Origin of the sequence: Streptomyces sp. XH2 (assembly GCF_049725035.1) — a bacterium.
GTDB classification, from domain to species: domain Bacteria; phylum Actinomycetota; class Actinomycetes; order Streptomycetales; family Streptomycetaceae; genus Streptomyces; species Streptomyces roseoverticillatus.
The window spans coordinates 80,548-193,400 of record NZ_JBMMMZ010000007.1 but is presented as its reverse complement, the minus strand read 5'-3'; the positions used below and the strand labels follow the sequence as shown (position 1 = coordinate 193,400).

Below are 112,853 nucleotides of genomic sequence, written 5' to 3'. Positions count from 1 at the left end.
TCGGTCGCCATGGCTGCCCCCTCCGTCCGCCGCCGGTCCGTCGATCCACCGAGAGTGTGTGCGTCGCACTCATGCGCGGTGCCGTGTCGCACCGCGTTCGCGCCCACGGTCACATACTCCTCGAATGTAGTGGCCGGGTCCGACAGTCCGGCCGCCTTTGCGGGGAAGATCGCCCCGCCGGGCCGCTCCGGATGGTATTGCCGCGGTCACTTTCCGCACATCTGGCCGATCGTTACGGATCGTACGTGCGCGAATGTGCCGATGTGTTATGCGGGTGTGACCGGAACTTTGGGGATTAACGGTTCGAGCTGGGCATAGGCTCGTTGGGGGCCGGTGCTGCACATCCGGTCCCACCGGTGTTTCACGTGGGAGAGACGGGGGAGACGCCGGGCAGCCACGGCTGCGGAAAGGTCCGTTCCGGGGAGCGAGAGACCGAGCGAAGGGGCTTCGAGCGCGTGACGTTGAAGGTGAAGGACGCCGAGCGCGGGGACTGGGCCGTCCTCCGCGTCTCCGGCGAGATGGACCTGGTGACGTCGCCGGTGGTCCGGCAACGCGTGCACGACGCGGTCGCCGACGGACGGCGCAGCCTCGTGCTCGACCTGGCCGAGGTGCGCTTCTGCGACTCCAGCGGCGTCGGCGTGCTCATCGCCGCCCGCCGCCTGATGCGCTCCTGTCAGGGGCGCCTGAGACTCATCCTGCCCCCGCAGGGCGGCGCGGCGGACGGCTCCCACGTCAACAGGGTGCTCGGCGCACTCGGGGTGCGCCGCCTCTTCGAGATCTACCCGGACCTGGCCACGGCCACCCACGAGGGGCGCGACGGCACCGGCGACGCCCTCGGCACCCTTCCCGCGCAGTCCGCCTGACCCGCGGTCAGGCCCATCGCCCGTACGTCCCTCCTCAGCCCTCGCGCGGGAACCCGGCCCGTACGACGAAGCCGCCCTCCCGCGTCGCGTGCGCCTCAAGGGTTCCGCCCAGGCTCTGCGCCCGCTCGCGCAGTCCCACCAGCCCGTGCCCGCCGCCGGGCAGCCCCGGTGCCGGTACGGCCGCGTCCGGCGGTCCGTTGCGGATCTCCACCAGCAGTGTCTCCGCGGCGTCCTCCGCCAGCCGCACCCGTACCCGCGCACCGGGCGCGTGCTTGCGGGCGTTGGTCAGCGCTTCCTGCACCGTGCGGAACGCCGCGCGCTCGACGGCCTCGGAGCGCGCGGCCCCGGGATCGCACGCGTTCTCGTACGTCACGTCGAGCGCGCTCAGCTCGATCAGCCGGGGCAGGTCCGCGAGGCGCGGCTGCGGGGTGAGCTCCTCGGTGTCGGCCCCGGCGGCGCGCAGGATGCCGACCATGTGCCGCAGCTCCTCCAGCGTGCGCACCGACAGTTCGCGGATCCTGCGGGCGCCTTCGCGCGCCTGCTCGTCACCCGTGCTGATCTGCACGGCGCCCGCCTGCAGGCTGATCAGGCTGACCTGGTGGGCGACGACGTCGTGCATCTCGCGGGCGAGCCGGGCGCGCTCGGTGGCCAGGACCTGGTCGGCGAGCAGCCGGTCCTCGCGCGCCCGGCTGCGCGTCAGCTCGTCCAGCCGGGCGCCGAGCTCGCGCCGGGTGCGGGTGAGCAGACCGAGCGCGACGGGCGTGGCGGCGGTGACGCACGCGTCGACGAACTGGAGGGCCACGTCGCGCCGGTCGGCGAAGGAGAGGTGGGAGATCGGGTACGGCAGGAAGTGCGCGGCGGTGAGCAGCGCGGCCGCCCCCACGAGGAGCCGCCGGTCGGTGCGCAGGGTCGCCACCGTGTACAGCGCGATCATCGGGGCGAACCAGATGTAGCCGATGTAGATGCCGGGCAGCGTCACCGCGAAGACCGTGAGCGGGAAGCGCCGGCGCCACAGCAGCGCGACCGCGGACGCGAGCGACACCCCGAGGTCCAGGCCGGGCTTCGGCCCGTTGACCAGAAGGGCGTCGAGAGCCGCTATCAGCGCGGGGACGACGATCGGCAGGGCGGCGCGCAGGCGCGGGGGGAGCAGGCGCAGGCCCGTGGCGGTGGTCACGCGGCGCCGCCCTCGCCGGCCCCCGGGCCCTCGCCCTGCGGCCGCTGCTCGCCCTGCGCCGTGACGAGCCCCGCCCGGTCGGCGACGATCGCGGCCTGGACGCGGTTGAGCCCGCCGAGCTTGCCGAGCACCGCGCGGACGTGGTCCTTGACCGTGCTGGGCGCGAGCCCCATCCGCTCGGCGATCTGCGGGTTGGCCAGGCCCGCGCCGAGGTGCGCGAGCACCTCCCGCTCGCGCGGGGTGAGCACCGACACCGCTTCCGCGGCCGTGGTCTCCGCCTCGGAAGCGAGGTAGCCGCCGATCACCGCGCGGGTCACGCCGGGGTCGAGGACGCTGCCGCCCGCCGCGAGGGTCCGCACGGCCTGGACGAGCTGCTCCGGGTCGGTGTCCTTGAGGAGGAAGCCGGTCGCGCCGCCGCGCAGGGCCGCCGCCAGGTACTCGTTGGCGTCGAAGGTCGTGAGCATGGCGACCGCGGGCGGGTGCGGGGCGTCGCGCAGCGCGCGCAGGACGGTCAGCCCGTCGACGTCCGGCATCCGGATGTCCAGCAGGACGACGTCGGGGGCGCAGTCGCGCACGGTCGCGACGGCCTCGCCGCCGCCGCAGTCGGCGACCACCTCGATGTCCGGGGCCGTGCCCAGGATCATCCGCAGCCCGGACCGGACGAGCTGCTCGTCGTCCACCACCGCAACACGGATCACCTGCCGCTACCTCTTCCACGCCTACCGCTGCCGCTGCTCTGTGCGCTCACGACCGGCTAGACCCTGTTCAGGGGGGTCCGGTTCCGGTCACGTCCCCCCAGCCTGCCGTACCGGTCCGACAACCATCGCCGAAAACGGAGCGTGGCGCTCCGCCCGATCGCCCTCCGGACGGTCCGCCGGGCCGCCCCGCAGCGATCCCCCGGCCGCCCCCGGCCCGCTCTCCGCCCGGTCCCCCCGATCGGCGGAGGTACCCCCTCCGATCGGCGGGGGCGAGCCGGGACCCGCGGCGGATTCCGTACGGGGCGTACGGACGGCAGAGTGCTGTTCGTGCTGCAGCATGCCGGGACTGACCCACCGGCAGTGAGGTGTTGCGGCACACGGCCGCGGACCGCCGCATCCCCCACAAGCGGCGGCCCGCGGCCGGGGGAATGCCTTTGTTCACAGGGGCCCGGAGCCGTGCGGCGCCGTCGTCACATCGGCGGCGCCGCCGGTGCCGGTCCCAGCGTCGTCGTTCCCGGCGCGGCCCGGTGGCCGAGGCCCGTGCGGTACGCGTCCAGCGCCGCCTCGACCCGTCCCGTCCGCCGCAGCAGGTCCCCCAGCAGCCGGCACAGGTCCGCCAGGTCCCCCGCGGCTCCCGTCCGCTCCAGCAGCGACAGCGCCGCGCAGTAGTGCTCCTCCGCCGTCTCGGTGAGCCCCCGCTCCTCCGCGATCAGCCCCAGCAGCCGGTGCGCGCCGCCCGCGTGGACCGCGCCGCGCTCGGCGCCGAGCGCCGACTCCGCGGCCGACGGCGCCAGCAGCGGGCTCAGCAGCCCCTCCGCCTCGGCCGTCTTGCCGCGCCGCCGCAGCACGTCGGCCAGCTCCACCTCCACCTGCACGGTGAACAGCGGCGCCCGCTTCGACGCCAGCATGTCGCGCGCCGTCCGCAGCTCGCTCTCGGCGCCCTCCAGGTCGCCGTTCTGCGCGCGGACGTAGCCGCGCATCCAGTGGCAGTGCGCGAGCTCGGTGCGGATGTGCAGCTGCTGGTAGAGCTCCTGGGCCTTGGCGAGGGAGGCGTCGGCCTCCGCGATGCGGCCCTCGGCGATCAGCGTGCGGGCCACGCCGCGGTGCATGCCGGCGACGAGCGCCGGGTCGTGCACCTGGGGCGCCAGCGCCAGGGCCAGCTCGGCGGCGTGCGCGGCGCGGGCGTGCGCCCCCATGTCCATGTACGGGGCGATGGACGCGGTGTAGAGGAGCAGCAGCGCGTCGGGGTCGTGCAGGCCGGAGGCGTTCAGCTCGTCCAGCGCGGTCTCCAGCAGGTAGCAGGCGTAGCGCAGTTCCCCCGCCAGGAGGTGGGCCGTGGCGCGGCCGCGCAGCGCGGGGACGCGGCGCGGCAGCGGCTCCTCGGCGAGCAGGGCCTCGGCGGCGGCGTAGTGGTCGCGGGCCTCGGTCAGCTCGCCCGTCTCCAGGGCGCAGTCGCCGAGCCCGAGGTGGGCGGCGGCCTGCTCGGCGGTGAGCTCCGCGCGCGCCGCCTCGTCGCACAGCGCCGCGTAGCGCACGGCGGCGTCCTCGGCGGCGCCGGTGGCCAGGGTGCGGCGGGCGTCGGTGAGCCGCATCCGCAGCCGGGTCGCCAGGTGGGCTGGGCGGCCGGTGGCGAGTTCGTCCACGGTGGTGCCGAGGCGGTCGGCGAGGTGGCGCAGGGCGGTCTCCGAGGGCCGCACGCGGCCCGCCTCCAGGGTGGAGATGTAGGCGGCGGTGTAGGCGGGCTCGGCCAGCTGGCGCTGGGTGAGGCCCTTGGCCGTCCGCAGCCGCAGCACGCGCCGGCCGATCTCGGCGGGCCCGTCCGCCCGTATGCCGTGGGTGCTGTTCTCGGCCACTGCTGCCCCTCGGTAGGTTACGCCGTGCGTTTCGCGGTGCACTTCGCCGCGCGTTTCGCGGTGCGGTTCGCGGTGCGTTTCACCGTGCATCGCGTCGTGCGCTTCGCCGTGCACCTCGCCGTGCATGTCAGGTACTACGTGACGACGTGAGGATGGAACCATGCCGGATGCCCGCGCCGGGCAGGATCTCGCAGGGGGCGCACAGAGGCGCGGAGGGGCGCTCGGCGCCGCACCGTCCGGTGCGGCAGCACCGTCGGTGACCGGCCGGCACCGCCAGCCCGGCCTGGTCCTCACCGACCACCACTTCGACGTGCCGCTCGACCACGACGACCCCGCAGGCGAGCACATACGGGTCTACGCGCGCGAGGTCGTCGCGGCCGGCCGCGAGCACGACGAACTGCCCTGGCTCGTCTACCTCCAGGGCGGCCCCGGCTTCCCCGCCGGCCGCCCCGTGGGCCGCGAGAACTGGCTCGACCGCGCCCTGGAGGACTACCGCGTCCTCCTCCTCGACCAGCGCGGCACCGGCCGCTCCACCCCCGCCACCCGCCAGACCCTCCCGCTCCGCGGCACCCCCGCCCAGCAGGCCGACTACCTCGCGCACTTCCGCGCCGACGCGATCGTCCGCGACTGCGAGCACATCCGGCGCGAGCTCACCGGCGGCCGGCCGTGGACCGTGCTCGGGCAGAGCTTCGGCGGCTTCTGCGCGGTCACCTACCTGTCGTACGCGCCCGAGGGCCTCGCCGAAGTGCTGATCACCGGCGGCCTCCCCGGCCTCGACGCCGACGCGGACACCGTCTACCGCGCCGCCTACCCGCGCATGGAGCGCAAGACCCTCGCCCACTACGACCGCTACCCCGGCGACGAGGCCGCCGCCCGCCGCATCGCCGCCCACCTCGCCGAGCACGAGGAAGTCCTCACCGACGGCACGCACCTGACCGTCGAGGCCTTCCAGCAGCTGGGCATCCTCCTCGGCACCGGCGACGGCTCGCACCGCCTCCACTACCTCCTGGAGGACGCCTTCGCGGACACGGCCGACGGGCCGCGCCTCTCCGACGCGTTCGGCGAACAGGTCGCGGCGATCCTCTCCCGCGCCCACTGCCCGCTCTACGCACTGCTCCACGAAGCCATATATGCCCAGGACGGGGAGGCGACGCACTGGGCGGCCGAGCGCGTACGGGCGGAATTCCCGCAGTTCGACCGGTCCGGCCGGCCCGGCGCCGACGGCGGCCGCTTCCTCTTCACCGGCGAGACCGTCCACCCCTGGATGCTGCACACCCACCCCGCCCTGCGCCCGCTGCGCCGCACCGCCGAACTCCTCGCCGAGCGCAAGGGCTGGACACCGCTGTACGACGCCGGACGGCTCGCCCGCAACACCGTGCCGGTCGCGGCGGCGGTCTACCACGACGACCTCTACGTCGACACCGAACACTCCCTGCGCACGGCCCGGGCGATCCGCGGGCTGCGGACGTGGGTCACGGACGAGTACGAGCACGACGGGGTACGGGCGGGAGGCCGGGCCGTACTGGACCGGCTGCTGAAGCTCGTACGGGACGAGGCGTGAGCTTTCCCCGGCTCGTACGGAACGAGGCGTGACGCTCCTCAGTCCAAGCGCTCGTTGATCCCGTCCATTGCCGGGCGCCTCCCGGGCCCCTACGTTGAGCCGCGCATTAAAGCGACTTGACCCGCTACTTAATCCGCCACTTGGCACGCGACCGGTGGCGGCGGAGCCCGGGAGGCCCCCTATGAGACGACGAATATCCCTCGCGGCCGGCGGGCTGGCGCTCGCAGCGGCACTGGCCGCCACGGCGCCCGCCACGGCCGCGAGCCCCGACCGTGCCCAAGGCGCTGAAGGTGCCCAAAGCGCCCAAGGAGCCCAACGCACCCAGGACGTCGAATACTTCACCGGCCCCGACGGCCACCCCCGCCACACCACCATCCCCGCGTCCCCGGCCCTGCCCCGCCCGCTGCGCCCCTCCGCGAAGGGCGACGGCGACGTCACCCCGATCGTCACCAACGGCCCGGTCGGCTCCAAGCTCGACATCGTCTTCATCGGCGACGGCTACACCGCCGGCCAGCAGGGCGACTTCCACACCGCCCTGCGCGCCAAGTGGGCGAAGATGTCGGCCGTCGAGCCGTACGCGTCCTACAAGAACCTCTTCAACGTGTGGGCGGTCGACGCGGTCTCGCGCGAGTCCGGCATCACCAACGACCCCGCCAAGGGCGTCACGAAGGACACGGCCCTGCGCTCGTACTTCTTCTGCGACGACATCGAGCGGCTGCTGTGCGTCGACACCGCGCGCGTCGAGTCGTACGCGGCGAAGGCTCCGGCCGCCGACCTCGTCGTCGTCCTCTCCAACTCCGCCAAGTACGGCGGCGCGGGCTACAACGACGTCGTCTCGCAGGTCGGTTACGACGGCGTCGCCACGGCGTCGTCGGACCACCCGAAGTCCGACCAGGTCGCCGTCCACGAGACCGGGCACTCGCTCGGCAAGCTCGCCGACGAGTACCAGTACGACGAGTACGGCACGTACACCGGCGCGGAGCCGCGCGACGTCAACATCAGCACGCTGGACGCCGGGAAGCAGGCGGAGCAGCGGCAGAAGTGGTACCGCTGGCTCGGCCGGACCTCGCCGGACGGCGGCACCGTCGGCTCCTACGAGGGAGGCGGCTACTACCCCAAGGGCCTCTACCGCCCCACCGAGAACTCGATCATGCGCACCCTGGGCCACGAGTTCAACCTTCCCGGACGCGAGGCGATGATCGCGGGCTTCTACCGCCACGCGAGCGTGCTGAGCAGCGAGACCGGTCCGTACGGGACGGTCTCGCGCCGTGAGCGCGTCACCGTCCGGCTCGCCGCGCCCACGGTCACCCTGCGCTGGTACGTGGACGGGCTGGAGGCCGTGACCGCCCGCGGCCGGACCGAGGTCGTCCCGCGCGCGCTCGGCGTGCCGGCGGACGGCCGGCCGCACACCCTGACGGCACGGGCGGTGGACCGCACGGACGCCGTCCTCGACCCGGAGCTGAGGGGACGGCTGAAGGGATCGCTGGTGTGGAGGGTGACGCGCTGAGCGCCCGGCCCGCAGCCTGACGCGCTGGTATGAAGTCCGCGGCGGCACGCGCCCCGTAAGGGGCGCGGGGCCGTATCGATCTGCGGCTCCGCCGCGTGGGCGCGACCAGCCACCGGACGGCCCGCAGCCGGCCACCGCTGTGTCAGCCGGCGTCCAGGAACGGCGCGTCCCCATACGCACGCACGAGGCGGTCGTAGCCGCGCCCGAGCGCGGCGACGGCCGCCTCGCGAACGCGCCCCGCCGGCTCCCCCGAAGCCAGCGCAGCGTGCAACGCGTCGAAACCCAGCTCCCGCACCGCGCCGGCCAGGGAGGCGAACGTCTCCAGCTCGTCCCGTACCTCCGCGTCCGCGGCGCGCTCGCCCGCCCGCTCCAGCAGGACGGCCAGGAGCTGGTCACGGCGCTCGCGGGCCAGCGGGAGGTAACTGCGGCGCAGGGAGGGGCTGTCCAGCAGGATGCGGGAGAACGTGCGCGCCTGGGGGAGGGAGTCCGCGGCCAGGATCGTGCCGAAGGCCTCGGTGCAGGCGCGGCGCAGCCGCTCGACGAGCTCCGCGCCGGTCGCCGCGCCGCGCACGGCTTCGGCGATGCCCGGCTCGAACTCCAGCCGGCGGCCGAAGAAGATGTCCTCTTTCGACGCGTAGTGCGTGAAGACGGTGGCCGGGGCGACGTCCGCCGCGGCGGCGATCCGGGTGAGCGTCACGGCGTCGAAGCCCTCGTCCGCGAAGAGGCGGAACGCGGCGTCGGCGATGGCGCGGCGGGTCCGCTCGCGCTTGCGGCCGCGCATTCCGGAGGCGGGCGCGGCGGGGGCGGCCGCGGTGGCCGTCGAGCTCGTGGTCATGCATCCCAGGATAGCCGCCCGGCAAGTAGAAATAGAGGTGCTACATTTTTGGAGCACCTCTACTTTCGAGGTCGCCCGCTGTCGGTCCACCCACTGCCGGAGGACGTCACTGCCATGCGAGCCGCCGACCCCTCGTCACCCCAGCCCCGCCCCGTCATACGCGGGGCCGGCCGGTCCCGGACCGGCCGGCCGCCGTCCGCACGCGCCACGACCGCGATCCTCGTGATCGCCTGCACGGCCCAGTTCATGGTCATCCTCGACGTGTCGGTGATGAACGTGGCCCTCCCGGCCATGCGCGCCGAGCTCCGGCTGGGCGCGGCGGGCCAGCAGTGGATCGTCAACGCCTACACCCTCGCCTTCGCCGGCCTGCTGCTCCTCGGCGGCCGGGCGGCCGACCTCGTCGGCACCGGGCGCGCCTTCCTCGCCGGCGTCACGGCGTTCACGCTCGCCTCCCTCGCGGGCGGCTTCGCCTCCGAGGGCTCCCTGCTGATCGCCGCCCGCGCGGTCCAGGGAGCCGGCGGCGCCGTCCTCGCGCCCGCCACCCTCACGCTGATCATGCGCACCTTCACCGAAGCCGCCGCCCGTACGCGGGCCATGGGCGCCTGGAGCGCGGTCATGGCGGCGGGAGGAGCGGTGGGCGGCGTCGTCGGCGGAGTGCTCACGGAGTACGCCGGGTGGCGGTGGGTGCTGTTCGTCAACGTGCCGATCGGGGCGGGGCTGCTGGCCGCGGCGGTGATCTGCGTACCGGCTGCGGAGGCGGCCGGTGCCGGTGCTGGTGCCGAGGTCGGTGCTGCCGGTGTTGCGGGAAGGCTGCGCCGCCTCGACCTCCCGGGCGCGGTGTCCGTGACCGCGGGCCTGACGGCCCTCGTCCACGGCACCGTCGCGAGCGGAACGCGGGGGTGGGGCGCGTGGGTGGTGTGGGGCTCGCTGGTGGCGGGAGTGCTGCTGCTCGCGGCGTTCGTGGCCGTCGAGCGACGGGCCGCTCACCCGCTCGTCCCGCTCGCGACCCTGCGACGCCGCACGGTCGCCACCGCCAACCTGCTGGTGCTGTGCATGGGTGCGGCCGCGTTCTCGATGTGGTTCATGCTCTCCCTGTACTTCCAGCAGGTCCTCGGAGAGAGCGCCGTCGTCGCCGGGCTGTGCTTCCTGCCCGGCTCGGCCGCCATCGTCGCGGGCGCACAGATCGCCACCCGCCTCATCGCCCGCACCGGCCCGCGCCCGCTCATCCTCACGGGGATGACGATCAGCACGGCGGGGTTCCTGTGGATGTCGCGCATCGGCGCCCACGGGGGCGGGGACTACGTGACGGACGTGCTCGGCCCGTTCGTTCTGGCCACCCTCGGCGCGGGCCTGTCCCTGATGCCCGTGACGGCCGCCGCCACGAGCGGCACGGCGCCGCACGAGGCGGGACTGGCCTCCGGCCTCGTCAACACGTCCCGCCAGATGGGCGGCGCGCTCGGCCTGGCCATGCTCGGCACGGTGGCCGCGCACGCGGGCGGGGGAGCGGCGGGATACGGCAGGGCGCTGCTGGTGGGCGCGGCGTGCACGGCGGTTGCGGGGGCGGGAGCGCTGGCGCTGCCGCGGCTGCGGGACCTCGGCGGAAGAGACCCCGACCAGCAACAAGGCAAACGGTTTCCAAGGAAAGGCTGAACGTGTCCAACGAACTGAACCACTTCATCGTCCACGTCAAGGACCGCCGGGAGACGGGCGCGTTCCTGTCCTGGCTGATGGCCGCGCCCGCCCCGCTGGAATGGGGCCGCTTCACCCAGGTCACCAGCGCGAACGGCGTCGGCATCGACTTCCTCGACGACCTGGTGGCCCCGGCCGGAATCAACCGCAGCCACATCGCCTTCCTCGTCACGGACGAGGAGTTCGACGCGATACTCGGCCGGATCGCGGAACGGGAGGTGCCGTTCTGGGCCGATCCGCTGCTGAAGGTGGAGGGCGAGATCAATGACGAGTACGGCGGGCGCGGGGTGTACGTCCTCGACCCGGGCGGCACGTGCGCCATCGAATTCATGACGACGCCCTACGGGGACGAGCCGTCGGTGCGGTCGGGAGTGGTGACGGCCGGATAGGGAAGCATGGGCCTGCTGCAGCAGACCGGACGGACGCGAACGGCCCTGATCGCCCCCGGTCACCCCCGGGCGGCTCCGATCAGCTCCGATCGGTCCGATCGCAACTGACCGGACCGGGCACAGGATGTCGGGTCCGGGAGCACGCGCCCTTCCTAACGTGGAGGACGCAAGGGAAGGAGATCCGCAGTGCTGGACCGGCTGAACGAGGCCCTGGAACACGTCGAGTCGCATCTCGACCGGCAGATCGACGTGGCCGGTCTGGCGCGGATCGCGATGACGTCGGAGTACCACTTCCGCCGGCTGTTCTCCGCACTGGCGGGGATGCCGCTGTCGGAGTACGTCCGGCGCAGGCGGCTCACCGTGGCGGGCGCCGAAGTGCTCGCCGGCGAGCGGACGCTGCTGGAGATCGCGGTGCGCTACGGCTACGGCTCGGGGGAGGCGTTCGCGCGTGCGTTCCGCGCCGTCCACGGCGTGGGACCGGGCGAGGCACGGCGGAACGGCGCCTCACTGCACGCACAGCCGCGGATCTCCTTCCGTCTCGTTGTCGAAGGGAGCAGCAGCATGCAATACCGGGTTGTGGAAAAGGCGGAGTTCCGTGTGGTCGGAAAGAAGGTCCGCGCCCCCCTGATTCACGAAGGGGTGAACCCGGTGATCGCCGAATTCATCCGGGGCATCGGCCAGGAGACGATCCGTCGCATCTCCGAGCTGTCCGACCAGCAGCCGGAGGGGATCGTCGCGGTGAGCGACGGCCTCGACCCGAGCCGCGCCGAGGGCACCGAATTCGACTACTACCACGGCGTGGTGACCGGTTCCGCCGCCGTACCGGAGGATCTGGACGCCCTGACGGTCCCGGCGGGCGCATGGGCGGTCTTCGAGAATTCCGGCCCGTTCCCGAAGGCCCTCCAGTACCTGTGGCGGGACGTCTTCACCCAGTGGTTCCCGTCCAACCCGTACCGCAGCAGGCCGGGCCCCGAGATCCTGCGCGTCCGCTTCACCGAGGGCACGGCGGACGCGGAGGCACAGGCGGATGCGGAGCTGTGGATACCTGTGGAGCGGGTGACGTCCTGAGCCGAGCGACGGTCTGAGCCGGGTGAAAACCTGAACCGGGTGACGGCCTGAGCGCATGACCTGACCTGCACCCCGACGTTGCCGACTCCCGGCATCGTCGGGGTGCAGTTCTGTTCAGAGCTTTTGTTCAGAGCTTCTGTTCAGCGCTGCCCGTGGTCGTTACGGGTTTCGTGTGGAGGACTTCGCGGGCCTGGTCCGCGGCGCGGGTGACGCTTTCGGAGACGAAGTCGAGGAAGCGGGCGATGTTCTCCAGGCGGGCGGCGGCCGGGGTGTCGCGGCCGAGGATGCCGACGCCCTGCCGTGCGGTTTCGGCGACCTGGGCGGTGCTGCGGGCGCTGGCCATCATGGACTGGTACCAGACGTCGTCGTCGACGACGTAGCGCTCGCGGCGGCGTTCATTGCGTTCCCGGCGGATGAGGCCCTGTTCGTCGAGGAACGCGACCGCCTTGGAGATGGACGCCGGGCTGACCTGGAGGCGCTGGACGAGCTCGGCCGCGGTGAGGCTGCCCGAGTCGCTGATGCACAGGCAGGCCAGCACCCGGGCCATCATCTTCGGCGTGCCCGACTGCATCATGACGGTGGTGAGCGTCTCCTCGTACTCGCGCACCGCCTCGGCGTCGCGCCCGTAGGCCTGCGGGGGCGCCTCCGCGCCTTGGGGTGCGGCCTGCCGGCGGCGAGCGCGGCGTTCGGTGGCGCGGTGGGCCAGGTCGGCGCGGTAGCCGGTGGGGCCGCCGTTGCGCATCACCTCGCGCGTGACCGTCGAGGTCGGGCGGTCGAGGCGCCGGGCGATCTCGGCGTAGGCGAGCCCGTCGGCCAGCCCCAGCGCGATCTGCTGGCGTTCCTGCTGGGTGAGTCTGCCTCCCGGCATCGCGGTCTCCTTCGTACGTGGTCCGTGATGTGTCCAGGATAGCGTTCACCTTCAATTCATTGCAACGGGATGGAGGGGGGTTGTTGCGTTGCCTTTCAAGCTGTTGCAACGATTTTACTGCTCTGAGCTGCATAAATGAGGATTCCGCGCAACGGAGTCGTTGTCAGATCTGTGAATGCAACGTAGCGTTTCTCTCATCAGAAACACCGAGCCGAAGGAACGCACCATGCAGAAGTTCGACACCCCCGCCCCGGTCTCCGCCGTCCTCGGCATCCCCGCGGGGCGCGTCCGGATCGTCGCCGCCGACCGGGCCGACACCACGGTCGAGGTCCTGCCCGCGAGCGCCTCCAAGAGCCGCGACGTGAAGGCGGCGGAGCAGATCGAGGTCGCCTACGCCGACGGCGTCCTGCGGATCGAGGCCCCGGCGGCGAAGGGCCAGTACTTCGGCCCCTCCGGATCCGTGGAGATCACCGTCCAACTGCCCGCCGGCTCCCGCGTCGAGGCCGAGGCCGCCGGCGTCGAGCTGTGCAGCACCGGCCGCCTCGGCGACGTCGTCTTCGACGGCGCGTACCGCGAGATCAAGATCGAGGAGGCCGCGAGCGTCCGCCTCACCGCGGTCGACGGCGACGTCGAGGTCGGCCGGCTGGGCGGCCCCGCGGAGATCAGCACCGCCAGGGGAGACATCCGGATCACCGAGGCCGTGCGCGGCCCGGTCGTGCTCCGCACCGAGTCCGGCGACATCTCGGTCGGCGCCGCCCGCGGAGTCTCCGCCTCCCTGGACGCCGGCACCGGCTACGGCCGCATCGCCAACGCCCTCAAGAGCGACGGCACCACCGAGCTCGACATCCGCGCCACCACCTCCCACGGCGACATCACCGCCCGCAGCCTGTAAGCCCGCGGCCCGTAAACAAGGAGCACCCCTCGTGACCGACCTGGCCATCGCGGCGAACGGGCTGCGCAAGTCCTACGGCGACAAGACCGTCCTCGACGGTGTCGACCTGGCCGTCCCGCAAGGGACGATCTTCTCCCTGCTCGGCCCGAACGGCGCCGGCAAGACCACCGCCGTCAAGATCCTCTCCACCCTGATCGGCGCCGATGCCGGCGCGATCCGCGTCGCCGGCCACGACCTGGCCGGCGACCCGCAGGCGGTCCGCGCCGCGATCGGCGTCACCGGGCAGTTCTCCGCCGTCGACGGGCTGATCACCGGCGAGGAGAACATGCTCCTCATGGCGGACCTGCACCACCTGTCCAAGCGCGAGGGCCGGCGGGTCGCCGCCGGGCTGCTGGAGCGGTTCGACCTCACCGAGGCCGCGAAGAAGCCCGCGTCCACCTACTCCGGCGGCATGAAGCGCCGCCTCGACATCGCGATGACCCTGGTCGGCGACCCACGGATCATCTTCCTCGACGAGCCGACGACGGGCCTCGACCCGCGCAGCCGCCACAACATGTGGCAGATCATCCGCGAGCTCGTCTCCGACGGCGTCACCGTCTTCCTCACCACGCAGTACCTGGACGAGGCCGACGAACTCGCCGACCGCATCGCCGTGCTCAACAACGGCAAGATCGCCGCCGAGGGCACCGCCGAGGAGCTGAAGCGGCTCATCCCCGGCGGACACGTCCGGCTCCGCTTCACCGACCCGGCCGCGTACCAGGCCGCCGCCCTCGCGCTGCGCGAAGTCACCGGGGACGACGAGGCGCTGTCGCTGCAGATCCCCAGCGACGGCAGCCAGCGCGAACTGCGCTCCATCCTCGACTGGCTGGACGCCGCCGGCATCGAGGCCGACGAACTCACCGTGCACACCCCCGACCTCGACGACGTGTTCTTCGCCCTGACCGGCTCCAACCAGCCGAACCGGCCGAACCGGCCGAACCAGCCCGAGGAGGCTGTCCGATGAGCTCCCTGTCCCTCGCCGTGCGCGACTCGTCCACGATGCTGCGCCGCAACCTGCTGCACGCCCGGCGCTATCCGTCCCTCACCCTGAACCTGCTGCTCACCCCGGTGATGTTGCTGCTGCTGTTCGTCTACGTCTTCGGTGACGTGATGAGCGCGGGCATCGCCGGCGGCGGCGCCGGCCGCTCCGGCTACATCGCCTACCTCGTGCCGGGCCTGCTGCTGATGACCGTCGGCAGCACCACGATCGGCACCGCGGTGTCCGTCTCCAACGACATGACCGAGGGCATCATCGCCCGCTTCCGCACGATGGCCATCCACCGCGGGTCCGTCCTCGTCGGGCACGTCGTCGGCAGCGTGCTGCAGGCGATCATGAGCGTGCTCCTCGTCGGTGCCGTCGGCGTGGCCATCGGCTTCCGGTCCACGGGGGCCACGGCCCTGGAGTGGATCGCGGCGTTCGGGCTGCTCACGCTGTTCGCCCTGGCGCTCACCTGGATCGCGGTCGGGATGGGCATGGTCAGCCCGAACGCCGAGGCGGCCAGCAACAACGCGATGCCCCTGATCTTCCTGCCGCTCATCTCCAGCGCCTTCGTCCCGGTCGACGCGATGCCGGGCTGGTTCCAGCCGATCGCCGAGTACCAGCCGTTCACGCCGGCCATCGAGACCCTGCGCGGCCTGCTGCTCGGCACCGAGATCGGCAACAACGGATGGCTCGCGGTCGGCTGGTGCCTGGCGCTGACCGTCCTGGGCTACCTGTGGTCGAAGTCGGTGTTCAACCGCGAATCGAAGTAACCCTCATGAGCACGCGGACCGTTGCCCGTGACCATCCGGCCCGCGGCCATCCGGCCCGCGGCCATCCGGCCCGTGACCGTCCCGCTTGTGACCATCCCGCCCCAGGGCGGCGCACACCGACACCGCGTCGGCGTACGCCGCCCTGTCGGCGTTCACGGCCACCCGCCGGGCCGGGCAGCCCTCACCCCGCCGCCAGTTCCCTCTCCAAGGGGGTGCGGAAGCGCGGGGTGACGCGTACGGTGCCCAGCCACGCCGACAACCGCGCGGCCTCCGCGGCGATCGCCGCCTCCGCCTCCGCGCCCGCGTCCGTCAGCAACCGCCAGGCGATCTCGCCGTTCGCCCGCTGGGCCCAGCCGCCGACGACGCGGCCGTTCCACCACACCGTGGGGCCTGCGTTGCCGGCGCGGTCGAAGAGCGCGGGGACGTGGTCGGGGGAGAGGTACCAGTCGCGGCCGCGCCAGCCCATCGCGGTCGGGTCGAGGCCGGGGAGGAGCGCGGCCCAGGGGGTGGGATCGGGGTCGTCGTCCAGGTCACCGGCCAGGACGTGGGCGGTCTCCCCTCCCGACAGCTCCGCCTCGCACGCGCTGATGTCCGCCAGCGCCCGGCGCGTGTCGCCGAGGGTCCAGCCCGTCCACCACTTCAGGTCGGCCTCCGTGGCCGGCCCGTACGCGGCGAGCCAGCGCCGCGCGAGCTCGGCCTTCGCCTCGCGCACGTCGATGTCCGGGATCTGCGGGACGAGCGCCCACGGGTAGAGGCTGCTGGTCCACGAGCCGCGCGGCCGCGCCCGGCGCAGGTGCCCGTCCGCGGCGAGCAGCCGCAGCACCCTGCTGCCGACGCTCTGCCGGCTCTCGTAGGCCTTGCCCGGCGACATCAGGAGCGTCTCGCGCAGGGCCGGCACGTCCTTGCTGATCTCGGCGGTGGTGGCTTCGCCGCGCGCGGCCAGCGCGTCCAGGACCTCCCGCTCGGTGCGGGCGAGGCGCTGCTCGTCCCAGGGGGCGTGACCCTCGGCGTTCTCGCGCAGGTGCTTGAGGAGCGTCGCCCGCTCGCGCAGCGCGATGGCGCGGGCGGTGGAGGAGCTCACGTACGGGGCGAGGTCCGTGGTGACGGCGAAGAGGGTGCGCCGCATGGACAGCAGTTTGACGAGGGACACGTCCTCGTACAGCGCCCGGTCGACGTCGCCGGGGGAGGGCTCGGCCAGCCGTGCGCAGGCGGAGAGGTAGACGGTCGCGGCGTCGGTGGCGTGCAGCCCGGCCAGGGCGTCCGCGACCTCCTCGGTGGTACCGGCCCGGTGGGCGGGGTGGAGGAGGTGGCGCCGGGCGAGGCGGGCACGGCGCTGGTCGTCGGAGATGCGGGGGGCGGCGCTGAGACGGCTGCGGGTCATGGGGGCGAGGGTAGAGGGGATATAGGACGGAATCCGTCCTCCGGGCTCGTGTACGGGACATCCCCGAAGCGGGGTCGGGGCTGCGTAGGGGGCGGGTCGGGGCGATGCCCGATGTAGAGATGATCTTGGTTCGGAAGGCTTGCGGGCATGGAGCAGACCAAGAGGAAGACCCCCGGCCGCGGCGCCTTGCTGGCGGTGGCGCTGGCCGCCGCACTCGCGGCAGGGACGGCCACGACGGCCGGCGCCGCGGCGCCGAGGCCGGACAAGAAGGCGCTGGAGGAGTCGATCGCCGGCTTCCCGAACGCGGATGTGAACGGAGCGCTGGTCCGCGTCGCCGGCCCCGGCGGCCACTGGTGGGGCACGTCCGGGGCGGCGGACAAGGCGACCGGCGCGTCCGTCCGCTCGGACTCCTCCTTCCGCATCGGCAGCATCACCAAGCTCTTCACCGGCACGGTGATGCTCCAGCTCGCCGCCGAGCACCGGGTCGACCTGGACGCGCCGGCCCGGCGCTACGTGCCCGGCCTGCTCCCCGACGCCTTCCAGGACGTGAAGGTCGGCCAGCTCCTCGACCACACGAGCGGCCTGCCGGGCCCCTCGGTGCTCACCTACGGGGACGGCTCCAACAAGTGGTTCGCCGAGAACCGCTTCCGGTCGTGGACCCCCACGGAGATCGTCAAGGCGGCCGTGGCCGGGAAGACCCCGGTCTTCCCGGCGGGCACGGCCCAGCAGTACAACGGCATCAACACGCACGTGGCCGGGCTGATCATCGAGCGCGTCACCGGCCACACGTACGCGGAGGAGGTCCGCAACCGCATCACCCGCCCCCTGGGCCTGCGCCACACCTACGTCCCGGCCGCCACCGACGTCACCCTGCCGGAACCCCATGCGCACGGCTACCGCACGGTGGACGGTTCGCTCGTCGACGTCACCGAGCAGAGCCCGTACGCCTGGGCGGAGGGCGGCATGATCTCCACCGCGGCGGACCTGGACCGCTTCATCACCGCGCTCCTCGGCGGGCGGCTCCTCCCGCCGTCGCAGCAGCAGCGGATCTTCGACCTCCCGGACGTCCCCAACGCCCCCGGCAACCACCACTGCGCGAGCGTGACCGACCCCGCGGACCGGGGCGCGGCCTGCTTCAGCCGCATCGGCCTCATGCGGTTCACGCTGCCGGACGGCACGGTCGTCTGGGGCAAGACGGGCTCCGAGCCGGGGTACACCAACGGGCTCTTCGCGAAGCGGGATCTGTCGCGGCGGGTGGTGTATTCGCTCAATTACAACAACCCGCCGGGTTCGAGCGAGCTGCCGTACATCCTGCGGATAGCGGGGGCGGCGTTCTCGACGGGCCCCCAGGAATGAGAAAGGGCCGGACGCCTAGGCGGTCCGGCCCTTTCAGGAAAGTGTGCGCTCGGCAGGATTCGAACCTGCAACCTCTTGATCCGTAGTCAAGTGCTCTATCCGTTAAGCTACGAGCGCTCGGCTTCGGAGCGATGACTACCACTCGTCGGCGTTGCGGGAACAATATTACCCGACGTGGAGGGGTGCTTTTTACCGCCACCGTCGGTGACGATCTCACTACGGCGTCCGCCGTAGATCCCGTACGACGGATCATGATGCTGCGGCTGCGATGGGCTGAGCGGCGACGGAGATCGCCAACTCCTTGCGACAAGCGGCAGGTTGGGCCCTCTGATCGCGTGTAGTGTCGTCGCCAGCGCTTCGAGCGCGCCCCCCTTTAAGAGGTCCCGTCATCGGGGCACTCGCGCAGGGTGCCCTGCCTGGGCTCCCTCCGGTGCGGTCGCCGGTATTCGGCCGCATGCGAGAAGGGGGGCGCCAGTGGGGCGTCACCGCAGGAAGCCTCTGCACGAGCGGATCGCGGCTGTGATCCGGGAGCTGTGGAGGTGGTGCACCAGGCGATGACGACCTGGGACCGCTGGACGGTGACCGCCAGTCCTCCGAGTAACTGAGGACTGACGGTCGGGAACCGTCTACCTGCGGTCGGCCCTCGTCCACGGATTCCGGCCGTGGCGGGGGCCACTTTCTATTTGGACGGTGGTCGTCAGTCCTCCGGCTACTGAGGACTGACGACCGGAAGCCGTCTACCTGCGGTTGGCCCTCGTCCACGGATAGTGGCCGTGGCGGGGGCCGCTTGCTATGGCCTGAAGGGGGGCCCAGCCCCTACGGTATCGGCCGCGCCAGCCGTACGCGACCCTTTCGGCCATCGCCGTGCGGCGCGCCGAGGGTGCCGCGCCTCAGGGCGCGGGTGAAGGAACGATACGGCTCGGCGGCGACGCGGAGGGTCGGCCCGTCGGGCCGTTTGGAGTCGCGTATGAGTATGGGTTCGGGGTGTATGTGTATGCCCTCGGGTAGGGCGATCTCCACACAGGTCTCACCAGAAGTGTTGCTGTAGCTGCTCTTCTTGAACCTCACCGGGTCTCCTTGGGGCAGGGCGATCTCCACGCAGGTCTCGGCGGAGCCGGAGCTGTAGCTGCTCTTCCTGAACCTCACCGGCTCCCGCTGCGGTAGGGCGATCTCTACACAGCTCTCGGATCCGGCGCTGTAGCTGCTCTTCCTGAACCTCACCGTGTCTCCTTGGCGATCCGGGCGATGAAGTCGCGAGAGGCGTCGGGATCCAGCGCACGGGCCAGCAAGTGATCGAATGCGACGGCGTACTTCGCGACTTGGCCGTCTGCCTCCTCGTAGAAGGAGTTCGTGAGCGTTTCCACCGCTACGGCAGGGTCGCCTACATCGAAGTGGAAGACGGTGTACGCGCCCTCGATCCCAGTGTGCGCGCCCGCCTTGAACGGGATAACCCTCAGTTCAATATTCGTCTGCCGGGAGACGTCGACGAGGCGGTCAAGTTGACTGCGAAGGACCGCGGGGCCGCCCACCTCGCGCCTCAGGCAGGCTTCGTCGAGAACGCAACGGAGTCGAAGAGGGCGCCTGTCCGACGCGGGGGCGAGGACTTTCTGGCGCTTCATGCGCAGCTCCGCGAAGGCCCGTGCTTCGCGTGTTGTCTTCCAGACGCTGCCGCCGTTGATGACCGAGTACGCGTAGTCCGAGGTCTGCAGCACGCCCGGGAGGATGAGCGCTGCGTAGGTGTCGACGCGGGCGGCGATCTGTTCCAGTTCGAGGAAGTCGGCGAAGCGTTCTCGGATCACGTCCTTGTACTGCACGAAGAGGCCCTGCTGCCGGCTGACTGAGGCGAGCTCGGCGAGCTTCCGTGTCTCCGCGATCTGTGCTGCGTCCTCAACTCCGTACGCGGTGAAGTACTTCTCCAAGTCGGGAAGCTGCTTACCGTTCTCGATCTTGCTGAGCGTCGGCGCCCCGTACAAGCCCAGCAGCTCCGCGGCGTCCGCAAGGTTGAGGCCTGCCCTCATCCGCATCGTCTTCAGGATCGCCCCGAGCCGTCGACGCAGCAGAGTGGGCGTTGCGCCGGACATCTGATCACCGCCTCTCGGCGACGACTCTACCGATCTCAACTCCACTGATGTGTGCCATCGTTCACCCACTCGAATGAAGCTTGAGGTGCAAGCTTGTGCCTCATCCTGTGGCCCCGCATCGTGTCATCAGACGGCATTGAGTGAGGAGTGAGGCGATGACCTACCGGATCGGCGCGTTCGTGGTGGACACCCGCGAGGGAAAGATCGCGCAGGTGATCGGGGCGGCGGGAAGCCGCGTGACGTTGCGCCGCCCCGGCGGCGGGCTCGAATGGGAGGCTCCGTTCGCCTCGTTGCGGCTCGCCACCCGGGAGGACCGGGAGGCCGCCGGGTTGTGGCCCGCTGCGCGGCGGATGTACGGGTGCACGGAGTGCGCGCAGTTGCGGGACGCCTACAACGAAGCCGCCGAGGGTGGCGACCCGCGCACGACGGGGAAGGCCCTCGTCCTCCTGCGCCGTCACTGGTACATGGTGCACATGGCGGGCGGGGGCGCGTGACCATGCTGAGAACCTGCACGCACCGCGGAGGCTGGTCGGCCCGTACCCGGGGCGAGGTCCGTTGCCGCGACTGCGGGACCGTCCGTTTCACGGACTACGGCGCCCTCAGGCCGCCCGGTCTCCCGTGCGCGCTCACACCGCCCCGCCGCACGGCGATCGCCGCGGACCGCGCCGCCGCTCAGCAGATGTCGCGCGTCACCCGCCGGACGGCGTGGCCGTGGTGGCGGCAACCGGCGCATCAGTGACCGCGCATCAGTGACCGCGCGTCAGTGACCCCCGCTTGAGCCGGGTGAACGTGAGCACGGCGACCGCGACCGGCACGGAGAGGAGGACGCTCCACGGGAGGAGCCCGGCCGCTGTCAGAGCGCCGCAGAGCGGCAGGGTGAGGAGCGTCGGGAGGGCCGGGATCAGGGCGGCGGCGGTGCGGCGCGGGCGACGGGAAGTCATTCGGGGGCCCCTTCTCGGGCGAGGTCCAGGTAGTCGGCCAGGTCGCCCCAGCCCTCGGTGGCGGCGGGCGGCTCGCCGGACATGGCGTGCGGTGCGTCGCGCCAGGCGCCCCGTACGGCCGTGGAGGTGGCGGTGTCGCCGCCGGAGAAGAGCGAGCCCAGTTCGTCCATGCGGGCCACCAGCCGCCGCACCCGGGGGTCCGTCGGCGGCACTCCGGTCGTGCGGAGCCGGTCGGCCCGGCGGTACAGCTCCGGCCACTCGACTTCCAGGAGGTAGTGCGCGGCGGGGCCCGCGGCGGTGGCGCGGTCCTGGAGGAGCCGCAGCTGGTCGGCGCCGAGGCGGTCCCGGAGGGTCTGCGCGCGGTCGGGGGCGGTGGCGCCGGTGGCGCGCAGGGCGTCGAGGAGGTCGGCGGTCGCGGGGGCGCGGCCCGCGGTGAGCTCGGTGTCCAGGCGCCGGAGGCGTTCGCGCAGGGACGTGAGGGACGCGAGGGCCGCTTCCACGCCGGCCAGGTGGTCCCGTACGAGCCGGGCGGGATCGACGCCGCCGTCCAGGCAGGTGGCGATGGTTTCCAGGCCGAGCCCGAGGCTCCGCAGGGCGAGCACCTGGTAGAGGCGGGCGAGATCGTCCTCGGTGTACTCCCGGTGCCCTCCCGGCGTGCGCCGGGAGGGGCTGAGCAGGCCGATGGTGTCCCAGTGGTGCAGTGTGCGCACGGTGAGGCCGCTCGCTTCGGCGAGCTGCCCCACCTTCCAGGTGCCGGAAACGTTCATGGCACCACGATGCGGCCTCACGCGGCGTGAGGTTCAAGCCCGGTCACCGGCCACCGGCTACCGGCTACCGGCTGCCGGCCCCGGCCGGCTCCGGAGCCGCGTGCGGGGCGCACGTCACGTCCGCGTCGTCGGTCCGCCCCGTGAGGAAGTAGGCGTCGACGCGGTCGTTCACGCACGGGTTGGTCAGGTCGGTGACGCCGTGCGAGCCGGCGTCCCGCTCGGTGATCAGACGGGAGCCCTTCAGCCGCTTGTGGAGCTCGACGGCGCCGTCGTACGGGGCGGCGGCGTCGCGCGCGCTCTGCACGATCAGCACGGGAGGCAGGCCCTTGCCGGTCGTGACCTCGACGGTGGGCCGCCGCTCGGCCGGCCAGGTGGCGCACGGCAGGTTCTTCCACGTGTTGGACCACGTCATGAACGGGGCCTGCCGGTGGAGGCGCGTGGCGTCGCGGTCCCACGTCCGCCACGCGGTGGGCCACGGGGCATCGGCGCACTGTACGGCCGTGTAGGCGGCGTTCGCGTTCTCCGCGGCGACGGCGTCCGCGTTCGCGGCGCCGGCCGCCGCGACCAGGAGGGCCTCGTTGCCCGCGGCGTAGGCGCTCCAGACGGCGGCGATCGGGTCCCACATGAAGTCGTAGTACGGGGCGTTCTGGAAGAGCTCCGTCAGCTCGGCGGGGCCGACGGTGCCGCCGATGGGCTTCTTCGCGGCCGCGGCGCGCAGCTTCTCCCACCGGGTCTGGACCTCGGCGGCGGTGCTGCCGAGGTGGTAGGCCGCGTCGTGCCCGGCGACCCACGTCTTCCAGTCCGTCCAGCGCCGCTCGAACGCCACGTCCTGGCCGAGGTTCGCCCCGTACCAGATCTTGTCGCGCGAGGGGTTGACGACGGAGTCGGCGACCATCCGGCGCACGTGGCCGGGGAACAGCGTCGCGTAGACGGCGCCGAGGTAGGTGCCGTACGAGGTGCCCAGGTAGTTGAGCCGCTTCTCGCCGAGCGCGGCGCGGATGACGTCGAGGTCGCGGGCGGTGTCGGCGGTGGTCAGGTGGGGGAGCAGGTCGCCGCTGCGCTCGAAGCAGCCGGCGGCGTAGTCCTCGGCGCGCTTGCGCAGGGCCCGCTTGTCCGCCTCGCTGCCCGGGACGGGATCCGGCTTGGGGGCCTTGGCGAACTCCTCCGGGGCCTGGCAGGAGACGGGGGCCGAGCGGCCGACGCCGCGCGGGTCGAAGCCCACGAAGTCGTACGCCCTGGCGGTCTTGGCCCAGACCGGGGTCTTGCCGACGACGTGCATCGGGAACAGCAGTCCCGAGGCGCCGGGACCGCCGGGGTTGTAGACGAGGGCGCCCTGCCGTTCGTCCTTGCCGCCGGTGTGCGCGACCCGGTCGACGGCGATCTTGATGGTGCGGCCGCCGGGCCGGGCGTAGTCGAGCGGGACGCTCACCCAGCCGCACTGGACGGGAGCCGCAAGGCCCCAGTCGGCGGGGCAGTCCTGCCAGTCGACGCCCGCCTCGGCGGCCCGGTCGGCGGCGGCGCGGACGCCGCGCTCCACCGCGTCCTGCCGGTGGCCGGCGAGGGACGGGGCCGCCGCACCGGCCGTGCCGGCACCGGCTATGAGCGTGCCGGTCACCAGGGCGCCGGCGGCACCGAGCGCTGCTGAACGTCTCACGGGTTGTTCCCCCTCGGCTGCTGTGCCTGCTTCTTCCGGAGCCACGCGATGCTCACCGCGATGGAGACCGCCCCCAGGACCGGAACGGCGATCGCCTTCGGGCCGTCGCCGAAGAACGGAGCGGCGACGGCGGCGACGAGGCAAACGGCCAGCGACGCCCACATGATCCGGACGGTCCGCTCTCCGGGCTTCCCGGCCTTCGTGTTCGTCATACGGCGGCCTGCACCTTCACCTGCGAGCGGACCAGGTCCTGGTACGGGCCCTCCACGGCGACCAGCTCGTGGTGCCGGCCGGTCTGCACGACCTTCCCGTGCTGCAGGACCACGATGAGATCCGCGTTGATGATCGTGGACAGCCGGTGGGCGATGACGATGCGCGTGCACTTCAGGGCGCCGAGGGCGTCGGCGATCCGGGACTCGGTCACCGTGTCGAGGGCGCTGGTGGCCTCGTCGAGGACGAGCACCTTGGGGCTGCGGGCGAGGGCGCGCGCCAGGGCGACCCGCTGGCGCTGGCCACCGGACAGGCTTCCGCCCATCTCCCGGATCTGGGTGTGGTAGCCCAGCGGCATCGCCTCGATGTCCTCGTGGATCTGCGCCTGCCGCGCGGCCTCGCGCACGGCGTCCATGTCCGCGTCCGGGACGCCGAACCTGATGTTCTCCGCGATCGTGCGGTTGCTGAGGACGATGTCCTGGGGAACGTAGGCGACGCTCCGGTAGAACGCGTCCGCGCTGATCTCGCTGATCGGCGTGCGGTCGAAGCCGATGCTGCCGGACCCGGCCGGGTAGAGGCCCATCAGGAGCTTGCCGAGCGTGCTCTTGCCCGATCCCGAGCTGCCGACGATCGCCACGCTCTGGCCGGGCCGGACGTCGAAGGAGACGCCGTCCAGGGCCGGGGTCCGGGCGCCCGGGTAGGAGAAGCTCACGTCGCGCAGGGAGACGGCACCGCCGATCTCGGCCGCCCGGTCGCCGAAGACCGGGTCGGAGGGGGGCTGGTGGAGGATGTCCCCGACCCGGGACACCTGCGCGTTCGCGATGACGAGCTGCGAGAACGCGCCGGACAGCGACGTCACCGTGCCCAGGCTGGTGGCGGTCAGCGCCTGGACGGCCACGGCCGTGCCCAGGTCGAGTTCGCGCTTCCAGGTCAGCCACAGGCCGGCCGTCAGCACCAGCAGCGGGCCGAAGACCTGGAACACGGCCTGGGCGCTGGAGGCCATCCCCTGGAGGATGATCCGCTGCCGCGTCCGGTCCATCGCCCCGGCGTACACGCGCTGCCAGTCCTGGAAGAAGGAGTCCGTCATGCCCGAGACCTTCAGCGTCTCGATCGACGACAGCGCCTCCATCTGCCGGGAGGAGGACTCGGTGGTCTCGTTGATCTCGTGCGTGGTCACCTTGCGGACGGGCCGGTACGCGAAGGCGGCGACGGTCACCATGCACAGGAAGACCGCGAGCGCGATCAGGCCCAGCGGAACGGACCGCAGGAAGACGTACGTGAACACCACGACCAGGCTGCCCAGGTCCAGCAGCACCGCGGACATCTGGCTGGACAGCAGGTCCCGCACCGAGGCGATGCTCGACAGGCGGTACATCAGCTCGCCCTGCGAGCGGTTGGCGAAGTACTTGTAGGGCAGGGCGAGCAGCGTGCTGAACGTCCTGCCCATCATCACCTCGCCCAGCCCGCGGATCACCGAGGCGATGCAGAACGATCTCAGGAGGTGGATGCCGAGGTAGGCGAGCATGGGCACGAGGAGCACCGCCAGCACGACCGGCAGCGACAGGTCCTCGAAGTACCGCGCGAAGTTGTTGATCGCGTGCTCGATGCCCATGGGCAGGAAGATGGTGAACGCGTAGAGCAGCAGGGACATCAGGGAGGCGTGGACCAGAGGCCACTTCGCGCCGCTCAGCGCGCGCAGGAACTCCCCCCACACGCTCGGCTCACGGTGCCGGACCGGCGTGTAGGAGGCGGTCGGCGTCGCCTCCATGGCCAGGCCGGAGAAGTGCTCCGCGAATTCGTCGAGCGGGTACTTCCGGCGGCCGCCGGAGGGGTCGACGACGGTCGCGTGGCGCTCGGTGATCTTCTCCAGCACCACCAGGTGGCTGTCGTCCCAGTAGACGATGAGGGGGAACGTCAGCTTCGCCAGACTCTTCACCCCCGCGCGGAACGTACGGACCCGCATGCCGTGCTCACGCAGGATGTCCGCGGTCTCCTTGATGGTCAGCCCGTCCCGGCCGGTCTCGTGCTCGCGGCGCAGCTTCGTGACGGAGTTGTGCGACCCGTAGGCCGACAGGACCATCGCGACGCAGCACAGCGCGCACTCCGTGGGCGCGAACTGCTGGACTTCCTTGACCCGGCGGACGCGCATCAGCACCCTCCCAGACACAGGGGCAGCTCGACCCGTGCGTCCTTGAGCATCAGTTGGGCGAAGTACAGGCCGGAGCGGCCGTAGAGGAAGGACGGCAGGTCGGTGACGGAGCCGATGCCGAACTTCCAGCCGCCGTCGCCGTAGCGGTCGAGGAACGCGTCGTTGAGCGCCGCGGCCTCCTTCCGCAGCTCCGGCCAGGACAGGCGGTCGGCGAGCCAGCACAGCACCGCCAGGCGGCCGGCGACGCCGTGGCAGAAGCTGACGTCGGGCCCGAGCCCCCCGCCGGTGATCCGCTCCACCTCGGGGGCGAGCGCGGCGCGGGTCTCCTCGGCCGAACGGCCGGTGGCCCGCAGGAGCTTGGCGGCGGCGAAGGCGACACCGGTGTGCCCCTTGCACCAGCCGCTCTCGCTCGCCGCGTCCAGGAGGGCCTCGTCCCGCCACCGGTGGCGCAGGTACGCCGAGGCGAAGGCGTCCAGGTGCTCGCGCACCCGCCCGCTCCCGTCCGCCCCCTGCAGCGCCGCCGCGCTCATCGCGGCGATGCGGCCGAAGCGGCCGTGGGCCAGGCCCAGCGGGCCCTCGTGCTCCCGGGGGGAGCCGTCGAGCTCGACGAGGCGGTCGAGCAGCAGCCCGGTGTCCGGGGCACCGGGCAGGAGACCGCCGGGTGCCCCGGCGGCGTACTCGGCGCGGTAGAGGAGGTAGCCGCCGAAACCGTTGAGGTAGTCGAAGTCCTTCAGCGACAGGCCGCGCACGTCGGTGTCCCCGGCGGGCATGACCGGCAGGGCGACGCGGGCCGGGTCGGCGCCGCGGCGCAGCAGCTCCAGCCCGGTGACGACGGACGAGAGCGCGCCGGTGAACGGGGAGTACGCCCTCGGCCCCGCGGCCTCGGGAAGCTCCCGCGGCATCGCCGCCGCGTAGGCGGCACCGGCGTCGGCGCCGGTGACGGGCGCCCCGTGGGCGCGTGCCGCCTCGGCGAGGTAGAGCAGCAGCCCGCCGCCCTCGTGCAGGGCGGCGTTGACGCCGCCCAGGCGCAGGCCGTCCCCGTCCAGGCTGGGCATCAGCCACGTCGGCTGGCCGTCCTCGCTGACGACGAGGTCCGCGAGCATCGCGTGCCAGCCCTCCGGGTCGCCGAGCGCGGGGGCCCCGCTGATGGGTACGGGCGCGTCGCGCCGCTCCCACACGTCGTCCACCGAGCTGCCGAGGGCGTAGCCGATGTAGGTCAGGTCGCGGCCCGGGGGACGGTCGAAGAAGTCGCGGACGGCCCGCAGGGCGGACTCCCTCGGGGTGCTGCCCACGTCGGCGGTCCGCCCGGAAGCGGTGGTGACCGGCTCACCGCCGCCGCCCCGCAGGCTCCGGGAGTCGCACGCCACGTCGTAGAGCGGCACGTCGAGGTCGAGGAGCTGGTCCACCTCGGAGCGGAGCAGCGCGTCCCCGGTCTCCGCGTCGGTGGGGGCGAAGCCCCGGTGGCGGCGGGGCAGCTTGGCGAACAGCTCTTCCCGGGCCGCCCTGCTGCCCAGGTAGGCCGGGTGCGTGGACGCGTCGAGGAAGCGGCCGTACACGTAGGTCGGGCGGATCACCTGGCGGACCGACCAGCCGGGCTGCCGCTCCACCAGGCGCTCGACGGCGTCGCGGTGCGTCCGGAGCCGCTCGCGGGCCTCGTCGAAGCCGGCCGTGACCTCGCCGGCCCACAGCCGCGGGTCCACCTGCTCGCCGCGCACGGTGGCCATGTTGGGGCCGTGCTGGGCGGTTGCCGGGCCCTGGGCGAACCTGATGTCGTCGCTGCCCGCGTCCACCACCCGGTACGCCTGCAGCCGCTGCGAACCCCCCGGCCGGACGCATCCGATGGCGGACATGTCGACGTCGAGGGTCGCGCCGATGAAGCGGCTGGGGAACAGCATCGTGTTGAGCACCGACGCCTCGGCGTCGCGGACCAGGGCGCCCGCGCCGCCCGTACGGGGCCGGCCGGGAAGGGTCACCAGCGTCTCGGTGTCGATGACGACCGGGCCGCCGGTCGTGGCGATCACGTTCTCGTGGTGCAGGTCGGTGGCGCCGATCAGGGAGAGCAGCGCGGCCCAGCGGCCGAACCGCCGGAAGTACGCGGCGGGGCCCGCGGTCTCGTCGATGCCGGTGTGCCGGACGCACTCGTGCCACAGGTACGCGGGCCGCACGACGGCCTTGGGGACGACCGGCCCGAAGAAGGTCCCGTCCTCGTCCGCGAGGGAGCGCAGGGCTTCGAGGAGCGGCTGGGCGCTCTCCGGCTGCGGCTTGAAGAACGCGGTGACGCCGTTCTCCCAGCGCACGGAGGAGACGGTCGCGCCGCCGCGGTGGGAGTCACCGAGGCCGGGGACGAGCGAGACGATGCGCCCGCTCGTGCCGAAGGTGCCCGCCAGCTCCCGCCGGTCCTGCCAGGCGGCGTGCAGGACCGTCTCCACCTGCCGCGCGTGGCGCTCGGCGGTCAGGCGCAGGAGCCGCTCCAGTTCGGGGAAGCGGTCCAGCAGCGCCTGCCGGCCCGGCTCGCCGCTCACCCGCGCGTGGAACTCCGCGTAGCCCGGCGCCGTGCCCTCCGCGCCGTCCCGGCGGGCGCGGAAGGCCGAGATGAGCGTGCGTACGCCGGTGCGGCAGCAGTCGTCCATGACGGCGTGCAGGAGTCCCTCGGCAACCCGGGGGAGATCGACGAAACCGGCGTGCTCCGCGTCCTCCTCCCACGGCCGGTCCCACTGCCGGATCCGCTGCGCGCAATCCTCCAGGACCGGGCGGTAGAAGCCGCCGAACTCGCCGGACTTGGCCTCGACGCACTGCTGCAGCAGCTCCTCGAGGACGTCATCACTCAACTGCACCATGATCATGGACACTCGCTGTTTGCTCGTTGCGTCGGTACCGGCCCCGGGAGAGTCCCGGGGCCGGTGTGCCAGGGGTACCGCTCAGCGACGGTTAGTTGTGGCAGCGCGAGGTGCAGCCGCTGGTCGGGCAGCCGCCACCGAACGCGGCGCTGGCGGTGGTGATCGCGGTGGTGATGCCGGCGCCGCAGAGGATGCTGGAGGCGGCGGCGCCGGCGGCGAGCTCGCTCGGCTCCACGGCGATCTCGACCAGCTCGTCCTCGGAGATGAAGCCGGTGGTGGCGTCCATGAGGATGTCGCTCATGTCTTCTTCCTTCCTTCTCGGTGTTTCGCCTCGCTTGTGCGGTGCGAAGTCCATGGGCGGCCCGCGCCGGGATGTGGGGGCCGGGCGCGGGCCGCGGGGCCGCCGCGCGGGGGCGGCCGTGGGCGGAGGCCGTCGCGCGCGGCCTCCGGGGGCTTCCAGCGGCTCCGTGCGGCTGCTCGCGGCTTCTAGGCGAGGCGCAGCACGCAGGGGTAGGCGCCGGGGTCGAGGTGCCGGAGCACCGACCAGGCGAATCCGGCCCGGCCGACCAGCAGGCTGGTGGTGTAGGCGTACTTGGTGTCGGCCCGCTCCTCGTAGCGCTCGACGACCTCGGCGAACAGGCGCGGGTAGAGGTCGCCGGGGAGGCGCCCGCCGAACAGGCCGGGCAGGGCGCGCTCGGCCATGACGGCGATCTCCGCCGAGGCCAGGTCGCCGTGGCAGTAGGTCGGGTTGTTGCCGAAGCCGCGTTCCAGCGTGAGCCAGGCGAGCCGCTCCAGCTGTGCCCGGGGGATCGTGCCGGGGGCGTGCTCCTCCGCCGTGAGCGCGCCCAGCAGCATGCCGGGGGCGCCGTGGCACCAGGCGTACGAGCGGTCCGTTCCGCCCCAGACGCGCGGCCAGTCGCGGTCGTCCGCGTCGTAGGCGTCGAGGACGGAGGCGAGGATGCCGAGCCCCAGGTCGCGCCCGTCCGCGTCGTCGAAGGCCGCCGCGTACGCGAGCAGGACCGGGGCGATTCCCATCGCGCCGTGGGCGTAGCCGGTGTAGGGGGTGACCCTGCCGTGCTCGGCGATGTCCTGCCGCAGGGCCGCGGCCTCCACGGCGGCGACGGTGCGTGCCGCTTCCTCGGCGAGCTTCCTGTCGGCGTCGTCCTTCGCGTCCCGGTGCAGGACCAGGCAGACGGCGAGGGTGCCGGCCATGCCGCTCACGAAGTCGCAGCCGGCGTCCGGTGCGGCGCGCCGCGCGAGTTCGCGGGCCAGCTCTCCGGCCGTCATCACGCCCGTGGTGCCCAGCAGCCGCCGGGCCGTCGTGATCGCGTAGGCGGTGCCGGCCAGGCCGGTCATGCCGCCCACGGAGATCCTCGGCCCCTCCAGCGCGCCGCGCCGGATCTGGTCCTCCAGCGGGCCGAGGACGCGCATGGCGGCGTCGGCGTACGTGCGGTCGCCGGTTTCGCGCGCGAGGCCGGCGAGGAGGAGGGCGAGACCGGGGCTGCCGCCGTAGAGGTCGTAGCCGAGCGTGCCCGGGCTCCACTGGCTCTGCTCGGACGTCATGACCTGCGGCGCGATCCACGTGGCGGGATGGCCTTCGTCCCCGCTCGGGACCATGGTGGCGACCAGCTCGTCGCCGATGCGGGCGGCCTCGCGGAGGAGGCGGTCCCGGGGCACCTCCGCGGGCGCCTCGCCGGCGGGCCGGAGGGGAGCGAAGCCGGTCGTCTCCTCGTCCACGGGGAGCTTGTTGACGAAGGCGAGATCGACCATGAGCAGCTCCCGGTCGATCACTTCCGGGCTCAGCGTGGTGATGCGCGTCCGGATCGTCTCCAGGGGCGGCTCGTCGAACGCCTCGGTGCGGACGACCTTCTGCCCGCCCGGCGCGTCGCCCCGGGCGAACAGGGCGGTGGAGCGCGGCGCGTACGAGAAGTAGGGCACGTCCCAGGCGCCGAGCTGTCGCGCCTCCTCGTCGGCCAGTTCGTGGGCGTCGCCCGTGCGCAGCACCACCCGGTTCAGGATCGCCGCCCTGACGAGCGGGTCGCCCAGGGCCTTGGGGTGGGTGGCCATCCGCAGGAGCTGCGCGTAGAACATCGTGGGCTGGTTGACGTGCCGGAACCACGCGTCGCCGAGGCAGGTGTCGATCGCCTCCAGCACCGCACCGGAATGGCTGCGCGCGTATTCCAGGATCCGGCGGAACTCGGCCTTGATGATGTCGCGCTGGACCGGCACGGGCACGTCGGCGGCCCCGAACACGGAGAGGTTCGCGTTGACGGCCGCCGTCCTGCCCTCGGCCAGTTCGGTGAACATGTCGTCGCGCCCGTGGTTGCGCACCAGCAGCGTCCGGTAGGGGATCTCCTGGCCCTGGTCGTAGCCGATGGCGCCGATGTCGAGTCCCCGGTCGGAGTCGCTCGACTTCACGACCATCGGCAGGATGCCGATGCCCGCGACCGATTCGGTGATCGCCCGGGCGGCCTCGCGCGCCGCGGACCGGTCGCCGCCGGCGGGCGTCGTCTTCAGGCGCGGCGTCAGCAGCGTCTCGGTGTCGACGACGACCGGACCCTCCGCACACGTGACGACGTTCTCGTAGTGGATGTCCACGGCCTTGAGGAGGTAGAGGAGCCCGGCGAGCCGGCCTATGTGAGCGAAGTACTCCTCGGCCGGGCCGGCGAACTTCTCGGTGCGCACGTACTCGACGAAGCCGCCGTCCCCGGTGGGCACCGCGCTGATCGTGCGCAGGCCCGTGCCCATGTGCGCGTTGGCCCAGGCGACGAAGGCGTTGTAGCCGACCTCGGCCTCGATCGGGTGCGGCTTGTACAGGACCCTGCTGTCGCCCCCGGAGCCGGAGAGCAGGATCCGGGCAGTGGACTTGCCGCCGTTGTGGGTGTCTCCCGCCCCCATCGCGACCGCGGTGATCCGGGGGCGCGGTCCCACCCCCGGGATGCGTTCGGTGAGGAGTTGGTGGTGACGCTCGACTTCACCGATCAGGTGCAGCAGGTAGTCCTCGGACCCGCGCACGCGCGCCCGCACGGCACGGAAGACCTGGGGATGCCGTTGCAGCAACTCGGCGTGCCCGGCGGGACTGTTGGTCCATGCACGGAAGCTCCGGTAGCGCTCCTCCGGCGTGTCGCCGGAGAGGAGTCCGCCGGCCCGGCGCCGGTGGAGCTCGTCCAGGAGCGTGCGCAGCATGAGGGAGGAGACGGCCTCGGCCTGGCCGTGGACGAAGTCGTGGACGATGGTGTTGCCGGGCGCCACGGCCGGCGAGGCCGCCACCGCGCCTTCCGCCCGGTCCGCCCAGGAGCGGACGAAGTGGCTGAAGTAGTCGAGGAACCGGCCCTCGCGGTCGAGCGCGGGGTCGTAGGGCGCGGGCTGTGCGACGTGCACCTCCGCCTCCGCCGCTGCCTCGGCTGCTGCCGCATCGCCAGTGCGCTCCGCCTCGGCGATGAGTTTGTCGTGCAGGCGGTCCCACAGCTCTCCGGCCGCGAGTTCGGGGAGATAGGTGTTGAGGGTTGCCGCCGCTGCGCTTGAATTTGCTGCACGCGTCATGAGAGTTCCGGTTCCACGGGAGGCCGGGGTGCCGGACGTTGTGCGTCCGGCACCCGGTCGAATCAGTGCTGGCAGTTCTTTTGGCACTCGGCGGTGACGGTGCACAGCCTGCCGTTGTTGCCGAGCGCCCAGCTGGCGACGGTGTAGGCCACGGTCTCAAAGATGGTGCCCGCGCTCATGCCGTCGAGGTTCTGCTCGGCGATCTCTTCGAGGATGTCAACGTTGGGGTTCTGCATGTCTGCCCGACCCTTTCTCAGTGGAGCTGTGGAGAGGTATCTCCCTTGCATTCACAGCTTCTTACGAGGTCAGGCGGCGGCACCATTGTCGGTGGCGACAATATGCACCGGACGTGTCCGGCAGCCATGGTTGTGCGCATGGGACGCAAGGCATAGCTGCAGCCTTGAGTCGAGCCGGAGTTTGGCGGAAATGCTGGTGAGGTGGGCACGTACGGTCCGCTCGCTGACGAAGAGCGCATCCGCCATTGCCTGGTTGGAACTCCCGTGGGACAGAAGCCTGAATACTTCAAGTTCCCGAGAGGTCAGGTGCTCGACGCGGGGGAGGGCATCCGCCCATGCCTCGAACGAAACTTCCTTGACTGAACAGCCCATCTTTTGCTTCCCACTTATACCCGCATGAGCACGCTGCACAGGTGCTCTCGCGCATGTCCCTGCGGCCCGGACGGGTCGAATTCCGGGCACGGTCGAACGTCGCGCGAGGCAAGCTCCGCGATCAGGCACTCACAGGGGTAAGCCGTTTTACGACGATGATGACGATGACGTTGATGAAAGACGGTGAATGGCGGTGAAAATGGGCAGGGCCGACCTGCCCGGTCCGCTACGGCGCGGTTCCTGCGCCGCTTTCTCGTCCCGATGTGTGCTCTGCTGCCGTCGGACGGTCGAGGTCTCCCGCACCTGACGCCCTAGTGGCGTCGAGAAGTTCGCTGCGGTGATACGGCAGGGCAACGGAAATGCATGCACGCTGCGTCATGCTCATGGGAATCCCCCTTTCCCTTGGGCGCCGGTGGTCAGTCGGCGCAGAGCGACATTACCAAGTCAAGATCGCGGGCCGCTGAGTGTCATATGTGATCTATATCGCAGGATGTGCGGGAACCGGTGGTAATTTGCACCGGTTGGGCAATGTTGCGGGCGGTTGGATAATTGCTTGCGGAGACCATTTACCGAGCGTCGTCCGGCCGGGGCAGCTGGCCGGAACCCGTCCGCTCCGGCCGCCGTGGGACGGGGAGGTGTGGGGCAAGATGGGCCTATGGGGACCTTCGCTGCGCACGATGGTCTGATCGCCGGCCGGTACCGCCTGTCGGGGCGGATAGGGCGCGGCGGCATGGGCACCGTATGGCGTGCCACCGACGAGCTGCTGGAGCGGCAAGTCGCCGTCAAAGAGCTCCATATGGACGAGAGTGACGGCGATGACGGAACCTGTCCTGCCGGCCTCTCCGACTGTGACCGCACGCTCCGTGAGGCGCGCGCGGCCGCGCTCATCAGCCACCCGAACGTCGTCGCGCTCCACGACATCGTCGTGCAGGACGGCCGGCCCTGGATCGTGATGGAGCTCGTGGACGGGCGCGCCCTGTCCGAAGTGCTGGCCGCCGAGGGGCCGGTGGGCCCGCGCGAGACCGCGCGGATCGCGATCGCCCTGCTCTCCGCCCTGCGCGCCGCGCACGTCCGCGGCGTCCTGCACCGCGACATCAAGCCACCGAACGTCCTGCTGGAGACGGCGACCGGCCGCGTCGTCCTCACCGACTTCGGCGTCGCCCAGGTCCGCGGGGCGACGACGATCACCGAGACGGGCGCGTTCGTCGGCTCGCCGGAGTACACGGCGCCGGAGCGCATGTCGGGCGGTTCCGCCGGGCCCGCGTCCGACCTGTGGTCCCTGGGGGTGCTGATGTGTGCGGCGCTGAGTGGAGTGACCCCTTTCCGCCGCGACTCGCTGGGTGGCATCCTGCACGCGGTCGTCCACGACGAGATACGCCCGCCCGCCGCCGCGGCGCCCCTCCTGCCCGTCGTCCAGGGGCTGCTGGAGCGCGACCCCGCGCGGCGGATGGGCGCCGACGAAGCGGAGCGGCTGTTACGGGGTTACCTGGCCTCCGGAAGGGCCGGTGGCGGCTCGGGCGCAGGCCCCGCCCCGTACCCGCCGGGCGGGCCCCCGTACGGCTCTCCGTACAGTCCCCGCGGCCGCACCGTCCTCATGGCCGCCGTCGCCGTCGTCACCCTCGCCGGCACCGGTGCCGGCCTCGCCGTCCTGCTGACCGAGCGCGGTACGGAGGGCAACCGCCCCGCGCACGTGTCCAGCGGGCCCCTCGTCCGCTCGCCGGGCCCGCCCGTCACCCGCGAACCCCCGGCCAGCGCCCCCGTACGCGCCCCGGAGGGCTATCACGCGGTGCAGGACCCGGCCGGGTTCGCGCTCGCCGTGCCGGACGGCTTCACCCGCTCCTTCGAGCCCCCGCGCGTCTTCTACTACGCGCCGGACCGGCAGACCCGCCTCGCCGTCGTCATCCAGGATCCCCAGCCCGGCGGCGCCGCGGCCGCCCTGCGCGCCTCCGCCGCCGCGGCCCCCGAGCGCTATCCGGGCTACCGCTCCGCCACCCTCCGCGAGACCGCGCACAAGGGATACCCGGGCGCCTCCTGGGAGTTCACCTGGGACGGCCCCGAAGCCGGGGCGGGCGGGGCGCTGCGGACGTACGACATCTGCTGGGACGAGGGCGGCAAGATGTACGAGATGTGGGTCGCGGGCCCGGCGGGGAAAGCGGCGCGGACGAAGCGGCACTTCGACGTCCTCCTGGAGACGTTCGTACGGATCCGGCCGGTATCAAGCCCTTAGTTCCGTAGACCCGTAAGAGGATGGTTTGCCCTTCCGAAGTGCGCCTGCCCGCGTCCCCTTGGTAATGATGGGGCCATGATGAACGACGGGGGACAGCCGAACCGGCCCGAGAGAGCCGGCGAGCCCACCAGCTACGACCTCCAGCCGCCGGCCCGGGCCGGCGCAACGGCCACCGCGGCCCCGCCGGCTCCGGCGGGCCCGCCCGCCGCCCCCGCGGCCGAGCCCGGCGCCGGCCGCCGCGTCGGCAACCGCTACCGGCTGATCTCCCGCCTCGGCCACGGCGGCATGGGCACCGTCTGGAAGGCCCACGACGAGGTCGTCGACCGCGACGTCGCGGTCAAGGAGCCGCGCGTGCCGGACCACCTCCCCGCGTCCGTGCGGGAGAACGTCCACCAGCGCATGCAGCGCGAGGCCCGCGCCGCGGCCCGCGTCGCCCACCCCTCGGTCGTCGCCGTCCACGACGTCGTCGTCGAGGACGGGCGCCCCTGGATCGTCATGGAGCTCGTCCGCGGCCACTCGCTCGGCGACCGGCTGTCCGACGGCACCCTCGACCCGCGCGAGGCCGCCCGCATCGGCCTGGCCGTCCTCGACGCGCTCGGCGCCGCCCACGAGGCCGGCGTCCTGCACCGCGACGTCAAGCCGGACAACGTGCTCCTCGGCCGCGGCGGCCGCGTCGTCCTCACCGACTTCGGCATCGCGAAGATCGAGGGCGAGCAGGGCCTCACGGAGACGGGCGCGTTCGTCGGCTCGCCCGAGTTCGTCGCGCCCGAGCGCGTCCTGGGGCAGCGGCCGGGCCCCGAGTCCGACCTGTGGTCCCTGGGCGTCGTGCTGTACGCGGCGGTGGAGGGCGTCTCCCCGTTCCGCCGCTCCAACACCCAGGCCACCATGCAGGCCATCCTGTCGGCGGAGCCGCAGACGCCGTCCCGCGGCGCCGGCGTCCTCGGCGCGCTCGTCATGCGGATGCTCCACAAGAACCCGGCGGCACGGCCCGGCGCGGACGAGATCCGCCGGACGCTGGAGGCCGTCGCCCTGCCGGTGCCGGCGCAGCAGCCGGCCGTCAGCGCGTCGCGCACGCAGACCACCGGCAGCAAGTGGGTCCCGCCCGTCCTGCACGGCAACCGCAAGGCGCAGTGGGGGCTCGGGGCCGGCGTCGTCGCCGTGGCGACGGCCGCGGCGCTGCTGATCGTCAACCCGTTCGCCGTCGGGCCGGCGATCCCGCTGCACTGGAAGGTGCGGGACGAGCCGGAGATCGTACGGGCGTCGATGGCGGTGCCCGAGGACTACACGAAGTCGGTCGACACCAACGGCAACTGGGTCTACTTCCAGGACCCCAGCGGCGTCTTCGGGATCTCCCTGGACCTGGACACCGCCGAAGGCCGGAAGAAGAACGTGGGGGACAGGGAGCCGAAGAGCATCGCCTCCGCCGAGGAGGAGGTCAAGAGGATCGCCCGGGTGTACACGGAGGACTCGGCGACCAAGCGCCGGGACGCCAAGGCGACCACGGTCAAGACGTCCCCGTACCAGGGCATGCAGACGGCGGAGGTCGACACCGTCTACCACCGGAACGGCTCCAATGAGGGCGATCCCATGGTCCTCACGCGCTCGTGGGTCGTCGTCAACGACGCGAAGACCGCCATGTGGCTGCTGGAAGTGCGGATGCCCGAGAAGGGCGAGGGCCGCAAGAACGGCGACAAGCTCTTCGACGACGTCCTCAAGTACCTCAAGATCCAGGATTCGAAGATCCAGGATCAGTAATTACCCACGGGTATTCAAGCGGACCGAGTCCGTCATACGCTCCCCCGTATGACGGACTCGGCACACACCGCACCCGTGGCAGCAGCACCCGCACCAGCGGCGGCAGCGCACCCGCCCGCCGGCGGCAACCCCGTTGCCCCGCCCGGCAGTCGCACGCCGGCCGATGTCGTCACTCCCGCCCTCGTCGCCCGCCTCACCCGCCCCGTCGTGGGCTCCGGCGCCACCGTCAGCCGCACGCCCCTCACCGGACTGCGGCTCGCCGAACTGCCCGAGTCCACCCCTGAGGACGTGGCCACCGCCTTCGCGCGCGCCCGCGAGGCGCAGCAGCACTGGGCGAGCGTGCCCGTGAGCGCGCGCGCCGCCGTCCTGCTGCGCTTCCACGACCTGCTCCTCGACCGGCAGTCCGAGGCCCTCGACCTCATCCAGGCGGAGACCGGCAAGGCCCGCCTGCACGCCCACGAGGAAGTGCAGGCCGTGGCCGTCGGCGCCCGCCACTACGGGCGCAGGGGGCCCGCCTACCTGCGCCCGAAGGGGCACGCCGGCGTTCTCCCCGTCCTGACCAAGGTCACCGAACTGCGCCACCCGCGCGGCGTCGTCGGCCAGATCGCCCCCTGGAACTACCCGCTGGAACTGTCCGTGGGCGACGCCCTGCCCGCGTTCGTGGCCGGCAACGCCGTCGTGATGAAGCCCGACACCGGGACGGCCCTGACCGCCCTGTGGGCGCGCGAGCTGCTGGTCGAGGCGGGGCTGCCGGAGGAGCTCTGGCAGGTCGTGATCGGCGACGGCCCGGTCGTCGGCCCGGCCCTCGTCGCGCACGCCGACTACGTGTCCTTCACCGGCTCCACGCGCACCGGCCGCGAGGTCGCCCAGGGAGCCGCGGCCCGCCTGATCGGCTCCTCGCTCGAACTCGGCGGCAAGAACGCCATGCTCGTCCTCCACGACGCCGACGTCGAGAAGGCCGCCGCGGGCGCCGTCCGCGGCTGCTTCTCGTCCGCCGGCCAGCTGTGCATCTCCATCGAGCGGCTGTACGTGCACGAGTCCGTCGCCGACGCGTTCCTGGAGCGCTTCACCGTCCGCGCGAAGGCGCTGCGGCTCGGCACGGGCCTCGCCTACGGCGCCGACATGGGCTCCCTCGCCTCGCAGCGCCAGCTGGACGCCGTGGTCCGGCACGTCGAGGACGCCGTCGCGCAGGGCGCCACCGTCCTCGCGGGCGGCCGCCCGCGGCCCGACGTCGGCCCGTACTTCTACGAGCCGACGGTCCTCGACGGCGTGAAGCCGTCGATGGCCGTGTGCGGCGAGGAGACCTTCGGGCCCGTCGTCTCCGTCTACCGCTTCCGGGACGAGGACGAAGCCGTCGCCCTCGCGAACGCCACCCCGTACGGCCTCAACGCGAGCGTCTGGACGGCGGACGGGCGCCGCGGCCGGGCGGTCGCGGCGCGGCTCCGCACCGGCACCGTCAACGTCAACGAGGCCTACGCGGCCGCGTACGGCAGCGCGCGGGCCCCCATGGGCGGCATGGGCGAGTCCGGGCTGGGCCGCCGCCACGGCTCCGAGGGCATCCTCAAGTACACCGAGGCCCAGACGGTCGCCCACCAGCGCGTCGTACCGCTCGCCCCGGCCTTCGGGCTGGACGACGCGAAGTACGCGCAGGCCATGACCCAGGGCCTGCGGCTGCTGAAGGCGCTGCGCCTGCGCTGACCGGGCGGGCGCGTACCAGCCGGCCCCGCTCGTGCCCGTACGACCCGGAGGAACGGAGAGCAGTGTTCGACTACGACGTGATCGTCGTCGGCTCGGGCTTCGGCGGCGCGGTCTCCGCGCTGCGCCTGACCGAGAAGGGCTACCGCGTGGGCGTCCTGGAGGCGGGCCGCCGCTTCACCCGCGAGAACCTGCCCAGGAACTCGTGGGACCTGCGCAACTACCTGTGGGCGCCCGCGCTCGGCCTCTACGGCATCCAGCGCATCCACCTCCTCGGCAACGTGATGGTCCTTGCGGGCGCGGGGGTCGGCGGCGGCTCCCTCAACTACGCCAACACCCTCTACGTGCCGCCGAAGGCCTTCTTCCAGGACCGGCAGTGGGCCGGCATCACCGACTGGGAGGAGGAGCTGAGGCCGTACTACGACCAGGCGAGCCGCATGCTCGGCGTCCGCCTCAACCCCACGACGACGCCCTCCGACGTCCACCTGAAGGCGGCGGCGGAGCGCCTGGGCGTGGGGGAGACCTTCCGCAAGGCGCCGGTCGGGGTGTTCTTCGGGGACGGCGAGGACGCCGCCGGCACGCACCGGGCGGCGCCCGGCGAGGAGAGCGCCGACCCGTACTTCGGCGGCGCCGGGCCCGCCCGCCGGGCCTGCACCGAGTGTGGCGAGTGCATGACCGGCTGCCGGCACGGGGCGAAGAACACCCTCAACGAGAACTACCTGTACCTCGCCGAGCGGGCGGGCGCCGTGGTCCACCCCATGACCACGGTCGTCGCGGTGAGCGAGCACCGGGAGGGCGGCTACCGCGTCGTGACCGTCCCGACCGACAAGCGGCGCGGCTCCGCAGCCGCCCGGCCGCGGGTGCTGCGCGCCGAGCGGGTGGTGATCGCTGCCGGCACGTACGGCACCCAGACGCTGCTGCACACCATGAAGGACAAGGGCCTGCTGCCCCGCATCCCGGCCGGGCTGGGCCGGCTGACCCGTACGAACTCCGAGGCCCTGGTGGGCGCGCAGACCGACGACCGCCGCTACGGCAAGGCGCACGGCGGCGCCCGCCCGGACTTCACGCGGGGCGTGGCCATCACCTCCTCCGCCCACCTGGACGACCACACGCACATCGAGCCCGTCCGCTACGGCAAGGGGTCGAACGCGATGGGCATGCTGTCCGTCCTGCAGGTGCCGGTGGGGACGCGGGCGCCGCGGGCCGTCGCCTTCGCGGCGCGCTGCGTACGGCACCCGGTGCACCTGCTGCGATCGCTCTCCAACCGGCGCTGGTCCGAGCGGACGATCATCGGTCTCGTGATGCAGTCGCTCGACAACTCCCTGACCACGTACCGGCGCGGGCGCGGCCCGGGCAAGGGACTGCTCACCGCCGAGCAGGGGCACGGGGCGCCCAACCCCAAGCAGATCCCCGCGGCGGCGATGGCCGCGGACATCCTCGCCGAGGAGATCAACGGCTTCCCCGGCAGCAACGTGGGCGAGCTGATGGGCACCCCGCTCACCGCGCACTTCCTCGGCGGCTGCCCGATCGGCGCGGACGCCTCGCAGGGCGTCATCGACCCGTACCACCGGCTGTACGGGCACCCCGGGATCTCGGTCGTGGACGGCGCGGCCGTCTCCGCGAACCTCGGCGTCAATCCGTCGCTCACCATCACGGCACAGGCGGAACGGGCCATGGCCTTCTGGCCGAACAAGGGCGAGCCCGACCCGCGTCCGGAGCAGGGGCGGGCGTACGAACGGGTCGAGGCGGTCGCGCCGGTGCGCCCGGCGGTTCCCGAAGGGGCCTACGGGGAGCTGAAGTTGAATGCGGATCCGGTGGGGCTGCCGGTGCGGCCGCTCCCGGAGGGGCGGCCGCTGCTCCGGCTGCTGCCGGTGAACCCGCCGGAGGGGCGGCCGAACGGGCGCGGGTGCGCGTCCTCTTGAGACGGCGAAGGGCCCCGGGCCGCCTCCGCGGGGGCGTGCGGGCGGCCTCGGGGCCCTTGACTGCCGGCACCGAGGTCAGGGCAGGTCGGTGCCGCGGAGCGGCGCCGGGGGGAGCGCCGCTGGTCCTGGGTGGTGCGCGGGTGGTGCGGGGGCGTACTGCCTCACTGGTTCGACCAATGGCGGTGCGGGACCAGGAGGTTGGTGCTCTCTTGGCATCGTGGAGGATGGGCCGGACTCGGCGCAACCGTTTCGACCGGATACGGTCGGTTCCAGGCGTCCCCGGAACCGACCGTCCTTGGTGGCAACCGGGCTGCTGTCCCCTGCTGACCGGTCGCCGTGCACCGGAGTGAGGTCCCACGACGCGCGCACTCGCACGTCTCACACTCCGGTGGATCCGCCCTGTCGGTGCCGGGCGCCCAGGTGAACAGGGGCGGAAGCCACGCGTGGATTTCAGGTGGGCCGCTCCTGGCTGGCGCGGGCATCCGGCTCAACGAAGCGGGCCGCCGTACGGTCACGCGCCGTCCGGGTGACGTGACGGCCCGGTCCTCCGAACCCGCATGCGGCACCTGCACAGATGCGGGTCTTTGCGGGGCGTTCGTCAGACGCGGCCGCGGCACAGCTCCAGCAGTGTCATGGCGAGCGTGGTGCCGGGCTTGCCGAGCTGGCCGCTGTAGTGGCCGATGATCTCCATTTCGCGGGAGAGGTTCACCCGGCGCCCTCCGGAGGCGATGCGCTCCTGCTGGATCACGGCCGAGACGGCCATCCGTTCCTGGATGAGCCCGATGATCCTGCCGTCGAGATCGTCGATCCGCTGCCGGGCGCCGGTGATCACGCCGGCGGCCTCGGCGGTGCGGGCGCCGGTCTCGGCGGGGGCGGTGCGGGTGCCCGGGGTGCTGCTGCTCACAGTGCTGGTGCTCATGTCTGATCCTCCAAAAAGGGGCGGCGGCCCCCCGGAGCGGCACGGCCCGGGAAAAGCGACAGGCGCCCCGGGCCTTGTCGGCCCGGGGCGCCTGTGGAAGTCGCTTGTCAGTTGCTCAAGCAGCACGACCATGGCAGCCGGACGGGCCGGATGCCATAGGTAAAGACGAAGGTCTGGTGCTTGCGCATGGGGGACAGTATGGCCCGCGGGCACCCCCGGGGCCAACGCGGGTCCGGTGTGCTTTCGGATGGTGAGACAAAAGCAAGCACCCGCGCCCCGGTAGAATCGACAAATACAGACCCCTCCTCCACCGCCGGAAGGCCGCTCCCGTGTCAGCAGCACCCCCCGCCGCCCACGACAACACCGCGGAGCCGGTGCTCGTTGTCGACTTCGGCGCGCAGTACGCCCAGCTCATCGCCCGCCGCGTCCGTGAGGCGCGGGTCTACAGCGAGATCGTCCCGTCCACCATGCCGGTGGCCGAGATGCTCGCGAAGAAGCCCAAGGCGATCATCCTGTCCGGCGGTCCCTCGTCGGTCTACGAGGAGGGCGCGCCCCGCCTCGACGACGCCCGCGGCCTGTTCGAGGCCGGTGTCCCGGTCTTCGGCATGTGCTACGGCTTCCAGCTGATGGCGGCCACCCTCGGCGGCACGGTCGACAACACCGGCGCGCGCGAGTACGGCCGCACGCCGCTGCACGTCACCAAGACCGGCTCGACGCTCTTCGAGGGCACGCCGGCCGAGCAGTCGGTGTGGATGTCGCACGGCGACGCCTGCTCGGCCGCCCCCGAGGGCTTCACGGTCACCGCGTCCACGGACGTCGTGCCCGTCGCCGCCTTCGAGAACGACGCGCAGAAGCTCTACGGCGTCCAGTACCACCCGGAGGTCATGCACTCGACCCACGGCCAGCAGGTCCTGGAGCACTTCCTGTACCGCGGCGCGGGCATTGAGCCCACCTGGACCACGGGCAATGTGATCGAGGAGCAGGTCGCCGCGATCCGCGAGCAGGTCGGCAGCAAGCGCGCCATCTGCGGCCTGTCCGGCGGCGTGGACTCCGCGGTCGCCGCGGCCCTCGTCCAGAAGGCCATCGGCTCGCAGCTGACCTGCGTCTACGTCGACCACGGCCTGATGCGCAAGGGCGAGACCGAGCAGGTCGAGAAGGACTTCGTCGCCGCGACGGGCGTCCAGCTCAAGGTCGTCGACGCGCAGGAGCGCTTCCTGAACGCCCTCGCCGGCGTCTCCGACCCGGAGACCAAGCGCAAGATCATCGGCCGCGAGTTCATCCGCGTCTTCGAGCAGGCCCAGGCCGAGATCGTGGCCGAGGCCGGTGCGGGCGGCGAGGACGTCGCCTTCCTGGTCCAGGGCACCCTCTACCCCGACGTGGTCGAGTCCGGCGGCGGCACCGGCACCGCCAACATCAAGTCCCACCACAACGTGGGCGGCCTCCCCGAGGACCTGGAGTTCGAGCTCGTCGAGCCGCTCCGCCAGCTCTTCAAGGACGAGGTCCGCATGGTCGGCCAGGAGCTCGGCCTGCCCGAGGAGATCGTCCAGCGCCAGCCCTTCCCGGGCCCGGGCCTCGGCATCCGCATCGTCGGCGAGGTCACCAAGGACCGCCTCGACCTGCTGCGCGAGGCCGACGCCATCGCCCGCGAGGAGCTCACCGCGGCCGGCCTGGACCGCGAGATCTGGCAGTGCCCGGTCGTCCTGCTCGCGGACGTCCGCAGCGTCGGAGTCCAGGGCGACGGCCGCACCTACGGCCACCCGATCGTGCTCCGCCCGGTCTCGTCCGAGGACGCCATGACCGCCGACTGGTCGCGCCTGCCGTACGACGTGCTGGGCAAGATCTCGACCCGCATCACCAACGAGGTCGACGAGGTCAACCGCGTGGTGCTCGACATCACGAGCAAGCCGCCGGGCACCATCGAGTGGGAGTAGTCCTCCCCCTCCTCTGATCGGATCCTCTGATCGAACGCCGGTGCCGTCGCCCATCCGTTTGGGCGGCGGCACCGGCGTTTGGCGTGGGTACGCTGGCCGTACGGGCGAGACTCCGTCGTATGGGAGCAACCATGAGCGCCGCACCCGAGTTCGAGCTGGACGAGCAGTACAACTATCCGGTTCCGCCTCCGCAGGGCTGGACCGCGGAGGACCTCGACCGGCTTCCGAATCTGCCGCGGCGCACAGAGCTGATCGACGGGAGCCTCGTTTTCATGAGCCCGCAGACCAGGTTCCACATGCTCGCCCTGCGCTTGCTGGAGGGCGAGCTCCTGGCGCAGGTCCCGGAGGGCCTCGACGTCTTCAGGGAGTTCACCGTACGGCTGGACAGCGGGAACCGGCCCGACCCGGACGTCCTGGTGGTCCCGGGCGGGGCGGACACCGGCCCGAAGGGGACCTGGCTCGCGCCCGAGGACGTCATCCTGGCTGTCGAGATCGTCTCGAAGGATTCCGAGCGGCGTGACCGTGAGGTCAAGCCCCGGAAGTACGCGGCCGCAGGCATCCCGCACTTCTGGCGGGTGGAAGAGAACGAGGGCCTTCCCGTCGTCTACGTCTACGAACTCGACCCGGCCACTTCCTCCTACGGCCTGAGCGGCATCTACCACGAGAAGCTGAGGCTGACCGTGCCCTTCGACATCACCATCGATCTCACTGCGATCAATCGGCGTCGCCCCGGCTGCGCGTAGAGCCACGATCCGTGCGTCGGCCTCCTTCGAGGGGGCCGATGGGCGTTGACGTGATAGCGAGACGATACGTATCGTTTCACTCCTGAGGTGCGCGCCCCGCGTACGAACCCCAGGAGGGAATCCGCCATGCCCCGGACTCAAACCCGCACCCGTGCCGTCACCGTCGCCCCCGGCGTCGACCTGTGGACCGAAGAGCGCGGCGCCGCCGACGCCCCGCCCCTGCTGCTGATCATGGGCGCGCAGGCCTCCGGCCTCGGCTGGACCGAGGAGTTCACCGACGCCCTCGCCGCCCACCACCGGGTCATCCGCTATGACCACCGCGACGCCGGCCGCTCCCCCTGGATGTTCGACGAACAGCCCTACAGCATCCCCGACCTCGCGGACGACGCCCTCGCCGTCCTGGACGCTTACGGCGCCGAGCGCGCCCACGTCGTCGGGATGTCCCTCGGCGGCATGCTGGCCCAGCTGCTGCTCGCCGACCACCCGGACCGCATCCTCAGCGCGACCCTCATCGGGACCTGCGCGCTCAGCCAGAGGCCGCTCGTCGGGCCCGACGGCACGGAGACCGCCGCCGCCGACCTGCCCCCCATCGACCCGCGCGTCCTGGAGATGTGGGGGCGGCCCGTCGAGGACCACGGCCTGGAGGCCGAGCTGGACCGGCGCGTGGCGCACTGGCGGGTGCTCAGCGGCGAGGAACTGCCGTTCCACGCGGACGAGATGCGCGAGCGCGAGCGGCTGATCATCGAGCACGCGGGGCGCTACGACGTCTCCACCGCCCACGGCCGCGCCGACTACTCCGGCATGGACCGCACGGAGGAGCTGGCGCGCAACACCGTCCCCGTGCTGGTGACCGACGCCTCCGCCGAGCCCGTCTTCCCGCCGCCCCACCCCCGTCACATCGCCCATGTGATCGGCAACGCCCGCACGGTGGCGATGCCCGGTATGGGGCACGCCCTGCCGCGCGAGCACCTCGGCCCGCTGGCCGCGGCGATCCTGGAGCACGCGGCGGCCGCGACGGCGGCACCCGCCGCGTCGTAGGCCTGTTCCCGGCGAGTACCCGGCGGTAGCTTCCGTTGCGTAGCCACGGAAGAACCGGAGGAAGCGCCGCCATGTCGCAGGCAACAGCACCGGAACCCATCCCCGTCGATCAGCTCCACTTCGCCGTGCCCCCGAAACACGAGTCCGTCGAGGACGAGCGGCGCCACCGCAAGGAGCGGCTCGCGGCGGCGCTCCGGCTCTTCGGCCGGTTCGGCTTCGAGGAGGGCGTCGCGGGGCACATCACCGCGCGGGACCCGGAGTTCACCGATCACTTCTGGGTCAACCCGTTCGGGATGTCGTTCAAGCACATCACCGTGAGCGACCTGATCCTGGTGAACCACAAGGGGCAGGTCGTCGAGGGCCGCCACCACGTCAACCAGGCGGCGTTCGCGATCCATTCGCAGATCCACAAGGCCCGGCCCGGAGTCGTCGCGGCCGCGCACAGCCACTCCGTCCACGGCCGGGCGCTGTCCGCGCTGGGGGAGCTGCTGGAGCCGATCACCCAGGACGCGTGCGCCTTCTACGAGGACGTCGCCCTCTTCGACGACTACACGGGCGTCGTGGTGGACGAGGAGGAGGGGCGCCGGATCGCCGCGGCGCTCGGGCCGCACAAGGCGGTCGTCCTGCGCAACCACGGGCTGCTGACCGTGGGGGACACGGTGGACGCGGCGGCGTGGTGGTTCATCACCATGGAGCGCTCCTGCCAGGTGCAGCTCGCGGCGAAGGCCGCCGGGAGGCCCGTCCTCATAGACCAGGCCAGTGCCCGGCACACGCGGGACCAGCTCGGCAACGACCTGGCGGCGTGGATCAACTACCAGCCGCTGTACCAGCAGATCACGCGGAGCGAGCCGGAGCTGCTGGGGTAGGGCCCCGGCGGGCGCCCCACCCCCTCCGTTCGGCGGGGGTGGCTCGTTCTTCCGGGGGTTTTTGCGGTTCTTTTACCTTGTTTACGATGGTCGGGAGCCGAGGCGGTCGCGCCTCGGCTCTGTCGTGCCATGAACCGGTAGGAGAACCATGCGCCTCACCCGTGCCGTCGGGCTGTCCGCCGCCCTCGTCCTCTTCGGGCCGGCCGTCACGGCGTGCGGCGGCGGAGCCGAGGCCGAGCAGCGGCCCGCGAAGTCCTCGGCGCCGTCCCCCTCCGCGCCCGCCCCGTCGAGCCCCGCGCCCGTCACGGAGAAGCCCGCCCCGGAGGCCGCGCTGCTCAAGGGCGCCGCCCGGGTCGTGCGGCCCGAGATCGCCCCCGCCGACGGCGAGAAGGTCGGCGTCGGCCAGCCCATCGCGATCGTCTTCAAGCAGCAGAAGGTCTCCAAGGAGCTGCGCGCGGGCATCGAGGGGCGGCTGAAGGTCTCCACCTCGCCGCGGGTCCCCGGCGCCTGGCACTGGAACGAGACCAAGGGCGACACCCGCGTCCACTTCCGGCCCGAGAAGTTCTGGCCGGCCGGCACCAAGGTGACCCTCGACGCCCGGCTGGCGGGCGTGAAGCTCGCCGAGGGCACGGCCGCCGCCGGCGACCGCACGGTCTCCTTCGCCATCGGCGACTCGATGGTGAACACCGTCGACCTCAGGACCCGCAAGCTGACCGTCGTGCGCAACGGCAGGACGCTGCGCACCATCCCGGTCAGCGGCGGCGACGAGAGCAAGGGCTTCGGCACCCGGGAGGGGATCAAGACGATCCTCGCCAAGGAGGGCAAGGTCGTCATGGACTCGCTCTCCATCGGCATCCCGCGCAACCACCCCGACGGCTTCTACGGGTCGTACGAGTACAGCATGCGCGAGACGGTCAGCGGCGAGTACGTGCACGCCGCGCCGGACAACGCCGAGTCGTTCGGCAAGGAGAACGTCAGCCACGGCTGCATCGGCATGTCGACGGACGACGCGAAGTGGCTGTACGGGCTGAGCCTCAAGGGCGACGTCGTGCAGGTCACCGGCAGCACCAAGCCGAAGCCCATGGACCGCTTCGGCAACGGCTACGGCGACTGGAACCTCGGCTGGGAGGAGTGGCTGGAGGGCAGCGCGCTGGGGATCCGCACCGGCGCCTGAGGTTATCCACAGGGGTGAACGCGTTCCGCCTTCCGTCCGTATGGTTCGGATGACGACCAGGACGGACAGGGCGGAACGGAGAGGCGGCGGACGCCATGGCATTCATCGGGCGCGGAAAGCAGGGGGAGAGCGCGCGGTACGCACTGCTGCCGCTGCGCATCTTCCTCGGCGTCACCTTCATCTACGCGGGTCTCGACAAGCTGACGGACTCCGGCTTCCTGGCGGACACCGGGCCCGGCTCGATCGGCGAGCTGATGCGCACGGTGCGCGGCACGTCCGCCGTCCCGGACCTGGTCGACCTGGCCCTGAGGAACCCCGAGGGCTTCGGCTATGCGATGGGCCTCGGCGAATTCGTGGTGGGCATAGGCACCCTCTTCGGCATATTCGCGCGCGTCGCCGCGGCAGGCGGCGCGCTCATCTCCCTCAGCCTCTGGCTCACCGTCAGCTGGCAGACCACGCCGTACTACTACGGCAACGACCTGATCTACCTGATGGCGTGGCTGCCGCTGGTGGTGGCGGGAGCGCCGGTGTGGTCGGTGGACGCGGGGTCGGTCCCCTGGGCCGTCAAGCCCGCGCGGAAGCCGCCCCGCAAAGCGGCGCGCAAGGCCTCGGGCAAGTCGCCCGCCAGGAGTTCCCGGCCGGCGGCCAAGCCCGCGGCCAAGCCTTCCGCCAAGCCCGCGGCCAAATCCGCCGCCAAGCCGGCGGCCAAGCCCTCGGGCAAGGCGCCCCGCCGCTCCGGGAAGTGAGCCGTCCGCGGCGGTGACGCACCCCCGCGGCGAGGGTCCGGCGGAACAGGAGGTCACCGGAAACGACACGTCCTTCACGAACCGCCGGAGGCTACTGCTTCCGGCGCCGCCGTACCGCGAAGGCCACCGACGACACCACGCCCGCGAGGCAGAACCCCGCCACCAGCACGGGCAGCAGCGCGTACGAAGGGAAGTGCAGATCCCCGCGGGCCGCCCCGAGGTACGCGGCCGCGCACGCCAGCAGCACGAGCCCCACCACCAGTTTCCCCGGCTCGAAGTCATGACGACGCACGGTCCACCTCCACCTGACCGATACCGACCTTGAGCCGGATCTCAAGAGTGCCGCGCGAGGGCTTCCCGGCCTGCGGCTCCAGCGTGACGTGCTTCTTCTGCTCCGGGCGGACGTCGACGTCGTCGCGCGCCTCGCCGGGGAGGCGGATGTCGCCCACGCCGACGTCCATGGTGATCCGGGCCGTGACGTCGTCCGGGACGGTCAGCTTGAGCTGTCCCGCGCCCACTTCCGCGCGGGTGCCGACCGTGCCGCCCCGCTGCCACGGCAGGCCGGTGAGGTCGAGCTCGCCCACGCCGCTGCCCACGCGGTACTCGTCGCGGACGGCGGCCACGGTCTCCGGGCGCCAGGTGGAGTGCGTCCACTGGGTGGAGACCGACTTCGGCAGGGCCGCGGCGCCCGCCAGGAGGAGGGCGGTGAGGACGGCGGCCACGACCGTGCCGCCGCCGGTGCGGCCGTAGCGGGAGCTGACGGCCATGGCGAGGCCGAAGACGGCCAGCGCGCAGGCCAGACCGGTCTCCAGGCAGGTGCCGAGCGGCTGGTGGCGCCAGGTGAGGCCGGTGCCGAGCGCGAAGGCGACGACGGCGATCAGGAACGTCCAGCCGCCGAGCGGCGTGCCCCCGAGCGGTGTCACGGCGGGCGCGGGGCGGAGTCGGAGCGGGACCCGCTCCTCCTCGGCCCGCGGGCCGTCGTCCGGGCCCCACAGATAGCCGGTGCCGGCGCCTATCGGGCCCGTCGTGCCGTCCTTGATGATCGGGTCGCGCCACCAGGAGGGGCCGCCCGGGGCGGGCGGCGCCTTCGTCTCGGGCGGGGGCGCCGCCGTCTTCTGCGCCTTGTGCGCCTTCTGCGCCGCGGACACGGCGGCCTCGCCGCCGGGCTCGTGGCGGTGGTGCGACCAGTAGGACGCGGCGGCCATCGCGGCCGTCAGCATCAGCGCGAAGGACGTCACCGCGCCGTTGTTGAGCATCGACAGGAACAGGCCGCAGCCCACCAGCGCGCACAGCACCGCCGTGAGCGCCGGGCCCTCGACGCGGCCCGAGAGCATCCGCCGGGCCTCGTTCTCCTCCTCGCCCTCCAGGGGGATCAGCAGCCACGCGAAGCCGTAGAGGATCAGGCCCAGGCCGCCGGAGACCGCCAGCACACCGAGCACCACCCGGAAGATCACGGGGTCGACGTCGAAGAAGCGGCCGAGGCCGCCGCACACGCCGGAGATCACCTTCTGCTCACGGCTGCGCCGCAGCGGCGGCCGGGCGTCCTGCGGATCACCGTGAACCGGACCCGCCTGATGCGCGTCCTGGGGTGTGGGTGTGTCGGTCATACAGAACATGGTGTCAACCGGAACGCGCTTGCGGCACACCCTGCAACCCTGGCCGTTCCCTGAGATCGCCCCTGAGAAGGTGCCGTATATCGTGTCGCGACACAGCACAGCAGGGGAACCGGAGGGCTTCGGGGTGGATGGGTCAGTGCCCGGGCAGGCGGCGTCCGGTCCGTGGCAGGACCACGGCCGGCTGGTCGCCGGGCGATACCGCCTCGTCGACCGCATAGGCCGCGGCGGCATGGGGACGGTCTGGCGCGCCCAGGACGAGCTGCTCGACCGTCAGGTCGCGCTCAAGCAGCTGCACGTCTCGCCGTACCTGGACGACGACGAGCTCGCCACGCTCTACGAGCGCACCCGCCGCGAGGCCCGCAGCGCCGCCCGGATCACCCACCCCAACGTGGTCGTCGTGCACGACGTGGTCGACGACCACGGCCTGCCCTGCATCGTCATGGAGTACGTGCCGTCCAAGACGCTCGGCGACGTCCTCAAGCACGGGACCGTCACGCCGGAGGAAGCCGCCCGCATCGGCCGCGGCATGATCGCGGCGCTCCGCGCGGCCCACGCGGCCGGGGTGCTGCACCGCGACGTGAAGCCGGGCAACGTGCTGCTCGGCGACGACGGCCGGGTCGTCCTCACCGACTTCGGCATCGCCCAGTCCACCGGGACCTCCACCCTCACCAAGACCGGCGAGATGGTCGGCTCGATCGACTACATCGCGCCCGAGCGGGTCAAGGGCGCCAAGCCCGGGCCCGCCTCCGACCTGTGGGCGCTCGGCGCGACGCTGTACCAGGCCCTGGAGGGCCGCCCGCCGTTCCGCAAGGACACGGCCGTCGAGACGGCGTACGCGATCGCCATGGACCCCCTGGAGCCCCCGCGCAACGCGGGCGAGCTCACCCGGCTCATCGAGACCCTGCTCGCCAAGGACCCGGCCGTGCGGCCCCCGGCCGACCTGGCCGAACAGATCCTGCGCGAGCCCGCGGCCGAGGCGGACACGGCGCACATGTCCGCCGCATCCGTCCCCGAGCCCCGCCCCGCGGCCCCTGTGACCACGCCCTGGGACGACCGGCCGGACCGCGGCACAGCGACGGCGACCGCCGCCACGGCCCCCACCGCTGCCGCCCCTACGGCTTCCACCGCGCTGACGGCGCCGGCGAAGGCCGCGGCCCCCACCGCACCTGCGGCCGCTCCTGCCACCGGCCGCGGCCGCCGCCCCGTCCTGTGGAGCGCCCTCGCCCTCGTGACCGTCGCGGGCCTCGCGGCCGGCGCGTTCTTCCTGACCCGGGGACAGGCGGACGACGACGACACCTCCCCCCAGGCCGCACCCAGCCAGGACGCCTCCGCGCAGCCGAGCGGGAAGGCGAGCCCGAGCACGGCCCCGAAGCCGCCGCCGGCCGGCTACCACCTCGTGACGGAGAAGGAGGCCGGCATCTCCTTCCCCGTGCCCGACGGCTGGAAGCGCGGGAAGCTCAAGGACAGCGACGAGATCCTCTACGTCGACCCGAGCGGGCTGGTCGGCCTGCGGGTCTCCGTCCTCGACCTCGCGAGCAGCGACCCCCTCCAGCGCTGGAAGGACGACGAGGCCAAGTCCCTCAAGGAGGGCAAGCTCCCCGGCTACACGCAGCTGCGCATGCAGAGCACGGAGTACCGCGGGATGCCCGCGGCGGTCTGGGAGTTCTCCTGGAAGGGCCGGGCGCGCGAGTACCGGGCCGCGGACCTCGGCTTCGGGCGCCCCGGCGAGAAGGAGTACGCGATCTACCTCTCCGCGCCCAAGGCCGACTGGCACAAGCACAGCCCGGTCTTCGACGCGGTCCGGGAAGGATTCCGCTCCGACGCCCGCTGACCGCTCCGTCTCCCGCCGGCCGGCCCCCGCCCACTAGGGGTCCGGTCAGGGGCGAACCCTGATGCCGCGGCCCCCACGGACATGTGACGATCAGTACATGACCGTGCCGTCCCGTCCGCAGCACCCCGACGCCCCTCCGCTGCGCAAGCTCTACCGCAGCGCCGAGGGCCGCATGTTCGGCGGTGTCGCGCGCGGGCTCGCCGGCCACCTGGGCCTGCCGGTGTCCTGGGTGCGCCTGGTCTTCGTCGCGCTGCTGCTGGCCCAGGGCATGGGCGCCGTGCTCTACGCGGTGTTCTGGTTCGTGGTGCCGCTCGGCGTGGGCGGCGTCGAGGCCCCGCGCCCGGTGGCCGCCGAGACGGCCCCCGACGGCCGCCGGCGCCTCCTCGCCCGCAAGCCCGACCGCGGGCAGGTCGTCGCCCTCGCCGCCCTCCTCATCGGCGCCGCGATCTTCGTGGACAACCTCCACCTCGGCCGCGCCAACGCCTACATCTGGCCGCTGCTGCTGGTCGGCGCCGGCGTCGCCCTCGTCTGGCGCCAGACCGACAACGCCCGCCGGGCGCACTGGATGGAGGTCGGCCGCAGCAAGCGGGTCCTGCCGCTCGCGCGCGGCGCGGCCGGCGTCGCCCTCGCCGCCGCCGGCGTGACGGGCATCGTCGTCCTCCAGGGCTCCGCCGCCCACCTCGGCGCGGTCCTGCAGGCCTCCCTGGCCGTGCTGGTCGGCATAGCGCTGCTGGCCGGTCCCTCCGTCGTGCGCATGACCCAGGACCTCTCCGCCGAGCGCACGATGCGCATCCGCGCCCAGGAGCGGGCCGAGGTCGCGGCCCACGTCCACGACTCCGTCCTGCACACCCTCACCCTGATCCAGCGCAACGCCGAGGACGCCCGCGAGGTGGCCCGCCTGGCCCGCGCCCAGGAGCGCGAGCTGCGCGCCTGGCTCTACAAGCCGGAGGGCCGCGGGAAGGACGAGGCCGAGCAGCCCGACACCCTGGCCGAGGCCGTCAAGGCCACCGCCGCCGAGGTCGAGGACCACCACGGCGTGCCCATCGAGGTGGTCGTCGTCGGAGACTGCCCGCTCGACGAGCGCCTCGCGGCCCAGATGCAAGCCGCCCGTGAGGCCATGGTCAACGCCGCCAAGTACGGTGGCGAGGGCGGCGCCGTCCAGGTGTACGCCGAGGTCGAGGGGCGTACGGTCTTCCTCTCCGTGCGCGACCGCGGCCCCGGCTTCGATCTGGACGCGGTGCCGGACGACCGCATGGGCGTCCGCGAGTCCATCATCGGCCGGATGCAGCGCAACGGCGGCACGGCCCGGCTGCGGTCCGTGCCCGGTGGGGGAACCGAAGTGGAGCTGGAAATGGAGAGGGCGGAGAACGCGTCATGACGACCGAAGAGACGGTGCAGCGCCACGCACGGGTCGTGCTGGTGGACGACCACCGCATGTTCCGTACGGGCGTGCAGGCCGAGATCGGGGCCACCGACCGGACGGGCGTCGAGGTCGTCGGCGAGGCCGCCGACGTCGACCAGGCGGTCACCGTCATCACCGCCACCCGCCCCGAAGTCGTCCTGCTCGACGTCCACCTGCCCGGCGGCGGCGGGGTCGAGGTGCTGCGCCGCAGCGCCTCCCTCATGGCCGACCCCGAGCGCCCGGTCCGCTTCCTCGCGCTGTCCGTCTCGGACGCCGCCGAGGACGTCATCGGCGTCATCCGCGGCGGCGCCCGCGGCTACGTCACCAAGACCATCACCGGCACGGACCTCGTCGACGCCGTCTTCCGCGTCAAGGACGGCGACGCCGTCTTCTCCCCGCGGCTCGCCGGCTTCGTCCTCGACGCCTTCGCCTCCACCGACGCCCCGCCCGTCGACGAGGACCTCGACCGGCTCACCCAGCGCGAGCGCGAGGTGCTGCGCCTGATCGCCCGCGGCTACGCGTACAAGGAGATCGCCAAGCAGCTCTTCATCTCGGTGAAGACCGTCGAGTCGCACGTCTCGGCGGTGCTGCGCAAACTCCAGCTCTCCAACCGCCACGAGCTCACCCGCTGGGCGACCGCGCGCCGCCTGGTCTGACCCCGCACGGTCTGAACCCCGTCTGGTCTGAACCCCGGCTTCCGGATTGTCCCCGGCGGCCGGGTCCGAATTCGGATAAGCGTGCGCCATACAGGGGACCACGAGGAACCTCAGCGGCACACCGGCCCTCTTGAACGGACGAGAGGCTCTCACCGACGCAGGGCCCCGGCCCCGCGCGGGGCCCGAGATCCGAAACGAGAGCCCGATGAGCCTGACGGGGACGCCCTTCCTCCTCACCACGGTCGCGCTGGTCGTCGTGGCCCTCGTCCTGCCCCTCGCCCTGTGGGGCAGGGTCGGCGGCCCCCAGCTCGTCCGGCACGCGGCGCGGCTGCTCATGCTGCTGTTCGCCCAGGTCACCGCCATCGCCATGGTGTTCGTGATCGTCAACAACGCCAACGGCCTCTTCGACAACTGGGACGACCTCCTCGGCACCGGCGACCACGTCCGGGCCGCGGCCGACCTCGGCCCCGACGGCACCGGCGGCAAGAAGGTAGACGAGGAGCCCAGGCACCCGCAGAAGTTCACGCCCGCGTCCGACAAGCGGATGGGCCCCGGGGTCCAGGAGACCCAGTTCAAGGGCCGCATATCGGGCGTCGAGGGCGAGGTGTACGTCTGGCTGCCGCCGCAGTACGACAACCCCGCGTACAAGGACAAGAAGTTCCCCGTCGTCGAGGTCCTCCCCGGCTTCCCGGGCTCGGCGAAGGCCTGGTTCGGCACGCTGGAGGTCAACACCCAGCTCCAGCCGATGATGGAGAAGGGCGAGGTCGAGCCCTTCATCATCGTGGCGCCCCGCACCACCCTCCTCGGCGACACCGACACCGGCTGCGCCAACATCCCCGGCAAGGTCAACGCCGACACCTGGCTGAGCGTCGACGTCCGCAAGATGGTCACGGACACCTTCCGCGCGCAGGAGAAGCCCGACGGCTGGGCCGTCGCGGGCTACTCGGCGGGCGCGCACTGCGCCGCCAAGCTGGCCGTCGCCCACCCCGACCGCTACCGCGCCGGGGTGAGCCTCTCCGGCTACAACGACCCCGTCGGGGAGCCCTCCTCGCTGACGGCCAAGTCGCCCGAGCTGCGCGAGGAGAACAACCCGCTGAAGATGCTCCAGCGCGCCAAGACGCCGCCGCACGTGGCGCTGTTCGTCTCCGGCGCGGAGGGCGACGGCTACCAGGGCGGTGTGGCGCTCAAGCAGGCGGCCAAGCCGCCGACGACGGTGCAGGTGACGAAGGTCCCCGCGGGCGCGGGCGGCCACGGCACGGCCGTGTGGAAGCGGCAGGTCCCCGACGTCTTCAAGTGGCTGTCACAGCAGATCAAGCCGTAGTGCCTGCGGCGGGGCCTGCGCCGGTTCGGCGGTGCGGTCCGGCAGCGCCGGTCCGCCGCGGGCTCCCGGCCCCGGCCGGGAAAGTGCCCGCCGCAACGGCGAGGCCCCCCAGCGGTGAGAGCCCGGCGGCATGCGTGGCCACTGCGAGCCGCACGTGGTCACACAGGACGGGACGCCCCGGCGAACGGCATCTCGTCGACCGGCGCGACCCGTACCGGCGCACCCGGGTGCGGGGCGTGGATCATCTTCCCGCCGCCGACGTAGAGCCCGACGTGGCTGATGCCGGAGTAGAAGAACACCAGGTCGCCGGGGGCGAGCGCGCTCCGGGAGACCCGTCGGCCCGCGTTGATCTGCGTGTACGTGGTGCGCGGCAGCGAGACGCCGGCCGCCTGCCAGGCGGCCTGGGTCAGGCCCGAGCAGTCGAAGGCGGCGGGGCCGGTCGCCCCCCACACGTAGGGCTTGCCGAGCGCGGCGTACGCGAACGCCACCGCCCGCGCGGCCCGCTCCGTGGGGGCCTGCACGCCCTCCCGCAGGTCGGAGCGGTCGGCCCGGACGGCCGCCGCGGCGCCGCGCACCGCACCCGCGGCGTCCCCGCGCTGCACGGCGGCCCGCTCCTCGTCCGGCAGCTCCGCCAGCACGCGCCGCGCCTGCGCGAGCTTGCCCTCGACGTCGTGCTTGTGCCGGGCGAGGCCCGCCTGCTCGTGCTTGAGCTCCGTGAGGCGGGCGTCGGCGGCCGTACGGACCTGCTGCACCTCCCGCAGCTCGCGTTCGTACCGCTTGACGGCGACGGCCTGCCTGCTGCCCGCCTGGTGGGCCAGCGAGGCCCGCTCCAGGTACTGGCCGGGGGAGGAGGACAGGATCAGCTGCACGCTCGCCGGCATGCCGCCCTCGCGGTACTGGGCGGTGGCGTAGGAGCCCAGGGCGTTGCGGGCGGCGTTGAGCCGCTCGGTCCTGCGGGCGGCCTGGTCCCGCAGTCCCTCCAGGCCGGCCTCGGCCCTGTCGGCCTTCTCCTTGGCGCCGTTGTAGCGCTCGGTGGCCTCCTCGGCCTCCTGGTAGTACCGGTCGACCTGGGCTCTGAGCTGTGCCGTGGAGGGCGGGGGAGCGGCCTGGGCGGTGCCGCCCGCGACCGTGGCGGTGACGGTGCCCGCGAGGGCGAGACCGGCCGCGGTCCGAACGGTGCCGCTGGTGAGCGGGTGCTGCCTGGGCTTGCGGTGCGCTGCTGCCACGCCGGCCGTCACTTCCTTCCAGACCTGCTGTTCCTGCTCCGCCCGCGGGGCCGGGTGGCCGCCGCCGGGCGGTGCCGGCGGCGGCCCGCCACGAGGGGGGAGCGAGCGGGCCGCCGCCGTCTGCGCCAGGACGCTATTCCGCAAGGTCACGCTCCAGAACGCGGATGACCGGTAGTGGATGAAATCGATCAGGCCGCACTGGGCGGTGATCATGTCGGCCCCGCCCCCGCGGAGGGATGAATGCCGCGCGTGACCGAAGTGGCGATTGCGCCCCACCTGGCTGCCGGTGGGTGATATGGCCCCGGCTAGGGTTCGGCCCCATGGACGTACTCATTCACGCCGTCGTCGGCCTGCACATCGTCGGCATCGGCGCGCTGCTCGGCGGCTTCATGACCCAGATGAAGGCCATGGGCAAGGGCGAGGCGCGCATGGTGCCCGCCATGCTCCACGGCGCGCTGACCATGCTGGTCACCGGCGTGGCCCTGGTGGGCCTGCACCAGGCCCAGGACGACACCCTCAACATGGTCAAGATCGGCACCAAGCTGGCGCTGCTCGTCGTGATCCTCGGCCTCGTCTACGTCAAGCGCGACGACGAGAAGGTCCCGGCCCCGGTCTTCGGCACCGTGGGCGCGCTCACCGCGGCGAACATCTTCATCGCCGTGATGTGGGTGTGACCAGCGGCGGGCACCGGCCCCGGCTGTGGGGGTGACCACTGTCGCCCGGAATGCGGGGCCGGGTGTCAGTGGGGCGGCCTAGACTCGGGAGGCGATGAGCAGCCTCTTTGACGACAGCTTCCTGGCGGACCTCGGCCCCGCGGACGAGGAGCACCCCCCGCCCCCGGAGGACGCGGCCCCGGAGCCGGTGCCGCACGACCTCTTCCAGGGCGCGTTCGACGTGCCCGTCCCCCGCGAGGCCTACTACCGCGACGGCGCCCACCGGCCCGTCGTGGACCCGGCCGCGCTGCTGGAGGGCATGAACGACCAGCAGCGCGCCGCCGTGGTGCACACGGGCTCCCCGCTGCTCATCGTCGCCGGCGCCGGCTCCGGCAAGACGCGCGTGCTCACCCACCGCATCGCCCACCTGCTCGGCTCCCGGCACGTGCACCCCGGCCAGATCCTCGCGATCACCTTCACCAACAAGGCCGCGGGCGAGATGAAGGAGCGCGTCGAGCAGCTCGTCGGCCCCCGCGCCAACGCCATGTGGGTGATGACGTTCCACAGCGCGTGCGTGCGGATCCTGCGCCGCGAGAGCAAGAAGCTCGGCTTCACCTCCTCCTTCTCGATCTACGACGCCGCCGACTCCAAGCGGCTCATGGCGCTCGTCTGCCGGGACCTCGACCTGGACCCGAAGAAGTTCCCGCCGAAGTCCTTCAGCGCGAAGATCTCCAACCTGAAGAACGAGCTGATCGACGAGGAGGCCTTCGCGGCGCAGGCGGCTGGGGGCACCTCCCGGACGGAGTCTGGGGGAGGCTTCGAGAAGACGCTCGCCGAGGCGTACGCGATGTACCAGTCGCGGCTGCGCGAGGCCAACGCCCTCGACTTCGACGACATCATCATGACCACGGTCCACCTCCTCCAGGCCTTCCCGGACGTGGCCGAGCACTACCGCCGCCGCTTCCGGCACGTCCTGGTCGACGAGTACCAGGACACCAACCACGCGCAGTACACCCTCGTGCGCGAGCTCGTCGGCACCGCGGGCGCGGACACCACGCCCGAGGAGGGCCCGGCCGAGCTGTGCGTCGTCGGTGACGCCGACCAGTCGATCTACGCCTTCCGCGGCGCCACGATCCGCAACATCCTCCAGTTCGAGGAGGACTACCCCGACGCCACGACGATCCTCCTGGAGCAGAACTACCGCTCCACCCAGACGATCCTCAGCGCCGCCAACGCGGTCATCGAGCGCAACGAGTCCCGCCGCCCGAAGAACCTGTGGACCGAGGCCGGCGCCGGCCCGGCCATCACCGGCTACGTCGCCGACACCGAGCACGACGAGGCCCAGTTCGTCGCCGACGAGATCGACCGCCTCACGGACGCCGGCGACGCCAAGGCCGGCGACGTCGCCGTCTTCTACCGCACCAACGCCCAGTCCCGCGTCTTCGAAGAGATCCTCATCCGCGTCGGCCTGCCCTACAAGGTCGTCGGCGGCGTGCGCTTCTACGAGCGCAAGGAGGTCCGGGACGTCCTGGCCTACCTGCGCGTCCTCGCCAACCCCGAGGACACCGTCCCGCTGCGCCGCATCCTCAACGTGCCCAAGCGCGGCATCGGCGAGCGCGCCGAGGCCATGATCGACGCCCTGTCGCTGCGCGAGAAGATCAGCTTCTCGCAGGCGCTGCGCCGCGTCGACGAGGCCTACGGCATGGCCGCCCGCTCGGCCAACGCGGTCAAGCGCTTCAACGTCCTGATGGAGGAGCTCCGCACGATCGTCGAGTCCGGCGCCGGCCCGGCCACGGTGCTGGAGGCGGTCCTGGAGCGCACCGGCTACCTCGCCGAGCTGCAGGCCTCCACCGACCCCCAGGACGAGACCCGCGTGGAGAACCTGCAGGAGCTCGCCGCCGTGGCCCTGGAGTTCGAGCAGGAGCGCGCCTCCGCGGAGGGGGCCGAGAACCCCGGCACGCTGGCCGAGTTCCTGGAGAAGGTCGCTCTCGTCGCCGACTCCGACCAGATCCCCGACGACGACGCGGAGGGCACCGGCGTCGTCACGCTGATGACGCTCCACACGGCGAAGGGCCTGGAGTTCCCCGTCGTCTTCCTCACCGGCATGGAGGACGGCGTCTTCCCGCACATGCGCGCCCTCGGCCAGACCAAGGAGCTGGAGGAGGAGCGGCGCCTCGCCTACGTGGGCATCACCCGCGCCCGCGAGCGGCTGTACCTGACGCGCGCGAGCATGCGCAGCGCCTGGGGCCAGCCCGCGTACAACCCTCCGTCGCGGTTCCTGGAGGAGATCCCGGACCAGTACGTGCAGTGGCGGCGCACCGGGCCGTCGAAGCCGTCGGCGTCGATGAGCTCGATCGGCTCGGGGAGCTCGGGCGGCGGTGGCCTGGGCTCCGGGATCACGTCGGGCTTCACGTCGCGCAAGGCCGGCCCGTCCGGCTTCGCCACGCGCCGGGCGAAGGACCGGCCGGTGGTGGCGCTGGCCGTGGGCGACCGCGTCACGCACGACTCGTTCGGGCTCGGCACCGTCGTCGGCGTCAAGGGCAGCGGCGACAACGCCGAGGCCACGGTCGACTTCGGCGAGGAGAAGCCGAAGCGGCTGCTCCTGCGGTACGCGCCGGTCGAGAAGCTGTAGCCCGCCCGCCGGGCGGGCGGGGCCGCTACGTCGGGTCGAAGCCGTGCGCCCGCAGCCACGGCAGCGGGTCGACGGCCGAGCCGCCGGGCCGCACCTCGAAGTGCAGGTGCGGGCCGGTGGAGTTGCCGGAGTTGCCGGAGTAGGCGATGACGTCACCGGCCTTGACCTGGCCGGACCGGAGCTTGGTGCTGCTGAGATGGCAGTACCAGGTCTCGACGCCGTCGGGCGAGGTCACTATGGCCATGTTCCCGTAGGCCACGTTGTACTGCGTGCGGACCGTGCCGTCCGTGGCGGCCATGACCGGGGTGCCGTAGGCGACGGGGAAGTCGATGCCGGTGTGCACCGACATCCAGTTGACGCCCGCCTGGCCGTACATCGCGCTGAGGCCGTGCTGTGTGACGGGGAGGGAGTACTTCGGCCGCTCGGCCTCCTTGCGGGCCGCTTCCTCCGCTTTGCGTTTCTTCTCCGCTTCCTGGCGCGCCTTGAGGTCGATGCGCTCCTGCGTGCGGTTGGCGCGGGTCGCGAAGTCGTCGGCGCCGTGGCTGAGGCTCGCGAGCTGGGTGTCCAGCTTGCTGTTGGCCATGGCCGGGGCGGGGGCGTTGTCCGGGGCGGCGGCGGCCTGGGGCTTGCTGTCGCTCTGCCCGCCGGAGACGGTCGCGGCGGCGATCCCGGCGACCCCTATGACGGCGGCCGAGGGCACGGCGATGGTCAGCAGGGCCTTGCGGCGGGGGCGGTAGCCGGTGCGGGACGGGGCGCCCTTGCGGCGGCCGGCCCGCGAGTGGGCGTCACGGCTGCGGATCTCGCCGGCGTGGGAGCGGGCCTCGCCGGGGGTGTCGTCGCCCGGGCCCGGGACGTCGCCGTCGCGGGCCGGGGGAACGAACAGCATGGCCTGCGTCTCGGCGTTCGCGACGGCGCCGGCGGGGGAGAGGCCCCCCTCGGGGCCGCCCTGCGGGCCCGAGGCGCCCGCATCGGCCGCGGCCTCCAGCGCCGCTTCCATCGCCTCGATGCCGGAGAGGTCGGTCATGAGGGTCGGGGCGTGCTGCGGCTCGCCGGCCTCGGCACCCCGGCCCGCGTCCGTGGCGGTGTACGCGCTGGTGTCCCAGATCTGCGTCTGCCCGGCGCCGGTGTCCCACTGGTCCTGCGCGCCCGAGGTGTCCCACTGCCCGGAAGCGTCCCACTGGCCCTGGGCGGCGGCCTGCCCGGCGCCGGTGTCCCAGGAGGAGAACTGCCCGGTGCCGCTCGTGTCCCAGGCCTGGCCCTGCGCGTGCGCCTGCGCCATCGACGGGTCGGCGGCGGGCTGCTGCGCGGAGAAGTCGCCCTGACCGGTCAGCTCCCAGTGCCCGGAGGTGTCGTAGGCACCGCCGGCGCCCCAGGCGCTCGGCGTCATGGCGCTCGTGTCCCACTGGCCCGTGGGGGGAGTCGCGATGGCGCCGGAGGTGTCCCACTGGCCGGTGGTGTCGGCCTGGCCGGTGTCCATGGCGGTGTAGGCGCTGAAGTCCCAGGTCTGGGTCTGGCCGGTGGCGCCCCACTGGCTCGTGGTGGTGCTCTCCCAGGCCCCGTCCGGGGACTGCCCCCAGCCCGTGGTCTCCCTCCCCCAGGCTTCGCCCGGGAGGTGCCCCCAGCCGCTGTCGTAGCCGTCGTACCCGGTGTAGTTGTGCGGTGCGCTCTGCTGACCGTACGACGCGTAGTGCCCGTAGGAGCCGTCCTGAGCGGGGACGGACGGGCCGGGGCCCGCCGCCGGGTGACGGTCGTTCACCACCACGTCTCTTTCGCCGAGGGAGGAGAATTAGCGGCGACTGTACCCGGCGGTACGGTACGGCGACAATCTTCGTCACGTTTCGGGCGGCGGAGGTCCGGGCATTTGGCCGCCTTTTGGCGGACTGAACCCCCGAAAACCGATTTGACGTTCGACTCGCGTTCGGTTTTCAGGCGACGGAAGCCGCTCCCGAAGCATCCTCCGCCGTTTCTTCCGTGGTCAGGGCCTGTCGTATGCCGGCCGCGACCTCCCAGTGCACGGGCAGCGCCAGGTGTCCCACGCCTGTCACCCGTACATTGCGCACGCTCAGATCCGGGTGGTCGATGCGCGCGCATTCCACGGGCACCATCAATTGGTCCAGGTCGCTCCAGAAACCGATGAAATGCGTTGCGCAATCCGGTGCGGGGCTTGCGAGTTCGGCGACGACGTCCGATCCCGGGCGCATCTGGCGCACCAGGGGATGCGCGGCCAGCAGGGAGGCCGCGCGGGTGCCGGCGTGCGGGGTGCCGAGCGTGACCAGGACCCTGACGCGTGCGTCCCCGCCCATCCGCTGGACGTAGTACCGCGCGATCAGGCCGCCGAGGCTGTGTCCCACCACATCGACCCGCTGCTGACCGGTGCGGGCGCAGATGTCCTCCACGTGCCGGCCCAGCAGCCGGGCCGCGGTGCGGATGTCGCAGGTCAGGGGCGAGTAGTTGAGGGATTCGACCTGTTTCCAGCCGTGCCGGCGCAGCGATCTGCGCAAGAGGACGAACACCGAACGGTTGTCGATGAAGCCGTGCAGCAACAGAACAGGCAGATGACCTTCTTGTTCTGTTTCGACGGATTCGTGCAGTGCGGGCGTGTCGGGCGTGTCGCCGGCGCCCGGGAGCGCGGGCAGCGCCCGCCGCGGCGGCGGCCGCTCCTGCACCACACCGGTCGGGTACATCAGCAGATGACCGGTGAGTATCGCCAGCTCCAGCACCGAGGACCGGACGAGCGCGGTCGACGGGCGCAGCAGTGCGGCGAGGATGGTGATGAACGGCAGGGTTCTGGTCCTCATGGCCGGCCTCCCGAACGGCACCCGGGAAGCGCGGCTGTCGTCCCCCGTGTGCGCCCACGGGCAGCTGCGCGCGGACGGCCGCACCGCTGTGCCGTGCGGCTGTCGGCACAGTGGTGCGGCGGCCTCACCCGCGGCTCCCCTCGCGACCGCCCGAAGACTCGCCGCCCCGGCGACGCGGGTGGCTGGGCGACCCGTAAGACGCGGAAGCGCGCGGACGGTGCGTAGCGACGTGTTGTCCCACGTGTGATTTCCCCCTCGCTCCGCACCGCGAAACGGCCGCGTGCGGGATGCTGGAGATAACGTTCGTTCACATCCCTGGGCGCCGGTTACCGGCGGTCGTACATGGAGGCAGTGATGGGAGTGACCGGTCCGATCCGCGTAGTGGTGGCCAAGCCGGGGCTGGACGGCCATGACCGCGGCGCGAAGGTCATCGCGCGGGCGCTGCGCGACGCCGGCATGGAGGTCATCTACACCGGCCTCCACCAGACGCCCGAGCAGATCGTGGACACCGCTATCCAGGAGGACGCCGACGCGATCGGCCTGTCCATCCTCTCCGGCGCCCACAACACCCTCTTCGCCAAGGTCCTGGAGCTGCTGCGCGAGCGCGACGCGGAAGACATCAAGGTCTTCGGCGGCGGGATCATCCCCGAGGCGGACATCCTGCCGCTGAAGGAACAGGGCGTCGCCGCGATCTTCACTCCCGGGGCCACGACGGCCTCGATCGTGGAGTGGGTCAACGCGAACGTCCGCCAGCCGACGCAGGCCTGACGGCGGCCCCGCCCCCGCCCCGGGCGGGCCGCCCGGCCGGGCCGGAGAGCTCGGCCAGCATCGTGGCCCGCAGCCGCAGCGTGCCCACGAGCCGCCGGAACGCCTCTTCCCAGTAGGCGCCCGCGCCGACCGCGCCCGCGCCGACCGCGCCCGCGCCGACCGCGGCGGCGCCGGGCGTGGCCGGGCCGCCGTCCGGCTCCTGCGGCTGCGCGGTCAGCACCTCCAGCCGGTCGGCCTGCGCCGGGTCCAGACAGCGCTCGGCCAGGCCCATCACCCCGCTGAAGCTCCACGGATAGCCGCCCGCGTCCCGGGCGGTGTCCAAGGCGTCCACGATCGCCCGGCCCAGCGGCTCCGCCCACGGCACCGCGCACACGCCCAGCAGCCGGAACGCGTCCGACAAGCCGTGCGCCGAGACGAACTCCGCCACCCACTCCGCCCGCTCGTCCGCCGGCAGCGCCGACAGCAGCTTCGCCGGATCCCGCCACGAGGTGCCCTCCGCCGCGGGCGGCTCCGACGCCGGGCCGAGCAGCGCCCGCGCCCACTCCGCGTCCCGCTGCCGGACCGCGGCCCGGCACCAGGCCGCGTGCAGCTCCGGCTGCCAGCCGTCGGTGACCGGCAGCGCCACGATCCCCGCCGGGCTCCGCCCGCCGAACCGCTCGCGCCACACCGCCAGCGGGGCCGCCTCCACGATCTGGCTCAGCCACCACGAGCGCTCCCCGCGCCCGGACGGCGGCTTCACCACGACGCCGTCGCGCTGCATGTCCTTGCCGCACTCGTGCGGCGCCTCCACCATGATCCGCGGGCCCTCGCCGGCGCCCGCCGCGCCCGTGCGGTCCAGGGAAACGCAGCTGCGGGCCCGCTCCGCCATCCGGGCCGCGAGCGCCGAGCCCGGGAGCGCGGACAGCAGCTCCGCCGCGGTCGCCCGGACGTTGCGGCTGCGGTCGGACAGGGTGCGCTCCAGGAACGGCTCGTCCGCCGCGGACAGCCCCTCGCGCAGCACGTCCAGGAACAGCAGGCGGTCCTCGGCCCGCTCCGCCGGCCACGCTCCCGCGAGCAGCTCGCGGGCCGCCGCCGGATCCCGCCGCCGCAGGGACGTGAGGAACGCGGCCCGCTCGGCGAACAGCCCCTCCTCCCACACACGGGTGTCCGCGGGCCCCGCGGCGGCCGGGCCCGCGGCGGGACCGGCCCGCAGCGCGTACTTCCACTGCGGGTTGAGCCCGGCCAGCCACCGCGCCCGCGGGCCGCCGAGCACGAGCGCCTCCGGGCGCAGGTCCGTACGGGCCCTCGCCGCTTCGAGCAGGGCCGGCAGCAGCGCGGGCGGCGCCTGGTAGCCGTGCCGGTTGGCGGCTGCCAGCCACTGGGGCAGCAGCTCCGTGAGATCCGGGGCCGCGCCGCGGCGCCCGCCTCCGGCGCTGCCGCGGTCGGCGAGCAGCAGGGCGAGCCGCCGGTGGGCCGCGGTGGGCAGCGGCGGCCGTACGTCCCCGGGCGCCGGCTCCGGACGGGCCCGCGCCACGGCCGGCACGGCCCCGGCGCGCCGCCGCACGGTCTCCACCGCGGCGGCGTCCAGCAGCGCCGAGGCCACGTCCTGCCCGTCCCGGGCCCGCACGTCCGGCACGGGCGGCATGCGCCGCGTGGTCCCGAGCAGAGCGGTAGTGACGAGCTCGTCCCAAGTGCGTTTCATGCGCCTGCCTTTCGTAGAACCAGCGGCGGCTTCGGCACCGCCGGGTGCGTGGTGTGTGGTTGCGCGCCGTTGCGGCGGGGTGGTTGGGGGTGCCCGCGCCTTGTTTCTGCCGCGGCGGCGCTCAGCCCCTGCGGGCGTGCTCGGCGGTGTCGTGCGCGTACCCGGTCAGTTCGCGCGCCGCCGCGGCCGGGTGGGCAGGGGCGCCGTGCCCCTGTCTCCGCCGCGGCGGAGAACAGCCCCCACGGGCGTGCTCGGCGGTGCCGTGCCCGCATCCGGTTGGTTCGGCACCGCCGGGTGCCTTGTCGGTGGTTGGGCGCCGTTGCGGCGGAGGTGAAGGGCCGGCCGGCCCGGTGCGGTGGAAAGGGGCGGGTGCGCGGGTGTGCAGCGCACGGAGCCCGGGGCGTCAGAGCGGCACCAGCTCCGCACCCCACGTGGCCAGCGGCACCGCGCCCCCGTGGCCGTACTCGGCGAAGACCGTGACCGGGGCGCCGCCCGATATCGATGTCAGTTGCCACAGGCCCTGGCTCTCCCGTGCCCGCGGATCGACCGCGAGGGCCGACTCTCCGCCCGCGTCGGCCAGTTGCCAGCCGTCGGCCTCCGGGGACGGGCCCGGCGGCGGGACCGGGACCACGTCTTCGAGGACGACCGGCCACGTCTCCAGCCAGGGGTCGTCACACAGGGCCGCGCCGTACGCGGAGAGGGCCGCCGCCACGCTGCCGCCCGGCGGCGGTCCGGCGCTCTCCCCGGGCGGCGCATGGCGCGTGCCGAGCGCCGCGCGCAGCGGGCGGGCCGCCGGGTAGTAGACGAGGTCGGCGTCGACGGACAGGCCCACGGGCAGCGACAGTTCGGGCGCCCGCCCGGCCGCTCCGTAGGAGAGGAGCAGGGCCATCCGGCCCGAGCCGCGGCCGTAGAGCCAGATGCGGCGCGTGATCAGCCGCCCGTCGTCGCCGTCCCGCTGCGCCAGCACCAGCCAGTGGTCGCGGACCGGCGGCCCGGACGCGAGCAGCGCCGCGGCGTCCGTGGTCAGGCCGACCCGCGACCGGACCGTCGCGGCCAGGGGATCCGGCAGCTCCTCCCGGCGCAGCCAGCCCTGGTTGAGGGTGTGCAGCAGGGCGCACTCCTCCAGCAGCCGCCCCGCACGGTCCGCCCCCGACCCCCGCAGCGACGCCAACTCCCGTACGCGCGAGGCCAGCCCGGGCGCCTGCGCGTCGACCATGCGGGCCGCCGTCTCGTCCCACTGCCCGTACCCCGCGCCCTCCGCGGACGCGAGCCCTCCGCGCAGCAGATCCGTCAGCCGCTGCTCCAGCTCCGTGACGCCCGCGGAGATCCGCGCGGCCCGGCGCTCCCCTCGCCGCCGGGCCGCCTCCTCGTCCGCGGGCGTCACCGGCGCGGCGGCCCCCGGCCCCGCAGCGGCCTGCTCGGCGCGCTGCCGCCGCCGGTCCAGCCACTGCCCCGCCCAGCCGGGCGGAGCGTCCTGCGCGACGGGCACCGCGGCCTCGCCGGAGGCCCACAACAGCAGCAGCCCCAGCGCGTGCTTGCACGGGAACTTGCGGCTCGGGCAGGAGCAGTTGAAGCCCGGCCCGCCCTCCTCGGACAGATCCACCACCGTGCGGTACGGCGTGCTGCCACTGCCGGAGCACTCCCCCCAGACCGCGCCCCCGCCGCCCTCCGGACGGGCCCCCGCGCCCGACCACGGACCGGGCGCCGCGAGCTTGCTTCCTGCCTTGCGTGATGCGGCGTCAGGCGCCAGTGCGAGCACCGTCTCCGCCGTCCAGCGTTCCCCCTGCGGATTCATGGCCCAAACGCTAGGACCCCCCACTGACAATCGCCCTGACCTGCGGGTTCGACACGTCCCGGCTCATTGTCAGTGGGGTGGTGCAGGGTGGTTCACGCATCCCGGAACCGCACACCGAGGGGGACTTGTGACCGTGCCCGGAACCGAAGCCCAAGCCCGATCCGAAGCCCTGCGCCCGCACGCGGAGCACGCCTTCGCCGGCGAGCTGAAGGCCCTCGCGGCCGCCGACGACCGGCCCCGCCCCGAGCGCTGGCGGCTCTCGCCGTGGGCCGTCGCCACCTACCTGCTCGGCGGCACCCTGCCCGACGGCACCGTGATCACGCCCAAGTACGTGGGCCCGCGCCGCGTCGTCGAAGTCGCCGTCACCACGCTCGCCACCGACCGCGCCCTGCTCCTGCTCGGCGTGCCCGGCACCGCCAAGACCTGGGTGTCCGAGCACCTGGCCGCCGCCGTCAGCGGCGACTCCACGCTCCTCGTCCAGGGCACGGCCGGCACCCCGGAAGAGGCCATCCGCTACGGCTGGGACTACGCCCGGCTCCTCGCCCACGGCCCCAGCCGCGAGGCGCTCGTGCCCGGCCCCGTCATGCGGGCCATGGCCCAGGGCCTGACCGCCCGCGTCGAGGAGCTCACCCGCATCCCCGCCGACGTCCAGGACACCCTGATCACCATCCTCTCCGAGAAGACCCTGCCCATCCCCGAGCTGGGCGAGGAAGTGCAGGCCGTCCGCGGCTTCAACCTGATCGCCACCGCCAACGACCGCGACCGCGGCGTCAACGACCTCTCCAGCGCCCTGCGCCGCCGCTTCAACACCGTCGTCCTGCCCCTGCCCGCCACGCCCGAGGACGAGGTCGACATCGTCTCCCGGCGCGTCGACCAGATCGGCCGCTCCCTCGACCTGCCGTCCGTGCCCGACGGCACCGACGAGATCCAGCGCGTCGTCACCGTCTTCCGCGAGCTGCGCGACGGCGTCACCACCGACGGCCGCACGAAGCTCAAGTCCCCTTCGGGCACGCTCTCCACGGCCGAGGCGATCTCCGTCGTCACCGGCGGCCTCGCCCTCGCCGCCCACTTCGGCGACGGCGTGCTGCGCGCGGGCGACGTGGCCGCGGGGATCCTCGGCGCGGTCGTCCGCGACCCGGCCGCGGACCGGCTCGTCTGGCAGGAGTACCTGGAGACCGTCGTCCGCGAGCGGGACGGCTGGAAGGACTTCTACCGCGCCTGCCGCGAGGTCTCCGCGTGACCGGCCCCGGCTCCGGCCCCTTCCTGCTGGGCATCCGTCACCACGGCCCCGGCTCCGCGCGGGCCGTACGGGCCGCGCTGGAGCAGTGCCGGCCCGCGGCCGTGCTCATCGAGGGCCCGCCCGAGGCCGACGCGATCGTCCACCTCGCGGACGAAGAGGGCATGCGGCCGCCCGTCGCGCTGCTCGCCCACGCGGCGGACGACCCGGGCCGCGCCGCGTTCTGGCCGTTCGCCGAGTTCTCCCCGGAGTGGGTGGCGATCCGCTGGGCCCTCGCGCACGGGGTGCCCGTACGGTTCATCGACCTGCCGGCGACGCACACGCTCGCGCTGGGCGGAGACGACGGGGAACGCCCCGCCCCGGACCCCGCCTGCACGACACCGGGACCGGACGGCCCGAAGGCCGGCGGCGCGAGCACTCCGGGCGACGCCGCCCCGGACCCGGCCGGGCCGGAAGCGGCGACCGCTCCGCACGCGGTGCCTCGCCGGGCCCACGGCCGCGGCGGGCCGCAGCCGGGCGCGGGCCCGGAGCCCACGGCGGGCTCCGCCGCCCCGCACACCGCCCCCCGTCTCGACCCCCTCGCCGCGCTGGCCGCGGCAGCCGGTTACGACGACCCCGAACGGTGGTGGGAAGACGCCGTCGAGCACCGCCGCGGCGAGGACGGCGGCGATGCCCTCGCCCCCTTCGCCGCGCTCGCCGCCGCCATGGCCGAACTCCGGTCCGCGTTCGGGGACGGCAGCGACGGCGGCAGTGACGCCGCCGTCGGCGGCGACCTGCCCGACGGCGCCCGGGACCTCGTCCGCGAAGCCCACATGCGGCTCAGGATCCGCGACGCCCGGCGGCGGTTCGGCGACGGGATCGCCGTCGTCTGCGGCGCCTGGCACGTCCCCGCCCTCACCGCGAAGCGGACCGTCACCGCCGACCGGCAGGCCCTCAAAGGCCTGCCCAAGGTCAAGGCCGAGCTCAGCTGGGTCCCCTGGACCCACCGGAGGCTCTCCCGCCACAGCGGCTACGGCGCGGGCATCGACGCGCCCGGCTGGTACGGCCACCTCTTCCACGCCCCCGACCGCCCCCTCGAACGCTGGCTCACCAAGGTCGCCCGGCTGCTCCGGGACGAGGACTTCCCCGTCTCCTCCGCCCACGTCATCGAGGCCGTCCGGCTCGCGGGCACCCTCGCCTCCCTGCGCGGCCGCCCCCTCGCCGGGCTCACCGAGACCACCGACGCCGTCAGGGCCGTGATGTGCGACGGCTCCGACGTGCCGCTCGCGCTCGTACGGGACCGGCTCGTCGTCGGCAACGTCCTCGGCGAGGTCCCCGGCACGGCCCCGGCCACGCCCCTGCAGCGCGACCTCGCCCGCCTCCAGCGCAGCCTGCGCCTCAAGCCCGAAGCGGACGCCCGCGACTGGGAGTTCGACCTGCGCAAGGACACCGACGCCGCGCGCAGCCGCCTGCTCCACCGGCTGCGGCTCCTCGGCGTCGACTGGGGCGAGCCCGTCCGCTCCCGCGGGGGGACCGGCACCTTCCGTGAGTCCTGGCGGCTGACCTGGGAGCCCGAGCTGGCGGTCCGGGTCGCCGAGGCCTCCGCCTGGGGCACGACCGTGCTCACCGCGGCCACCGCCCGGGCCGAGGCCGGGGCCGCCGGCACCACGGCCCTCGCCGACGTCACGGCTCTCGCCGAGCACTGCCTGCTCGCCGGCCTGCCCGGCGCACTGCCCACCGTGATGCGCGCCCTGGCCGACCGCGCCGCGCTCGACACGGACGTCGCCCACCTCGCCGAGGCCCTCCCGGCCCTGGTCCGCTCCGTGCGCTACGGCGACGTCCGCCGCACGGACACCGCCGCGCTCGGCGAAGTGGCCGAAGGCCTGGCCGAGCGCGTGTTCGTAGGCCTTCCCGCCGCGTGCGCGGGCCTGGACGCGGACGCCGCGGCCACCATGCGGGGCCTGGTGGACGAGGTCCACCAGGCGGTGGGCCTGCTGGCCGCGGGCTCCCCGGCCGACGCCGCCCCGCCCGCCCTCCGGCACCGCTGGGCCGCCGTGCTCGGGGTGCTCGCCGGGCGGGACGGGCTGCCCGGCGGGATCCGCGGGCGGGCCGCGCGGCTGCTGCTCGACGACGGGCTGCTTCCCGGCGGCCGGGCCGCCCGGCTCATGGGGCTCGCCCTCTCCGCAGGCACTGAGCCGGCCGAGGCCGCCGCCTGGATCGAGGGGTTCCTCGGCAGCGGCGGGCCCGGCGGCATGCTCCTCGTCCACGACGAGCGCCTGCTCTCCCTCGTCGACGAGTGGCTCACGGGGGTACCGGCCGCCGCCTTCCCCGGCGTCCTGCCGCTGCTGCGCCGCACCTTCTCCGCGTTCGACCCGGGAACGCGCCGCGCGGTGGGCCGGCAGATACGCCGGGGCGGCCCGGGAGCGGCGGGAACGCCGCCCGCGACCGGGGCGCGCCTCGACGAGGAGCGGGCGGCGGCGGTGCTGCCGACGATGCGCCTGCTGCTGGGCACGGCACACACAGGGGGAGAACGAGGATGAGCACGGACACCCACACCCACACCGATCCCGCCGCCGAGCGCCTCCGCCGCTGGCGGCTCGTCCTCGGCGCGGACTCCGCCATGGACCCCGCCGCGGGCGCCGGCGGCGGGTTCGCCGCACTGAGCGGCGCCGACTCCGCCATGGACCGCACCCTGGAGGCGCTCTACGGCGGCCAGGGAGACCCGGCCGCCCAGGGCTCCGGCCCGCGCGAGGCCGGCCTCGGCGGCTCCGCGCCCCGCGTCGCCCGCTGGCTGGGGGACATCCGCACGTACTTCCCGGCGTCCGTCGTTCAGGTGATGCAGCGCGACGCCATCGACCGGCTCGGCCTCGCCTCGCTGCTCCTGGAGCCCGAGATGCTGGAGGCCGTCGAGGCCGACGTCCACCTCGTCGGCACGCTGCTCTCGCTCCACAAGGCGATGCCCGAGACGACGAAGGAGACCGCCAGGGCCGTGGTCCGCAAGGTCATCGAGGACCTGGAGAAGCGCCTGGCCACGCGCACCCGCGCCACCCTCACCGGCGCCCTCGACCGCTCGGCCCGCATCGCCCGCCCCCGCCACCGCGACATCGACTGGGACCGCACCGTCCGGGCGAACCTCAAGAACTACCTGCCCGAGTACCGCACGGTCGTCCCCGAGCGCCTCGTCGGCTACGGCCGGGCCGCGCGGTCGGTGAAGAAGGACGTGATCCTCTGCATCGACCAGTCCGGCTCCATGGCCGCCTCCGTCGTCTACGCCTCCGTCTTCGGAGCCGTCCTCGCCTCGATGCGCTCCCTCGACACCCGCCTCGTCGTCTTCGACACCTCCGTCGTGGACCTCACCGACCAACTGTCCGACCCGGTCGACGTGCTCTTCGGCACCCAGCTCGGCGGCGGCACCGACATCAACCGCGCGCTCGCCTACTGCCAGTCCCGCATCACCCGCCCGGCGGAAACCGTGGTGGTCCTCATCAGTGATCTCTACGAGGGCGGGATCCGGGACGGGATGCTCAAACGGGTGGCGGCCATGAAGGCGGCCGGAGTGCGGTTCGTGACGCTGCTCGCGCTCTCCGACGAGGGCGCCCCGGCCTACGACCGCGAGCACGCGGCGGCCTTGGCGGCCCTCGGCGCGCCCGCCTTCGCCTGCACCCCGGACCTCTTCCCGGAGGTGATGGCCGCGGCCCTGGAGAAGCGACCCCTGCCCGTGCCCGGCACGGCCGCCCGCCCGGCGGCCGAGCCCTCCCCGTAGTCCGGATGCGTGGGGAGGTAACCCGGATGCGTACGGATTCCGTCGCGATCTGTGAGCGTAATCACGGCCGTAGTGTGACCTGTGATTTAGGGCCGCCCCTCCGGCGGGGATAACCTGCGAGACGGACATGCCGCGTCAACGGTGAACGTGTGCCGCCCTCGCCCGTGCTACCCCGGGGCGCAACCCCGGACCTCTGCGGAGATCGCGTCGTCACGCCGCCCAGCGGCACGCCCGCGCAGACAACGAACCGCGATATCCATGGAAAAGGGACGGACGCGCGTGGACCTGTTCGAGTACCAGGCGAGGGACCTCTTCGCCAAGCACGGTGTACCGGTGCTGGCCGGTGAAGTCATTGACACGCCTGAGGCGGCCCGCGAGGCGACCGAGCGGCTGGGCGGCAAGTCGGTCGTCAAGGCCCAGGTCAAGGTCGGTGGCCGTGGCAAGGCCGGTGGCGTGAAGCTCGCCGCCACCCCGGACGAGGCCGTCGCCCGCGCGACGGACATCCTCGGCATGGACATCAAGGGCCACACGGTCCACAAGGTCATGATCGCCGAGACCGCTCCGGAGATCATCGAGGAGTACTACGTCTCGTACCTCCTCGACCGGACCAACCGCACCTTCCTCGCCATGGCGTCCGTCGCCGGCGGCATGGACATCGAGGAGGTCGCCGCCACGACCCCCGAGAAGCTCGCGAAGGTCCCGGTCGACGCCAACGAGGGCGTCACCATCGAGAAGGCCCGTGAGATCGTCGCCCAGGCGAAGTTCCCGGCCGAGGTCGCCGAGAAGGTCGCCGAGGTCATGGTGACCCTGTGGAAGACCTTCGTCGCCGAGGACGCGCTCCTCGTCGAGGTCAACCCGCTCGCCAAGGTCGCGAACGGCGACGTCCTCGCCCTCGACGGCAAGGTGTCCCTGGACGCCAACGCCGAGTTCCGCCAGCCGGAGCACGAGGCGCTCGAGGACAAGGCCGCGGCCAACCCCCTCGAGGCGGCCGCCAAGGCCAAGGGCCTGAACTACGTCAAGCTCGACGGCCAGGTCGGCATCATCGGCAACGGCGCGGGTCTCGTCATGAGCACCCTCGACGTCGTCGCGTACGCCGGTGAGAACCACGGCGGCGTCAAGCCCGCCAACTTCCTCGACATCGGTGGCGGCGCCTCGGCCGAGGTCATGGCCAACGGTCTTGAGATCATCCTCGGCGACCCGGACGTCAAGTCCGTCTTCGTCAACGTCTTCGGTGGCATCACCGCGTGCGACGAGGTCGCCAAGGGCATCGTCCAGGCCCTGGAGCTCCTCAAGAGCAAGGGCGAGGACGTCTCCAAGCCGCTGGTCGTGCGCCTCGACGGCAACAACGCGGAGCTGGGTCGCAAGATCCTGTCGGACGCCAACCACCCGCTGGTCCAGCGCGTGGACACCATGGACGGCGCGGCCGACAAGGCCGCCGAGCTGGCTGCGGCTAAGTAAGGGACGAGGACTCCACAACCATGGCTATCTTCCTCACCAAGGACAGCAAGGTCATCGTCCAGGGGATGACCGGTGCCACGGGCATGAAGCACACCAAGCTCATGCTGGCCGACGGCACCAACATCGTCGGTGGCGTGAACCCGCGCAAGGCCGGCACCGAGGTCGACTTCGACGGCACCTCCGTGCCCGTCTTCGGCTCGGTCGCCGAGGCGATGGAGAAGACCGGTGCCGACGTCACCGTCGTCTTCGTCCCGCCGGCGTTCGCCAAGGCCGCCGTCGTCGAGGCGATCGACGCCGAGATCCCGCTGGCCGTCGTGATCACCGAGGGCATCGCCGTCCACGACTCCGCCGCCTTCTGGGCGTACGCGGGCTCGAAGGGCAACAAGACCCGCATCATCGGCCCGAACTGCCCCGGTCTCATCACCCCGGGCCAGTCCAACGCCGGCATCATCCCGGGCGACATCACCAAGCCCGGCCGCATCGGTCTCGTGTCCAAGTCCGGCACGCTGACCTACCAGATGATGTACGAGCTCCGTGACATCGGCTTCTCCTCCGCCGTCGGCATCGGTGGCGACCCGGTCATCGGCACCACGCACATCGACGCGCTCGCCGCGTTCGAGGCCGACCCGGAGACCGAGCTGATCGTGATGATCGGCGAGATCGGCGGCGACGCCGAGGAGCGTGCCGCGGACTTCATCAAGGCCAACGTCACCAAGCCGGTCGTCGGCTACGTGGCGGGCTTCACCGCGCCCGAGGGCAAGACCATGGGCCACGCCGGCGCCATCGTCTCCGGTTCGTCCGGCACCGCCCAGGCGAAGAAGGAGGCCCTCGAGGCCGCCGGTGTGAAGGTCGGCAAGACCCCGTCCGAGACGGCCCGCCTCGCGCGCGCCGCGCTGGGCGCCTGAGCCTGACGGTTCCGCAGTACGGGCCCGCACCCCGAGAGGGGTGCGGGCCCGTGCCCGTTTCAATGCGCTTCCAATAGGTTTATCCGCGTATCAAAAGCGACACGACGGTCATTTACCCGCTACCCGAACGAAAGCCGTGTTCTTGGCAGCATGACCACGTGACCCAAGATGCCGAGCACAGCCCGCCGTTGCCCGCGCCCGGCCGGCCCGCCGCGAGCGCGCCGCCACCGGCGGGCACGGTGTTCGTCGGCGGGGCGATCGCCGCGGGCCTGGGGCTCGGGGCGCTGGCCGTGGTCGTCCTGCTGCTGTGGATCACCTCGCCGTACCCGGACGGCGGTGCGGGCGAGGCCCTGCGCGCCGCCGCCGGCCTGTGGCTGCTCGCGCACGGCGCCGGCCTCGTCCGCACGGACACCCTCACCGGGGCGCCCGCCCCGATCGGCCTCACGCCGATGCTGCTGACCGTCCTGCCCTGCTGGCTGCTCTACCGGGCCGCGCGGCACGCCCTGGAACCGCCGGACGAGCCCGCGGACGACGAGGACGACACTCCGTACCCGGACGTCATGCTGCCGGCCGAGGAGGACCCGGCCGGCGCCGGTGCTCCCGAACCCGTGGCGGCCCCCGGCCCCGCCCCGCGCCGCGCCGCCCTGACCCTCCTCTGCGGCTACCTGCTCGTCGCCGTGTGCGCCGCCCTCTACGCCTCCTCCGGCCCCGTGCGCGTCGAGCCGCTGAGCGCCCTGCTGCACGTGCCGGTCGTGGCGGGCGCGTCCGTCGCCGCCGGGACGTGGGCCGCCCTGGGCCGCCCCTACGGGGCCCCGCCGCCGTTCGTGCGCCGCGCGCTCGCCGTCGTCCCCGCGCGCCTGCGGGGCTGGTTCACCCGGGACCGGGTCGCCGCGGCCGCCGGTGCGGCGACGGCCGGCACCGTCGTCCTGCTCAGCGGCGCCGCCGTCCTCCTCGCGGGCTCCCTCGCCGTCCACGCGGGCGCCGCCCACGAGTCCCTCCTGCAGATCACGGCGGCCTGGTCGGGCCGCGCCGCGGTGCTGCTGCTGTGCCTCGCCCTGCTGCCCAACGCCGTGGTCTGGGCGGCGGCCTACGGGCTCGGCCCGGGTTTCGCCGTCGGCACGGCCGGCGCGGTCGCGCCCCTCGGGATCACGGCCTACCCGCTGCTGCCGTCCTTCCCGCTCTTCGCGATCCTCCCCACGCCCGGCCCCGCCGAGCCGCTGCCGCTCGCGGCCTCGGCCGCGGTGAGCCTCGCGGCCGGAGTGACCGTCGCCTACGCCGCCGTGCCGCGGCGCTCCGCGGACCTCGCGCGGTCCGGGGCCGGCGAGACCGCGGGCATCGCCGCCCTCGGCTCCCTCTTCTGCGCGCTGGTCGTCACCCTGCTGGCCTACGCGGCGGGCGGCTCGCTGGGCGCGTCCGTCCTCGCCACGTTCGGGCCCTCGTCCCGGCTCGTCGGCGCGGCCGCGCTCGCCTGGACGACGGCCGTCAGCGTGCCGGGAGCGCTGGTGCTGCGGTGGCTGCGGCGGCGGGTCGCGCTGGGGGGCATGCCGGTGGAGCGGCCCGCCGAGGCCGCGGCGGCCGCCCCTGCCCGGCCCGTGGGGGCCGTGGCCCCGGCGGGCGCGGCTCCGGCGTCCCCGCGCCCTGCGGCGCCCGTACGGATTCCCGCGGGCGCCCACCGGCGGGTGCGTCCGGAACGGCACGAGCGGCGTGGGCGCGGGCGCTGGTGGACCGGCGCGCGGGCCGCGCGGGCGGTCGGGGCATGGCTGGGCTTCGGATCACCCCGCGCCGTCCCGGGCGCCTGCGCCGACACGCCGACGCTGTCCTTCGCCACCCGGACGCCGGTGGAGGCCCTGCCGGTGCGGCCGGCCCCCGCGCCCTTCGCGGCGGCGCCGGCCGCCGCGTGCGGGCCGGAGGCCGGGCCGGAGCGGCGGGGCTGGTTCGGTCGCCGGGCCCGGCCCAAGGGGGCGCGGCCCGAGGGCGCCCGGGCGGGAACGGTCGTGCCCGCCTGGCACGACTCGCGGGCGCGGCAGGTGCGGTGGGCGGCGCTGCGGGAGTCCGGGGGCGGGCTGGTGCCGGACTTCGAACCGCGGGACGCGAACCCGGACCGGGGCTGAACGCCGGGGGCTCCGCCCTGGGCCGGGACTTGAGCGCCGCACGGACGGGGCCTTGCCGGGCCGGTCGCCCAGGTCAGGGCCTGCTGGCCCACGCAAGGATGTCCGCCGCACAGCGAATCGCCGCAACGGCGAACCGCCACGACGGTGAGGGTCCGGCGGTATGCCCGGTCACTGCCGGTGGTGCGTCCGCTGTCCGGTGGAGCCGTGCCGGGTTGCGGCGTGTCCGGCACCGCCCCGCGCCGTCGTGGCTTCGCGACGGCACCGCCGGTCCGTGCCGTTGTGGCTTCGCGCGGTGGCGGCGGAAGGAAAGTGCCCGCCGCGGTGAGGAAGTGCGACGGTGAGGGTCCGGCGGAACATCCGGTCACCGCCGGTGGGCGTCCGTCGCGCCGGAGGCGGCTAGTCCCGGTTCCCCAGCAGCGGCCTCAGCTGCTTCGGGAGGTGCCGCTCGCACGCCTGCTGCGAGCTCTGCGTCAGGGCGTCGTCCACACACGTGTAGTAGTCGCTGTAGACGATCTGGAAGACGAACGTCGCCGCCACGATGGCCAGGGCCAGCCCGCCCGTCACCAGGCCGCTCACCGCCGCCGTGGTCTGCGGCTTGAACGCGCCGGGCGTCGGGGTCGGCGGGCCCGCCGGGATGTCGGGGTCCGTGCGCCGGGGCCGGGGCTTGGCGCGGAGGGAGCTGACGCCCCAGTAGATCGAGAGGGCGCCGAGCAGCAGGGCGACGTACGGGATGCTGAAGAGGGCGAAGAAGAAGCCCCACATGCCCGCGAGGAGGGCGTAGCGGGCGCGCCGCTGGGCGGGGTCCGTCGGGTCCCAGCGCAGGCCGCCACCGCCCGGGCCGCCGGTTCCGCCAGGACCGCCGCCGAAGCCGCCGTCGTGGCGGCCGGGCTGCCGGCTGCTCCACTGGCTGCCCCACGCCGGGGGCCGCTGCCCCTCCGGGCCCTCGGGGCCTTCCGGTCCGTCGCCGCCCTCGCCGCCCTCGCCGCCCCCGCCGTTCCCCCGGCCCTGCGGCTGCTGCGGCTCGCGCGGCTGCCACGGCCGGTCGGGCGTTCCCTCGGGCGGCGGCGCGAAGGGGTTGTCCCGCTGCTCGTCCGGGGACGGGGAGGGGCGGTGAGCCGCGTCACGGCGTCGGTCCGGCATGTGGAGTGTGTCTTCCCCTTGTGTCGTCTACCGCACTCCGAACGTACGGCGTCGCGCCCGGATTCCGTGCATGTGGCACCACGCTTTCCGGGCACCGCTTCCAGACGCTACCTTCCGCGGCCGCCCCCGTCCCGCGGGGGCCGTTCGGTGTGCCGGTATCGTTGCTGCCGGTCGGCGGGTTCGTAGAGTCCCCCGTATTCCGCGGCACCCTCGTCTCGTACGACCATACAAACCGTACGGCGCTGTCCACCGTACGGCCATGAATACGGCCGTCACACCGCTCCCGCCCGCGAGAAAGGGCCCCACCGTGGCCTCCCCGCCTCCCGCGCCCCCCGCCCGCCTCGTCGTCCTCGTCTCCGGCTCCGGCACCAACCTGCAGGCCCTGCTCGACGCGATCGCCGCCGATCCCGAGGGCTACGGCGCGCGGGTCGTTGCCGTGGGCGCCGACCGGGACGGCATCGCCGGCCTGGAGCGCGCCGAGCGCGCCGGGATCCCCACGTTCGTCCGCCGGGTGAAGGACCACCCCTCGCGCGAGGCCTGGGACCGCGCGCTGACCGAGGCCACGGCGGCGTACGAGCCGGACCTCGTCGTCTCGGCCGGCTTCATGAAGATCTTGGGGAAGGAATTCCTCGCGCACTACGGCGGGCGCATCGTCAACACGCACCCCGCCCTGCTGCCCAGCTTCCCCGGTGCCCACGGCGTGCGCGACGCGCTCGCGTACGGCGTGAAGGTGACCGGGTGCACCGTCCACTTCGTCGACGACGGCGTCGACACCGGCCCGATCATCGCCCAGGGCGTGGTCGAGGTCGTGGAAGAGGACACCGAGGAAGGCGAATCCGCGCTGCACGAGCGCATCAAGGAAGTCGAGCGCGAGCTGCTCGTCGATGTCGTGGGGCGTCTGGCCCGCAACGGCTACCGCATAGAGGGACGAAAGGTAAGGATCCCGTGACCGCCGAAGGTATGAAGCGGCCCATCCGCCGGGCGCTGGTCAGCGTCTACGACAAGACCGGGCTGGAGGAGCTGGCCCGTGGTCTGCACGAGGCCGGTGTCGAGCTCGTCTCCACCGGCTCCACGGCCGCCCGGATCGCCGCGGCCGGCGTCCCCGTCACCAAGGTCGAGGAGCTGACCGGCTTCCCCGAGTGCCTGGACGGCCGCGTGAAGACGCTGCACCCGCGCGTCCACGCCGGCATCCTGGCCGACCAGCGCCTCGACGCGCACCGCGAGCAGCTCGCCGGGCTGGGCGTCGAGCCCTTCGAGCTGGTCGTCGTCAACCTCTACCCGTTCCGGGAGACGGTCGCCTCCGGCGCCTCGCCCGACGAGTGCGTCGAGCAGATCGACATCGGCGGCCCCTCGATGGTCCGCGCCGCCGCCAAGAACCACCCCTCCGTGGCCGTCGTCGTCAGCCCCGGCCGCTACCAGGACGTCCTCAAGGCCGTCGCCGACGGAGGCTTCGACCTCGCGCAGCGCAAGCGCCTGGCCGCCGAGGCGTTCCAGCACACCGCCGCGTACGACGTGGCCGTCGCGAACTGGTTCGCCGCGGGCTACGGCGCCGACGAGGGCCCCTGGCCGGACTTCATCGGCGTCTCCTACGAGCGCAAGCAGGTCCTGCGCTACGGCGAGAACCCCCACCAGCCCGCCGCCCTCTACACCGACGGCACGGGCAAGGGCCTCGCGCACGCCGAGCAGCTGCACGGCAAGGAGATGTCCTACAACAACTACGTGGACACCGAGGCGGCCCGCCGGGCGGCGTACGACCACGCCGACCCGTGCGTCGCGATCATCAAGCACGCCAACCCGTGCGGCATCGCGACCGGTTCGGACGTCGCCGAGGCCCACCGCAAGGCCCACGCCTGCGACTCGCTGTCCGCCTTCGGCGGCGTCATCGCCGTCAACCGGCCCGTGTCGGTCGCCATGGCCGAGCAGGTCGCCGAGATCTTCACCGAGGTCATCGTCGCCCCGGCCTACGAGGACGGCGCCGTCGAGGTGCTGGCCCGCAAGAAGAACATCCGCGTGCTGCGCTGCGCCGACGCGCCCGAGGCGCACGGCGAGTCCCGGCCGGTCGAGGGCGGCGTCCTCGTCCAGGCCAAGGACCGCCTCCAGGCCGAGGGCGACGACCCGGCCAACTGGACGCTCGCCACGGGCGAGGCGCTCTCCGCCGCCGAGCTCGCCGAGCTGGCCTTCGCCTGGCGCGCCTGCCGCGCCGTGAAGTCCAACGCCATCCTGCTCGCCAAGGACGGCGCGACCGTCGGCGTCGGCATGGGCCAGGTCAACCGCGTCGACTCCGCGAAGCTCGCGGTGCAGCGGGCGGGCGAGGAGCGGGCGCGCGGCTCGTACGCCGCCTCCGACGCGTTCTTCCCCTTCCCGGACGGGCTGGAGGTCCTGACGGCCGCCGGCGTCAAGGCCGTGGTGCAGCCGGGCGGTTCGGTCCGCGACGAGCAGGTCGTGGAGGCCGCGAAGGCGGCGGGCGTGACGATGTACTTCACGGGTACGCGGCACTTCTTCCACTGATCCCCGGTTCCGCCGGTGAACGGCCGGAGGCCCGTACCCCTCGGTGACGAGGGGTACGGGCCTCCGGGTCCGCGGGAGCCGCCGCTTTAGAAACGCGGACGGCGGAACCAGTCCTGCGAGGCCTGCTTGGCCGCGAAGACGATCACCAGGATCGACAGGATCAGAGCGATGAGGCCGATGCCGTAGAAGACGATGCACACCAGACCGCTGATGATGCCGAACGCCGCGTAGACGATCGAACCGACGCGGACGCCGTTGCCACCCTTGGCGTAACGCACCGCGAGAATGATGCCGAGGATCGCAAAGATCACGGCCAGCGCGGCGAGGAACGCGAAAACGCCCTTTCCGGCGTCGAAGACCGTGTCGGCGTCCACCGTGTCACCCTGAGCGGTGGTGACCGTGCCGCCTCCGTGGGTCTTCTTCGCGTCACCGATCGCCGCGACCGCGGCGGCGCACAGGCCCGCCACGATCACGTGCACCGCGGCGATCGCGTACAGCATGATGCGGGCCGCCTTGGTGATGCCCGGCATGACCTGCGGGCCCTGCGGCACACCGGCGTAACCCCCCTGCGCCTGCGGGTAGGCGGCGTACGGCTGGCCGGGCTGGGCGCCCTGGGGCTGCTGCGGATAGCCGTAACCGGGCGCCTGCTGGGGCGCGCCGTACGGGTTGTTCTGATCGCCGAAGCTCATGGCTGGCTATTTCCTCCGTTGCTGTCGTGCGGGGACGGCGCGGGCATTCGGAGGAGAGTTGTGTCGGCGGCTCGCCCCCGGTTTTTCGCCCGCGGCACGCGGATCATCGTTATCGGGGCTGTGACTTTTGTCCAGCCGATACCCCTATCGGCGGGGCTGCAGGGGCTCCCGGGAATAACCGGTGCGAATTCGTCACCAACTGCGGACCGCCCTGATTGGAACCATGGCCACCCCATCCGGGAGGATGGGGTCATGACCGCCCAGATTCTCGATGGCAAGGCCACGGCAGCAGCGATCAAGTCCGAACTCACGGCGCGCGTGGAGGCGCTGAAGGCCCGCGGCGTCCAGCCCGGTCTCGGCACCCTCCTCGTCGGCGACGACCCCGGCAGCAAGTGGTACGTGGCGGGCAAGCACCGCGACTGTGCCGAGGTCGGCATCGCGTCGATCCAGCGCGAACTGCCGGACACGGCCACGCAGGAGGAGATCGAGGCGGTCGTCCGCGAGCTCAACGACAACCCCGAGTGCACCGGTTACATCGTCCAACTCCCCCTCCCCAAGGGCATCGACACCAACCGCGTCCTGGAGCTGATGGACCCGGCCAAGGACGCCGACGGCCTGCACCCGATGAGCCTGGGCCGCCTGGTGCTGGGCGAGCCCGGCCCGCTGCCCTGCACCCCCAACGGCATCATCGAGCTCCTGCGTCGCCACGACGTGGAGCTCAACGGCGCCCACGTGGTCGTCGTCGGCCGCGGCATCACCGTCGGCCGCTCGATCGGCCTGCTGATGACCCGCCGGACCGAGAACGCCACGGTCACCCTCTGCCACACCGGTACCCGTGACCTCTCCGAGCAGCTGCGCCGGGCCGACATCATCGTCGCCGCGGCGGGCGTGGGCCACCTGATCAAGCCGGAGGACGTCAAGCCCGGCGCGGCCGTGCTGGATGTCGGCGTCAGCCGCGACGGCGAGGGCAAGATCATGGGCGATGTGGACCCGGCGGTCGCCAAGGTCGCCGGCTGGGTCTCCCCGAACCCGGGCGGCGTCGGCCCGATGACCCGGGCCCTGCTGCTCGTGAACGTGGTGGAGGCCGCGGAGCGCGCCGCCGGAAGCGGCAATGCGGGCTGAGTCGGCCGGGGCGGCCGGGCCGGACGGGCCGGCCGGATCCCACGGGCGGGCCGGATCCCACGGGCGGGCCGGGGCGAACGGAGCCGCCGGCTCCGGCGAGCCCCGGCGAGAGCCCGGCGCCGGCAAGGGCCGCCGCTTCCAGCTCACGCGGGACACCGCCCGCCCCGAGGGCGGCGGGCGCGCCGCTCCCGGGGACGCCCCGGCGCCGGCGCGCCAGTGGCCGCTGCTCGCGGTCATGGGCGCGACCGGGCTCGGCCTGCTGGTCGTCGCCGCGGGCGCGTTCCGGGTCGGGACGCTGCTGATCGGGCTGGCGATGATCGGCGGCGCGGTGCTGCGCTGGGCCCTGCCGTCCGTGGGCATGCTGGCCGTGCGCTCCCGCTTCACGGACATGATCACGTACGGCGGGCTGGGGGCGGCGATCCTGCTGCTGTCCCTGATGGCGCAGCCGCACCCGTGGCTGAAGGTGCCGTTCCTGGAGGACATCCTCCACTTCACGGTTTAGTTTGTTTGCCCGGCTTTGCCGGATTTCGAGTAGCTTGATGACGAGGTGATCCCTTTCCTGCCCTCGCGGGCGGGGGAGGGCCGGTGCTGCCCGCGAGAGGGACGGTCCCCGTCATGGCCAAGATCAAGGTAGTCGGCCCGGTCGTCGAGCTCGACGGCGACGAGATGACCCGGATCATCTGGCGGTCCATCAAGGACCGGCTGATCCTGCCCCACCTCGACATCGACCTGAAGTACTTCGACCTGGGCATCGAGCACCGCGACGCCACCGGTGACCAGGTGACCGTCGACGCCGCGCACGCCATCCTGGAACACGGCGTCGGCGTGAAGTGCGCGACGATCACACCGGACGAGGCGCGGGTCGAGGAGTTCGGCCTCAAGGCGATGTACCCCTCGCCCAACGGCACCATCCGCAACATCCTCGGCGGCGTGATCTTCCGCGAGCCGATCATCATGGGGAACGTGCCCCGGCTCGTCCCCGGCTGGACGAAGCCCATCGTCGTCGGCCGTCACGCCTTCGGCGACCAGTACCGCGCGACCGACCTGAAGGTCCCCGGCGCGGGCACGCTCACCATGACCTTCACCCCGGCGGACGGCTCGGAACCCGTCGAGCTGGAGGTCTTCGCCTTCCCGGGCCCCGGGGTCGCGCTGTCGATGTACAACCTGGACGCCTCGATCCGCGACTTCGCGCGCGCCTCGTTCCGCTACGGCCTGGACCGCGGCTACCCGGTCTACCTGTCCACCAAGAACACGATCCTGAAGAAGTACGACGGCCGGTTCAAGGACCTCTTCCAGGAGGTCTTCGACACCGAGTTCAGACCGGAGTTCGACCGCGCCGGACTGACGTACGAGCACCGGCTCATCGACGACATGGTCGCGTCCGCGCTGAAGTGGCCCGGCGGCTACGTGTGGGCCTGCAAGAACTACGACGGCGACGTCCAGTCCGACACCGTCGCCCAGGGCTTCGGCTCGCTCGGCCTGATGACCTCGGTCCTCATGACGCCCGACGGCCGCACGCTGGAGGCCGAGGCCGCGCACGGCACCGTCACCCGCCACTACCGCCGCCACCAGCAGGGCAAGGAGACCTCCACCAACCCGATCGCCTCGGTCTTCGCCTGGACCCGGGCCCTGGCCCACCGCGGCAGGCTGGACGGCACGCCCGAGGTCACCGCCTTCGCGGAGGCGCTGGAGCGGGTGTGCGTCGAGACCGTCGAGGACGGGCGGATGACCAAGGACCTGGCGCTGCTCGTCGGCGCGGACACCCCCTGGCTGACGACCGGGGAATTCCTTGAAGCCCTCGACGCCAACCTGCGGCGGAAGCTGGTGCCCGCGGCCGTCGTGTGAGCGGCCGCGGTGACCGGTCCTCCACCCCCGTGGGAGGACCGGTCACCGCCCGGATAAGAGGATCTTGAACCGGTGCGCCGGTTTCAAGATCTTCAAGCCCGCTGTGGCCGGGAGGTGACGGATCCGCGACGAGTTCGCCGTCGCGTATCAGTTGTGCAGCAGATGTGACAAGAGCGCATGCCGGGGCCTCCGATTAACCCAAATGCCACGATGCGCCCCGCCGGTGGGAACTGCCATGCTGGATTGCGGCATCCCCTTGGGTAGCCAGCACCGGGGCTGCGGATGGGGCGCCGCGGCACGCACATCAGTACGTCAGCAGATCAGTACGTCACGGCAGGGGTCACGGAACGGGAAGAGACCCGTACGTATCGGGGGACAGGGGAGTGCAATGCCTCGCTGGAGGGCGCTACCGGAGGAACTCGACCCGGAAGTGCGCGAATTCACCGAACAGCTGCGCAGACTCGTGGAGCGCAGCGGGCTGAGCATCGGCGCCGTCGCGGACCGCACGGGATACAGCAAGACGTCGTGGGAGCGCTATCTCGGCGGGCGGCTGCTGCCGCCGCTGGGGGCCGCCGAGGCGCTCGCCGAAGCGACCGGGACCGACGTGGTCCACCTGAGCACGATGTGGGAGCTCGCCGAGCGGGCGTGGAGCCGCAGCGAACTGCGGCACGACTCCACGCTGGAGTCGTCGCAGATCGCCCGGGCGCGGGCCGCGCTGGGCGAGTTCGGCCCGCCGCAGGACGCGACGGTGACGCAGGGGGCGGCGCAGGGCGCCGTACAGGCCTCCCGGGCCGACGGGCAGCCGGGGGCGGTCATCTCGGAGCCGCTCTGCCACGAGGCGGCGCGGCGGGCGACGGCGGAGGAGAGCGCTTCGGGGGCCGCGGGGCCCGGCGGCTTCCCGGCCGCCTCCGCCTCCGCCGCCCCTTCCGCCCCTGCCGACCCGTCCGGTCCCTCCGGCCCTTCCGGCGCGGACCCGCGGCCGCAGGCCGTCCCGCGGTCGCCGCAGCCGCCGGACTACCGCGCGAACGCCATCCCGGCCGACGGCCCCGCGCCGCGCCGCCGGGCGGCCCTCTTCGTCACCGGCGTCGTGGGGGCCCTGCTCGTCGTCGCGGCGGCCGTCCTGCTGCTGGGCGTGGGCGGCGGCACGGACAACGGCTCCGGCCCCGTGGCACCGCCCGTCTCGCCCTCCGCGGTCCTGCCCGCCGGGGTGAAGTGCACGGGCGCGGAGTGCGGCGGCAAGGACCCCGAGGCCATGGGGTGCGGCGGCGGCCGGGCGACGACCGCCGGCTCCGCGACCGTCGGCACGTCGTACGTCGAGGTCCGCTACAGCCAGGTGTGCGGCGCGGCCTGGGCGCGCATAACGCAGGCCGTTCCGGGCGACGCCGTCCGGATAGACGCGGCCGCGGACGGCGGCACGCCCGCCCGTTCGGAGTCCGGCAAGGTCGTGCGCGACGCCGACGGCTACACGCCGATGGTGGCGGTGTCGGGACCGGGCAAGGCGAAGGCCTGCGCGACGCTGACGACGGGGGCGAAGGGGTGCACGGTCCCTCGCGGCGCGCCGTCGGGGGGTCCGCCCTCGGTGGGCTAGGGCCTGGTCCGCCTCCCCGGCGGATGCCCGCCGGGACTGCGGGACGGTTCGGCACTGCCGGGCCGGCCGCGCTGTGGTTCTCCGCCGTCGCGGCGGAGAAGAAGGCCCGCCGCCATGGCGCTGCACCCCGACGGCGAGGGTCCGGCGGAATGCCGGGACCGGCCCGGAGGGCGCGCCGGTGATACGCCGGACAGGGGCCGGGGACGGCACGGTGAGGCGTCCCACACCGGGCCGGGGGTTCGGAGCGTGCCGGGTCGGATAGCCTGACGCCGGATCTCTTGATACCGAGAGAGATCCGAACATCATGGGCAGGGACACCCACCCCAGTTCGCAGCAGGAGATCGCCATGACCCGCACTCCCGTCAATGTCACCGTCACCGGTGCAGCCGGCCAGATCGGCTACGCGCTGCTCTTCCGCATCGCCTCCGGTCAGCTCCTCGGCGCGGACGTGCCGGTCAAGCTGCGCCTGCTGGAGATCCCGCAGGGCCTGAAGGCCGCCGAGGGCACCGCCATGGAGCTCGACGACTGCGCCTTCCCGCTGCTGCGCGGCATCGACATCACCGACGACCCGAACGTCGGCTTCGCGGGTGCGAACGTCGCGCTGCTGGTCGGCGCCCGCCCGCGCACCAAGGGTATGGAGCGCGGTGACCTGCTGGAGGCCAACGGCGGCATCTTCAAGCCGCAGGGCAAGGCCATCAACGACCACGCCGCGGACGACATCAAGGTCCTCGTCGTCGGCAACCCGGCCAACACCAACGCCCTCATCGCCCAGGCCGCCGCGCCGGACGTCCCGGCCGAGCGCTTCACCGCGATGACGCGCCTGGACCACAACCGCGCGATCTCGCAGCTGGCGAAGAAGACGGGCGCCTCCGTCTCCGACATCAAGCGCCTGACGATCTGGGGCAACCACTCCGCGACCCAGTACCCGGACATCTTCCACGCGGAGGTGGCCGGCAAGAACGCCGCGGAGATCGTGAACGACGAGGCGTGGCTGGCCGACGACTTCATCCCGACCGTCGCCAAGCGCGGCGCGGCCATCATCGAGGCCCGCGGCGCGTCCTCGGCCGCCTCCGCCGCCAACGCCGCGATCGACCACGTCCACACCTGGGTCAACGGCACCGCCGAGGGCAACTGGACCTCCATGGGCATCCCGTCGGACGGCTCCTACGGCGTCCCGGAGGGCCTGATCTCCTCCTTCCCGGTCACCTGCAAGGACGGCAAGTACGAGATCGTCCAGGGCCTGGAGATCAACGACTTCTCCCGCGGTCGCATCGACGCCTCGGTCCAGGAGCTGGTAGAGGAGCGCGACGCGGTCCGCGCCCTCGGCCTCATCTGATCCGCAACGCCTTCGACGGGGGTGCCCCGGCAGCGACAGCTGCCGGGGCACCCCCGTTTTTGCGCACAGGCGTGCCGCGGTACACCCGGACGGGGTCGATTTCCGGCCCGGTATTCGGGTGCAAGGAGGGGTTCGCAAGAACCGGATTGGCTTATTGTGAGTTCTCCGACTAACCGTCAACTCCTGCTTATTCGCAGGTGAGTTCGACGATCGGAGAGTTCATGACGTTATCCACAGGATCCGCAAGAACTGATCAGGCCAAGTCGTCCGGGCCGGCGAAAACGGCCGGTACCGCCAGGCCGGACGCGCGGAGCGAAGCCACCCGGCTGCTGTGCGCGGGGGTCTATCTCGACCTCGACTTCCGGCGGCGCGTCATCGAAGAGCTGGTGGAGCACGAGGAGCGGCCGATCGCGCCGTCGCTCGGCATCGATGTCGTGCCGGTGCTCACCCACGCGCTGCGGGCGCGGGCGCAGGACGTGCTCACGGCGGTGCTGCTGGCCTGCTTGTGGGCCGCGTTCTTCGTCTCGGGAACCGTGACCGACGACTCGGAGGGCCTTCCGGAGGAGGTGCCGCTTCCGTGGGCCGGCATCTACGCCGTGGTGTGCGTGGTGCACTGGATCGGGCAGGCCGCCGCCGGGCGCGGGAGCGCCGTCTACGGCGTCGACAAGTCCACCTTGCGCCAGGCCCTCAAGGGCCGGGCCTCGCTGCGCGCCCTGCGGGCGGTCGGCCCGCCCGTGCTGCAGCTCGCCTACTGGATCGTGGCCGTCGCCGCCCTGCTCGAGGGCGTGGGCAGCTGGGCGGCCGTGCTCTTCCCGCTGCTGCTCGTGCTGCCCGTGTGGATGCACCGGTCGCGGGTCGCCTCCGTGATGCGCCTGGAGCTCGGGCGGGAGGTCTTCGCCCGCCACCCCCGCACGCTGCCGCGCTCGCGCCACCACCGCCGCATCGCGGAGACGATCGACCGCGAGCAGTACGCGGGGCTGACCATCTACGACCCCTCCCGCCCGTTCATCGGCATGGGCCGCCCGTACGAGCCGTGGTCGTTCGTGCTGGAGCTCAAGCCCAGGGACGGCGGGAAGGGCGGTCAGCGGCCGCCGTTCACCGCCCGCACCGTCGTGGACCTGATCCGGCCCCGCCTGGAGGCGCTGCGCGACTCCGCGGCCGCGACCAGCCGCGACCGGCTCAAGGACCTGGAGGTCGAGGAGTTCGTCTACCTGCCGGTGGGCCCGCACCGGCCCGAGGTCCGCTACGACGAGCCCGTCGTCCGGCAGCACCTGCACGAGGCCGTGGACGAGGGCGGCGAGGCGCGCCGCTACTTCCTGCGGGTCCGCGTGGGCGCCTGGGACGAGCAGGTCGTGGTGTCCGTGCTGGTCAGGGTGCACACCCAGGGCGGGATGCTGGTGCTGGAGGTCGTGCCGCACGTGCTCATGCCGGTCAAGCCGGAGTTCCGCGCGGTCGACGTGATCGCGTCCCGCGGCGAGGACGACATCCTGCGCGACGGCGCCCGCGCCCTGCTGACCGCGCCCGCCGCCGGGTTCGCGTCCGCCGTCTCGGCGGTCCGCACGGCCGTCGCCGGCTTCCGCACCTGGCTGGCCGACCCGCGCCGCGCGGTCCCGGACGGGCCGGCGGGGTCGGTGCGGGAGATCGCCGGGGTGCACTCCGTCTCGCTGTTCCAGGAGATGGACATCAGCCGCTACGTGAAGACGGTCCAGGACCGGATCGCGAGCGGCGTGCGGGACGCCCTGCGCTCCCAGGGTTACGAGACCGACCAGTTCGAGCAGCAGATCGTGCAGGTCAGCGAGGGCGGCGTCTTCATCGGCTCGATGAGCGGCGGCGCCGTGGCCGCGGGCAGCGGCGCGCAGGCCAGGAACACCGCGAAGGACGGGGGATCATGACGGATCACAAGGACGACAGGAACGGCAACGGCCGTGGCACCGGCGGCGGGATCGCCATCGGGCGCATGACCGGCGGCGCCGTCGCCGCGGGGGAACGGGCCCGGGCCGAACACCGCGGTGCGGGGCAACGGGACGCCGGCCGGGACGCCGGTACGGGCGGCAGCGCGAAGGGCCGCTTAAGCGACGAGCCCGCCGGCCCGCCGGTGAGCGTGCCCGCCGACGTGCCCCGCGACGGCGGCATCGCCGTCGGCGAGCTCTCCGGGGGCGCGGTCGCCGCGGGCCGGGAGGCGCGGGCCGTCGACTCCTCCCGCGACCTGCTGGCCGTGACGCCCGAGCTGCTGGCGGCCGTCACGGCGCTGCGCGGGCAACTGCCCCTGCTCGTACGGGCCGAGGGCGACGGCGTCGACGCGGTCGGCGACGAACTCGCGGGCCTGGAGGCAGAGGCGCGCCGCACGGGCCGCACGCAGCGCGGCCGCCTGGTGCGGCTGCGGGCCCTGCTGAGCAGCGGAGCCACGGCCGTCGGCGGGCTGGCATCGGCGGCGGCGGTCGCCGAGGCGGCCGGCCGGCTGCTGGCGTGAGGGGGCGGGGCGCATGAGCCGCTGGGACGCGGATCTCCAGCAGTGGGTGGAGGACGACCCGCCGCGGCGCGGACCGCATGCGGACGGAACCCCGTACGACGCGGAGGAGCCCGAGGTCCACCTGCTCCCCGGGCCTGCGGACGGCCCGCCCGAAGGGCCGTCGCACGCGGCGATCCTGGCCGGCGCGCTGGCGGGGGTGGTCCTCGTGGGCGGCCTCGGCGTGGGCGCCTGGTCGGTGCTGCGGGACGACGGCACGGACACGGGTGGGCGCGGGGGCGCGTCGCCGGGGCCCGGCGTGAGCGGGCTGCCGACGCCGGGCCCGTCGTACGACTACGGCACGACGTCCGGCAGCACAGGAACCACGGGGACCACTGGGACTACAGGAACCACGGGCCTCACCGGCACCACGGGCTTCACCGGTTCCACCGGCACCACGGGGATGACCGGCACCACGGCCGGTGCGTCGGCCGGTACGACGCCCGGCACCACCGGCGGTTTCGGCGGCGGTTCCGGCTCGACGCCCTCGTCCGGCTCCCCGGCCGTCCCGGGGCTGCAGTACGCGACCGGCACCCCCAGCGGCTTCGAGCGGACGGAGGACCCGGCCGGCTTCCGCGCCGACGTGCCGTCCGGCTGGGAGCGCAGTACGGAGGGCGCCAGCGTCTTCTTCCGGCGGTCGGACGGCAAGAGCCTGGTCCAGGTGTTCCGGCTCGACGGCCCGGAGCCGACGCCGTACGCGGCGCTGGAGGAGACCGAGGGGGCGGTGTCCCGCAACACGGGCTACCGCAAGCTGTGGCTGACGCAGGAGAGCACCCCCTCGGCCGGTGCCGCCGAGCTGGCGTACACCTACGTCCGGCCCGACGGGAGCGTGCGGCGTGTTGTCGACCGTGCGTTCACCGGCCCCGACGGCCGGCAGTACGCCCTGCTGGTCGGCGGGCCGGAGGACGAGTGGCCGCGTCACCAGGAGATCTTCCGTGTGCTGCTGGGCTCGTTCTGCCCCTCCGGCTACTGCGCGAGCGGCGACGCTCAGTGACCCGCATCACTCTTTGTGAAGAATGAGGCATAGCTTTTCGCCTTTTGGTTAGGCGCGTCCCGTTGCCGCCCGAGCACCCTGCCCGGCGGCAGCGGACCGTCCAGGAACCGGAAGGCAGAAAGAACATGTCGTCAGCCGAGACCATCCACATCGACGGGGTGTGGCGTGCCGCCGCGTCCGGCGCCCAGCGGGAGGTGCTCGACCCCGCGGACGCCAAGACCCTCGCCGTGGTCTCCGAAGGCGGCGCCGACGACACGGACGCCGCCGTCGCCGCGGCCCGCCGCGCCTTCGACGGCGGGCAGGGCGCCTGGCCCCGCACGCCCGTTGCCGAGCGGGCGGCGCTGCTGCGCCGCGTCGCGGAGCTCCTGCAGCGCGACCGCGAGGAGATCGCGCTGACCGAGAGCCGCGACACCGGCAAGACCCTCGAAGAGGGCCGCATCGACGTCGACTGCGTCGCCGACGCCTTCCGCTACTTCGCCGACCTCGTCGTGAGCGAGGGCGCCGGCCGCGTCGTGGACGCGGGCTCGGACACCCTGCACAGCGTCGTCGTCCACGAGCCGGTCGGCGTCTGCGCGCTGATCACTCCCTGGAACTACCCGCTGCTGCAGGCCAGCTGGAAGATCGCCCCCGCGCTGGCGGCGGGCAACACCTTCGTCATCAAGCCCAGCGAGGTCACCCCCCTGTCCACCGTGCTGCTGATGAAGCTGCTGGTGGAGGCCGGTCTCCCGGCCGGCGCCGGCAACCTCGTCACCGGCGCGGGCGACCCCGTGGGCGCCCGCCTCTCCGAGCACCCCGACGTCGACCTGGTGTCCTTCACCGGCGGTCTCACCTCGGGCGTCAAGGTGGCGCAGGCCGCCGCACCCACCGTGAAGAAGGTGGCCCTCGAACTCGGCGGCAAGAACCCCAACGTGGTCTTCGCCGACGCCTGCGCGACCGACGAGGACTTCGACACCGCCGTCGACCAGGCCCTCAACGCCGCGTTCATCCACAGCGGCCAGGTCTGCTCGGCCGGCTCCCGTCTCATCATCGAGGAGTCCGTCCGCGACCGCTTCGTCGCCGAACTCGCCCGCCGCGCCGGGAAGATCCGCCTCGGCCGGGGCACCGAGGACGGCGTCGAGTGCGGCCCGCTGGTCTCCGCGCAGCAGCTCGACAAGATCGAGGCGTACGTCTCCTCCGCCCTCGCCGAGGGCGCGACCCTGCGCTGCGGCGGCGCCCAGCCCGAGCCGGACGCGGTGCGCCCCGCGGGCGGTTACTTCTTCGCGCCGACCGTCCTCGACCACTGCCACGGCGCCATGAGGGTCGTCCGCGAGGAGACCTTCGGCCCGATCCTCACCGTCGAGACCTTCCGCACCGAGGACGAGGCCGTGGCCCTGGCCAACGACACCGAGTACGGTCTCGCCGGCGCCGTGTGGACCAAGGACGCGGGCCGCGCCCGCCGCGTCGCCGGCCGGCTGCGCCACGGCACCGTGTGGATCAACGACTTCCACCCCTACCTGCCGCAGGCGGAGTGGGGCGGCTTCGGCAAGTCCGGCACCGGCCGCGAGCTCGGCCCCGCGGGTCTGGCCGAATACCGCGAGGCGAAGCACATTTACCAGAACCTCGCGCCCGAGCCGGTGCGCTGGTTCGCAGGCTGAGCCGGCCTCGTTTCCGTAGGCGAAGAACCGCAAGCGAAGAGCACGCACGCGAATCCGTACGCGAAGACCCCGCACGCGAACAACCCGTAAGCGAAGAACCTTCCTGCCCCCGAGGAGTACCCCCATGCCCCCCGCCCAGAAGATCGCGGCCGACTACGTCGTCGTCGGTGGCGGCACCGCCGGTTCCGTCATCGCCTCCCGCCTCGCCGAGGACCCCGGGACCTCCGTCGTCGTCATCGAAGGCGGCCCGTCCGACATCGACCGCGAGGACGTGCTGACGCTGCGCAAGTGGCTCGGCCTGCTGGGCGGCGAGCTGGACTACGAGTACACGACCACCGAGCAGCCCCGCGGCAACTCGCACATCCTGCACAGCCGCGCCAAGGTGCTGGGCGGCTGCTCCTCGCACAACACGCTGATCTCCTTCAAGCCGCTGCCGTCCGACTGGGACGAGTGGGAGGCCGCGGGCGCCACCGGCTGGGGCGCGAAGGACATGGACCCCTACTTCGGCAAGCTCCGCAACAACATCGTGCGGGTCGCGAAGAAGGACCAGAACGCCATCGCCTCCGACTGGATCGAGGCCGTCAAGACCGCGCTCGGCGTCCCCGAGGTCGTGGGCTTCAACGACGAGCCCTTCGACGAGGGCGTCGGCTTCTTCGACCTCTCCTACCACCCGGAGAACAACAAGCGCTCCTCCGCCTCCGTCGCCTACCTCCACCCCCACATGGAGGCCGGCGACCGCCCCAACCTCCGCCTCCTGCTGGAGACCTGGGCGCACAAGCTGGAGCTGGACGGCACCCGGGCCAAGGGCGTCCACGTCCGCACGAAGGACGGCGAGGAGATCTACGTCGAGGCCGGCCGCGAGGTGCTGGTGTGCGCGGGCGCCGTCGACACGCCCCGGCTGCTGATGCACTCGGGCATCGGCCCGAAGAAGGACCTCGAAGCGCTCGGCATCCCCTGCGTGCTCGACCTGCCGGGCGTCGGCGAGAACCTCATCGACCACCCCGAGTCGGTCATCGTCTGGGAGACCGACGGGCCCATCCCGGGCAACTCCGCGATGGACTCCGACGCGGGCCTCTTCGTCAAGCGGGACCCGGAGCACCAGGGCCCGGACCTGATGTTCCACTTCTACCAGATCCCCTTCACGGACAACCCCGAGCGCCTGGGCTACGAACGCCCCGAGCACGGCGTGTCCATGACCCCCAACATCCCCAAGTCCCGCGCCCGCGGCCGCCTCTACCTCACCTCCGCCGACCCCGAGGCCAAGCCCGCCCTCGACTTCCGGTACTTCGAGGACGAGGACGACTACGACGGCCGCACCCTCGTCGACGGCATCAAGCTCGCCCGCAAGGTCGCCGAGGCCGAGCCGTTCAAGAAGTGGCTCAAGCGCGAGGTCTTCCCCGGCCCGCACGTCACCGACGACGCGGAGATCAGCGAGCTGGTCCGCAAGGCCGCGCACACCGTCTACCACCCCGCCGGCACCTGCCGCATGGGCGCCGCCGACGACGCCCTTGCCGTCGTCGACCCCGAGCTGCGCGTCCGCGGCCTCGCGAACATCCGCATCGCGGACGCTTCCGTCTTCCCGACGATGCCCGCGGTCAACCCGATGATCGGAGTCCTGATGGTGGGGGAGAAGTGCGCGGAACTGCTTGCCGAGGCCCCGGCCACAGGCGGTGATCGCATATGAGCGCCGCCGGCACAGCAGCCACTGCTGCTCCCGTCTTCTCCGTCCGCAACCTGTGGAAGGTCTTCGGACCGAAGGCCGACCGCGTCCCCGGCAGCGAACACGCCGCGCTCTCCCCCGAGGAGCTGCGCGAGCGGACCGGCTGCACCGTCGCCGTCCGCGACGTCTCCTTCGACGTCCGCCAGGGCGAGGTCTTCGTCGTCATGGGCCTGTCCGGCTCCGGCAAGTCCACGCTCGTCCGCTGCCTGACCCGGCTCATCGAGCCGACCTCCGGCACCATCGCCATCGACGGCGAGGACGTGTGCGGCATGGACAAGGGCGCCCTGCGCGACCTGCGCCGCCACCGCGCGGCCATGGTCTTCCAGCACTTCGGGCTGCTCCCGCACCGCTCCGTCCTCGACAACGTCGCCTACGGCCTGGAGATCCAGGGCGTCGGCAAGGCCGAACGCCGCGCCAAGGCCGCCGAGATGGTGGAGAAGGTCGGCCTCGCCGGCCTGGAGGACCGCCGCCCCGGCCAGCTCTCCGGCGGCCAGCAGCAGCGCGTGGGCCTCGCCCGCGCCCTCGCCGCCGACCCCGAAGTCCTCCTCTTCGACGAGCCGTTCAGCGCCCTCGACCCGCTCATCCGCCGCGACATGCAGGAAGAGGTCGTCCGCCTGCACCGCGACGAGGGCCGCACCATGGTCTTCATCACCCACGACCTGTCCGAGGCGCTGCGCCTCGGCGACCGGATCGCGCTCATGCGCGGCGGCCGCGTCGTGCAGTGCGGCACGCCCGAGGAGATCGTGGGCTCCCCGGCGGACGACTACGTGCGCGACTTCGTCCGGGACGTCCCGCGCGAACAGGTCCTCACCGTCCGGCGCGCGATGCGCCCCGCCGCCGCGGACGAGTCGGAGACGGGCGAGGCCCTCGACCCGGCGACGACCGTCGCCGAAGCGATCGAGACGGTGGCCCGCACGGGCACCCCGGCCCGCGTCGTCGAGGGCGGCCGCTGCGTCGGCGTCGTCGACCACCGCAGCCTCCTGGGCGTGGTCGCGGGGCTGGACGCCGGCGAAAGGACGGCGGCATGACCGTACACACAGCCCCGCCGCAGGTGAAGACGGCCCCGCCGGGCCGCGACGCCTCGGCACCGCACCCCGCGGCCCTCGCGCTCCGCGCCCTGTGGGCCCGGCCCGCCGCCCGGAAGCTGCTCCTCCTCGCCGCCGCCGCGGCCGTCCTCGTGCCCGTGGCCGCGGCCACCCACGGCAGCGGCACCTGGCCGTCCGCGTTCACCGTCGACCTGACCAAGCCCCTCACCGGGGCCAGCGACTGGATCATCGACAACCGCGACAGCCACTGGGCCTTCCTCTACTTCTTCGGGCACATCAGCGGCGCGATCATCGGCGCCGTGCACGCCGTCTACACCGTCCTCCTGGCCCTCGGCTGGGCCGGTGTGACGGCGGCGGCCGCGCTGCTCGCGTGGCGGGTCGCGGGCGCGCGGGTCGCCGTCGTCGCCCTCGCCTCGTTCGCCGCCTGCGGCCTCCTCGGCATGTGGGTGCCCACGATGCGCACCCTCGCCCTGATGATCGTCGCCGTGGCGGCCTCCGTCGCCGTCGGCGCGCTCCTCGGCCTGGCCGCGGGCCTGTCGGACCGCACGTTCCGCGCGCTGCGGCCCGTGCTCGACACCATGCAGGCGCTGCCCGCGTTCGCGTACCTGCTGCCCGTCGTCCTCGTCTTCGGCATCGGCGTGGCGCCCGCCGTCCTCGCGACCGTCGTCTACGCCGCCCCGCCCATGGCCCGGCTCACCGCGCTCGGCCTGCGCTCCACCGACCAGGGCGTCCTGGAGGCCGTGGAGTCCCTCGGTGCGACCGGCCGGCAGCGCCTGCTGACGGCCCGGCTGCCGCTCGCCCGGCGCGAGCTGCTCCTGGGCGTCAACCAGACGATCATGATGGCGCTGTCCATGGCCGTCATCGCGTCCGTCATCGGCGCGGACGGCCTGGGAGACCGCGTCTACCAGGCCCTGTCCACGGTGGACGTGGGCAGCGCCCTGGCAGCGGGCATCCCGATCGTCCTCCTGGCGATCGTGTTCGACAGGATCACCTCCGGATCCGCCTCTCGTCCTGGAGCCGGGCAGGCGTTCCGCAGGGCTGGGGGCACCGCCGGCCGAAGGCTGGGGGAGGGTGGGCACAACCGGACACGGACCCGCACCCGAACGGCAACCACGTGGGCGCTGGCCATCGCACTGACCGCGGCCCTGGGCCGCCTCGGCGGCACGGCGTGGCCCGACGGCTGGACCGTCGCCATCGCCGCCCCGGTCAACACCGCCAAGGACTGGATGGTCGACCACCTCTACACCGGCCTCCCCGGCATCGGCGGCACCGCCGACCTCGCCGCCCACTACACCACCTGGGTCCTCGACCCCCTCCGCGACGGCCTCCAGGCCCTCCCCTGGTGGGGCGCCCTCCTCCTCGTGGCCGCCCTCGCCTGGCTCATCGGCACCTGGCGCACGGCCCTGACGGCGGTCCTCTCGCTCGCCGCGATCGGTGTGCTGGGCCGCTGGGAGCTGTCCATGGACACGCTCTCGCAGGTCCTGGCCGCCGTCGCCGTCACGCTCCTCCTCGGCTTCGCGATCGCCGTGCCCGCCGCGCGCAGCCCGCGCGTGGAGCGGCTGCTGCGCCCGGTCCTGGACGTCTTCCAGACCATGCCGCAGTTCGTGTACCTGATCCCCGTCGTGGCGCTGTTCGGCATCGGCCGGGCCCCGGCCGCCGCGGCCGCCGTCGTGTACGCGCTGCCCGCCGTCGTCCGCATCGCGAGCGAGGGCCTGCGCCGGGTGAACCCGGGCGCGATGGAGTCGGCCCGGTCGCTGGGCGCGACCGGCGGCCAGCAGCTGCGCCAGGTGCAGTTCCCGCTGGCGCGCCCGCAGTTGCTGCTCGCGGTCAACCAGGCCGTGGTGCTGGTGCTGTCCGTCGTCATCATCGGCGGTCTCGTGGGCGGCGGCGCGCTGGGCTACGAGGTCGTGTTCGGCCTCGCGCAGGGCGACCTGGCGACCGGTCTCACGGCGGGCGTGGCCATCGCCTGCCTGGGGCTGATGCTCGACCGGGTCACCCAGCCGACGAAGGGAGCGCGTGATGGCGCGTAAGACGATGGTGGCGGCCTCCGCGCTGTGCGTCCTGGCCGCCGCCACGGCCACCGGCTGCGGCGCGGCCGACATGACCAAGCAGGCGTCCCCGTACGCGGACGCGGCCGGCACGAAGACCGTCACGCTGTCCGTGCAGTCCTGGGTGGGCGCGCGGGCCAACACGGCCGTCGCCAAGTACCTGCTGGAGCACGAGCTGGGCTACCGCGTCGACACCGTGCAGGTGGACGAGGTGCCCGCGTGGGACGCGCTCAGCCAGGGCCGCGTCGACGCGATCATGGAGGACTGGGGCCACCCGGAGCAGGAGAAGCGGTACGTCGAGGACAAGAAGACCATCGCCCCCGGCGGCGACCTCGGCGTCACCGGCCACATCGGCTGGTGGGTGCCCAAGTACTTCGCGGACGCCCACCCCGACGTCCTCGACTGGCGGAACCTCAACACGTACGCGTCGCAGCTGCGCGGCCCGGAGAGCGGCGGCAAGGGCCAGCTCCTGGACGGCTCGCCGTCGTACGTCACGAACGACAAGGCGCTCGTCGCGAACCTCGGCCTGGACTACAAGGTCGTCTTCGCGGGCTCCGAGGCGGCGCAGATCACCCAGCTGCAGCAGTCCGCCAAGGAGAAGAAGCCGTTCCTGACGTACTGGTACGAGCCGCAGTGGCTGTTCAACGAGGTGCCGATGGTGGAGGTGAAGCTGCCGCCGTACACGCAGGAGTGCGCGGACAAGGGCACGGCCGACCCGTCGACCGTCAACTGCGCCTACCCCACCACGCCGCTGAAGAAGTTCCTCAACGCGGACTTCACGCGGAAGGGCGGCAAGGCGGCCCGGTTCCTGAAGAACTTCGCGTGGTCGAAGAAGGACCAGAACGCCGTGGCCCAGATGATCGCCGAGGACAAGCTGAGCGCGGACGAGGCGGCGAAGCGCTGGGTGGAGGAGAACCCGGACGTATGGAAGAAGTGGCTGCCGTAAGGAGCTGAGGAGATGCCGAGCGAGCGGCGCCGTACCCCCGTGGACGGCGCCGCTCGCTCGTGCGCGCCGGTGCTCAGACCGCGTACGCGCCCGGGCCCAGGCCCGTCGTCACGCCGATCCGGTTCCACGCGTTGATGGTGGTGATCATGGCGATGAGCTGGGCGAGCTCCTGCTGCGGGAAGTGCTTCGCGGCGCGGTCGTACACCTCGTCGGACACGCCGCCGGGCAGCAGGGTGACCGCCTCGGTCAGGGCGAGCGCCGCCTGCTCCTTCTCGGTGTAGAGGCCGGGGGCCTCGTGCCAGGCGTTGAGGAGGTAGATGCGCTCCTCGGACTCGCCGAGCTTGCGGGCGTCCTTGGTGTGCATGTCCAGGCAGAAGGCGCAGCGGTTGAGCTGCGAGGCGCGGATCTTGACCAGCTCGATGAGGGAGGTCTCCAGGCCCTTCCGGGCCGCCCGCTCCAGGTTCAGCATGGCCTTTCCGACCTCGGGGGCGACCTCGTGGAGCAGCATGCGGGGGGCGTGGTGGTGGCCGGTGACCTGTGCGTTCGTGTTCGTCATAGGAAAGACATTAGGGCGCGGGCTGCCCACGGGTATGGTCCATTCCCATGGAGAAATCATGGGCCACTTCGGGGGGCGTCGGGGAGCCGGGCCCGGGCGCCGGTGACGGCGCGGGCGCGGACTTCCACCTGGACCTGAGCGGGCCCGGCGGCGTACGGGCCTCCCTGATCCGCGCCCTGCGCGAGGCCGTCCGCAGCGGGCGGCTCGCGCCCGGCAGCCGGCTGCCGTCCTCCCGCGCGCTCGCGGCCGACCTCGGCCTGGCCCGCAACACCGTCGCCGACGCGTACGGCGAACTCGTCGCCGAGGGCTGGCTGACCGCCCGCCAGGGCTCGGGCACCAGGGTGGCCCGGCGGGCGGCGGCGCGGGCGCCCGAGCGGCGGACGCCGCCCGTGCGGACGCCGCGGCGGGCCGCCTACAACCTGCGCCCCGGGACCGCCGACGTCTCCGCCTTCCCGCGCGCCGCGTGGCTCGCCGCGGCCCGCCGCGCGATGGCGGCCGCCCCGAACGACGCGTTCGGGCACGTCGACGAGCGGGGCCGGACCGAACTGCGGACCGCCCTCGCGGGCTACCTGGCGCGGGCGCGCGGCGTGCACGCGGATCCGGAGCGGATCGTGGTGTGCGCGGGGTTCACGCAGGGCCTGGGGCTGGTGAGCCGGGTGCTGCGGGAGCGCGGGACGCGGGAGATGGGGGTGGAGGAGTACGGGCTGTGGTTCCACCGCGAGGCGCTGGAGCGGGCGGGGCTGCGGTGCCTGCCGATGCCGCTGGACCAGGAGGGCGCCGACGTCGGCGTCCTGGAGGGCGGCAAGGCGGGCGCGCGGTCGGTGCTCATCACCCCGGCGCACCAGTTCCCGACCGGCGTCCCCCTGCACCCCGACCGGCGCGCCGCCGTGGTCGACTGGGCGGCCCGCACCGGCGGGACGATCCTGGAGGACGACTACGACGGCGAGTTCCGCTACGACCGGCAGCCCGTGGGCTGCCTCCAGGGCCTCGCCCCGGAGCGCATCGTCTACTTCGGCACGGCGAGCAAGTCCCTCGCGCCGGGGCTGCGGCTCGCGTGGATGGTGCTGCCGGAGCATCTCGCCGGCGAGGTGCTGGCCCACAAGCGGGCGGGGGAGTGGAGCTCGGGGGCCCTGGAGCAGCTGACGCTCGCGGAATTCCTCACGTCGGGGGCGTACGACCGGCACGTCCGCGCGATGCGGCTGCGGTACCGGCGGCGGCGCGACCGGCTCGTCGAGGTCCTCGCCGAGCGCGCCCCGCACATCAAGGTCACCGGCATCGCGGCGGGCCTCCACGTCGTCCTCGAACTCCCGCCGGGCACCGAGCACCCGACCCTCCAGGCCGCGGCCTGGGAGGGCCTGGCCCTGGAGGGCCTCTCCCCCCTCCGCTCCACCCCGCCCGCGACGTCCGCCCCCACCCCCGACGGCCTCATCGTCGGCTACGGCACCCCGCCGGACCACGCCTTCCCGGGCGCCCTGGAGGCGCTGCTGAGGGTGCTGCCGCCGGCGGAGTGAGGAGGGCCGGCCGATGCGTCCTCGGATGGTGGGCGCGCGCCGTCATGAGGTCGCCGGACCGGCGACGGCCCACCCGCTCCACCCCGTCACCTCGACCGCCACGACCGGCCCTTCCGGCGGGTGGTCGCGGTACTGCGGGTACTTCTCCGCCAGGAGGGCGAGCGGGGTGCGGCAGTGCTCCGGGCCCGTGCGGACGGTCGCGCGGCCGTCCGCACGCGCCCACCACAGGGTGGTCCAGTCGTCGGCGTAGTGGTCGGCGAGGAGGGCGACGCGGGGGTTCTGCGCGATGTTGCGCAGGCGGCGCAGATCGCGCGTGCGCTTCGGCTTGTGGTCGACGGCGAAGTAGACGGTGTCCCCGGTCACGGCGAACGTGACCGGCACGAGGTGCGGCACGCCGGACACGTCGGCCGTGGCCAGCCGGGCGACCGGTGCCGCGGTGAAGCGCGCCCGCGCCTCGGCGGATCCCAGCCTCATGCTTCGACCGTAGCGCCCTCGCCGCCCTCGCCGAAGCGGGCCAGGGCCAGCGCGCCGGCGACCGCGAAGGCGAAGCCCGTGGCGGCGAGGGGAAGCAGGCCCGGGCGGGTGCGGTCGCCCAGCCAGACGATGCCGACCAGGGCCGGGCCGAGGGTCTCGCCGATGACCATGCCGGCCGTGGCCGCCGTCACCGAGCCGCGCTGCAGGGCCGACGTCAGCAGCAGGAACGCCGTGCCGCCGCCGAGCAGCAGGGCGTACGCCGCCGGGTTGCGGACGAGCGCGCCGAAGGAGAGGTCGTCGATCAGCCGGACGGCGACCTCCACCACGCCGAAGCCGAGGCCCGCGCCCAGGCCGAGCGCGGCCGCCCGGGCCCGGCCCGGCAGCCGCCCGGCGGCCCCGCCCAGGGCCAGGACGCCGGCCGCGACGGCCAGCGTGCCGGTGCGCAGGGCCGTGGAGCCCGTACCGCTGCCCTCCGCGCCCGAGGCGAGCCCCAGCATCGCCAGGCCCCCGCACACCACGGCCACCGCGCCCCACTCGACGCCGCTGAGCCTCACCCGCAGCACTCGCGACGCCACGACCGCCGTCACCGCGAGGCTCGCGGCGAGCGCGGCGCCCACGGCGTAGATCGGCAGGGAGCGGAGCGCGACGAGCTCCAGCAGGAAGCCCGCGGCGTCCAGGGCGAGCCCCGCCAGATAGCGCCACTGCCGCAGCACCCGCAGCAGCAGGACGGGGTCCACGCCCGAGCCGCTGCCCGGCGCGGACGCCCGGGCGGCGACGGCCTGCAGGACGGACGCGGTACCGAAACACACCGCCGAACCCAGCGCGCAGAGCATCCCGAGGAGCATCGTCCGACTGTAGGCCGCCCCGCCGTCCGCCGTGCGGAAACGCCCCTTAGGGTGAGTGGCCGCATCGCACGCGAGTACGCGCGTGGAACAAGCGATGCAACGCAGAACTACCGATGCAACACCAGGCGAAACGCCAGAAGCAGCACATGACGGGGGTCATCTGCATGACGGAAAAGACGGGCAGGACGGTCAGGACACGGCGCAGGCTGCGCTCGTCCACGGTCATCCTCGGCGGAATGGGCGCGCTCGCCGCGGCCCTGACCTCCTGCGGCTCCGAACCGGACAAGCGCTGCGTCGACCCGTACAGCTACGACGCCGCGCGCGGCGGCTACAAGGTCGTCGACTCCAAGGCGTGCAAGAACAAGAGCGGCGGAAGCGGCGGGAGCAGCGGCAGCAGCAGCGGCACGAGCACCACCGGCCGCTGGTACTACGGCTCCGGCAAGTCCGGCAGCTACACCGACAGCGGCACCTTCAGCAAGAGTCAGGCCGCCGACCGCGGCGGCTTCGGCTGCTCGAACTCCGGCTCCTCCGGCGGCTGACCGCATGCGACGTCACCGCACCGAGCCCCGTCCCGGCTGGCAGGCCACCGTGGAGGAGCAGGGGGTCGTCTACCCCCTCACGCGCCTCCCCGACGGCTCCCTGCGCCCGTACTGGGACGAGAGCGCGTACTACTCCTTCACGCTCGCCGAGGTCGAGGCCCTGGAGGAGACCGTCGCCGAGCTGCACGAGATGTGCCTGGAGGCCGCCGCGCACATCGTGGCGCACGACCGCTTCGCCGACCTCGGCCTCACCGACCCGCGGCTGACCGCCCTGATCGCCGAGTCCTGGCACCGCCGCGACGAAGTGCCCTCCCTCTACGGTCGCTTCGACCTGCGCTACGACGGCGGCGGCCCGGCCAAGCTGCTGGAGTACAACGCCGACACGCCCACCTCCCTGGTGGAGGCGGCGAGCGCCCAGTGGTTCTGGATGGAGGACCGCTTCCCCGGCCTCGACCAGTGGAACTCGCTCCACGAGCGCCTCGTCGACGCCTGGCGGCGGCAGGCCCCGCTGCTGCCGCCCGGCGCGCCGGTGCACTTCGCGCACTCCGCCGCCGACGAGCTCGGCGAGGACCTGATGACGGTCGCCTACCTGCGCGAGACCGCCGAGCAGGCCGGCCTGGACACCCGCGCCATCTCGATGGAGAACATCGGCTGGGACACCCTGTCCGGCCGCTTCGTCGACGAGCGGTACGCCTTCATCCGCTCCTGCTTCAAGCTCTACCCGTGGGAGTGGCTGACGGGCGACCGCTTCGGCCCGCACGCGCTGGACACGCTCGACAACGGCGGCGGTACGGGCTCCACGCTGTGGATCGAGCCGGCGTGGAAGATGCTCCTGTCCAACAAGGCGCTCATGGCGATCCTGTGGGAGCTCCACCCCGGCCACCCCAACCTGCTCCCCGCCCACACCGACGGCCCCCGGGAGCTGGCCCGCACCGGCGGCTACGCGGCCAAGCCGCTGCTGGGCCGGGAGGGCGCGGGCATCACCCTGCACGAGGCCGGCGCCGCCCCGGTCCTCCGGGACGAGCCGTGCTGCTACCAGCAGCTGTGCCCGCTCCCGGACTTCGACGGCAACCGCACGGTCCTCGGCGCGTGGGTCGTCGACGGGGAGCCGGCGGGGCTGGGCATCCGGGAGTCGGCGGGCCTGATCACGGACGAGTACGCGCGGTTCGTCCCGCACGTGATCGACGGCTGAGCCGTCAGGCCGCTCCGGTCAGTCCGGCCGGTCCGGCCGGTCCGGCCAGTCCGGGCGCGGACAGGTGCAGCACCTCGTACCGCTCGGTGGCGTCGTCGCCGGGCGGTACGGCGTCCTCCCACAGCACGAAGCGCAGCAGCTGCCAGTGGTGCGGGTCGACGGCGAGGGCGGCCGTGTGCACGCCGTCCTGCGCGGCGAGTTCGCGCAGCGCGGCGGTCTCCGCCGCGACCGCCTCGGTCAGCCCCTCGGCGGGCAGCGGGGTCAGCCGCCGTGACGCCGCCCGCGGCACCGCGCCCCGCGCGGGCCCGGCCTCGGCGGCGATCCCCGTCCAGTGCCGCACGACGGGCCGCCCGAAGGCCTGGACGATGCCCTCGAACCCGCCGCCGCCGACGAGGAAGCGGCCCATCGCGGCGGTGTCGTTCCACAGGTAGAACGGCGCGTACTGGTTGACGGGCGAGCCGTCCGCGCCCCGCTCGCGGATGACGTAGGCCTTCAGGGCCAGGCCGGCGCGGTCGTCCAGGAGGTGGCCGCGGGCGGCGACGCGCTCGCGGATGATCCCCATGTCGTAGTCGGCGGGGAGGGTGATCTCGTACTGCTTTGCGTACACGGTGCGTTGTGCCTTTCGCGTGCTCGGGCGGCGGTGTGCTCAGACGGCGTGTGTGCTCGGACGACGGGCGTGCTCAGAGGACGGGTCCGGCCGGGTAGCAGGCGTCGGTGACGGGCTCGCCGCGCTCGGCCTCGGTGCCGTCCTCGGCGGCCGTCAGGACGGCCAGGTGGGTCATGGACGTCGTGGGCCCGGCGCCGTGCCAGTGCCATTCGCCGGGCGCGATGACGACCCGGTCGCCGGCCCGCACGACCTCGGCCGGCCCGCCCCGGCGCTGCACCAGCCCGGTGCCTTCGGTGATGTGGAGGACCTGGCCCCCGGGGTGGCGGTGCCAGTGGGTGCGGCCGCCGGGCTCGAAGCGGACGTCGTCGATGCGCAGCCGCGAGGTGTCCCCCGCGGCGGCGACCGGCGTGACGTAAACGGTTCCGGTGACCCACTCGGACGAGGCCGTGGTGGTGGTCGCGGGGGTGCGGGTGATCTGCATGGCTTACCCCTCAGGAAGCGGTGGACTGCGCGGCCAGGAGCCCGAGCACCCCGTCGACGGCCTGCTCGAACGGCGCCGTCGAGTCGGCGGCACGGGCCAGCACGTAGCCGCCCTGGAGGACGGCGACGACGGTCGCGGCCGTGGCCGCCGGATCGAGGGCGGCGGACAGCTCGCCGCGGGCGACGCCCTCCGCCAGCACCTCGCCGAGCCGCCCCCGCAGCCACACGAACGTCTCGTCCACGGGCGCCCGCAGCGCCGGGTCGGCCATGACGTCGGGGTCCTGGGTCAGCCGCCCGACGGGGCACCCCTTGAGGACGTCGCGCTCGCGCCGCAGATAGGCGGTGATCCGCTCCACGGCCGTGCCGGGCCCGCCGAACTGCTCCTCCGCCTTGCCCCGCATCTCCTCGGCGGTCCGCCGGATGGCCGCCAGCGCGAGGTCCGGTTTCCCGCTGAAGTGGTGGTACATGCTGCCCTGCCCGGCTCCGGCGCGCTGCTGGATGGCCTTGGGGCTCGTGCCGACGTAGCCGCGCTCCCACAGCAGCTCGCGGGTGCTCTCGATGAGGCGTTCCGAGGTTTCCGAGGTGCTCATGAAAGGAGTGTACATACTAGTAAGTACAGAAGATCAACTCTGGATGGAGAAGAAGAAAATGGAGAAGAAGAAAGGAGGGACCGGCGTGCCGCCGGTCCCTCCTTCCCGCCCGGATCACTCCATCAGGAGCCCAGCACCGCCCGCAGCTGGTCCAGCCCCCAGTCCAGGTCCTCCTTGCTGATCACCAGCGGCGGCGCGATCCGGATCGTCGAGCCGTGCGTGTCCTTGACCAGGACGCGCCGCTCCATCAGCCGCTCCGAGATCTGCCGCCCCGTGCCGTGGGACGGCGCGATGTCGATGCCCGCCCACAGGCCGCGCCCGCGCACCGCCTCCACCGCGCCACCGCCCACCAGCAGATTCAGCTCCTGGTGGAGGTGCTCGCCGAGCTCGGTGGCGCGCTGCTGGAACTCGCCGGACTTCAGCATCGCCACGACCTCCAGCGCCACCGCGCAGGCCAGCGGGTTCCCGCCGAACGTCGAGCCGTGCTCGCCCGGCCGGTACACGCCGAGGACGTCGCGGTCCGCCACCACGGCCGACACCGGCACCACGCCGCCGCCGAGCGCCTTGCCCAGCACGTACACGTCGGGGACGACGTCCTCGTGGTCGCACGCGAACGTTCTGCCCGTACGCCCCAGGCCGGACTGGATCTCGTCCGCGATGAAGAGCACCCCGCGCTCGGAGGTCAGCCGCCGCACCCCCGGCAGGTAGCCGGCCGGCGGCACGAGCACCCCCGCCTCGCCCTGGATCGGCTCCAGCAGCACGGCGACCGTGTGGTCGTCGACGGCCTCCTCCAGGGCGGCCAGGTCGCCGTACGGGACGATCTCGAAGCCCGGCGTGTACGGGCCGAAGTCCGCGCGCGCCTCCTCGTCCGTCGAGAAGCTGATGATGGTGGTGGTCCGGCCGTGGAAGTTGTTTCCGGCCACGACGATCTTCGCCTGGCCGTCCGGCACGCCCTTCACCCGGTACCCCCACTTGCGGGCGGTCTTCACGGCCGTCTCGACCGCCTCCGCGCCCGTGTTCATGGGCAGCACCATCTCCTTGCCGCACAGCGCGGCCAGCTCGGTGCAGAACTCCGCGAAGCGGTCGTGGTGGAAGGCGCGCGAGGTCAGCGTCACCCGATCGAGCTGCGCCTTCGCGGCGTTGATCAGCCGTCGGTTGCCATGGCCGAAATTGAGCGCGGAGTACCCGGCGAGCATGTCGAGATAGCGCCGCCCCTCGACGTCCGTCATCCAGGCGCCCTCCGCATACGCGACGACGACCGGCAACGGATGGTAGTTGTGCGCGCTGTGGGCCTCAGCGGCGGCGATGCTGCGTTCCGTGGATGTCACCGTGTGCTCCGTTCGTGTACGGGCATGCGTGTGCGGGCATTGCTGTGCCCCCTGTTCCACCTTTCTACTACTCACGGCCCCACCGTCGGACGGAGTCGGGCACCGCACCTGAGAGAATGTGCGCATGGCCCTCGATCGACCGCGCGCTCTCTCCGGTATCCAGCCCACCGCAGGCTCGTTCCACCTGGGGAACTACCTCGGTGCCGTCCGCCAGTACGTGGCCCTGCAGGAGACCCACGACGCCTTCTACATGGTGGTCGACCTGCACGCGATCACCGTGCCGCAGGACCCGAAGGAGCTGCGGGCCAACACCCGCGTCGCCGCGGCCCAGCTGCTCGCCGCCGGCCTCGACCCGGAGCGCTGCACCCTCTTCGTCCAGAGCCACGTCCCCGAGCACGCCCAGCTCGGCTGGGTGATGAACTGCCTCACCGGCTTCGGCGAGGCCTCCCGGATGACGCAGTTCAAGGACAAGTCCGCCAAGCAGGGCGCCGGCGCCACCACGGTCGGCCTGTTCACCTACCCGATCCTCCAGGTCGCCGACATCCTCCTCTACCAGGCGAACGCCGTCCCGGTGGGCGAGGACCAGCGCCAGCACATCGAGCTCACGCGCGACCTGGCCGAGCGCTTCAACGGCCGCTTCGGCGACACCTTCACCCTCCCGGCCGCGCACATCGTCCGCGAGACCGCGAAGATCTACGACCTGCAGGACCCGTCGGCGAAGATGAGCAAGTCCACGCCGAACCCCAAGGGCCTGATCAACCTGCTCGACGAGCCCAAGGTCTCCGCCAAGAAGATCAAGAGCGCCGTCACCGACACCGACACGGTGATCCGCTTCGACCCCGAGAACAAGCCCGGCGTCAGCAACCTGCTCACCATCTACGCCACGCTCACCGGTACGGGAACGGCCGAACTGGAGCAGAAGTACGAGGGCAAGGGCTACGGTGCGCTGAAGACGGACCTCGCCGAGGTCATGGTGGAGTGGGTGACGCCGTTCCGCGCCCGCACGCAGGAGTACCTCGACGACCCCGAGACGCTGGACTCCGTCCTCGCCAAGGGCGCCGAGAAGGCCCGTGCGGTCGCGGCGGAGACGCTCGCCCAGGCGTACGACAAGGTCGGCTTCCTGCCCGCCAAGCACTGAGGCACGGAAGAGCCAGGAGCTCTGGCACGGTGTGCGGCACAGCCGTCACACTGGCCACGGGGACATACAGGCGCACAGGAGGGAGAACGCAATGGGGACCGTGACGCTCGGCGTGTCGATCGCGGTCCCGGAGCCGTACGGCAGCTTCCTCCAGAAGCGCCGCGAGGGCTTCGGGGATCCGCACGCGCACGGCATCCCCACGCACGTCACCCTCCTGCCGCCCACCGAGGCCGACGCGTCCTCGCTGCCCGCGGTCGAGGAGCACCTCGCCCGCGTCGCCGCCGAGTGCCGCCCCTTCCCCATGCGCCTGTCGGGGACCGGCACCTTCCGGCCCCTCTCGCCCGTCGTCTACGTGAACGTGGTCGAGGGCGCCGCCTCCTGCGCCTGGCTGCAGAAGCGCATCCGCGACGCCTCCGGGCCCGTCGCCCGCGAGCTGCAGTTCCCCTACCACCCGCACGTCACCGTCGCCCACGGCATCGCCGAGGAGGCCATGGACCTGGCCTACGCCGAGCTGGCCGGGTTCGAGGCCGCCTGGACGATCGACGCCTTCGCCCTCTACGAGCAGGGCCCGGACGGCGTGTGGCGGCTGGAGCGCGAGTATCCGTTCGGGGAGGGGGAGGGGACGGCGCCGGCCGTCCCCCACCAGACGGGCGTCCGACCGCCCGCCCCTTCTCGCTAGCGCCCCCTCGGCGTGGGCGTACGCCCACGTCAGGGTGGTAGACGTACGCCATGGAATGGCTGACGCGGCTGCCCGTCATCGGGCCCCTGACCTCCCGCCTGATGCGGACCCACGCCTGGCGCTCCTACGAGACCCTGGACCGGGTGAAATGGACCCGGCTCGCCGCCGCGATCACCTTCACCAGCTTCGTCGCCCTCTTCCCCCTGCTCACCGTGGGCGCCGCCGTCGGCGTGGCCGTCCTCAGCGAGGAGCGCATGCGGGACCTGGAGCGGCGCCTCGCCGAGCAGGTCCCCGGCATCTCCGGCCAGCTCGACCTCAGCTCCCTGGTCGACAACGCGGGCACGGTGGGGATCGTGGCCGGAGCGCTGCTCCTGCTCACGGGCATCAGCTGGATCGGCTCGCTGCGGGAGTGCCTGCGCGCGGTCTGGGAGAAGGAGGAGAGCCCCGGCAACCCCGTCCTCCTCAGGCTCAAGGACGGGGCGCTGCTGCTCGGCCTCGGCGGCGTCGTCCTGCTCTCGCTCGCCTGCTCCGTCTTCGCGTCGGCGGCCGTGGACTGGGTGGTCGGCAAGGCCGGGCTGCAGGGCGTCGGCGTGCTGCTGACCGCGGCCGGCTTCTGCATCGCCGTCCTCGCCGACTTCCTGCTGATGCTCTACGCCCTGTCGCGGCTGCCCGACGTGCAGCCGCCGGTGCGCCGGCTCGTCGTCGGGGCGCTCATCGGGGCGATCGGCCTGGAAGTGCTGAAGCTGCTGCTCGGCGGCTATCTGCGGGGCGTGGCGGCGAAGAGCATGTACGGCGCGTTCGGCACGCCGATCGCCCTGCTCCTGTGGATCAACTTCATGGCCAAGCTGACGCTGTTCTGCGCCGCCTGGACGGCTACGCCGTCGCGTGAGAACGACCGTACGGATTGAGGCGAGCCCGGCACCGCCGGCGACCGCCGTGGGGGGTTCTCGCCGTTGCGGCGGAAGAAGAGCGGCTGCCGCCGCAAGCTTCGCGCCGCCACGGCGGGAAACCCCCGCGGCGAGGGTCCGGCGAAATACGGGGGCGCCGGAACCCGTACGTGCCCTACGCCTTCGGGCGAGGCCACCGGCGGTGGACGACGAACGCCCCCGCGCCCAGCGCCACGAGCGCCCCGCCCGCGATCCCCAGGGCCGTCCACATGCCGCCGGAGCCCGAGCCGGCCACCGAGGCCTGCGCGTGGTCACCGCCGGCCTGCCCGCCGCCGCCCTTGGCGTTCGCGGCGGCCCCCTTCGGGGGAACCAGCATGCCGACCGGCTTGACGCGCCCGGCGGCCTCGAAGCCCCAGTCCAGCAGCCGCTCGGTCTCCTTGTAGACCTCGTGCGGCTCCTGGATGTCGGGGTTCATCACCGTCACCAGCAGCTTGCGGCCGTCGTGCTGGGCGACGCCGGTGAAGGTGTTGCCCGCGTTCGTGGTGGAGCCGTTCTTGACGCCCGCCATGCCCTTGTACGGGCCGTGCTCCATGCCCTCGCCCGTCAGCAGCCGGTTGGTGTTCACGATCGCGAAGCTCTCGCGCTTCTTGCCGGGCTGCTCCTCGCCCGGGAACTGCGCCGAGACCGTCGAGCAGTACTCCCGGAAGTCCGCCTTCTGCAGGCCCGAGCGCGCGAACAGCGTCAGGTCGTACGCGCTGGAGACCTGCTGGTCCGCGTCGTAGCCGTCGGGGGTGACGACGTGGGTGTCGAGCGCTTGCAGCTCCTCGGCGTGCGCCTGCATGTCCCTGACGGTCTTCGGGATGCCGCCGTTCATGGACGCCAGCACCCGCACCGCGTCGTTGCCCGAGCGCAGGAACACGCCCAGCCACAGGTCGTGGACGCTGTACGTCGACCCCTCCTTGACCCCCACGGCGCTGCTGCCCGCGCCCATGCCCTCCAGGTCGGCGGGGACCACCTTGTGGGTCTTCGCCCGGGGCAGCTTCGGCAGCACGGTGTCCGCGAAGAGCATCTTCAGCGTGGAGGCGGGCGGCAGCTCCCAGTGCGCGTTGTTCGCGGCGAGGATCTCGCCCGACTCGGCGTCCGCCACGAGCCAGGAGCGGCCGCTGAGCTCGGTGGGCAGCTGCGGCGCGCCCGGGCCGAGCTGCACCTGCGGGCCGGGGCGGCCCAGCATCTCCCCGCCCACGGTGGACATCCGGGAGGGCGGCGTCTTGGGCGCGCGCCGGCCGATGCCCTTGCCGTCGTCCTCCCGGCCGGCCACGCCGCCGTTCGCCGAGGCGGCCGGGTTCGCACTGGCGCCCGACGGGCTCGGGCTCACGCTGGGGCGGCTCGGGCTCGGGGAGGCCGTGGGGTCGGCCAGGGCGGGGGCGGCGGTCATCAGCGGGACGAGCAGGGAGGCGGTGGCCGCGAGCGCGGCGGCCCCGCGGCGGCGGCGCGTCGCGGCGGCCCGCGTGGGGTGTGATGTCGTCGTCGGCACGTCCGTGAAACTACCCCGCCACCTGGGGGTTCCAGTCGCCGCCTCACTGGCTCGGATGACGGCCGGGGACCCGATAGGACTATTGCGCTGACCCGAACGCATACTGAAACCCATGCCGAGCACTACGCCTGACGCGCCCGCCGCGGCCCCCGCTCCCGCCGCGTCGCCCGCCCCCGCCGTCCTCTCCCGTCCCGTCTCCTGGTTCCTGCTCGCCTTCGGCGTGTGGAGCTGGGTCATCTGGATCACCTTCGCAAAGAATCTGTGGAAGGACGGCAGCGGTCTCGCCTTTGACGACGCGGGTGACCCGACCGCGTACTTCTGGGTGCATCTGCTGCTCGCGGTCACCTCGTTTCTTCTGGGGACGGCTGTGGGGCTGATCGGGTTGCGCGGGGTGCGGGCGCTGCGGCGCACGTCATAGGACGCCCGTCACAGGGCGCACAGGGCGCGCGTACGGGCGGCCCCCGGGGCGCGTCCGGGCCGCGTCAGATGCGGCCGAGCTCCCAGAGCCGCCACAGCCCGGTGCCGTCCGACAGGTACTGCGTCCCGGAGATCGACGACGAGCTCAGCACGTAGTCCTTCTTCTGCCACAGGGGCACCACGGGCACGTCCCGGGCGATGATCTCCTGGATGGCCCGGAAGTCCTTCGTGACGCGGTTGCGCTGGTAGCTGCCCTGCGTGGCCTGGATGAGCTGCTCGACCCTGGGGTTGTCGTAGCCGGAGCGGAAGCTGGAGGTCCGGCCGACGAGCGGGGCGGTGAAGTTGTCCGGGTCGGGGAAGTCGGCGAGCCAGCCCACGCAGTACGCGTCGTAGGCGCCCCTGGCGTAGCCCTTCTGGAACTCCGTCCACTCCACGTACTGCGTGGCCACCTCGAACAGCCCGGTGCCCTCCAGCTGCTTCTTCAGCAGGGCCGCCTCCTCCTGCGTGGCGGCGCCCTGCGAGAAGGCGATGGTGAAGCGGACCGGGGTGGTGATGCCGGCCCGGCGGAGGGAGGCGCGGGCGGCCTCGGGGTCGGGCTGGGGGTGGAGGTCGAAGAAGGCCGTGGAGTGGCCCGTGAGGCCCTGGGGGATGAGGGAGTACAGCGGCTCGACGGTGCGGCGGTGGACGTCGCGGGCGAGGGCCTCGCGGTCGATGACGGCGGCGACCGCCTGGCGGACCGGCTGCTGCTCGAACGGGGAGCCGCCGCGCAGGTTGAAGAACAGGGAGCGGGTCTCGGAGCCGGTGCTCTCCATGAGCTTCACGCCGCTGTCCGACAGGGAGTGCCCGGCGATGTCGGCCGGCGGCATCAGGCGCCCGGCGACGTCGATGGACCGCTCCTTCCAGGCCCGGCTCATCGCCGCCGCGTCGCGGTAGTAGTGGACGCTGACCGCGCCGCCCTTGTGCTTGACGGCTCCCTGGTAGTTCTTGCTGGGCCGCAGCTCGGCGACGGCCTTGGGGCGGTAGCGCTCCAGGCGGTACGGGCCGGAGCCGTCGGCCTCGGTGCCGGTGCGGAGGCGGTCGGCGGGGTAGCGCGAGCTGTCGACGATGGCGCCGGCGCCGGTGGCTATCTTGAACGGGAACGTGGCGTCGGGGACCCGTAATTGGAAGGTGATGGTCCGGTCGTCGGTCGTGACCGACTGCAGGGTGTCGAGCAACGACAGGGGTCCTTGGGGGGACTTGATCCGCTTGATTCGCTCGAACGAGAACTGCACGTCCTTGACGGTCACTTCACGGCCGTTCCCGAATTCGAGCCCCTCGCGCAGCTCGCACTCGTACGTCCGCAGGTCGCCGCCGCGGAAGCCGCAGCGGCTCGCCGCGTCCGGCACGGGGACGCCCGTGCCGGGGGTGTAGGTCAGTAACGACTGGTAGACGTTGCTGAACAGCGCCCAGGATCCGGCGTCGTAGGCCCCGGCGGGGTCGAGCGTGGTGACGGTGTCCGTGGTGCCGATGCTGATCGGCCCCTGGTCGTCGTCCCCCGGGGACATCAGATCGCACCCCGCCGCACCGCTGCCCAGCACCACGGCGGCCACCAAGGCCACCCCCACCCGCACCCCGCGCATCGCCGTGCCCCCTCCGCCCAGTGATGCGCCACACTCAAACACAGGAACGCGCGTGCGTCCGGCGATTCGGCCAAGTGATCGTCAGAGTTCCTTTCGGGCGAGGAAGTCCAGGATCAGCTTCTCCCACTCGCGCGGCTTCTCGGCCATCGGGACGTGACCCGTCTCCAGCTCGGCGTACTCGGCACCGGGGATGTGCTCCGCCAGGAAGCGGGAGTTGGAGGGTGCGACGAGAGTGTCCCGCACGGTGGCGATCACCAGGGTGGGGACGGAGATGCCGGCGAGGTGGGGCGTGGTGTCGGCGGCCGCGACCACCGCGGCCTGCTCGGCGGCTCCGGCCGGGACGCCCTCGGCGATCAGCTTCAGGAACGCCGGCACCTCCCGCTCGGGCACGGCGTTGAAGAACTCCTCGCCGAAGCCGCTCAGCGCGACGAAGTGGGCGAACCCCTCGGCGTCGCCCGCCGCGAGCAGCCGCTGCCAGATCGCCAGGGAGGACCGCGTCCGGTTGTCCGGCCGGGCCAGTCCCGCCGTCAGGACCAGGCCGCGCACCCGGTCCGGATAGCGGGCCGCCGTCCGTACGGAGACCAGGGTGCCGAGCGAGTAGCCGAGGAGGGTGAAGGTGTCGAGGCCCGCCTCGTCCGCGGCGGCCACGATGCCGTCCACCAGCCCGTCCAGGGTCAGCGGGTCCGTCGCGCGCGGGGTCGCGCCGGAGCCGGGGTAGTCGGGGGCCACCACGGTGTGGTGCGCGGCGAGGGCCGGGATGACCGGCGTGTAGTTGCCCTCGATGCTGCCGCCCGCGCCGTGCGCGAGGAGCAGGCCGGGGCCGGAGCCGTGGACGGTGGTCGAGAACGCGGGAATCTGTGTCATGGCCACGAGGTTGCCGTATGACATCAGTGTCAAGGTCAAGTCCTGACGGGAGAGAACTGCCCATGCGCATCGGAGAGCTGTCGCGTCGCACCGGAGTGAGCCCCCGGCTCCTGCGCTACTACGAGGAGCAGGGCCTGCTCCGCTCCGAGCGGGACACCAACGGCTACCGCAGGTACCACCCGGACGCCGCCGAGCGCGTGGGCCGCATCCGCGAGTTCCTCGCCGCCGGGATGACCACGGAGACCATCCGCACCCTGCTGCCCTGCGCCCAGGGCGGCCCCGGCCTGCAGACCTGCACGCACACCGTCCGGGTGCTGGACGACGAGCTCGCCCGGGTGGACGAGGAGATGGCCGAGCTCCGGCGCCGCAAGGAGGCGCTGCTCGGGGTGACCGAGGCGATGGACGCCCGCAGGCGCGAGGACGAGGCCCTCGCCGGAGCGGCGCTGAACTCGGCCTGACCTGCGGCTTCACCCGGTGCCGGGGCGTTGTCAGTGGCCGCCCCCACTCTCTGTGACATGGCAGAGGTGAGGCTCGTCGACGAGACGACATCGGGGGAGCGCCGTGACGCGTGGGCGCTCGACGTCGCCGAGGAGCGGCTGACGCTGCGTGAGGTGATCCGCCGTCGGGTGTTCGTGGAGGTGGCGGGGTTCAACGCGGGACGGGCGCAGGCCGGTCCGGCGCCGGTCCGGCCGACCGGGACCGAGCGCCTGCTCAACGGCCCCGGGCAAGCACGAGACGGGGCGGCTGCAGCCCCAGCGGTGCTACGGCGCGCGCTCGCCGCGTTCGCGCGCAACGGTTTCCCCCTGAAGGACGGGCCTCCCGGGAGACGCAAGGTGAACGGCCGTGGGGGGCCCCCCCCCCCCCCCGCCGGGGGGGCGCCCCCCCCCCCCCCCCCCCCCCCCCGCCCC

97 protein-coding genes, 1 tRNA gene and 1 pseudogene (1 of these 99 running past the window's edge) are annotated in these 112,853 nt (G+C 73.0%); 59 read left to right on the top strand and 40 right to left on the bottom strand.

Features of this window, described 5'->3' with window-relative positions; all coding sequences use genetic code 11:
• Window positions 1-11: the start of a sigma-70 family RNA polymerase sigma factor gene (locus tag ACOTKD_RS16075; RefSeq protein WP_424889622.1), read on the bottom strand. 556 nt of this gene lie to the left of the window's left edge; the window shows 11 of its 567 coding nt (coding positions 1-11); it begins with the start codon at window positions 9-11; its stop codon lies off the left edge, out of view.
• Window positions 12-455: 444 nt separating this feature from the next.
• Between ACOTKD_RS16075 and ACOTKD_RS16070 the strand changes: the two genes are divergently transcribed.
• Window positions 456-863, top strand: a complete 408-nt coding sequence (locus tag ACOTKD_RS16070) for an STAS domain-containing protein (protein WP_424889621.1) — start codon at window positions 456-458, stop codon at window positions 861-863.
• Window positions 864-897: 34 nt separating this feature from the next.
• On the opposite strand, the gene ACOTKD_RS16065 is transcribed toward ACOTKD_RS16070, so the two are convergent.
• The 3 genes from ACOTKD_RS16065 to ACOTKD_RS16055 form a co-directional block, all read right to left on the bottom strand.
• Window positions 898-2,037 (bottom strand): sensor histidine kinase, encoded by a 1,140-nt coding sequence (locus ACOTKD_RS16065; protein ID WP_424889620.1) that lies wholly within the window; start codon window positions 2,035-2,037, stop codon window positions 898-900.
• A complete protein-coding gene (locus ACOTKD_RS16060) occupies window positions 2,034-2,735 on the bottom strand; it encodes a response regulator (RefSeq protein WP_424889619.1) in 702 nt (233 codons plus the stop codon). Before ACOTKD_RS16060 ends, ACOTKD_RS16065 begins: the two co-directional genes overlap by 4 nt.
• A gap of 470 nt (window positions 2,736-3,205) precedes the next feature.
• Entirely contained in the window at window positions 3,206-4,588 is a 1,383-nt protein-coding gene (locus ACOTKD_RS16055; protein WP_424889618.1) for a helix-turn-helix domain-containing protein, read from the bottom strand.
• Window positions 4,589-4,612: 24 nt separating this feature from the next.
• On the opposite strand from ACOTKD_RS16055, the gene ACOTKD_RS16050 reads away from it, so the two are divergent.
• The 3 genes from ACOTKD_RS16050 to ACOTKD_RS16040 all read left to right on the top strand — a co-directional run bounded on the left by ACOTKD_RS16050 (window position 4,613) and on the right by ACOTKD_RS16040 (window position 7,656).
• A complete protein-coding gene (locus ACOTKD_RS16050; protein ID WP_424889617.1) occupies window positions 4,613-4,738 on the top strand; it encodes a hypothetical protein in 126 nt (41 codons plus the stop codon).
• A 10-nt stretch (window positions 4,739-4,748) separates the two neighbouring features.
• Complete coding sequence (locus ACOTKD_RS16045) at window positions 4,749-6,149, top strand: alpha/beta fold hydrolase (RefSeq protein WP_424889616.1); 1,401 nt, start codon at window positions 4,749-4,751, stop codon at window positions 6,147-6,149.
• A 181-nt stretch (window positions 6,150-6,330) separates the two neighbouring features.
• The gene (locus ACOTKD_RS16040; RefSeq protein ID WP_424889615.1) at window positions 6,331-7,656 is read left to right on the top strand and encodes a M64 family metallopeptidase; all 1,326 of its coding nucleotides are present in this window, start codon (window positions 6,331-6,333) and stop codon (window positions 7,654-7,656) included.
• Window positions 7,657-7,798: 142 nt separating this feature from the next.
• Here the strand turns inward: ACOTKD_RS16040 and ACOTKD_RS16035 are convergent, their stop codons facing one another.
• Complete coding sequence (locus ACOTKD_RS16035; protein ID WP_424889614.1) at window positions 7,799-8,491, bottom strand: TetR/AcrR family transcriptional regulator; 693 nt, start codon at window positions 8,489-8,491, stop codon at window positions 7,799-7,801.
• Window positions 8,492-8,605: 114 nt separating this feature from the next.
• On the opposite strand from ACOTKD_RS16035, the gene ACOTKD_RS16030 reads away from it, so the two are divergent.
• From ACOTKD_RS16030 to ACOTKD_RS16020, 3 genes are all read left to right on the top strand, one after another.
• Window positions 8,606-10,141, top strand: a complete 1,536-nt coding sequence (locus ACOTKD_RS16030) for an MFS transporter (protein WP_424889613.1) — start codon at window positions 8,606-8,608, stop codon at window positions 10,139-10,141.
• Between the two features lie 2 nt (window positions 10,142-10,143).
• Entirely contained in the window at window positions 10,144-10,569 is a 426-nt protein-coding gene (locus ACOTKD_RS16025) for a VOC family protein (protein WP_424889612.1), read from the top strand.
• Between the two features lie 186 nt (window positions 10,570-10,755).
• Window positions 10,756-11,637 carry an AraC family transcriptional regulator gene (locus ACOTKD_RS16020; protein WP_424889611.1) on the top strand — a complete coding sequence of 294 codons (882 nt, stop codon included), beginning with the start codon at window positions 10,756-10,758 and terminating at the stop codon, window positions 11,635-11,637.
• A 127-nt stretch (window positions 11,638-11,764) separates the two neighbouring features.
• Here the strand turns inward: ACOTKD_RS16020 and ACOTKD_RS16015 are convergent, their stop codons facing one another.
• Complete coding sequence (locus tag ACOTKD_RS16015; protein WP_424889610.1) at window positions 11,765-12,505, bottom strand: helix-turn-helix domain-containing protein; 741 nt, start codon at window positions 12,503-12,505, stop codon at window positions 11,765-11,767.
• A gap of 226 nt (window positions 12,506-12,731) precedes the next feature.
• Between ACOTKD_RS16015 and ACOTKD_RS16010 the strand changes: the two genes are divergently transcribed.
• From ACOTKD_RS16010 to ACOTKD_RS16000, 3 genes are read left to right on the top strand one after another with little or no spacing between them, the layout of a single operon-like run.
• Complete coding sequence (locus ACOTKD_RS16010) at window positions 12,732-13,397, top strand: DUF4097 family beta strand repeat-containing protein (protein WP_424889609.1); 666 nt, start codon at window positions 12,732-12,734, stop codon at window positions 13,395-13,397.
• Window positions 13,398-13,428: 31 nt separating this feature from the next.
• Window positions 13,429-14,400, top strand: a complete 972-nt coding sequence (locus tag ACOTKD_RS16005) for an ATP-binding cassette domain-containing protein (RefSeq protein WP_424889608.1) — start codon at window positions 13,429-13,431, stop codon at window positions 14,398-14,400.
• Entirely contained in the window at window positions 14,397-15,188 is a 792-nt protein-coding gene (locus tag ACOTKD_RS16000) for an ABC transporter permease (protein ID WP_424889607.1), read from the top strand. Before ACOTKD_RS16005 ends, ACOTKD_RS16000 begins: the two co-directional genes overlap by 4 nt.
• Before the next feature lie 181 nt (window positions 15,189-15,369).
• On the opposite strand, the gene ACOTKD_RS15995 is transcribed toward ACOTKD_RS16000, so the two are convergent.
• Window positions 15,370-16,569, bottom strand: a complete 1,200-nt coding sequence (locus ACOTKD_RS15995) for a winged helix DNA-binding domain-containing protein (RefSeq protein ID WP_424889606.1) — start codon at window positions 16,567-16,569, stop codon at window positions 15,370-15,372.
• A 147-nt stretch (window positions 16,570-16,716) separates the two neighbouring features.
• On the opposite strand from ACOTKD_RS15995, the gene ACOTKD_RS15990 reads away from it, so the two are divergent.
• Window positions 16,717-17,925 carry a serine hydrolase domain-containing protein gene (locus tag ACOTKD_RS15990; protein ID WP_424889605.1) on the top strand — a complete coding sequence of 403 codons (1,209 nt, stop codon included), beginning with the start codon at window positions 16,717-16,719 and terminating at the stop codon, window positions 17,923-17,925.
• Window positions 17,926-17,969: 44 nt separating this feature from the next.
• Here the strand turns inward: ACOTKD_RS15990 and ACOTKD_RS15985 are convergent.
• From ACOTKD_RS15985 to ACOTKD_RS15975, 3 genes are all read right to left on the bottom strand, one after another.
• A tRNA-Arg gene (locus ACOTKD_RS15985) sits at window positions 17,970-18,042 on the bottom strand.
• A 699-nt stretch (window positions 18,043-18,741) separates the two neighbouring features.
• A complete protein-coding gene (locus ACOTKD_RS15980; RefSeq protein WP_424889604.1) occupies window positions 18,742-19,146 on the bottom strand; it encodes a DUF397 domain-containing protein in 405 nt (134 codons plus the stop codon).
• On the bottom strand, window positions 19,143-20,006 hold the full coding sequence (locus ACOTKD_RS15975; RefSeq protein WP_424889603.1) for a helix-turn-helix domain-containing protein: 864 nt from the start codon (window positions 20,004-20,006) through the stop codon (window positions 19,143-19,145). The genes ACOTKD_RS15980 and ACOTKD_RS15975 overlap by 4 nt, the downstream gene beginning before the upstream one ends.
• 155 nt (window positions 20,007-20,161) lie before the next feature.
• Between ACOTKD_RS15975 and ACOTKD_RS15970 the strand changes: the two genes are divergently transcribed.
• Both ACOTKD_RS15970 and ACOTKD_RS15965 read left to right on the top strand, forming a co-directional pair.
• Window positions 20,162-20,500 (top strand): hypothetical protein, encoded by a 339-nt coding sequence (locus ACOTKD_RS15970; protein ID WP_424889602.1) that lies wholly within the window; start codon window positions 20,162-20,164, stop codon window positions 20,498-20,500.
• 2 nt (window positions 20,501-20,502) lie between these two features.
• Window positions 20,503-20,745: a DUF6255 family natural product biosynthesis protein gene (locus ACOTKD_RS15965; protein ID WP_424889841.1), complete on the top strand. Its 243-nt coding sequence runs from the start codon at window positions 20,503-20,505 to the stop codon at window positions 20,743-20,745.
• 7 nt (window positions 20,746-20,752) lie between these two features.
• On the opposite strand, the gene ACOTKD_RS15960 is transcribed toward ACOTKD_RS15965, so the two are convergent.
• From ACOTKD_RS15960 to ACOTKD_RS15915, 10 genes are all read right to left on the bottom strand, one after another.
• Window positions 20,753-20,947 (bottom strand): hypothetical protein, encoded by a 195-nt coding sequence (locus ACOTKD_RS15960; RefSeq protein WP_424889601.1) that lies wholly within the window; start codon window positions 20,945-20,947, stop codon window positions 20,753-20,755.
• Window positions 20,944-21,714: a MerR family transcriptional regulator gene (locus ACOTKD_RS15955; RefSeq protein ID WP_424889600.1), complete on the bottom strand. Its 771-nt coding sequence runs from the start codon at window positions 21,712-21,714 to the stop codon at window positions 20,944-20,946. Before ACOTKD_RS15955 ends, ACOTKD_RS15960 begins: the two co-directional genes overlap by 4 nt.
• Before the next feature lie 64 nt (window positions 21,715-21,778).
• Window positions 21,779-23,368 carry an alpha/beta hydrolase gene (locus ACOTKD_RS15950; RefSeq protein WP_424889599.1) on the bottom strand — a complete coding sequence of 530 codons (1,590 nt, stop codon included), beginning with the start codon at window positions 23,366-23,368 and terminating at the stop codon, window positions 21,779-21,781.
• Window positions 23,365-23,580, bottom strand: a complete 216-nt coding sequence (locus ACOTKD_RS15945) for a hypothetical protein (protein WP_424889598.1) — start codon at window positions 23,578-23,580, stop codon at window positions 23,365-23,367. The genes ACOTKD_RS15950 and ACOTKD_RS15945 overlap by 4 nt, the downstream gene beginning before the upstream one ends.
• The gene (locus tag ACOTKD_RS15940; RefSeq protein WP_424889597.1) at window positions 23,577-25,727 is read right to left on the bottom strand and encodes a peptidase domain-containing ABC transporter; all 2,151 of its coding nucleotides are present in this window, start codon (window positions 25,725-25,727) and stop codon (window positions 23,577-23,579) included. The genes ACOTKD_RS15945 and ACOTKD_RS15940 overlap by 4 nt, the downstream gene beginning before the upstream one ends.
• Entirely contained in the window at window positions 25,727-28,555 is a 2,829-nt protein-coding gene (gene lanM / locus ACOTKD_RS15935; protein ID WP_424889596.1) for a type 2 lanthipeptide synthetase LanM, read from the bottom strand. The genes ACOTKD_RS15940 and lanM (ACOTKD_RS15935) overlap by 1 nt, the downstream gene beginning before the upstream one ends.
• 100 nt (window positions 28,556-28,655) lie before the next feature.
• Entirely contained in the window at window positions 28,656-28,865 is a 210-nt protein-coding gene (locus tag ACOTKD_RS15930; RefSeq protein ID WP_424889595.1) for a hypothetical protein, read from the bottom strand.
• A gap of 185 nt (window positions 28,866-29,050) precedes the next feature.
• On the bottom strand, window positions 29,051-32,107 hold the full coding sequence (gene lanM, locus ACOTKD_RS15925) for a type 2 lanthipeptide synthetase LanM (RefSeq protein ID WP_424889594.1): 3,057 nt from the start codon (window positions 32,105-32,107) through the stop codon (window positions 29,051-29,053).
• Window positions 32,108-32,169: 62 nt separating this feature from the next.
• Window positions 32,170-32,394, bottom strand: coding sequence for a plantaricin C family lantibiotic (locus tag ACOTKD_RS15920; RefSeq protein ID WP_424889593.1), 225 nt, complete (start codon window positions 32,392-32,394; stop codon window positions 32,170-32,172).
• An 18-nt stretch (window positions 32,395-32,412) separates the two neighbouring features.
• Entirely contained in the window at window positions 32,413-32,715 is a 303-nt protein-coding gene (locus tag ACOTKD_RS15915) for a response regulator transcription factor (RefSeq protein WP_424889592.1), read from the bottom strand.
• 655 nt (window positions 32,716-33,370) lie between these two features.
• On the opposite strand from ACOTKD_RS15915, the gene ACOTKD_RS15910 reads away from it, so the two are divergent.
• The 4 genes from ACOTKD_RS15910 to ACOTKD_RS15895 all read left to right on the top strand — a co-directional run bounded on the left by ACOTKD_RS15910 (window position 33,371) and on the right by ACOTKD_RS15895 (window position 40,314).
• The gene (locus tag ACOTKD_RS15910; RefSeq protein WP_424889591.1) at window positions 33,371-34,942 is read left to right on the top strand and encodes a serine/threonine-protein kinase; all 1,572 of its coding nucleotides are present in this window, start codon (window positions 33,371-33,373) and stop codon (window positions 34,940-34,942) included.
• A gap of 75 nt (window positions 34,943-35,017) precedes the next feature.
• Entirely contained in the window at window positions 35,018-36,697 is a 1,680-nt protein-coding gene (locus tag ACOTKD_RS15905) for a serine/threonine-protein kinase (protein WP_424889590.1), read from the top strand.
• A 48-nt stretch (window positions 36,698-36,745) separates the two neighbouring features.
• Window positions 36,746-38,395, top strand: a complete 1,650-nt coding sequence (locus ACOTKD_RS15900) for a succinic semialdehyde dehydrogenase (RefSeq protein WP_424889589.1) — start codon at window positions 36,746-36,748, stop codon at window positions 38,393-38,395.
• Window positions 38,392-40,314: a GMC oxidoreductase gene (locus ACOTKD_RS15895; RefSeq protein WP_424889840.1), complete on the top strand. Its 1,923-nt coding sequence runs from the start codon at window positions 38,392-38,394 to the stop codon at window positions 40,312-40,314. Before ACOTKD_RS15900 ends, ACOTKD_RS15895 begins: the two co-directional genes overlap by 4 nt.
• A 598-nt stretch (window positions 40,315-40,912) precedes the next feature.
• On the opposite strand, the gene ACOTKD_RS15890 is transcribed toward ACOTKD_RS15895, so the two are convergent.
• Window positions 40,913-41,233, bottom strand: coding sequence for a chorismate mutase (locus ACOTKD_RS15890; RefSeq protein WP_424889588.1), 321 nt, complete (start codon window positions 41,231-41,233; stop codon window positions 40,913-40,915).
• A gap of 329 nt (window positions 41,234-41,562) precedes the next feature.
• Here ACOTKD_RS15890 and guaA point away from each other — a divergent pair, with 329 nt between their 5' ends.
• The 6 genes and pseudogenes from guaA to ACOTKD_RS15860 all read left to right on the top strand — a co-directional run.
• The gene (gene guaA, locus ACOTKD_RS15885) at window positions 41,563-43,164 is read left to right on the top strand and encodes a glutamine-hydrolyzing GMP synthase (RefSeq protein WP_424889587.1); all 1,602 of its coding nucleotides are present in this window, start codon (window positions 41,563-41,565) and stop codon (window positions 43,162-43,164) included.
• Window positions 43,165-43,295: 131 nt separating this feature from the next.
• Window positions 43,296-43,907: a Uma2 family endonuclease gene (locus ACOTKD_RS15880; RefSeq protein WP_424889586.1), complete on the top strand. Its 612-nt coding sequence runs from the start codon at window positions 43,296-43,298 to the stop codon at window positions 43,905-43,907.
• A 126-nt stretch (window positions 43,908-44,033) separates the two neighbouring features.
• Window positions 44,034-44,945 carry an alpha/beta fold hydrolase gene (locus ACOTKD_RS15875; RefSeq protein WP_424889585.1) on the top strand — a complete coding sequence of 304 codons (912 nt, stop codon included), beginning with the start codon at window positions 44,034-44,036 and terminating at the stop codon, window positions 44,943-44,945.
• Between the two features lie 71 nt (window positions 44,946-45,016).
• Window positions 45,017-45,811 carry a class II aldolase/adducin family protein gene (locus ACOTKD_RS15870; RefSeq protein ID WP_424889584.1) on the top strand — a complete coding sequence of 265 codons (795 nt, stop codon included), beginning with the start codon at window positions 45,017-45,019 and terminating at the stop codon, window positions 45,809-45,811.
• Between the two features lie 148 nt (window positions 45,812-45,959).
• Window positions 45,960-46,985, top strand: coding sequence for a L,D-transpeptidase (locus tag ACOTKD_RS15865; RefSeq protein ID WP_424889583.1), 1,026 nt, complete (start codon window positions 45,960-45,962; stop codon window positions 46,983-46,985).
• A 95-nt stretch (window positions 46,986-47,080) separates the two neighbouring features.
• Window positions 47,081-47,530, top strand: a pseudogene (locus tag ACOTKD_RS15860) (DoxX family protein); the annotation flags it as partial.
• Between the two features lie 292 nt (window positions 47,531-47,822).
• Here ACOTKD_RS15860 and ACOTKD_RS15855 read toward each other — a convergent pair.
• Window positions 47,823-48,023, bottom strand: coding sequence for a hypothetical protein (locus ACOTKD_RS15855; protein WP_424889582.1), 201 nt, complete (start codon window positions 48,021-48,023; stop codon window positions 47,823-47,825).
• On the bottom strand, window positions 48,010-49,338 hold the full coding sequence (locus ACOTKD_RS15850) for a PspC domain-containing protein (protein ID WP_424889581.1): 1,329 nt from the start codon (window positions 49,336-49,338) through the stop codon (window positions 48,010-48,012). The genes ACOTKD_RS15855 and ACOTKD_RS15850 overlap by 14 nt, the downstream gene beginning before the upstream one ends.
• A 238-nt stretch (window positions 49,339-49,576) precedes the next feature.
• On the opposite strand from ACOTKD_RS15850, the gene ACOTKD_RS15845 reads away from it, so the two are divergent.
• The 4 genes from ACOTKD_RS15845 (at window position 49,577) to ACOTKD_RS15830 (ending at window position 54,557) form a co-directional block, all read left to right on the top strand.
• The gene (locus ACOTKD_RS15845; protein WP_424889839.1) at window positions 49,577-51,178 is read left to right on the top strand and encodes a protein kinase domain-containing protein; all 1,602 of its coding nucleotides are present in this window, start codon (window positions 49,577-49,579) and stop codon (window positions 51,176-51,178) included.
• Between the two features lie 97 nt (window positions 51,179-51,275).
• The gene (locus tag ACOTKD_RS15840) at window positions 51,276-52,556 is read left to right on the top strand and encodes a PspC domain-containing protein (RefSeq protein WP_424889580.1); all 1,281 of its coding nucleotides are present in this window, start codon (window positions 51,276-51,278) and stop codon (window positions 52,554-52,556) included.
• On the top strand, window positions 52,553-53,236 hold the full coding sequence (locus tag ACOTKD_RS15835; protein WP_359104387.1) for a response regulator transcription factor: 684 nt from the start codon (window positions 52,553-52,555) through the stop codon (window positions 53,234-53,236). Before ACOTKD_RS15840 ends, ACOTKD_RS15835 begins: the two co-directional genes overlap by 4 nt.
• 205 nt (window positions 53,237-53,441) lie before the next feature.
• Window positions 53,442-54,557 (top strand): alpha/beta hydrolase, encoded by a 1,116-nt coding sequence (locus ACOTKD_RS15830; protein WP_424889579.1) that lies wholly within the window; start codon window positions 53,442-53,444, stop codon window positions 54,555-54,557.
• Between the two features lie 158 nt (window positions 54,558-54,715).
• Here ACOTKD_RS15830 and ACOTKD_RS15825 read toward each other — a convergent pair whose 3' ends face one another.
• Window positions 54,716-55,795 (bottom strand): NlpC/P60 family protein, encoded by a 1,080-nt coding sequence (locus tag ACOTKD_RS15825; RefSeq protein ID WP_424889838.1) that lies wholly within the window; start codon window positions 55,793-55,795, stop codon window positions 54,716-54,718.
• Window positions 55,796-56,103: 308 nt separating this feature from the next.
• Between ACOTKD_RS15825 and ACOTKD_RS15820 the strand changes: the two genes are divergently transcribed.
• Both ACOTKD_RS15820 and pcrA read left to right on the top strand, forming a co-directional pair.
• Window positions 56,104-56,457 (top strand): hypothetical protein, encoded by a 354-nt coding sequence (locus tag ACOTKD_RS15820; RefSeq protein ID WP_424889578.1) that lies wholly within the window; start codon window positions 56,104-56,106, stop codon window positions 56,455-56,457.
• A 94-nt stretch (window positions 56,458-56,551) separates the two neighbouring features.
• On the top strand, window positions 56,552-59,068 hold the full coding sequence (gene pcrA, locus ACOTKD_RS15815; RefSeq protein WP_424889577.1) for a DNA helicase PcrA: 2,517 nt from the start codon (window positions 56,552-56,554) through the stop codon (window positions 59,066-59,068).
• A 25-nt stretch (window positions 59,069-59,093) separates the two neighbouring features.
• Here the strand turns inward: pcrA and ACOTKD_RS15810 are convergent, their stop codons facing one another.
• Both ACOTKD_RS15810 and ACOTKD_RS15805 read right to left on the bottom strand, forming a co-directional pair.
• Window positions 59,094-60,824, bottom strand: coding sequence for a peptidoglycan DD-metalloendopeptidase family protein (locus tag ACOTKD_RS15810; protein ID WP_424889576.1), 1,731 nt, complete (start codon window positions 60,822-60,824; stop codon window positions 59,094-59,096).
• A gap of 169 nt (window positions 60,825-60,993) precedes the next feature.
• Window positions 60,994-61,866, bottom strand: coding sequence for an esterase/lipase family protein (locus tag ACOTKD_RS15805; protein ID WP_424889575.1), 873 nt, complete (start codon window positions 61,864-61,866; stop codon window positions 60,994-60,996).
• A 354-nt stretch (window positions 61,867-62,220) separates the two neighbouring features.
• Between ACOTKD_RS15805 and ACOTKD_RS15800 the strand changes: the two genes are divergently transcribed.
• Entirely contained in the window at window positions 62,221-62,634 is a 414-nt protein-coding gene (locus ACOTKD_RS15800) for a cobalamin B12-binding domain-containing protein (RefSeq protein ID WP_424889574.1), read from the top strand.
• Here the strand turns inward: ACOTKD_RS15800 and ACOTKD_RS15795 are convergent.
• Both ACOTKD_RS15795 and ACOTKD_RS15790 read right to left on the bottom strand, forming a co-directional pair.
• On the bottom strand, window positions 62,600-64,315 hold the full coding sequence (locus ACOTKD_RS15795) for a DUF5691 domain-containing protein (RefSeq protein ID WP_424889573.1): 1,716 nt from the start codon (window positions 64,313-64,315) through the stop codon (window positions 62,600-62,602). The two genes, ACOTKD_RS15800 and ACOTKD_RS15795, sit on opposite strands and share 35 nt — an antisense overlap.
• Window positions 64,316-64,718: 403 nt before the next feature.
• Window positions 64,719-66,110 carry an SWIM zinc finger family protein gene (locus ACOTKD_RS15790; RefSeq protein WP_424889572.1) on the bottom strand — a complete coding sequence of 464 codons (1,392 nt, stop codon included), beginning with the start codon at window positions 66,108-66,110 and terminating at the stop codon, window positions 64,719-64,721.
• Window positions 66,111-66,237: 127 nt separating this feature from the next.
• On the opposite strand from ACOTKD_RS15790, the gene ACOTKD_RS15785 reads away from it, so the two are divergent.
• The 6 genes from ACOTKD_RS15785 to ACOTKD_RS15760 all read left to right on the top strand — a co-directional run bounded on the left by ACOTKD_RS15785 (window position 66,238) and on the right by ACOTKD_RS15760 (window position 75,563).
• Entirely contained in the window at window positions 66,238-67,350 is a 1,113-nt protein-coding gene (locus ACOTKD_RS15785) for an ATP-binding protein (RefSeq protein ID WP_424889571.1), read from the top strand.
• Entirely contained in the window at window positions 67,347-69,866 is a 2,520-nt protein-coding gene (locus ACOTKD_RS15780) for a DUF5682 family protein (RefSeq protein WP_424889570.1), read from the top strand. Before ACOTKD_RS15785 ends, ACOTKD_RS15780 begins: the two co-directional genes overlap by 4 nt.
• Window positions 69,863-71,089, top strand: coding sequence for a VWA domain-containing protein (locus ACOTKD_RS15775; protein ID WP_424889569.1), 1,227 nt, complete (start codon window positions 69,863-69,865; stop codon window positions 71,087-71,089). Before ACOTKD_RS15780 ends, ACOTKD_RS15775 begins: the two co-directional genes overlap by 4 nt.
• 279 nt (window positions 71,090-71,368) lie before the next feature.
• Window positions 71,369-72,547, top strand: coding sequence for an ADP-forming succinate--CoA ligase subunit beta (gene sucC / locus ACOTKD_RS15770; RefSeq protein WP_424889568.1), 1,179 nt, complete (start codon window positions 71,369-71,371; stop codon window positions 72,545-72,547).
• Between the two features lie 20 nt (window positions 72,548-72,567).
• Window positions 72,568-73,452 carry a succinate--CoA ligase subunit alpha gene (sucD, locus tag ACOTKD_RS15765; RefSeq protein ID WP_106682084.1) on the top strand — a complete coding sequence of 295 codons (885 nt, stop codon included), beginning with the start codon at window positions 72,568-72,570 and terminating at the stop codon, window positions 73,450-73,452.
• 158 nt (window positions 73,453-73,610) lie between these two features.
• Entirely contained in the window at window positions 73,611-75,563 is a 1,953-nt protein-coding gene (locus ACOTKD_RS15760) for a DUF6350 family protein (RefSeq protein WP_424889567.1), read from the top strand.
• A 396-nt stretch (window positions 75,564-75,959) separates the two neighbouring features.
• Here ACOTKD_RS15760 and ACOTKD_RS15755 read toward each other — a convergent pair whose 3' ends face one another.
• A complete protein-coding gene (locus ACOTKD_RS15755) occupies window positions 75,960-76,703 on the bottom strand; it encodes a hypothetical protein (protein ID WP_424889566.1) in 744 nt (247 codons plus the stop codon).
• A gap of 307 nt (window positions 76,704-77,010) precedes the next feature.
• Between ACOTKD_RS15755 and purN the strand changes: the two genes are divergently transcribed.
• A complete protein-coding gene (gene purN / locus ACOTKD_RS15750) occupies window positions 77,011-77,652 on the top strand; it encodes a phosphoribosylglycinamide formyltransferase (RefSeq protein WP_424889837.1) in 642 nt (213 codons plus the stop codon).
• 11 nt (window positions 77,653-77,663) lie between these two features.
• Window positions 77,664-79,211, top strand: coding sequence for a bifunctional phosphoribosylaminoimidazolecarboxamide formyltransferase/IMP cyclohydrolase (gene purH, locus ACOTKD_RS15745; RefSeq protein WP_424889836.1), 1,548 nt, complete (start codon window positions 77,664-77,666; stop codon window positions 79,209-79,211).
• Window positions 79,212-79,297: 86 nt separating this feature from the next.
• On the opposite strand, the gene ACOTKD_RS15740 is transcribed toward purH, so the two are convergent.
• Window positions 79,298-79,900: a hypothetical protein gene (locus tag ACOTKD_RS15740; RefSeq protein WP_424889565.1), complete on the bottom strand. Its 603-nt coding sequence runs from the start codon at window positions 79,898-79,900 to the stop codon at window positions 79,298-79,300.
• A 252-nt stretch (window positions 79,901-80,152) separates the two neighbouring features.
• Here ACOTKD_RS15740 and ACOTKD_RS15735 point away from each other — a divergent pair, with 252 nt between their 5' ends.
• The 13 genes from ACOTKD_RS15735 to ACOTKD_RS15675 all read left to right on the top strand — a co-directional run bounded on the left by ACOTKD_RS15735 (window position 80,153) and on the right by ACOTKD_RS15675 (window position 96,685).
• Window positions 80,153-81,022 (top strand): bifunctional methylenetetrahydrofolate dehydrogenase/methenyltetrahydrofolate cyclohydrolase, encoded by an 870-nt coding sequence (locus tag ACOTKD_RS15735; RefSeq protein ID WP_424889564.1) that lies wholly within the window; start codon window positions 80,153-80,155, stop codon window positions 81,020-81,022.
• Complete coding sequence (locus ACOTKD_RS15730; protein ID WP_424889563.1) at window positions 81,012-81,524, top strand: DUF3017 domain-containing protein; 513 nt, start codon at window positions 81,012-81,014, stop codon at window positions 81,522-81,524. The genes ACOTKD_RS15735 and ACOTKD_RS15730 overlap by 11 nt, the downstream gene beginning before the upstream one ends.
• Before the next feature lie 113 nt (window positions 81,525-81,637).
• Window positions 81,638-82,867 (top strand): NADP-dependent isocitrate dehydrogenase, encoded by a 1,230-nt coding sequence (locus ACOTKD_RS15725; protein ID WP_424889562.1) that lies wholly within the window; start codon window positions 81,638-81,640, stop codon window positions 82,865-82,867.
• 388 nt (window positions 82,868-83,255) lie between these two features.
• Window positions 83,256-84,455 carry a DUF2690 domain-containing protein gene (locus tag ACOTKD_RS15720; protein ID WP_424889561.1) on the top strand — a complete coding sequence of 400 codons (1,200 nt, stop codon included), beginning with the start codon at window positions 83,256-83,258 and terminating at the stop codon, window positions 84,453-84,455.
• 346 nt (window positions 84,456-84,801) lie between these two features.
• The gene (locus ACOTKD_RS15715) at window positions 84,802-85,791 is read left to right on the top strand and encodes a malate dehydrogenase (RefSeq protein ID WP_424889560.1); all 990 of its coding nucleotides are present in this window, start codon (window positions 84,802-84,804) and stop codon (window positions 85,789-85,791) included.
• A gap of 221 nt (window positions 85,792-86,012) precedes the next feature.
• Window positions 86,013-87,683: a hypothetical protein gene (locus ACOTKD_RS15710; RefSeq protein ID WP_424889559.1), complete on the top strand. Its 1,671-nt coding sequence runs from the start codon at window positions 86,013-86,015 to the stop codon at window positions 87,681-87,683.
• Complete coding sequence (locus tag ACOTKD_RS15705; RefSeq protein WP_424889558.1) at window positions 87,680-88,261, top strand: hypothetical protein; 582 nt, start codon at window positions 87,680-87,682, stop codon at window positions 88,259-88,261. Before ACOTKD_RS15710 ends, ACOTKD_RS15705 begins: the two co-directional genes overlap by 4 nt.
• A 13-nt stretch (window positions 88,262-88,274) precedes the next feature.
• Complete coding sequence (locus tag ACOTKD_RS15700) at window positions 88,275-89,291, top strand: hypothetical protein (protein ID WP_424889557.1); 1,017 nt, start codon at window positions 88,275-88,277, stop codon at window positions 89,289-89,291.
• Window positions 89,292-89,416: 125 nt separating this feature from the next.
• The gene (locus tag ACOTKD_RS15695; protein ID WP_424889556.1) at window positions 89,417-90,925 is read left to right on the top strand and encodes an aldehyde dehydrogenase family protein; all 1,509 of its coding nucleotides are present in this window, start codon (window positions 89,417-89,419) and stop codon (window positions 90,923-90,925) included.
• Window positions 90,926-91,049: 124 nt separating this feature from the next.
• Complete coding sequence (locus ACOTKD_RS15690) at window positions 91,050-92,609, top strand: GMC family oxidoreductase (protein ID WP_424889555.1); 1,560 nt, start codon at window positions 91,050-91,052, stop codon at window positions 92,607-92,609.
• Complete coding sequence (locus ACOTKD_RS15685; RefSeq protein ID WP_424889554.1) at window positions 92,606-93,673, top strand: quaternary amine ABC transporter ATP-binding protein; 1,068 nt, start codon at window positions 92,606-92,608, stop codon at window positions 93,671-93,673. The genes ACOTKD_RS15690 and ACOTKD_RS15685 overlap by 4 nt, the downstream gene beginning before the upstream one ends.
• Window positions 93,670-95,721 (top strand): ABC transporter permease, encoded by a 2,052-nt coding sequence (locus ACOTKD_RS15680; RefSeq protein WP_424889553.1) that lies wholly within the window; start codon window positions 93,670-93,672, stop codon window positions 95,719-95,721. The genes ACOTKD_RS15685 and ACOTKD_RS15680 overlap by 4 nt, the downstream gene beginning before the upstream one ends.
• The gene (locus ACOTKD_RS15675) at window positions 95,711-96,685 is read left to right on the top strand and encodes an ABC transporter substrate-binding protein (RefSeq protein WP_424889552.1); all 975 of its coding nucleotides are present in this window, start codon (window positions 95,711-95,713) and stop codon (window positions 96,683-96,685) included. The genes ACOTKD_RS15680 and ACOTKD_RS15675 overlap by 11 nt, the downstream gene beginning before the upstream one ends.
• Window positions 96,686-96,758: 73 nt before the next feature.
• Here the strand turns inward: ACOTKD_RS15675 and ACOTKD_RS15670 are convergent, their stop codons facing one another.
• Entirely contained in the window at window positions 96,759-97,241 is a 483-nt protein-coding gene (locus tag ACOTKD_RS15670) for a carboxymuconolactone decarboxylase family protein (RefSeq protein ID WP_424889551.1), read from the bottom strand.
• A gap of 47 nt (window positions 97,242-97,288) precedes the next feature.
• On the opposite strand from ACOTKD_RS15670, the gene ACOTKD_RS15665 reads away from it, so the two are divergent.
• A complete protein-coding gene (locus tag ACOTKD_RS15665; protein ID WP_424889550.1) occupies window positions 97,289-98,752 on the top strand; it encodes a PLP-dependent aminotransferase family protein in 1,464 nt (487 codons plus the stop codon).
• A 42-nt stretch (window positions 98,753-98,794) separates the two neighbouring features.
• On the opposite strand, the gene ACOTKD_RS15660 is transcribed toward ACOTKD_RS15665, so the two are convergent.
• Window positions 98,795-99,226, bottom strand: a complete 432-nt coding sequence (locus tag ACOTKD_RS15660) for a TIGR03668 family PPOX class F420-dependent oxidoreductase (RefSeq protein WP_424889549.1) — start codon at window positions 99,224-99,226, stop codon at window positions 98,795-98,797.
• The gene (locus ACOTKD_RS15655; protein WP_424889548.1) at window positions 99,223-100,071 is read right to left on the bottom strand and encodes a hypothetical protein; all 849 of its coding nucleotides are present in this window, start codon (window positions 100,069-100,071) and stop codon (window positions 99,223-99,225) included. Before ACOTKD_RS15655 ends, ACOTKD_RS15660 begins: the two co-directional genes overlap by 4 nt.
• Window positions 100,072-100,235: 164 nt before the next feature.
• On the opposite strand from ACOTKD_RS15655, the gene ACOTKD_RS15650 reads away from it, so the two are divergent.
• The gene (locus ACOTKD_RS15650) at window positions 100,236-100,610 is read left to right on the top strand and encodes a hypothetical protein (protein ID WP_424889547.1); all 375 of its coding nucleotides are present in this window, start codon (window positions 100,236-100,238) and stop codon (window positions 100,608-100,610) included.
• A 4-nt stretch (window positions 100,611-100,614) separates the two neighbouring features.
• Entirely contained in the window at window positions 100,615-101,802 is a 1,188-nt protein-coding gene (locus tag ACOTKD_RS15645) for a glutathionylspermidine synthase family protein (RefSeq protein WP_424889546.1), read from the top strand.
• Window positions 101,803-101,806: 4 nt separating this feature from the next.
• On the opposite strand, the gene ACOTKD_RS15640 is transcribed toward ACOTKD_RS15645, so the two are convergent.
• The 4 genes from ACOTKD_RS15640 to rocD form a co-directional block, all read right to left on the bottom strand.
• Window positions 101,807-102,409, bottom strand: coding sequence for a DUF4865 family protein (locus ACOTKD_RS15640; protein ID WP_424889545.1), 603 nt, complete (start codon window positions 102,407-102,409; stop codon window positions 101,807-101,809).
• 73 nt (window positions 102,410-102,482) lie between these two features.
• Window positions 102,483-102,890 carry a (R)-mandelonitrile lyase gene (locus ACOTKD_RS15635; RefSeq protein ID WP_424889544.1) on the bottom strand — a complete coding sequence of 136 codons (408 nt, stop codon included), beginning with the start codon at window positions 102,888-102,890 and terminating at the stop codon, window positions 102,483-102,485.
• Window positions 102,891-102,900: 10 nt separating this feature from the next.
• Window positions 102,901-103,479 (bottom strand): TetR/AcrR family transcriptional regulator, encoded by a 579-nt coding sequence (locus tag ACOTKD_RS15630; protein ID WP_424889543.1) that lies wholly within the window; start codon window positions 103,477-103,479, stop codon window positions 102,901-102,903.
• Window positions 103,480-103,601: 122 nt separating this feature from the next.
• Window positions 103,602-104,807 carry an ornithine--oxo-acid transaminase gene (gene rocD, locus ACOTKD_RS15625; RefSeq protein WP_424889542.1) on the bottom strand — a complete coding sequence of 402 codons (1,206 nt, stop codon included), beginning with the start codon at window positions 104,805-104,807 and terminating at the stop codon, window positions 103,602-103,604.
• Between the two features lie 124 nt (window positions 104,808-104,931).
• Here rocD and trpS point away from each other — a divergent pair, with 124 nt between their 5' ends.
• The 3 genes from trpS to ACOTKD_RS15610 all read left to right on the top strand — a co-directional run bounded on the left by trpS (window position 104,932) and on the right by ACOTKD_RS15610 (window position 107,532).
• Entirely contained in the window at window positions 104,932-105,945 is a 1,014-nt protein-coding gene (trpS, locus tag ACOTKD_RS15620) for a tryptophan--tRNA ligase (RefSeq protein ID WP_424889541.1), read from the top strand.
• 91 nt (window positions 105,946-106,036) lie between these two features.
• A complete protein-coding gene (locus ACOTKD_RS15615; RefSeq protein WP_424889540.1) occupies window positions 106,037-106,624 on the top strand; it encodes a 2'-5' RNA ligase family protein in 588 nt (195 codons plus the stop codon).
• Window positions 106,625-106,674: 50 nt separating this feature from the next.
• Complete coding sequence (locus tag ACOTKD_RS15610) at window positions 106,675-107,532, top strand: YihY/virulence factor BrkB family protein (protein ID WP_424889539.1); 858 nt, start codon at window positions 106,675-106,677, stop codon at window positions 107,530-107,532.
• A gap of 154 nt (window positions 107,533-107,686) precedes the next feature.
• Here the strand turns inward: ACOTKD_RS15610 and ACOTKD_RS15605 are convergent, their stop codons facing one another.
• Window positions 107,687-109,147 (bottom strand): D-alanyl-D-alanine carboxypeptidase family protein, encoded by a 1,461-nt coding sequence (locus ACOTKD_RS15605; protein WP_424889538.1) that lies wholly within the window; start codon window positions 109,145-109,147, stop codon window positions 107,687-107,689.
• A 103-nt stretch (window positions 109,148-109,250) separates the two neighbouring features.
• Between ACOTKD_RS15605 and ACOTKD_RS15600 the strand changes: the two genes are divergently transcribed.
• Window positions 109,251-109,463 (top strand): SCO4848 family membrane protein, encoded by a 213-nt coding sequence (locus ACOTKD_RS15600; RefSeq protein WP_030368215.1) that lies wholly within the window; start codon window positions 109,251-109,253, stop codon window positions 109,461-109,463.
• A 64-nt stretch (window positions 109,464-109,527) separates the two neighbouring features.
• On the opposite strand, the gene ACOTKD_RS15595 is transcribed toward ACOTKD_RS15600, so the two are convergent.
• Both ACOTKD_RS15595 and ACOTKD_RS15590 read right to left on the bottom strand, forming a co-directional pair.
• Complete coding sequence (locus ACOTKD_RS15595) at window positions 109,528-111,081, bottom strand: ABC transporter substrate-binding protein (RefSeq protein ID WP_424889537.1); 1,554 nt, start codon at window positions 111,079-111,081, stop codon at window positions 109,528-109,530.
• Between the two features lie 81 nt (window positions 111,082-111,162).
• The gene (locus ACOTKD_RS15590; RefSeq protein ID WP_424889536.1) at window positions 111,163-111,945 is read right to left on the bottom strand and encodes an alpha/beta fold hydrolase; all 783 of its coding nucleotides are present in this window, start codon (window positions 111,943-111,945) and stop codon (window positions 111,163-111,165) included.
• A gap of 62 nt (window positions 111,946-112,007) precedes the next feature.
• Between ACOTKD_RS15590 and ACOTKD_RS15585 the strand changes: the two genes are divergently transcribed.
• Complete coding sequence (locus ACOTKD_RS15585) at window positions 112,008-112,403, top strand: MerR family transcriptional regulator (protein WP_424889534.1); 396 nt, start codon at window positions 112,008-112,010, stop codon at window positions 112,401-112,403.
• The last annotated feature ends 450 nt before the right edge of the window (window positions 112,404-112,853 follow it).

Bases quoted from the DNA above. Each gene is read 5' to 3' on its own strand.
- ACOTKD_RS15775 (WP_424889569.1), top strand. From the start codon at position 69,863: ATGAGCACGGACACCCACACCCACACCGATCCCGCCGCCGAGCGCCTC.
- ACOTKD_RS15680 (WP_424889553.1), top strand. From the start codon at position 93,670: ATGACCGTACACACAGCCCCGCCGCAGGTGAAGACGGCCCCGCCGGGC.
- ACOTKD_RS15700 (WP_424889557.1), top strand. From the start codon at position 88,275: ATGAGCCGCTGGGACGCGGATCTCCAGCAGTGGGTGGAGGACGACCCG.
- ACOTKD_RS16045 (WP_424889616.1), top strand. From the start codon at position 4,749: ATGCCGGATGCCCGCGCCGGGCAGGATCTCGCAGGGGGCGCACAGAGG.
- ACOTKD_RS15675 (WP_424889552.1), top strand. From the start codon at position 95,711: ATGGCGCGTAAGACGATGGTGGCGGCCTCCGCGCTGTGCGTCCTGGCC.
- ACOTKD_RS15995 (WP_424889606.1), bottom strand. From the start codon at position 16,569: ATGACCCGCAGCCGTCTCAGCGCCGCCCCCCGCATCTCCGACGACCAG.
- ACOTKD_RS16015 (WP_424889610.1), bottom strand. From the start codon at position 12,505: ATGCCGGGAGGCAGACTCACCCAGCAGGAACGCCAGCAGATCGCGCTG.
- ACOTKD_RS15795 (WP_424889573.1), bottom strand. From the start codon at position 64,315: ATGAAACGCACTTGGGACGAGCTCGTCACTACCGCTCTGCTCGGGACC.
- ACOTKD_RS15905 (WP_424889590.1), top strand. From the start codon at position 35,018: ATGATGAACGACGGGGGACAGCCGAACCGGCCCGAGAGAGCCGGCGAG.
- ACOTKD_RS15890 (WP_424889588.1), bottom strand. From the start codon at position 41,233: ATGAGCACCAGCACTGTGAGCAGCAGCACCCCGGGCACCCGCACCGCC.
- ACOTKD_RS15670 (WP_424889551.1), bottom strand. From the start codon at position 97,241: ATGACGAACACGAACGCACAGGTCACCGGCCACCACCACGCCCCCCGC.
- ACOTKD_RS15920 (WP_424889593.1), bottom strand. From the start codon at position 32,394: ATGCAAGGGAGATACCTCTCCACAGCTCCACTGAGAAAGGGTCGGGCA.
- ACOTKD_RS15805 (WP_424889575.1), bottom strand. From the start codon at position 61,866: ATGAGGACCAGAACCCTGCCGTTCATCACCATCCTCGCCGCACTGCTG.
- ACOTKD_RS15830 (WP_424889579.1), top strand. From the start codon at position 53,442: ATGAGCCTGACGGGGACGCCCTTCCTCCTCACCACGGTCGCGCTGGTC.
- ACOTKD_RS15875 (WP_424889585.1), top strand. From the start codon at position 44,034: ATGCCCCGGACTCAAACCCGCACCCGTGCCGTCACCGTCGCCCCCGGC.
- trpS (WP_424889541.1), top strand. From the start codon at position 104,932: ATGGCCCTCGATCGACCGCGCGCTCTCTCCGGTATCCAGCCCACCGCA.
- ACOTKD_RS15955 (WP_424889600.1), bottom strand. From the start codon at position 21,714: ATGAACGTTTCCGGCACCTGGAAGGTGGGGCAGCTCGCCGAAGCGAGC.
- ACOTKD_RS15660 (WP_424889549.1), bottom strand. From the start codon at position 99,226: ATGAGGCTGGGATCCGCCGAGGCGCGGGCGCGCTTCACCGCGGCACCG.
- ACOTKD_RS15720 (WP_424889561.1), top strand. From the start codon at position 83,256: ATGCCTCGCTGGAGGGCGCTACCGGAGGAACTCGACCCGGAAGTGCGC.
- ACOTKD_RS15945 (WP_424889598.1), bottom strand. From the start codon at position 23,580: ATGACGAACACGAAGGCCGGGAAGCCCGGAGAGCGGACCGTCCGGATC.
- ACOTKD_RS15975 (WP_424889603.1), bottom strand. From the start codon at position 20,006: ATGTCCGGCGCAACGCCCACTCTGCTGCGTCGACGGCTCGGGGCGATC.
- ACOTKD_RS15665 (WP_424889550.1), top strand. From the start codon at position 97,289: ATGGAGAAATCATGGGCCACTTCGGGGGGCGTCGGGGAGCCGGGCCCG.
- ACOTKD_RS15585 (WP_424889534.1), top strand. From the start codon at position 112,008: ATGCGCATCGGAGAGCTGTCGCGTCGCACCGGAGTGAGCCCCCGGCTC.
- ACOTKD_RS15820 (WP_424889578.1), top strand. From the start codon at position 56,104: ATGGACGTACTCATTCACGCCGTCGTCGGCCTGCACATCGTCGGCATC.
- ACOTKD_RS15965 (WP_424889841.1), top strand. From the start codon at position 20,503: ATGCTGAGAACCTGCACGCACCGCGGAGGCTGGTCGGCCCGTACCCGG.
- sucD (WP_106682084.1), top strand. From the start codon at position 72,568: ATGGCTATCTTCCTCACCAAGGACAGCAAGGTCATCGTCCAGGGGATG.
- ACOTKD_RS15690 (WP_424889555.1), top strand. From the start codon at position 91,050: ATGCCCCCCGCCCAGAAGATCGCGGCCGACTACGTCGTCGTCGGTGGC.
- ACOTKD_RS15910 (WP_424889591.1), top strand. From the start codon at position 33,371: ATGGGGACCTTCGCTGCGCACGATGGTCTGATCGCCGGCCGGTACCGC.
- ACOTKD_RS15635 (WP_424889544.1), bottom strand. From the start codon at position 102,890: ATGCAGATCACCCGCACCCCCGCGACCACCACCACGGCCTCGTCCGAG.
- ACOTKD_RS15835 (WP_359104387.1), top strand. From the start codon at position 52,553: ATGACGACCGAAGAGACGGTGCAGCGCCACGCACGGGTCGTGCTGGTG.
- ACOTKD_RS15610 (WP_424889539.1), top strand. From the start codon at position 106,675: ATGGAATGGCTGACGCGGCTGCCCGTCATCGGGCCCCTGACCTCCCGC.
- ACOTKD_RS15685 (WP_424889554.1), top strand. From the start codon at position 92,606: ATGAGCGCCGCCGGCACAGCAGCCACTGCTGCTCCCGTCTTCTCCGTC.
- ACOTKD_RS15850 (WP_424889581.1), bottom strand. From the start codon at position 49,338: ATGACCGACACACCCACACCCCAGGACGCGCATCAGGCGGGTCCGGTT.
- ACOTKD_RS15940 (WP_424889597.1), bottom strand. From the start codon at position 25,727: ATGCGCGTCCGCCGGGTCAAGGAAGTCCAGCAGTTCGCGCCCACGGAG.
- ACOTKD_RS15710 (WP_424889559.1), top strand. From the start codon at position 86,013: ATGACGTTATCCACAGGATCCGCAAGAACTGATCAGGCCAAGTCGTCC.
- ACOTKD_RS15790 (WP_424889572.1), bottom strand. From the start codon at position 66,110: ATGAATCCGCAGGGGGAACGCTGGACGGCGGAGACGGTGCTCGCACTG.
- ACOTKD_RS15595 (WP_424889537.1), bottom strand. From the start codon at position 111,081: ATGCGCGGGGTGCGGGTGGGGGTGGCCTTGGTGGCCGCCGTGGTGCTG.
- ACOTKD_RS15645 (WP_424889546.1), top strand. From the start codon at position 100,615: ATGCGACGTCACCGCACCGAGCCCCGTCCCGGCTGGCAGGCCACCGTG.
- ACOTKD_RS15630 (WP_424889543.1), bottom strand. From the start codon at position 103,479: ATGAGCACCTCGGAAACCTCGGAACGCCTCATCGAGAGCACCCGCGAG.
- ACOTKD_RS15615 (WP_424889540.1), top strand. From the start codon at position 106,037: ATGGGGACCGTGACGCTCGGCGTGTCGATCGCGGTCCCGGAGCCGTAC.
- ACOTKD_RS16040 (WP_424889615.1), top strand. From the start codon at position 6,331: ATGAGACGACGAATATCCCTCGCGGCCGGCGGGCTGGCGCTCGCAGCG.
- ACOTKD_RS16035 (WP_424889614.1), bottom strand. From the start codon at position 8,491: ATGACCACGAGCTCGACGGCCACCGCGGCCGCCCCCGCCGCGCCCGCC.
- ACOTKD_RS15695 (WP_424889556.1), top strand. From the start codon at position 89,417: ATGTCGTCAGCCGAGACCATCCACATCGACGGGGTGTGGCGTGCCGCC.
- ACOTKD_RS15705 (WP_424889558.1), top strand. From the start codon at position 87,680: ATGACGGATCACAAGGACGACAGGAACGGCAACGGCCGTGGCACCGGC.
- ACOTKD_RS15730 (WP_424889563.1), top strand. From the start codon at position 81,012: ATGCGGGCTGAGTCGGCCGGGGCGGCCGGGCCGGACGGGCCGGCCGGA.
- ACOTKD_RS15590 (WP_424889536.1), bottom strand. From the start codon at position 111,945: ATGACACAGATTCCCGCGTTCTCGACCACCGTCCACGGCTCCGGCCCC.
- ACOTKD_RS15915 (WP_424889592.1), bottom strand. From the start codon at position 32,715: ATGGGCTGTTCAGTCAAGGAAGTTTCGTTCGAGGCATGGGCGGATGCC.
- ACOTKD_RS15990 (WP_424889605.1), top strand. From the start codon at position 16,717: ATGGAGCAGACCAAGAGGAAGACCCCCGGCCGCGGCGCCTTGCTGGCG.
- pcrA (WP_424889577.1), top strand. From the start codon at position 56,552: ATGAGCAGCCTCTTTGACGACAGCTTCCTGGCGGACCTCGGCCCCGCG.
- ACOTKD_RS15865 (WP_424889583.1), top strand. From the start codon at position 45,960: ATGCGCCTCACCCGTGCCGTCGGGCTGTCCGCCGCCCTCGTCCTCTTC.
- ACOTKD_RS15880 (WP_424889586.1), top strand. From the start codon at position 43,296: ATGAGCGCCGCACCCGAGTTCGAGCTGGACGAGCAGTACAACTATCCG.
- ACOTKD_RS15960 (WP_424889601.1), bottom strand. From the start codon at position 20,947: ATGACTTCCCGTCGCCCGCGCCGCACCGCCGCCGCCCTGATCCCGGCC.
- ACOTKD_RS16000 (WP_424889607.1), top strand. From the start codon at position 14,397: ATGAGCTCCCTGTCCCTCGCCGTGCGCGACTCGTCCACGATGCTGCGC.
- ACOTKD_RS15840 (WP_424889580.1), top strand. From the start codon at position 51,276: ATGACCGTGCCGTCCCGTCCGCAGCACCCCGACGCCCCTCCGCTGCGC.
- ACOTKD_RS15970 (WP_424889602.1), top strand. From the start codon at position 20,162: ATGACCTACCGGATCGGCGCGTTCGTGGTGGACACCCGCGAGGGAAAG.
- ACOTKD_RS15650 (WP_424889547.1), top strand. From the start codon at position 100,236: ATGACGGAAAAGACGGGCAGGACGGTCAGGACACGGCGCAGGCTGCGC.
- ACOTKD_RS15755 (WP_424889566.1), bottom strand. From the start codon at position 76,703: ATGCCGGACCGACGCCGTGACGCGGCTCACCGCCCCTCCCCGTCCCCG.
- ACOTKD_RS16010 (WP_424889609.1), top strand. From the start codon at position 12,732: ATGCAGAAGTTCGACACCCCCGCCCCGGTCTCCGCCGTCCTCGGCATC.
- ACOTKD_RS15735 (WP_424889564.1), top strand. From the start codon at position 80,153: ATGACCGCCCAGATTCTCGATGGCAAGGCCACGGCAGCAGCGATCAAG.
- ACOTKD_RS16030 (WP_424889613.1), top strand. From the start codon at position 8,606: ATGCGAGCCGCCGACCCCTCGTCACCCCAGCCCCGCCCCGTCATACGC.
- ACOTKD_RS15725 (WP_424889562.1), top strand. From the start codon at position 81,638: ATGGCCAAGATCAAGGTAGTCGGCCCGGTCGTCGAGCTCGACGGCGAC.
- ACOTKD_RS15605 (WP_424889538.1), bottom strand. From the start codon at position 109,147: ATGCGTTCGGGTCAGCGCAATAGTCCTATCGGGTCCCCGGCCGTCATC.
- ACOTKD_RS15845 (WP_424889839.1), top strand. From the start codon at position 49,577: ATGGGGACGGTCTGGCGCGCCCAGGACGAGCTGCTCGACCGTCAGGTC.
- ACOTKD_RS15740 (WP_424889565.1), bottom strand. From the start codon at position 79,900: ATGAGCTTCGGCGATCAGAACAACCCGTACGGCGCGCCCCAGCAGGCG.
- purH (WP_424889836.1), top strand. From the start codon at position 77,664: ATGAAGCGGCCCATCCGCCGGGCGCTGGTCAGCGTCTACGACAAGACC.
- ACOTKD_RS15800 (WP_424889574.1), top strand. From the start codon at position 62,221: ATGGGAGTGACCGGTCCGATCCGCGTAGTGGTGGCCAAGCCGGGGCTG.
- ACOTKD_RS15655 (WP_424889548.1), bottom strand. From the start codon at position 100,071: ATGCTCCTCGGGATGCTCTGCGCGCTGGGTTCGGCGGTGTGTTTCGGT.
- ACOTKD_RS15900 (WP_424889589.1), top strand. From the start codon at position 36,746: ATGACGGACTCGGCACACACCGCACCCGTGGCAGCAGCACCCGCACCA.
- ACOTKD_RS15930 (WP_424889595.1), bottom strand. From the start codon at position 28,865: ATGAGCGACATCCTCATGGACGCCACCACCGGCTTCATCTCCGAGGAC.
- ACOTKD_RS15715 (WP_424889560.1), top strand. From the start codon at position 84,802: ATGACCCGCACTCCCGTCAATGTCACCGTCACCGGTGCAGCCGGCCAG.
- ACOTKD_RS15870 (WP_424889584.1), top strand. From the start codon at position 45,017: ATGTCGCAGGCAACAGCACCGGAACCCATCCCCGTCGATCAGCTCCAC.
- lanM (WP_424889594.1), bottom strand. From the start codon at position 32,107: ATGACGCGTGCAGCAAATTCAAGCGCAGCGGCGGCAACCCTCAACACC.